Below are 109,502 nucleotides of genomic sequence, written 5' to 3' on the forward strand. Positions count from 1 at the left end.
CAGCTCGATCATGTAGGTGCGCCGGTCGGTGGTGATGACGAGATTGGTCGAGATTTCCGCGCGCGACGGTTTCACCAGCACATGCACGCGCCGCGTCTCGCCGGAGCCGCTCTCGGTGTCGCCGATGATCCAGCGTGCTGTGTCGCCGGCGGCGATCGGGCCTGCGCCGGTCAGGCTTTCACCCGGCTCAAGCGCGATGTTGGTGATCTGTCCGGGCGAGGCATAGATCTGATAGAGGGCGCCGTCGCTCCACGGATAGACCTGGATAGCGTTGTAATAGCCCTCGCGTCGCGGCTCGACGCGGGCGGCGAGATTGGCGTTCTCGACACGGGCGGTCGGCGTACTGGCTCCGCCGCCGCCCCGGCTCACCGTCCAGGCGGGCGGGATGTGGAGCGGCTTTGGCGTGGTGTCCGTCACAGCCGGTACGGCCGGCAGCGGCGGGACGTCGGAATCGTAGGTGATTGCAGGCGGCTTCTTCGCAGAAGCACATCCGCCGAGCACCGCAGTCGATACCAGCAAAGCCGTGATCACGGATTTACGGAAAGCCGGGTTTGCGGCATTGCGGAAGTGCGGCGTCATTGTCCCAACTCCCGCGACCAGTTGATTGCATTGACGTAGATGCCGAGCGGATTGGCCTTGAGCCGTTCGGCGTCGCGGGGCGGCTGGACGACGATGGTGAGAATTGCCGTCCATCGCTCGGTGGTCGAAAGCTGGCCGTTCTCATAGCGCCGCTCTATCCACGCGATCCGGAAGCTCTCCGGCGAGGCGCGGATGACCGAGGAAACCTCGACGGCAACCTGCTGCTTGCCGACCTTGGTGAAGGGGTCGTTGACGCGGGCATAGTCGTTGAGCGCGGCCGCGCCCCGGTCCGTCGTCCATTCATAGGCGCGCAGCCAGTTCTGCCGCACGATGATCGGATCGGCCGGGACGGAGCGGACCTGTTCGATGAAACGGGCGAGATGCCATGCGATCTGCGGATCGGTCGGACGGTAGTCGGCGGTTGCCGCGGCGACGGTCTGGGCCTGTCCCAGCTTGTCGACCTGAACGATCCAGGGAACGACGGTGCCCCGCGCCGACTGGACGACAAGAGCGGCGGCGAAGCCGGCCGACAGCGCCAGGCATCCGAAAGCCATAAAGCGCCAGTTGCGCGCCTGGACGCGGGCGGAGCCGATACGCTCGTCCCATATCTGGGCAGCCTTCTGATAGGGGGTCTCGGGTTGCGGCGTCTTGCCGTAGTGGGTGGCGGGTCGTCGGAAGAGGTTCATGAGCGGTCGCTTTCGGAGAGATTGACGGAAGAGCCGGAGCCGTGGCTGTCGCCGGAGCGGACCGCGTGGGCGGCCGCGGAAACGCCATGGCTCATTGCCTGGCCGCGCTTCATGCGCTGCGCCCAGGCCGGCGGGGTATTCACAGATCCGGCCGCGGCAGCGCCGGCGGAGGCGTCATTGGCGGCCTGCCCGCCACCTCCGACGGTTCCCATGGTCGAAGAGCCGCCCGTCGTTTCGAAAGCGCCCTTGACGCCGCCGGTGTGGCTCGACTTGAGGCTCTCAGCGGCGCGGGCGAGACCGCGACGCAGCGGCGAGGCAGCGCCCGAACCGGCGGCGCGCGCCACGCCGCCGAGACCGGAGGCGATGCCCGACATGCCGGACTGTCCCATCGAGCCGAGCGTATAGGCCGAGGAAGCCGCGCCGGCGGCGGCAGCGCCGCCACGCGCGGCGGCCGCACCTCCAGACAAAGCGAGCGCTCCGCCCTTGGCGGCCAGCACGGCTCCGCCGCCTGCGGCGAGCGCTGCGCCTCCGACCGCCAGCCCTGTGCCTACGGCGGCGCCCGCGCCGAGTTGAGGTCCGCCGGAGACGAGGCCGTTGGCGATGCCGGGGCCGAATATGCCGAGGCCGAGCAGGGAGAGCGCGGCGAGCACGATCGCCATGGCCTGGTCGATGGTCGGCGTCGCGCCGCCGAAGCCGGCGGTGAACTGCGAGAACAACGTCGAGCCGATGCCGATGATGACGGCGAGAACCAGGACCTTGATGCCGGAGGAGATCACGTTGCCGAGCACCCGCTCGGCCATGAACGCGGTCTTTCCGAACAGGCCGAAGGGGATCAGGACGAAGCCGGCCAGTGTCGACAGCTTGAACTCGATCAGCGTGACGAAGAGCTGGATCGCCAGGATGAAGAAGGCGAGGATGACCAGCACCCAGGCGAAGAACATGCAGGCGATCTGGATGAAATTCTCGAAGAAGGCGATCCAGCCCATGAGGTCGGAGATGGAATCGAGCAGCGGCCGTCCGGCGTCGAGTCCGGTTTGCGCCACCTTGCCGGGGCGCAGGAGATCGGCGGTGCTGAAGCTGGTTCCGGAGCCCTTCAGGCCGAGTCCGGCGAAGCTGTCGAAGACGATCTTCGCGAGGCTGTTCCAGTTGGAAATCAGGTAGGCAAAGACCCCGACGAAGAGCGTCTTTTTCACCAGCCGCGCCATGATGTCGTCGTCAGCGCCCCAGCTCCAGAACAGGGCCGCAAGCGTCACGTCGATCACGATGAGGGTTGAAGCTATGAAGGCGACCTCGCCGCCGAGCAGGCCAAAGCCGCTGTCGATGTAGGACGTGAAGACCGAGAGGAAATTGTCGATGACGCTGGTGCTGCCCATCTGCGCTCACCGTGCGTCATTCGCCGCGGGCGCGACCGGCTGCGGCGTGCGGCCGAGAAAGCGATCGCGGGTCTCGGCCCAGACGCGCAGGCATCCGGCATCCTTGCCGGCGGCCTCGCCAAGCTGCTGGCACCGTCGCTGTTCGACGCGAAGCGCATCGATCGAGCGCTCGACGGCCCGCGCCGGCTCCGGGACATTTACCTCGTCCTTGCGGGTCAGCTCGATGGCCGTCGCTGTGATCGCGACAGCCACGAAGACGACGGCGCCCAGCCGGGCCAGCATCTTGCCGTCCATGGTCGTCCCCCTTCCTGCGTCTCAGTTGCCGTTGAACATCTTGGCGTTTCCCGGCTGGTAGCCGGAGCCGGGCGTGAGGAAGCGGCGGCGCTGCTCGCGTCCCTGCTCGGCGGCCGCTGAACGCTCGGCGTCGGTGAGCGCCTGCGCCCGGCCGTTCGCGGCGATCACGGCGGTCAGGTCGGCGAGCTGCTGCGCCTGAAGGGCGAGGAGCTGGTTGCCGGCCTGGGTTGCCTGAAGTGCGCCGGTCGCGCCCTGGCTCTGCCCGACCAGCGCCGACATCTGGGTACGGTTGGTGTCGATGTTGCCGACAACGGTGGCCTGGACGCGCATGGCGTCCTGCAGACCGCCGACGGTGTTCTGCCAGCGGGTCTTCGCGTCCTCGATCAGCTTGGCGTCCGAGGCGGTCAGCGAGGCGTTGCCGTATTGCGTCTTGAACGCCTGATCGATCTGGCCGACGTCGAATGCGATGTTCTGCGCCTGGCTCAGGAGCTGCTGCGTGCGCTGCACGGACTGCTGGAGCTGCTGGAGCGAGGAGAACGGCAGGCTCGCCAGGTTCTTCGCCTGGTTGATGAGCATCTGCGCCTCGTTCTGGAGCGACGTGATCTGGTTGGTGATCTGCTCCAGCGCGCGGGCGGCCTGAAGGACGTTCTGGGCGTAATTGGTCGGATCGTAGACGATCTTCCAGGCGTGTGCCGGGGTGGTCAGGACCGGAGCGACGGCGAGCGGTACGGACAGCACGGTGGCGGCAAGCAGGGCGGCGGAGATGCGAGGCGAGGTGGGCGTCATGTTTCAGTTCTCCTGTTCGGGCTGGGGGTCGAAGTTGACGAGATCGGGGATGAGGTCCGCGGCCCATGCGACGTCGCGCGCCGCGAGCCACGCGGGCAGGAAGCCGTCGCGGCCGTGTTCGGCGACGATCTGGTCGATGAGGGTCTGGTCGGATTTCGAGGAGGCCGCGCAAAGCGCGAGCCCGACTTCCGACAGGCCCAGCTCGAACATCCGGTTGCCGCGCCGCGACTGGCAGTAGTAGTCGCGCTTCGGCGTGGCGCGGGCGATCAGCTCGATCTGGCGGTCGTTGAGGCCGAAGCGCCGATAGATCGCCGTGATCTGGGGCTCGACCGCGCGTTCATTCGGCAGGAGCAACCGGGTCAGGCAGCTTTCGATGATGGCGGGCGCAATGCTGCTGCCATCGATGTCGGACAGCGATTGCGTGGCGAAGATCACGCTGGCGTTCTTCTTGCGCAGCGTCTTCAGCCATTCGCGGAGCTGGCCGGAAAAGCCGTCGTCGTCGAGCGCCAGCCAGCCTTCGTCGATGATCAGGAGCGTCGGCCGGCCGTCGAGCCGGTCGCCGATGCGATGGAAGAGATAAGCCAGCACCGCCGCGGCGGAGCCGGTTCCGACTAGCCCCTCGATCTCGAACGCCTGTACGGACGCCGAGCCGAGATGCTCGCTCTCGGCGTCGAGCAGGCGGCCATATGGACCGCCGACGCAGTAGGGGCGCAGCGCCTGTTTCAGGTCGTTCGACTGGAGCAGCACGGCAAGGCCGGTGATGGTGCGCTCCCCGACCGGCGCGGAGGCGAGCGAGGTCAGCGCGGTCCAGAGGTGCTCCTTGACCTCCGGTGTGATCTGCACGCCCTCGCGCATCAGGATGGCGACGATCCAGTCGGCCGCCCAGGCGCGTTCCGGCACCTCATGGATGCGGGCGAGCGGCTGGAGGGAAACCGAGGTTTCCGAGCCATCGGTCAGGTCGCCGCCGAGATCGTGCCAGTCGCCGCCCATGGCGAGCGCCGAGGCGCGGATGCTGCCCCCGAAATCGAAGGCGAAGACCTGCGAGCGCTTGTAACGACGGAACTGCAAGGCCATGAGCGCGAGCAGCACGGACTTGCCTGCGCCGGTCGGGCCGACGACGAGCGTATGGCCGACATCGCCGACGTGAATTGAAAGCCGGAACGGGGTCGAGCCTTCGGTCCTGCCATACAGCAGCGGGGGCGCGCCGAGATGCTCGTCCCGTTCCGGCCCCGCCCACACGGCGCTGAGCGGCATCATGTGGGCAAGGTTGAGGGTGTTGACCGGCGGCTGCCGGACATTTCCGTAGACGTGGCCGGGCAGGCTGCCGAGCCAGGCATCCACGGCGTTGATGGTCTCGGGCATGCAGGTGAAATCGCGGCCCTGGATCACCTTCTCGACCAGCCGCAGCTTCTCGTCGGCCACGCGGGCGTCGCCGTCCCAGACGGTCACGGTGGCGGTGATGTATGCTTCTCCGGCGAAGTCCTGGCCGAGTTCCTGAAGCGCGAGATCCGCATCCTGCGCCTTGTTCGCGGCGTCGGTGTCGACGAGCACGGATTGCTCGTTGGTCATCACCTCCTTGAGGATCGCGGCGATCGATTTGCGCTTGGCGAACCACTGCCGCCTGATCTTGGTCAGGAGGCGGATGGCATCGGTCTTGTCGAGGAGGATCGCGCGCGTCGACCAGCGATATTCGAAGGCGAGCCGGTTCAGCTCGTCGAGAATGCCGGGCGTCGTCGCGGTCGGAAATCCGACAATGGTGAGGATGCGAAGATGTTGCTCGCCCAGGCGCGGCTCCAGCCCGCCGGTGAGCGGCTGGTCGGCGAGCAGCGCATCGAGGTACATCGGTGCCTCCGGCACGCGGACGCGGTGCCGGTTGGTCGAAATTGTCGAATGCAGGTAGGTGAGCGTCTCGCCGTCATCGAGCCATGCGCATTCCGGCATGAAGCCGTCGAGCAGTGCCAGGATGCGATCGGTGCGGTCGGTGAAGGCGCGCAGCGCCTCATGAGGATCGACGCCGGAGCGCTCCCGGCCTTCATAGAGCCACGCTTCCGTGCGGGCGGCTTCCTCGGCGGGCGGCAGGTAAAGCATGGTGAGGAAATAGCTGGACACGAAATGCGCGCCCTCTTCCTCGAAATCGGCCTTGCGCTCGGAATCGACCAACGATGAGGCGGGATCGGGAAAGCGGCTGTCGGGATAGGTCGCGGCCTCGGACCGCTGCGCCTCGACGAAGATCGCCCAGCCGGAGCCGAGGCGGCGGAAGGCGTTGTTGAGGCGGGCGGCGACGGCGACCAGTTCGGCCGCCACGGCGGAATCCAGATCCGGCCCGCGAAAGCGCGCCGTGCGCTGGAACGAGCCATCCTTGTTGAGGACGACGCCGGCGCCGACGAGCGCGGCCCAGGGCAGGTAATCAGCGAGGCGGGCGGAGGTGCGGCGGTATTCGGCAAGGTTCATCATGGCCGCGCCCTCACACCGACAGGTGGCCGGGGATGCGCAGATGTCGGCGCCCGACCTCCACGAAGAGCGGATCGCGCTTGGCCGCCCAGACGGCGGTGAGATGGCCGATCATCCAGATCGCGAGCCCGACCAGCCAGAGCCGCAGGCCAAGGCCGACGGCGCCGGCGAGCGTCCCGTTCATGATGGCGATCGAGCGCGGCGCGCCGCCGAGCAGGATGTGCTCGGTCAGCGCGCGATGGACGGGAACCGAGAACCCCGGCACGGCGTCGAGCTGTTCGAAGCCGGCCGCCATCAGATGAGCGCCCCGCCGCCGAACGAGAAGAAGGAGAGGAAGAAGGAACTGGCCGCGAACGCGATCGACAGGCCGAAGACGATCTGGATGAGACGGCGGAAGCCGCCGGCCGTATCGCCGAAGGCGAGCGTCAGACCCGTCACGATGATAATGATCACGGCCACGATTTTCGCGACCGGCCCTTCGACGGATTCGAGGATCTTCTGAAGCGGCGCTTCCCACGGCATCGAGGAGCCGGAGGCGTGGGCGGACGGCGCGGCCGACATCATCATGATGGTGACGAGCGCGGTCGAACTGGCGAGCCGGTCGTATGCTCCCCGCAGCACGGAGGACCTGGGCGGCTTGGCCGGAACCGGCGGAACGGTCGTGATCGGGGCGGAAGCGGGCGACTTCATCAAGGTTCTCCTGTGGGGGGCTGAGTTGCGGGAATGACGTGGTAGTCGCCGTCGGCGGTGAGCCCTTCGACGCGGGCGAGCTGGGCGAGACGGCGGCCGGAGCCTCGGCCGGCGAGCACGGCGACGAGATCGATGGTCTCGGCGATCAGGGCGCGCGGGACGGTGACGACGGCTTCCTGAATGAGCTGTTCGAGGCGGCGCAACGCGCCGATCGCCGTGCCGGCATGGATGGTGCCGATGCCGCCGGGATGTCCGGTGCCCCATGCCTTGAGAAGATCGAGGGCCTCGGCGCCGCGCACCTCGCCGATGGGAATGCGGTCAGGGCGCAGGCGCAGCGACGAGCGCACGAGATCGGAGAGGGTGACGACGCCCTCTTTGGTCCGCATGGCGACGAGGTTCGGCGCGGCGCATTGCAGCTCGCGGGTGTCTTCGATGATGACCACGCGATCCGCGCCCTTCGCCACTTCGGCCAGCAAGGCGTTGGTCAGCGTCGTCTTGCCGGTCGACGTGCCGCCGGCGACAAGGATGTTGGCGCGTGACTGGACCGCCATGCGTAGCGTCTGCGCCTGGTCGGCGGACATGATGCCGGAGGCGACGTAATCGGCGAGGGTGAATACCGCGACGGCCGGCTTTCTGATCGCGAAGGCGGGCGCGGAGACCACGGGAGGAAGAAGGCCCTCGAACCGCTCGCCGCTCTCGGGCAGCTCGGCCGAGACGCGCGGCGCTCCGGCATGGACCTCCGCGCCGACATGATGCGCGACGAGCCGCACGATGCGCTCGCCATCGGCCGCCGACAGCCGCTCCCCCGTATCGGCCAGCCCTTCGGAGAGCCGGTCGATCCAGAGCCGCCCATCGGGATTGAGCATTACCTCGACAACCGCGGGGTCCTCCAGAAACCCGGCGATTGCGGGTCCGAGCGCGGTACGGAGCATCCGCGCTCCCCGCGTCGTCGCCTCGGTCTGTTGGAAGGATCGCGCCACGTCGTCCCCGTCCGGTAGCGGGCACGCCCCATGCGCAGCCCTGGATCGGGGATGAGTAAAAGAGCCCGAAGTCGGGCCGATTCAACAAGTATCGGTCGTAGTAGTGCGGTGGCGTGCAAAGACAGGAAAACGGCGGAGTCCGCTCGTGACGGTGATCCCGGTGGGCGCGCGCGAAAACCGAATCAGTTGCTTGGACTTATCTGTTTTCGCGGCGCGGTGGTCAGATTGCGGACTGTATAATTCGCCTCGGCCTACGGCGTGCCGCCCTCGTCCTTGCCCGCCGCGTCCATGTCCTCCGAAACCTCCTGCCGGAGCTTCGGGCCTTTGACGAGCCGCTGGCCGAGGACGGCGACGAAGGCATCGTAGCGTTCGCCGGCCTTCGCCTTCGCGGCCTGCGCGGCAGGCTCGGGCAACGCGGGCGTCGTCGTGAGCCAGAAGCGGACGAAGACGGCCAGCGTCTCGACGGCGATGCCGAGATCGCGCTCCAGGCGCGTCATGCGGCGGTCGAGCTGATCGAGGCGCTTGGCGACGACCGCCTCCCGGCGCTCGGCATCGTCGGGTGACAGGAAGGACGCGATCGCGGCTTCGGCGATCAGCGAGCGCGACTGGTCGCGCCGGGCCGAATAGGCAACGAGCGCCTGCATGACATCGGGATCGAGATAGACGGACAGGCGCTGCTTTTTCGGTGTTCGGATCATCGCGGGCCTCACAGGTCGATGCCGTCATTGGGATCGAGCGAAGCCTGCCGCGCGACCTGCCGCATAAGCCGGTTCATCCGGCTGTTGCGAACGGTATCGTCCTCGCTGTCGTCGCCGGGATCGCCGCCGAACTCGTTGTCGATCGGCTCCTTTTTCTCGACGGTTTTGACGCGGCTGAGTTCAGGCTGGTGCCGCCGCTCGGATTCGGTCGGATCGTCGTCATCCTCGCCAACGCCGGAGACCGGGGTCAGATCGACCTCCGGCCGCTGCGGCAGGGGCAGGCTGCTCCAGTCGTCCGGCTCGACATTCTCGGAGACCAGCGCCGGGGGCGGCAGGACCCTTTCCTGAAAACGCGGGTCCTCGAAGTAGCGGGCCTTCTTCGCCCGGATCGGCGGCGTGCCCGCCACCATGACGATTTCGTCGGCGGGCGGAAGCTGCATGATCTCGCCGGGCGTGAGCAGCGGTCGCGCCGTCTCCGAGCGCGACACCATCAGGTGGCCGAGCCAAGGGCTCAACCTGTGCCCGGCATAATTCTTCATCGCCCGCATCTCGGTCGCCGTGCCGAGCGCGTCGGAGACACGCTTGGCCGTCCGCTCGTCATTCGTGGCGAAGGCGACGCGGACATGGCAGTTGTCGAGGATCGAATTGTTCGGCCCGTAGGCTTTCTCGATCTGGTTCAGCGACTGCGCGATCAGGAAGCTCTTCAGCCCGTATCCCGCCATGAAGGCTAACGCACTCTCAAAAAAATCCAGCCGGCCGAGTGCGGGAAACTCGTCGAGCATGAGGAGCAGACGATGGCGATCGCCCCTCGTCTCCAGCTCCTCGGTGAGCCGGCGGCCGATCTGGTTGAGGATCAACCGGATCAGCGGCTTGGTCCGGTTGATGTCGGAAGGCGGGACCACGAGATAGAGCGTCGTCGGGCGCGCAGCGCCGACGATATCGCCGATCCGCCAGTCGCAGCGGCGCGTCACCTCGGCCACGACCGGATCGCGGTAGAGGCCGAGGAACGACATCGCGGTGGAGAGCACACCCGAGCGTTCGTTATCGGATTTGTTGAGCAGCTCGCGCGCCGCGCTGGCGACGACAGGGTGCGGCCCGGCCTCGCCCAGATGCGCCGTTCGCATCATCGCGTCGAGCGTGGCTTCGATCGTCCGCTTCGGATCGGAGAGAAAGGCGGCGACACCGGCGAGCGTCTTGTCCTTCTCGGCATAGAGGACATGGAGGATCGCGCCGACCAGAAGCGCGTGGCTGGTCTTCTCCCAGTGGTTCCGCTTCTCCAGCGAGCCCTCCGGGTCGACGAGAATGTCGGCGATGTTCTGGACGTCGCGGACCTCCCACTGGCCCTTTCGCACCTCGAGCAGAGGATTGTAGGCCGAGGAGCGCGCATTGGTCGGATCGAACAGGAGGACGCGGCCGTGCCGCGAACGGAAGCCGGCGGTCAGGCTCCAGTTCTCGCCCTTGATGTCGTGGACGACGCAGCTTCCCGGCCAGGTCAGCAGGGTCGGCACGACGAGGCCGACGCCCTTGCCGGATCGGGTCGGGGCGAAACACATGACATGCTCCGGCCCGTCATGGCGCAGATAGGAGCGATCCATCCGGCCGAGCACCACGCCATCCGGGTCGAGAAGACGCGCGGCGGTGATCTCCTCCGGCCGCGCCCATCGCGCCGAGCCGAAGGTTTCGACCTCCTTGTTCTCGCGCGCCCGCCAGACCGACATGCCGATGGCAACGGCGATGGCGATGAAGCCGCCTGATGCCGCGACGAGGCCGCCTTCCATGAAAACGGACGGCGCATAAGCGTCGTAGAAGTACCACCACAGGAAGAAGGACGGCGGATAGTAGACCGGCCATCCGGCGAGTTCGAACCATGGGGTGCCGAGCTGCGCCTGAAACCCGAGCCGCCACGCGGTCCACTGCGTCGCCGTCCATGTCGTCGCGAGGACGATCAGGAAGACGGTGAGGATCTGGCCCCAGAGGATTTTCGTGGCGGACATTGCGGGGTCCTTTCTTGGAAGGGTGTGATGGTCAGAGGCCGAGCCCGCGCTTGCGGCCAAAACTCCAGTCGACGCCGCCGTCCCCGCGCGCGACGCCGGAGACGTGCCTGGCGAGCTGCTTTTCGAGCGAGGGCGACCAGGGCACGAGCTGGAAGCCGAGGCCGTCGTCGATCATGGCGAAGCGGCCAGAGGCGAGCGTGAAACGCTGGCGATAGGTCCCGGCGACGTATTCGCCGCCGGCGGAATGGTTGAACACGCGCCCCGTCTGCGCGGCGATCTGCTCGCCGAGCGCGTCGACCTCGCGCTGTCGCAGGGTACGCAGGAGGTTGCGGTTGAAGATCACGCTGCGGCCGTGCCGCTCGGCAAAGCCCTGCTCGATCAGGCGCTCGGCGCGGCGGTCGAGCGCGTCGCGCACCTCCGCGCCGAAGCCGCCCTCCGAGAGCGACGCCGGCTCGCGGGCAATGTTCTGCCGGTCGAGCCAGGTCGCGCCGGTCGCCGTGACCTGCCGGCCGATGTCGAGGTCGGAGCGGACGGCGAGAGCGACGCGGCGGCGCCCCTGCGCGTCGTCGAACTTGCGCAGCTCGACGATCGATCCCGGCGCGCTGTCGCCGGTCGAGTCGAGATCGGGGAACTTGATGTGATGGGTGCGGCCGTCGACGCCATCGACCACGGCATAGGCTGTGCCCTTCAGCTCGTCATCCAGGCCGCGCTCGACCAGCCGGCCGACGATCGGGTCGTCAAGGCTCTCGGCCGCGAGCACATAGCTCGCCGTGCCACGCTCGATGCCGCGTTCGGCGAGCGCACGGTGCATGCGCTTGATGATGTCGCCGCGCTCTCCGAGTTCGCGCAGCGTCGGCTCGGCCTTGTCCGAGATCGTCCACTGGCCGGGGCCGATCTCTTCGGCGAGGCCGAGGGATTCGAGCTTGCGCAGCCGGCCGACCTTGAGCGGGAGATATTCGTCGGGCTGGCGGTCGGGATGCGGCGCGACGTCGATGACGCCGGTGCGATAGCCGTCGCGCGCGAGCTGCCGGTCGAGATCGGTCCAGCGCTCGGCCTCGACCTGCCGCTCCAGATGGCCGCGGATTTCGAGATCGCTGCGCAGGCCGAGGTCCTGCGTCACGAGATCCTGCGCGCGTGCTCGCATCCCCTCCTTGATGTAGTCGCGGGCGATCACGAGGTCCTGCCCGTCGTCCGTGCGGCCGCGCAGGATGATGTGGACGTGCGGGTTGTCGGTGTTCCAGTGATCGACGCCGACCCAATCGAGCTTCGTGCCGAGGTCCTTTTCCATCTGGCTCATGAGATCGCGGGCGAAGTCCCTCAGATCGGTCATGCGCCCGGCGTCTTCGGGTGAGACGATGAAGCGGAAGTGGTGCCGGTCGTCCTCGCAGCGCTCGGCGAAGTCGCGGGCGTCCACCTCGTCCAGCTCGGCGCCGAACAGGCGGGCCTTCTCGCCGTCGCGGGTCACGCCGTCACGCTGGAGATATTTGAGATGGGCGGCGAGCGGAGCGGCGCGCGCCGAGTGCCGGACCACGCGGGTCTTGATCACCACGTTGCGCGAGCGGCGCGTGAGCACGCGGTTCGCCTGCACGCTGGCGCGCCGGCCGCGCCCGAACTGCGAGCGGTTGCCGGGCGTGATCCGGCCGGAGCGCGAGACGCGCCCGCCGGCCTTCTGCGCGGCAGCGAGCGCCTGAGCGATGAACGGTCTGGCGCGCTCCGCCTTCGAAGAGCGGATGCGGCCAGGGCGGATGCGGAAATCGTCCTCGGCGCTCATCACATGAGCCCCGCACATCGCGGCAAGTCATGGAAAAGACGGCGAAAGCCGGAAAATCGCGAGGTTCGCCAGAACCGCGCACATCGCGCAGACGGCGCGTAACTCCTTGAAAAACCACAACCGGAATCAGGCGCACCTCGCGCCTTTTTATCTCGCCATCGTCCGGTTGTGGTTCTGCGCCTCCCCGGCCACCCCGCCGATCCTCGCCGGTTGCACGCTACGCCGACCGAGACCGCGAACGCCGTCATCTCGGACCTCCAGCGCCCGAACGGGCGATGAAGAGGTCGCCGGACTGCGGCGCGACGGCAGGCTGACGGCGCGCCGGTAGGGAGGCGGCCGCATCGCCGGGCGCGCCGACGAAGAGCGGCGCATCCCGCCATCCGCGGCGCTTGCCGCGCAGCATGGCGGCGGCGCGGAGGTCGGCTTTCACGCCGATTGCCGGCAGGATCGCCGCGACATAGGCGCGGGTTTCGGCGGGCAGCGCACGGCCGGTCGCGAGATGCTGGTCGAGCCGCGCCGGCCCTGCATTGTAGGCCGCCAGCATCGCCGCGACATTGCCGTAGCGGTCGAGCATCTCGCGCAGATAGGCCGTGCCCGCGAGGATGTTGTCGCGCGGCGCGAACGGATCGCGGCCGAGGCCATAGCGACCGCGCAGCTCGGCCCAGGTCGCGGGCATGATCTGCATCAGGCCCATCGCACCGGCCGGGGACACGGCGCGCATGTCGCCGGCGCTTTCGGCGCGCTTTACCGCGACGATCCACGCCTGCGGAATGGCGAAGCGTCGCGACGCCTCGGCAACGTGGGCGGCATGCGGATCGGCGGCCGCGTTGCGCGCCGGCTGCACGGTCTGCGCGTAAGCCGGGAACGCCGAGGGCGCGGCGAAGATCAGGCCGGAAAGAAGAAGGAGGAGTGCTGGGCGTCGGGCGGCGGAAGGTGGTCCGACGCTGGCGGAAGGTTGGACCGGCACCATTCAGTCCTCCGCCCGCTTCTTCTTCGAGGGAGTGACGTGCAGGCCCCAGACCGTCTCGTCGTCGGGGTCGCGGAAGAGATTGGCGCGCAGAATGCCGCCAAAGAGCGGGCTGTAGAGGTCGACGGAGACGAACTCGCCAGCGCGTTCGCCGACATGCGACCAGCCCGCGCCAATGTCGAGACCGTCCTGATCGCCGAGCAGGATGCGGTATTGCGGCGCGTTCTCGGTCTCCAATGGTTCGGCTGGAACGAAAGTGAGCGGCTCGTCGATGCCGAGCGCGTGGAAGCGCCCTTCGAAGCCGGTTTCTGTGCGGGTGAAGTGGCCGAGATGCGCCATGGTTTTCGTCTCCTGTGCGTTGCGGTGAGGATGAAAGGAGCGCGTCGTCACCGCGTCGGCGCGCGCCAGACGAAGCGGCCATCGCCGTCGTCATCGGTGTAGAGAGGCATCGCGCGGCCGATGACCGCCGAGGCGGGAAGCGCGCCGAAGTAGCGGCCATCGAGGCTGTCGCGGACGTCGTTCATGAGGAAGAGTTCGCCGTCGCCGATCACCCGGCAGCCCTGCCAGGCGGGCAGGTCGCGGCCCATACGGTCGCGCTCCAGCGCCTCGCCCATCTCCACCGCGTCGACCGTGATGGTGCGCCCGGTGCGGCAGACCCTTTGCCCCGGCAGGCCGAGCACGCGCTTGAGGAGCGGCACGCCGCGACCGACATAGCCGCGCGCGACCATGAAGCTCGCGAGCGGCTCGGGCGGCAGCACGGCGACCAGATCCGGTACTTCCAGGGCAACGGCGGGCTCGACCGTGTAGAATCCGACTGGCGCGCTGGCGGTCGCGTTCCAGATCAGCCGTGTCGGCGCCGGGACGATCGCCGCCGCGACCGCGCCCGTGGCCGCGAGGCACGTCACGACGGCGTAGCCGAGGCGGGTCATGGCTCCGCCCTCCGGCGCAGGAGAAACGCCTTGTGCCGGGTGACGGTGTAGGCGCGCGGTTCGTGACCCGCGGCGAGCCGGTTGTGGACGTGCCGCCAGTGGTCGGGCGAAACCTCGGCGGGATCGATGCCCTGCGCCTCGATCGCGTCGACGATCTGGAGCACGCGCTCAACCTTCGGCCAGCCGTCGATCTTGAGCAGGATGTCGCCGCCGGGCCGCACGAATGGCAGCGTCTGGAACGGCTCGCCTCGGTCGACGGCGCGCACGATGTCGACGCGCGAGATGATCGTGCCGTGCTCGTTGGCGGCCCAGCGCACGAGGCAGAAGATCGTCTCGGGCGCGAAGCCGACGAGCCTGCGGCGGCGGTCGAGCTTCTGCTCGTAGCTCTCCTGGCCGAACCTGATCCAGCACTCGATCCGCTTCTCGATCCAGGTGAGTTCGACGAGCGTGGTGAAGGGCGCCGGTCCGTTCGGCAGCGGACGGCCGCGCAAGCGGTAGGCCGCATTGCCGGTCATGGCATGTCTCCTTGGCGGTCGGGAAATTCGCGTTCGAGCAGCTCGCGGAGCATGTCGGACGCCGTGACGCCGCGCCGGAAGGCGGCGATCTTGATGCGGCCGCGCAGCTCGGGCGTGATGTCGATGGTGAGGCGCGCGGTGAAGGCGGCGGCATCGCCACTGCGCGCGGGCGGCGTCTCGCCAGCCTTGATCCAGCCTTCGGCGTCGCCGGGCCGGGAGGCGAAGCCGCGCTTTTCCGTGCGGACCGTCATGGCGCGGCTCCCGCGTCGAATGGCAGCACGGAGGCGATGCGCGCGCGGGCACGCTCGGCCATGGCGGCGTCGATCTCGCAGCCGAGATAGCGGCGGCCGGAAAGCCGGCAGGCTTCGCCCGCCGCGCCCGAACCGGCGAACCAGTCGCCGACCAGGCCGCCAGGAGGGCAGCTCGTGCGGATCAGGATTTCGAGAAGCGCGGACGGCTTCTCGGTCGGATGGATGGCGCGGCCATGCGCGTTGCGCACGTAGATGACCGAGCGCATGAGGCGCGGCCCGCCGTCCTGGCTGACATAGTGGCCGGCGTCGATCTGGCCGGTAAGGGGCGGCCGCTTCTTTCGCCGCACCGTGCGCGCCAGCGCGTCCGGCGTCGTCTGGACATCGTTGTAGACGTCGCGCCAAGGCGTCTCGGCGGGATAGAATTGAACGGCCAGCTCATGCACCCGCTTGAAGCGGTCGGCATGGAAGCTGGAGCCGTTCTGCTTCTCCCAGACGATCTCCTGCGCGATGCGAAAGCCTGCATCCGCGAACCGGATCGCCGTGACCATGAAGCTGCGCAGCGAACCGAACACCCACAAAGAGCCGGTCTGCTTGAGGGCGGCCCGCGCGAGCGGAAGCCAGCCTTCGACGCGGCGGTCCCAGGAGAGCGAGGTGTCGCCGTAAGGCGGATCGGCGAGGATCATGTCGAACGGGCCGCGTTCCGGCATGAGGTCGCGGCAATCGCCGGCCAGGAGGGTTTCGGAAAGCACCGTCATGGCGCGGTCCTCCCGACGCCGAGCCGCGCGATCTCGGCCGCCAGCGCCGAGATCTCGCGCGCGGCCAGGCTGTCGGCGGCGATCTCGCAGGCAAGCCGTCCGGTCTGCGCGGCGTCGGCGAAGATGACGCGCTGGCCGATCGTCGTGGCGAGCACCGGCGGATCGTGCTCGGCCAGCGTCTCGGCCGTCTCGCGCGCGATCACCGTGCGGGCGGCGCAGCGGTTGAGGACGAAGCGGGCGACGAGCTGAGGCCGGTAGATGCGCGCCTCCGTCAGGAGCGCCAGCATCTCCGCCGAGGCCCAGCCGTCGAGCGGCGACGGTTGCACCGGCATCAGCACGAGGTCGGCGGCGAGCAGCGCGGAGCGCATGAGTCCGGCGACACGAGGCGGTCCGTCGATGACGATGTGGTCGGCGTCGCGGGCGAGTTCCGGGGCTTCGCGATGCAGCGTGTCGCGGGCGAGGCCGACGACGCCGAAGGCGCGTGGCAGGCCCTCCCGCCCGCGCTGCTGCGACCAGTCGAGCGCGGAGCCCTGCGGGTCGGCGTCGATCAGGGTGACGCGCTGGCCGCGCCGCGCCCATTCGCCGGCGAGATGGAGGGCGAGCGTCGTCTTGCCGACGCCGCCCTTCTGGTTGAGCACGGCGACGATCATGTGTGCCCTCCCGGCTTTCGGGATCGGGGCGGCGTCGGCGCGTTTGAAGTATCGTCGGCCGTAAGGGAGGATTTACGGAAAGACGTAACCGGACTAGCCTGCGGCCCATGTCCGTGTTTCGTCTTCGTGACGCCGGCATCGAGACTTCTGGCGGCGCTGCGGATGAGGTTTTCCACATCGCGCGCGCGCCCAACAATGTTAGATTCTCTATTAGACTCTAAGTTAAGGCCGGGAATCGTGGTTTCGGGCCAGAGACTTAACTGTGGTGCGTGCGTGCGAAGTCCCGATACCGCCTGCGTGCGAAATCCCGATAGTGCTGCGTGCGAAATCCCGATCGCGTCCACAGCCTTGTCCACAGGGGCCGCTGACGGGCTGACCGGTACGATCCTTAGCAGTTCGCGGCGGCCCTCCCGCTCGATGCGCAGGCGGTAGCCGGGCAGCGGCTGGCGCAGGGCGATGCGGCGGAGCTGGAGCGCGAAGTCGGAGACGCGCACCAGGCTGCCGGATTTCTCATGGAGGTGCGGAACGTCGAACAGCCAGCCGCCGGGCTGGCGTCCGGCGTGCTTGCGGGCGACGCGGTAGAGCCACCGCTCGATGCCGCCGCTCAATCGGAAGTAGGCCGGATCGATGGTGAGGACCAGCGAGCGGTCGACGACGCCCCGGTAGAACCAGTCGGGCAGGACGAACTCCATGCCCTCGACGCGGCCGTCGGCGCGGGAAAGTTCCTCCCACTCGTTGATCCACGAGAACTGGTGCCGCCGCCAGTTCTCGCCCTGGCGGATGTTGGTGCGGATGACCGTCGACTGGAGCCGCGAGAGTGCGCCCTTGAGGAGCTTGTAGTCGCGCGCGCCGGTCTCGCGGCCGATCGCGGTGAGAAGCTGATAAGGGGTGAAGCGCAGGAAGCGCGAGGTTCGAAGGCCGAGATTCTCGGCTTCGACGATCTGGCTCGCGGCCCAGATCAGGACGTCGGCGTCCCAGATGGTCGCCATGCCGTGCTCCTGCACGGCAAGGACCTCGACGCGCACGTCGCCGGCCTCGTAGAGGATCGGCACGACGCGCTTGGCCTTGGCCAGCGAGAAGAACGGCCGTTCCATGAGATCGCGCTGGTCGCGCGGCCGCGCATCGCCGGTCGCGACGACGAAAGGATCGAGCGTGTTGCGTTCGCTGGGCGTGATGAGGCGGCGGCGCTGCATGCCGGGTCCGCCTCAGCGATGCCGCCGCACGCCGTTGTAGGCGGGCGACACCAGGGAAGCGTGGCGCTTGGCGGGCAAGACCGAGCCGCGTGGATCGGCGGTCGAGGTGACAGCGCCCCGCTCGGCCCAGGCTTTGAGGTCGTCGATCGCGTAGACGACGCGGCCGCCGAGCTTGCGATAGGCCGGGCCGGTGCCGTAGGTGCGATGCTTTTCGAGGGTCCGGCCAGACAGGCCGAGGTATAGCGCGGCCTCGGGCGTGCGAAGATAGCGTGGCGGCAGGTCGGAAATGTCGGGCGTCATGATCGGGCCTCCGTGGGGTTCGCGAGGCCGCTGATGGTCAGCGGCGGTCGAAGGCCACGGTGGCGAAGAAGCAACGGCAGGGGGGAGTGCGAAGATGGCGATGCTAAAATCGCACCCCCTGGCCCGACGCCGGATTATTTGCGCCGGCGCCGGCGCAGGAGGCTGAGATAGCCGCCCTCGATCATGGAGAAGGCGTCCTTGACGAGATCCATGACGGCATCGCGCAGGGCCGACGTCTTCCAGGGCTCGTCGGCGATCCGGGCCTGTCCGTAGATGACGCCCGCGATCTCGCGGTAGGTAGCGCCGTTCATGCGGCCATCGACAGCCTGGAGCATGTGCCGCGCCCGCCGGCGTTGCTGGCGGGTCAGACGCCGGTCCTCCGGCACGCGCCGCCGCAACAGCCGGCTGAACAGGCGTTGGACGGCATCGGCGCGGTCGAGCCCGTCCGTATCGATCGGAATGACGATCGAGAGCGGTCCGCCGGCGTCAGCGCCGGAAAGGCGTACGAGATTGAGGTAGCGGCCGCCGCCGAGGTCGTACCGGAAATATTCGCCGTCGTCGCTCGCTCTGGCCTCGGCCGACCCGAGCGCGGCCGAGAGATCAAGTCCGCCGGAAAGGATTGGCGGCGTGGCGGCGAGGACGAGAGCGCCGGTGTCGTGGCCGGGCAGCCAGAATACCGGCGTTTCTACGGCCGAGAGGCCGGGCCGGACGGGGAAAGCAAAGCCCCCAGTTGTTGATCAGGTCTACGGTGGCAGGCGTATCGTCGACCGCCGCGTCCGCCACGGCCCGGTAGTCGCCCTGATATTTCGCATTGCGGCGAAGCCACTCCCAGGCGATGTCAGGGGAGTCGATATCGTCCAGGAAGTCGTAGGTGGAGGAAGATCGCCACTGCGATATGTCGGGTTTCATCGCCTCCTCCTCGCAGTCGTAGAATTAGGGCGTGCAGAGGAGTGATGATTACAATTGCCGCTTGCTCGCGGAAGCCCGATCGCTGGCAACGGATGTTGCCGCGCAGGCATCACGGTGATCGCTTATTTCCGGTATCCTTCGCGCACGAGATGGCGATAGCCCTGCTCGGTCAGCCAGCGCGCCCGCGCCAGGTGGGTGTCGTAGACGTGCCGCGCGCGTTCAGGCTCGCTGTCCGCGTCGAGGCCGAACAGGATCGAGACCGCCTCCCGCCAGCACGCGCCGTCCGCAGCCGAGTCGTGCAGGCGGAAGTAGCGCTTCATGTTCTTGCGGTCGTAGGGTGTCAGTTCCGGGCAATCCGGCGGTGCATCGAGAAAGGCGTTGTCGGTCACGGCAGGGTCCGATCATGGCTTGTCCCCTGGGATTGCGCTCCAGCGCGCCGCCAATGTGCCAGCCCGGCATGGCAGAATGACAAAGGAAGGTTTGCTTCAGAAGGAAATAGCGGCATCAGTATTCTTTGCGGTGCTGTTGTTTCGGCCGAACAAGCATCAAGCCCTCACCCTGATCGGTGCTCAGAAACATGATGCCGTTGTTTTCGAGAGCCCGGCGCACCTGATCCCGCGTGCTTTCGTAGACCTTGAGGCCGCTCTCGGACTCAAGGCGCTTCAGCGCGGTCAGGGAAACCTGGGCCTTGTCAGCGAGCGTCTCCTGCGTCCATCCAAGCAACGCGCGCGCGGCCCGCGACTGTCGGGCGGTGATCATGCATGATCACCTCCTACAGCCACGAATGCGCACGCCAGAACTACGACTAATTTAGTCGCTCTTGGCAAAAAGAGCCAGCGGTAATCGAGTGAAATTCACGGGTTCTCTATAGGTTAGGCCGAACTGATTCGGTCGCCGTGCGCCACGCTCGCCCGGTATGTGGTGCCTTCCCGTCGGCGAGCCGGAAAGAGGGCGAGCGCCCCCTGGCCGGATCAGGCGAACGGGTCGATCTCCCCGACGATCGCATCCTCGTCGCCGTCATATTCGGCGAAGGGCATCACGGCCATCGTGCCATCCCCGGCCCGGAAGATGACGATGGAGACCATCAGGGTAGAGGCGAGGCTGAAGGCGTAGGCGTTTGCATCTGGAAGGGACATTTCTCGGCTCCTGTGCGGGAGCGGGACCATCTCCGCTCGACAGGCTCCCGAAATGTTTCGGCATGGCCGCGATCACCTTGCAGGCTGCGCCGGCAAAGGCCGCACGCATTGCGTAGCGGACCCTTCACGGGTTGATCGTGGAAGGGCATGGCGAAACCAGAGTGGAGCATTCAAGAGCAGGGTGGCGTCCGACCGCGAGCCTCGAACGCCTTCCTGATGCCACCGCCAGGCCGAGCACGCGACGGGTGATCGGGCGCCTCACTCGGTCCGGCGTCGGCAACGAAGCTGCGCACCCGCCGTTCTGCCGGGCGGATTCGCGCCATCGCGGCGAATGATCAATGCCAGGGCTGCGTTCCCCTGCGCGGAGGTAGTCCGCTCAGGGCGCAGCGGAAAGCGGCTTCCGGGAGAGGGAAAGGGGTTTGGGGAAAGGGAGGAGGGAACCGTCCCCTTTCCCCATGGGAGGATGTTTGAAGGAGGGGCTTGCCCTTCCTTCATGGGGAGAGCGCGAGAGGGGGCAACGCCCTCTTTTCGCAAGCAAAGGCGGCCGGTCGAACCGGCGGCCTTGGCTCCCGGCTCAACGGAAAGGCGACAGGCGGCCGAAGCCGCCTGTCGCCTGATGACGTCATCCGTCCTGCTCTTCGTCCTCGAAGGCCGGATCGGTGGTGTAGGTATTGAACCGGATGCCGGTCTCGGCGGCGATCTGGCGCAGGATGGCGCAAAGGCCGTTCAGTCGGTCGTCACCGACTTCGACGCGCGGCGGAGGGAAGCCGTCGAGGAAGCGCCACGTCCCGGTGCGGCTGTCATAGTATTCCTTCGTGGCCCAATCAACGTGAACCTCGCAATGAAGAAGATCGATGCCGTCCGGTTCGCGCCAGTTGTAGGTGAGGTCCTGCCCGGCGCCCCAGATCTGCTCGCCGAGATCGTCTGCATCGGGGCCATCGGGGTTCAGCGCCAGCGCATGCTGAGCGGCGAGCGTCCCGCGCGCCAGGTCGATGAGCTGGTCGAGCTTGGCCACCAGCCTGTCGTGAGCGCCGCGGCTGAAATCGTCGTCGCAGGCAAGCCGGTTGGCAAGCACCATGATTCGGAAGCCTGCGAACTTCGCATAGAGTTCGACATAGTGGAAATCAGACATATCAAGTCTCCTTTCGTTTCTGACGAAAGGTGTCCACGCCTCAAGCACAGAGGGGTCAGGGACCGCGGAACGCGGCCGCCGTGCGGCAAGCGGAGGAACCGATTTTGTGGAGTCGGCCTCTGGCCGGCGGAGGAAAATTGGAGGGGCCGCGCAGTCCTTGACGCCGGATGGGCTGGCGTACAATGCGTAGTCAGAGAGAGATAGCCCGCGGCCCCGACAGGGGCCGCGTCCGTATGGGCCGGGGTGGTTTGGAGGGGGTGTTTCACCCCCTTCATGGGTGGGGGAGCTGGAGGGGGCGGGGCTCTGCCCTGCCCCTTCCGGGGTGAGTTTGAGAGGGGTGGCTTGCCCCCCTTTCATGAGCAAGGTCGAGCGGTCGATCCGCTCGGCTTTGCAGCCAGGACGTCGCAAAGGCGGCAGGCGGTTGCCGCCGCCCGCCGCCTCTCCGGCACTATCGGTATCTGTCGTTTCTGATCGGGGTCTCGTAGATCGCGGGTTCGATGCCCGCCGCCCCGTCCGGCCCGATGCAGTCGTAGTAGAGATAGGTGGTGAAGCGGATGCCGGTATCGGCCGCGATCCGCCGGATGATCCCGCCGAGGCCGCACAGGTGCTCGTCGCTGACCGTGAAGCTCTCCGGGATCGGACGAGGGCACCACATTTCCGCGACCGGATCTCTGTAGCCGCCCCAGTCTATCTCCGGATCGATGCAATCCAGGAGATGCCAGGGATAGAAGCCGCCGCCGCTGGTTTCGAGATCGCCGACGCAGAAGTCGATGGTCATTTCCAGGGCCTCGCGCGCGGCCGGATCGGTTTCGGTCCGAAGCAACGCTTCCGCCCGATGGCCTTCCCGGCAGAACCCGGCAAGCTGCTCGAGCGCATCGGCGAGCCGGTCATGGACGACCTCGGCAAAGCGCGTGTCGCACTCGGCGCGGTTCGCACGAACCTGATTTCCGAAGGCGATGAACTTCGCATGGAAGTCGAGGAAATCGAGCTTGGACATTCTAAGTCTCCTTTCGTTTCTGACGAAAGGTGTCCACGCCTCAGCACAGAGGGGTCAGGGAACGCGGAACGCGGCCGCCGTGCGGCAAGCGGAGGAACCGATTTTCTGATCCGGGCCTAGCAAGGAACGGAGTCGAAAATTGGAGGGGCCGCGCAGTCCTTGAGGCCGGATGGGCTGGCGTACAATGCGCAGTCAGAGAGAGATAGCCCGCGGCCCCGACAGGGGCCGCGTCCGTATGGGCCGGGGTGGTTTGGAGGGGGTGTCGCACCCCCTTCATGGGTGGGGGAGCTGGAGGGGGCGGGGCTTTGCCCTGACCCTTCGGGGTGAGTTTGAGAGGGGCGGCTCCGCCCCCCCTTTCATCAGGGGAGCATCGGGCCAAAAAGTGGATGCCGGTTTTTGGACCTGCCCGATGCCCCGGCGAAGACCTCGGACCGTCGCGCCGCAGCGCGGGGCGGTTCGGGCCGGTAAATCTTCCGGCGGCGCGATCGGTCGCGAACATGGAGAAACCCGGCGGCTTGCGCCGCCGGGCCTTGGGCCTCCCGCTCAAAACGGGATGTCGTCGTCGTAGTCGGTCTGTCCGCCCCGCTCATTTTCGGTCTGCTTTGCCCGGCTCAGGAAATCGACCGTCTCGGCGATGATCTCGCATCCGTAGCGGTCGTTGCCTTCCTGGTCCTTCCACTTCGTGTAGTGGATGCGGCCGCGAACCAGCACCTTCATACCGCTCTTGCAATAGTCCTGGACCGTCTTGCCGAGGCCGTTGAAGGCAGTGATCCGGTGCCATTCAGTGTCTTGAACCCGGTAGCCCTTCTCGTCCCGGACAACCTTGCCTTCAGAGTAGCGGGGGCGCGAGGTGGCCAACGTGAAGTGGGTGATCCGGGTGCCGCCCTGGGTGGTGCGGGTTTCGGGGTCCTGACCGATGTTACCGGCGAGAATGACGATGTTCTGCATTGTAAGTCTCCGTTGCTTCTCGGAGGGACCATCCCTCCGACGAGACCCGGCCAAGGCCGGCGGGAGACGCCTGCAACTGCACGCTCGCGGGCAGCTCGCCCATAAGGCCCGGAGTGGGGCGGGCAGCCGCGCTTGCGCGGCAACACGGTCCGGAGCCGCGTGGGTTGCGGCCGGAAACCGAACGGTCTTAGGGGATCAGTCAGTCGGAGGGATTGGTGCCTCTGAACGCACACGGGATCAGACGCACGGCAGACCATCGCCATTCTCGCCGGCAACAGCGAAACGTCAGGCCCGATGATTCCGCGCCGCCGGGACGACACCTCCATCATCCGCTTCCGGCCACCCGCGTCTCGCTGCTCGGAGGGCATGGGCCTCCGGGAAGGCAATGAAGAGGGCTGACGGGTGCTGAAGGCACGGAACGGCGCTGCGTCCCCCGGTTCGACGGCCGGCAGTGCGGTCCATTAGCATCGTGGCGAGGCGGAAATGAAGGTGGTCGCGGCCAGCCTTCACGACACGAGGGGAGTTGGCCAGCGGGCGAAAGACGCTCGCGGCCTGCGGGCTCATGCCGATGATCGGCCGCTCCTGACCGGGCGAAGCAGACCCGAAGCGGGCGCATGGGCCGACCGGCGCCGACGCTGCATCGCGTTCTGAGCGGGAGGCCGAAGGGCGGGCGGCGCAAGCCGCCTCAGTTTGTCCTGGGAGCGGCGGATCGCGATGCCGGATCAGCGCGAGAAGACCGAGACGCCGAGGGCATTGAGATTGACCATGGCGGCGATGCCGATGAACAGGCCGCCCGTGCCGCCGAGCAGATTGAGCACGATCGCAGAGTCGACCGCATTCTTCGTAACGCCGTGGACAAGGGCATAGCCGGCAATGGCGGCGGGAACTGCGAAGATCGCGAGTGCGATCAGGCGCAGGGCCGGGTTCTTCGCGAAGCCGAGAACGCCGATCACCAGCGCGATCGCCCCCAGGGCGGCGGCGATGGCGGCGAAGCCGGTCATGAACAGGCCCGCGCCGGCGGCCCAGGCATATTGTGCGGCCGTGAGGCCGACCATGAAGGGCAGTGCATAGATCGCGAGATTATAGGCGATGATGCAGAGCATGATGGTCAGGGAGATAGCGAGCAGGATCAGCGACATGGAAGCCTCCGCATGAACGGTTGAGGATCACGACAGGCTTCCGGTGAATACGCTCCGCCTGCGACTATGCTGCTGTGCCGGTTCTGCAAGGATGTTCAATCAAAGCCATCATCATCTCCCGTAGTCAAGTATTCGGCCGGTGAAGGGTTGCCGGAAGGCGGCGCTTTACGCGCCGCCCTCGAACTGCATGGTCGGGATGCCGAGCTTGCGGGCCTTGTCCGCGAGGTTTCCCTGAATGCCGCCGCCGCCGAAGACGAGGACGCCGACCGGCAGGACTTCCAGCATCGTGTCGTTACGCTTGTAGGGAGCCTGCTTTGCCGGATACTTCTGGAAGTCGGGCTCGAAGGCGATCTGCGGCACCTTGCGGCTGGCTGCCCAGCGGGCGGCGATGCGTTCCGCGCCCGTCTTCGCGCCGCCGTGGATGAGCACCATGTCGGCGTGCTTCGCACGAACCTGATCGAGTTTCGCCCAGATCAGGGTATGATCGTTGAAGTCGGTTCCGCCCGAGACGGCAACTTTCGGACCGGCGGGCAGCAGCACCTCCTTCTCAGCCCGGCGCTTCGCGGCAAGGTAGTCTCTGGAGTCGATCATCGCGGCGGTCAGATTGCGATGGCTGACCTTCGAGCCGGTGCGGGGCCTCCAGGCGCTGCCGGTGTGGTGCTCGAAGGCTTCGGCGGCGACATCGCGGAAGAGTTCCATGCTGTTGCGCCGTTCGATCATGGTCTGGCCCTCTGCCGTGAGGCGTTCGAGTTCGACCGACTTCACCTCGCTGCCGTCCTGTTCCGTCTGAAACCGGCGCTGCGCCCGCTCGTTGTCGTCCAGCTCGCGCTCCACCCGGCCGGTGGCGCGGTGGAAGAGATTGACGGCTCCCCAGAGCAGCTCTTCGAGATCGGGTTCGAGGCGGGTGTCGCCGAGGGTCGCGACGAGGGCATCGAAGATATCTGCGACGGCTGCGGCGACGGCATTGCCCTCCGGAAGCGGCCTCGGATCTGGTTCGTCCTGATATGGCCGCCAGCCGTAGAGCTGGAGTTCGTTGAGGACATGATCGGTGGGGGATGCGGTGTGGATCGGCTCGTAACCTGCGTTTTCGTCTTCGTTCGTCATCGTGAGCGTCCTTGTCTGGAGACCGCGCCCATCGCGGCCTTCGCAGGCGTCGACGCCCACAGGCGGACCGGACTGGCAGCCCTCGCCTCTCGCGAGGGCCTCGATGGCCAAGCCCGGCTATTTTGTTTCGCGCTGCAAAGGCGGGGCTCGCCCCGCCGGCGGAAAATAGCCGCGCGCCGCGCCATTGCCCGGCCGGGCCGTTTGTGGGCCGATCGCCCTCTCAGAAGGCCGTGGGCGTGGGCTCTCCGACAGCAAAGGTCGCTTGCGATGATGAAGGGAGACGGCAAGTGGAGACGCCTGATCCACACCGCATCCCCTGCCGATCGCCTCAGCCCTCCACGAAACGGCGGACGTCATCGGGATGAACCTGCTCCAACAGGGTCGCCCGGAGGGCGTCGACGCCGCGCCAGCGCAGATCATCGTTGAAGTCCTCAAGCTTCGGCGACAGGGAAATCGCCTCGATCCCGAGGCTCGTTGCTCTGGCGACCAGGCTGTCTCGCGCACCGTCCCCTGCCGGATCGCGATCCCGGAGGACATAGAGCCTGCGCAGGCTCAGTGGGAACAGGATGGCGGCGAGGTGTGCGGCCGAAAGCGCCGCCATCATTGGCATGTGGGGCAGGACCTGACGGGGCGATAGCACGGTCTCGATGCCTTCGCCGGCCGCCAGCACCTCACCGGCGGCGCCGAAGCGGACACCGTGCCCGAGAAGATCGCCCATCGCCCGCCGCGGTGAATCGACGGGCGCCTTGCCCGAACCGTCCGGTGAAAGCCAGGTGCGGTGCGCGCCGGTCTGCTTGCCGTCGAGGTCGGTGACGGACGCGACGATCGCCGGCCAGATCTCGGTGGGCGAATGCGCATCCGGTTTATAGTAGCACCGCCCATGGTAGCGCAGCGCGGCGACGCCGGAGAGGGACGTGATCGCCCGCCCGTTGAGGTAGATTTCCGCAAGCGTGCCGCCGATCGGCTGCGACATCGCGAAAAGCCGGCGCGAGGCTTCCGGCGACCCCGACGGCGCGGGGCTGGAGGTCCTGCCGGTCGGTGCCCCCGTCGTCGCAGGCTCGGGATGCGGGAGCGAGAGGAACCGGCGCGCTTCCTCGGCTACGTCCTTGAAGTCGACGAGGCCGAGCGCCTCGCGGATGACGTCGAGGAGATCGCCATGCTCCCCGGTCGATGCGTCGGTCCATTTGCCTGCCGCGCCCTTGCCGGTTTCCGGCCCGGTCAGGCGCACGAACATCGAGCGTCCGGGGCTGTTGCGCGCATCGCCGACCTGCCAGTACCGTCCGGCGCGCCGGCCGGACGACAGGTATTCGCGGCAAACCGCTTCGGCGTGATGGCCGAGGCGGATCGCCAGCTCGGAGGCGTCGGGACGGGGCATCACGCCGCCTCCCGCTCGCCGATGCGCTCGACCGGCCAGCGATCGAGCACCCTGGCAAGCACGTCCGGGCCGCTGGCGTCGCTCGGCACGAACATGCGCAGCTTCCACGAGATGATCTCGTGGAACAGCCCGTAAGCCGTCAGGCGCTCGCGCATCGTGTCGTCGAAGCCCGACAGTTCGATGCGGTTCGCGCCCATGACGCGCACCCGGCGAAGCTGAAGGCCCTCGGCGAGGTCGAGGATGGTGCGGCCGTCCATCAAGGCGGCGAAGGCGTCGTCGGGCGCGATCGACGCGGCGCCGGTCGTGGTCGCGGTTGCGGCCCAGGCCGGAGAGACCTGCCGGCCGATGATGCGCTCGCCATCGTCCGTCTGGAGCCGATAGACGCGCGTCGAGTCGTTGGGCAGGCGCTTCCAGATCGGCAACAGCAAGCCCGTAACCATGTGAAGCCTCGCATCGGTGAACTCCGGCACCTCGGCGATCTCGGCTTCCCAGGCCGATGCGAAGGCATCCCGGTCGGCTTCGGCCCAGTGCGTCCCGCCCATGAGGCGGATCGGGATGTTGTGCGCCTCGGTCGGGCGGATCAGGCGGACACGGCGGTCGATCTCGCCGTCGTCGAGCATGACGCTGCTCGCTGGTATCTGCACGGCGGCCCGGCCGGAGCGCTCGTTGACGAGCAGCTTCGCGCGCGGATCGGCAAGTTCGGCAAGAGCTGCGTCGAGCGTCACCGGCCGGTTGCGCCTGCGTTCGTTGATCGTGAGCAGGCTGGTTTCCGCGCCGGTGCGGGGGTGGGTGTAGATCGTCTGGCGATCGACGACGACGAAGCTTTCGGCGCGCAGGGTCTCCAGCCCGGCGTCATAGGTGCCGGACGCGATGGCACCTTCGATGCGGGCCGTCAGCAGCCCTTCAAAGGCGGTGAACAGCACGCCTTGAAGCTCGATCGTCAGCGCCAGCAGCCTGTTCAGGAAGGTCGTGATCGGCGGCAGCTCGTCCTTGAGGCCGTTCGAGTCCATCAGCTTCAGCCCGGTGGCCTGCTCGAAGCGGTCGAGCGAGCATCCCTCGACCTTGCCGCGCACCAGCAGGAAATAAAGCTGACGCAGCGCGTCGCGGGCGTAGGGGCTCTCCAGATTGTCCTCGGGCCGGAACAGGCCCTGGCCGCCGGTCTGGCGCTGGCCGCGCGTGATCGCGCCCAGCGTGTCGAGGCGGCGTGCGATCGTGCTCAGGAAGCGCTTCTCCGCCTTCACATTCGTCGAGATCGGCCGGAAGAGCGGCGGTTGTGCCTGATTGGTGCGGTGCGTCCGGCCGAGGCCCTGAATGGCGGTGTCCGCCTTCCAGCCCGCCTCGAGCAGATAGTGGACGCGCAGCCGCGTGTTCTTCGCCGACTTCTCCGCATGGTAGCTGCGGCCGGTGCCGCCGGCGTCGGAGAAGACGAGCACGCGCTTCTGATCGTCCATGAACGCCTGTGTCTCGGCGAGATTGGCGGCGCCTGCGCGCGTCTCGACGACGAGACGGTCGACGGTGACGCTGCCGCCGGGCTTGCGCACGATGCGCCGCGAGCGGCCCGTCACCTCGGCAACCATGTCCGTCCCGAAATGCTGGACGAGCTGGTCGAGCGCGCCGGGAACCGGCGGCAGGCTGGCGAGCTTGGCGATCAGCGCGTCGCGTCGGGCGACGGCCTCGCGGCTTTCGACCGGCAGGCCGTCGCGATAGACCGGGCGCGACGACAGATTGCCCTCCGAGTCCGTGAACGGCTCGTAGAGCTGGACCGGGAAGGAATGGGCGAGATAGTCGAGGACGTATTCGCGCGGCGTGATGTCGACGCGGACGTCGTTCCACTCCTCGGTCGGCAGCTCCGCCAGCCGCCGTTCCATCAGCGCCTCGCCGGTCGAGACGATCTGGATGACGGCCGAATGGCCCGCCTCCAGATCGGCGGCGATCGAGCGCAGCAGGGTCGGCGCTTTCATGCTGCATAACAAATGGCCAAAGAAGCGCTGCTTGGCGCTTTCGAAGGCCGAGCGGGCGGCGGATTTCGCCTGCCTGTTCAGCGTGCCGGAGCCGCCTTCGCCGCCGCCGGTGATGTTGGCGGCCTGCATCGCCGCATCCAGATTGTTATGGATGATGGCGAAGGCGGCGGCATAGGCGTCGTAGATGCGGACCTGCTGGGGCGTCAGCTCATGCTCGACCAGCTCGTATTCGACGCCGGCGAAGGAGAGCGAGCGGGCGGTGTAGAGGCCGAGGGCGCGCAGGTCGCGGGCAAGCACCTCCATCGCCGCCACGCCGCCGGCCTCGATCGCCTCGACGAACTCCGCGCGCGTGGCGAAGGGGAAATCCTCGCCGCCCCACAGGCCGAGCCGCTGCGCATAGGCGAGATTGTGGACGGTGGTCGCGCCGGTGGCGGAGACATAGACGATGCGCGCGTTCGGCAGCGCATGCTGGAGGCGCAGCCCGGCGCGACCCTGCTGCGAGGCGGCAACGTCACCGCGTTCTCCCTTGCCGCCAGCGGCGTTCTGCATCTGGTGCGCCTCGTCGAAAATGATCACTCCATCGGCGTCGGAGCCAAACCATTCGACGATTTGCCGGACGCGCGAAACCCTCTCTCCGCGGTCGTCGGAGCGCAGCGTGGCATAGGTTAGAAATAGGATGCCCTCGTTCAGCGTGATCGGCTTGCCCTGCGGGAACCGCGACAGCGGCGTGACCAGCAGGCGCTCCATGCCGAGCGCGCCCCAATCGCGCTGCGCGTCCTCGATCAGCTTGTCGGACTTCGATATCCAGACCGCCTTGCGCCTTCCTTGCAGCCAGTTGTCGAGGATGATCGCGGCCGACTCGCGTCCCTTGCCGACGCCGGTGCCGTCGCCGATCATGAAGCCCTGGCGGAGGCGGACGGCGCCGCTGGCGTCCTCGGCCGCGGCGCTCAGCTTGTCGAAGGTGTCGTCGACCGTCCATGCGCCGGCGAGGAAGTCGGAATGCGCCTCGCCGGCATAGATCACCGTTTCGAGCTGCGCGTCCGACAGCAGGCCGAGCACGTCCGCCGGCAGCATCGGGCGATAGCTCGGCTTCGGCGGGGCGACGCTCGCCATCGACGTCGACTGGACGAGCTGGGTGGGATGCGCGCAAGCCCCGGAAATCCGGATGGTCTGGAGACCGTATTCCTCATAGATCGCATCCGACAGGCGACCGGCCTGGGCAGGCTTCCAGTCGACCGTCTCATAGGCGAGCGGAACGCCCTCCGGCTCGCGATGCGCCACAGCCGGCGCGGCCTTCGCCGCCCGGTTGATATAGGCGCGCACGGTCCGGGGCGCGGCGGTCGCGGCCATGGGCACGGCGATGGAAGGGTCGACCGGCGGGCGGGCCGGGAGATGCTCGGCCAGCCATCCGAGAAGCGTGGCGACGTCCGGCGCGACGCCGGGCGCGGTCGGGAACGCGGTCGGATCGTCCGCCGGCAGCTTGTCGATGACGGTGAGCCGCGTCGGGATGGTCGTGCCGTGCTTGGCATAGACCGACCCGTCGATCGCGGCGGAGAAGACGACGCGGCCGCGTTCCTGCAGACGGGCATAGGCCGAGGACCAGGCCGGTGCGTCCGGCGCGAAATTCGCCCCGGTGATCGCCACCAGCCGGCCGCCGGGCGCAAGGCGCGCCAGCGCCGAGGCGACATGGCGGAAGGCGGCGTCGGCCATGCGGCCCTCGACATTCGCCATCACCGAAAAAGGCGGGTTCATGAGAACGACGGTCGGAAGGAGAGCCCGGTCGAGGTGATCGTCGATCTGGGCCGCGTCGAAGCGCGTGACGGCAAGGGCCGGAAAGAGGTGGGAGAGAAGATCGGCGCGGGTGTCGGCCAGCTCGTTGAGCAGGAGCGAGCCGCCGGCGATCTCGGCCAGGATGGCGAGAAGCCCGGTTCCGGCCGAGGGCTCCAGCACGCGGTCGGCCGGCGTGATGGCTGCGGCGAACGAGGCTGCCAGGCCGAGCGGGATCGGGGTGGAGAACTGCTGGAAGGTCTGCGCCTCCTCGGAGCGGCGCGTATGCGTCGGCATCAGGCCGGCGATCTTGGAAAGCTGCGGCAGGACCGCGGCGGCGGAGCCGGCCTTGCGGAAAAGCGGCTTTCCGTATTTGCGCAGCATGAGGACGGTCGCGACCTCGCAGGCTTCGTAGGCGGTCTTCCAGTCCCAGGCGCCGGCAGTGTCGGAGCCGCCGAAGGCGGTTTCCATCGCGCCGCGCAGCATGGTGGCGTCGACGCGCTGGCCGCGTTCGAGGTCAGAAAGGAGGATCTGCGCGGCAACGACGATCGCCGAGGGCGTGGCGGACGCAGCGACGGGCGGAAGCGATGCGGCGACCTCGGCGGCCGCGGTTGCGGATATCATGTTCATGATGGGGAACCTCGGGAGAGTGGACGGAAACGAGCCGCGCAGCGCTCTCTCTCGACCGCACCGGCTCAAATCCGTCCCGGCCCCTCTCTTCCTCTCACAGCTTCCGCGAAATCGCCGAGAGCAGCCGTTCGCCGCCGGAGGTTTCCGGCCGTCACCTCGTTGAGACGACGGCTTTGATCTACAATTGAGCGGGCTGGATTTTGCGCCGGTTTGCTTGCGCAAATCCCGAAACAACCGCGATATTGGAAGGATTAAGCTCGTGAGGACATGGCTGCTTCCGCGTGCGCCGAGATTCTACTGGCTCATCATCCTGGCGTTCGCGGCATCGACGATCACGTCCGATTTGCCGGATTTCGGAGAGGGGCATTGGTCGACCTCGACCGCCTTCCGTGCCTGCATCATCGCGATCGCGCTTCTCCTCGCCGCCCTGTCGGAGTTCTGGGACATCGCGCCCGCGATCATCGTCAGCGCGGAGGCCCGCTACCAGAACCGGCAGGCGCAGGCGGTCTACACGATCCCCGTCGTTTTCGACACCGCACCGACCGTCGTGCCGAGGATGTCGCGACTGCGCGTGACGCGGACGGATGACCATCGGCCCGTCAGGCCGTGGACCTTGCGCTTCGACTATGCCGCCGAAGGACAGAAGGGCGAATGGTAGGACGGCCGCCCCCGCCGCGCCGAACGGGCCATCGCGAACACGACGAGAGCGCCCCGCCGTGAGGCGAGGCGCCCGGTCAAGTCAGTCGATCGCCGCGAAGATAGCCGAAGCTTCGGCATGTCCCTTCGAATAGGCTGCGAGGCGATGGTAGGCTTCCGCCAGATGGTCGGAATCGTGGCGCAGCGCGAGGTTCGAGAGGACGAAGAGGGTCGCGATGATGCCGGCGGCCTCGGCCGACACCTCGCCGCGAAACTCGGTGAGCCCGCTTTCGATCCGCATGGGCGATCGCGACGCGGGGGCGAGGAACAGCGGGCGGCCCCCATACTCGTAGAAATTCCAGAAGCCCCCGCGATAGTCATAGGGGCTGAGCCGCTCCATCACATGATAGACGGTGTTTTCCGCGATGATGAGGAGCCGCAGGCCGAACAGGGTCGGCAGGAAGGTTTCGCGGCAATCGTCCGCTACGATCGTTGCGGTCTGGCGGGCAGTGGCTTGAAGGGTCATGGCCTGGTTCTCCGGAGAGAGGAAGGAGACAGGTCCGGGCGGCGCTCTCTCTTCAACCGCCCCGAACCGTCCAGGCCCCGTCCCTTCTCTCCCTCGCTCACAGGCGCCAGAGGCCGCCGGCGATCTCCCGCACCAGCATGTCGCGCGCCTTCGCCATCACCTCGCGGCCGCAGGTCTCGGGGTGATCGAAGAAGCGCGCGGCCGGGCCGTTCTCGGTCCAGTCGGCGTAGTAGCAATAGGACCGATCCTGAAGCCGGAAGGCCGTCATGTCGGCGGCCCAATGCGGCTTCGGCTCGACGACGACGGTGACGCCATCGCGCGTTTCGGGCCAGGGCAGCGAGCGCTGCGAGGGCGGGCAACGAAGGTCCGCCGCCAGTATCTCGTCGACGGTGATCATGACGCGGCTCCCTCGCCCGACCTGGCGATGAAGCCGTCCGGATCGTCGGGATCGGGCGGCAGGTAGGCGTCGTAGGGATTGCCATCGGCCAGATGGCCGAAGGGCGTCATGACGAAATCGCCGTCCTCCGCGCGGCCGACGGCGCAAAGGACGTAACGGCGCTCGCCGGTGACGGCATCCAGGCACTCCATGAGTGCGAGATTGCCGTCGCCGGCGGCGCGGAGAAGCGTGTTGAAGTTGGTGCGGGCGTGATCGGGAATGGCCATGTCAGGCTCCTGAAACGAGAACGCCCGGCGCGATGGCCGGGCGATGGATGGGGATTGCGATCGGGGAGACGCAGGCGTCAGAGGCGGAAGCGCGCGACGAGGCGTTGCGCCTCGGCGTGGTGGCGCAGCATCTTGCGATAGAAGCGCTTGCGCGCGTCCCGCCTGTCGGGATCGCGCAGGGCGGAGCGGGACAGCTTGCGCCGCGCCGCCCCGACGACCGTGCGGCCGCGTTCCCACACGGGAACAGCGAGACGGAGATAGGTGGCGTACATCGCGGCCACCTACACGTTGATGCGCTCGCACAGCGCGTCGATCTCGGGGAGATCGAGCCCGGCGTGCGCGCCGTCGTTGTTGTAGATGTCCAGGAACACCGGATCGAGCGGCCCGTTGACAAGGGCGAGCTGAAGGGTGCGAAGACCGGCGAGCACCGCATCGCGCTCGTGGGCGGTCATGGCGACGATCAGGAACGCCTCGACCGTCTCACCCTTTTCGAGAAGACGGACGCCGGTGGATTCGTCGATTTCATAATCGTCGAACTCCTGCACCTCGCCGGTGGCGATCCATTCGCCATCGTAGCGGACGCTTTCGGCGACGCTTCGCGCCTCTGCGGGCGTGCCGGCCTCGACGACGGTTTCGTAATAGACAAAGGCATCGTGGCCCTTGCGGACAACAAATCTGGGCATGGGAAGCTCCATAGGGAAAGCACCGGGCGCGACGGCCGGTCTGGTTGACGGGATGGTGGGAAGGCTCAGTGCCAGGTCTGCCACGCGCCGCTTTGGGCCGCGGCGTGGCAGCGCAGCATCTCGCGGTAGAACTTGCGGCGCAGAAGGCGTTTGCAGCGGTCCCGGCGGACCCAGGCGGGAAGCATTCGCGCCGCCGCCCGCAGGACCGCCCGGTCGGTGTCGATCACCGTGATGCCGAGATCGGCATAGATCGAGTGCATCATGGCCGGCCTCCCTTGGTGTTGCGCCACAATGCCGGTCCGAGGGCGGTGAGCACCGCGCGGATCTCGGCCGTGCCGGTCCGGTCGTCGGGAGCGGTCGATCTGACGACAGCCAGGCATGCCGAGCTGATCTCGCAGTCGGTCACGGCGTCGGGCGACAGGCCGCCGAAGTCCGGATCGGTTGCGAGGATCGTCGCGATGCGATCGCGAACTCGATCTTCCTCAAGCCATGCCAGGACATGGCGACGTCCGGGAAGATCGGCGGCAGGGTCGGGATCGCGCGCGCCGGCGATGATCGCCTCGCCGCGTGCGACCTCCCAGGAGGCGCGCGAGATCCAGTCCCTCTCCGTGGCGGTATTCGCGCAAACGTCTGCGACCAGCATCTTCAGCAGGCCGAGAACGATCTCGAACTGCGCGATCTTCCGGGCGTCCGTCTCCGCGAACTGCGAGGGAACGGCAATGGATGACCGTGCGAGGGGCGCATCCGGTCCGGGCCAGATGCCGGTGACGTAGGTCTCGCCGGCCGACTCGTAGGCGATCGCATCGCCATCCCGATCGTCGTCCTCGATGGCGAGCCGGCAAGCCAGCTCGGGCGTGTCGGCCTCGTATGTCCGCGTCCGGTAGGCCGGGAGCCGGTAAGCGGTCTCGATGGTGAACATCGGCATGATGTGCTCCTGAAACGAAAACGGCCCGGCGAGCGCCGGGCCTGGAGGTGGAAGGGGGAAGATGCGGGGCGACCGCGGCCGCCCCGCGGATGTGGGACTATTCGGCGGCGACGAGCACCGCCGGATCTTCGCCGGTGCCGGCTTCGGGGGCCTCGTCGTCGCCGGCGAGGAAGTCGGGAAGCGCCACGTCGGGCTCGTCCTCTTCGGCTGCACCCTCGATCGCGGGCTCTTCGCTGGCGAGACGCAGCGGTTCCGGGAGCCAGCCGGTATTCGCCAGCCGCTCCTCCGCCTCGGACGCCATCCACATCTTGTCCTTCTTCTGGTTGTCGAGGAGATTGGCGGTGCTCTCGCCGACGGCCTCGGCGATGGCTTCGAGGATGCGCTGCTTGGTCACGCGACCGAAGTAGTTCGCGACGGTCGGCCGGAATCCGGCCTCCGCCATGTCGAGGCCGGTCACGCGGGCCAGGCGGTCGGCTTCCGCCATGCGCGCCTGGAGCTGCCTTTCGGAGATGCCGGTGGCGCTCATGGGATTGGGCCGCTCGTAGAGCGCGTTGATCCCGAGAGACATGCAATGCGCCAGCAGCGCCATGCGGTTCTCGTCGTCGAGCGCAACGAGCCAGTCCCAGAGCGCATCGTCGTCGGTCGGCACCTTGGCCTTCCATGCGGCGTGGCGCTTGTCCACGGCCTTCGCATAGGGCGTGGTCTTCAGGTCGGTTCCCTGATTGCCGCAAAAGACCTCGTGAACCGAGACCTGGACGGTCGCGCCATGGGTGGATCGCCTGAAGGCGTCGCGGGCGAGCTTGTGCAGCAGCGCCGTCATGGCGACATGGGGATTGCTGCCGACCGCGTTGCGCAGCGCGATGGTACGATGCGCCGACAGCTCGATCACCAGCTTTTCGGGGAGCGGCCGGATGACGTCCACGTCCTCCTCTGGCTCGACCGGCCGGCCGTTGACGGCGATGACGGTGCGCGGTCCCTCGGGCGAGAGATCGTCATCGTCCTCGCCGTCGATACCGGCATCCGGCTCGACGCCTTCGGTGTCGACGGTCTCGACCGGCTCGTCCTCGGGGCGCACCCAGCCGCGATTGACGACAAGCTCGCCGTCCTCGTCGACGGTGACGAAAGCGCCGGCGATGGCGATCTCGACCGGATCATAGACGGTCGGGCGGCGCTCGAAGGCTTCGAGCTGCCTTTCGATCTCGCCTAGGCGCCGGTCGATGTCCTCGGGCAGCTCCTGATCGGCCGGGTACTTGGCCTCAAGCCGCTCCTGCTGGCTGCGCAGCTTCTCGCGTTCGCGCCGCTCCTTCTTGGACAGTTCCGCCGGCGTGCCGACGACGCCGCGCAGGCCGTGGTCATAGCCGTAGGGAAGTTCGAGGTCTGCTTCGACCCACTTCCAGCCTTCGGCGGCCACAGCATCCGCGGCCGCCTTCAGCTTCTCCCCGACCAGCCGGTCGAGAAGCGGCACGTCTTCCAGCCATCCCTCCTCGTCATCGTCGAAGAGATAGCGCGGCAGGAGAGACCCGCTCGCCGCCAGATAGGCGTCGAGGCCGACGAAGCGCGCACGCTTGTCGGATGCGGGAACCTCGGTCTCGGTGAGCATTTCCCGGATCTGCCAGGGCTCCTTGTTGTGGGACTGCCGGACGGCATCCCAAACCTGCTCCTGGCGTTCGTGATCGGGATGGGCGGTGAACGCCTCCAGCGTCCGGAGCGTCATGCCGTTCGCGGCATAGACCTCGTGCAGCTTGGGCGAGACCTTGGCGAGCACCAGGCGCTGCTCGACATAGCGCGTCGTCGTGAAGTAGGCGCTGGCGACCTCCTCGTGGGTCATGCCGCCATCCACCATCCGCTTGAAGGCGCGGAACTGGTCGAGCGGATGCAGCCCGACGCGGAAGGTGTTCTCGGCCAGCGAGTCGTCGACGGCCGAGGTCTTGGCATTGGCCTTCTTGACGAGGCAGGGGACCAGGCCGTCCTCGGGGAAGCGACCCTTTGCCACCAGGCGGGCGATGACGCGGTAGCGGCGACCGCCGGCCGGGGTCTCGAAATCGCCGGTCTCGTTGCCGTCGGCGTCGAGAACGGCGCGGACATTGATGCCGAGGATCAGGTCCTCGCGGCGCTCGACATCGAACTCAAGCTCATCGAGGCCCGCATCGGCGTCGACTTCGCGAACATTGTCGTTCGACAGATGGATGCGGTTGAAGGGAATGTCGCGCGACCGCGAGAACTCGATCATCGCGAGGGCGGGCTTCTTCTTGGCAGCTCGGGCCATGGTGGGGTACTCCGTGACGGGCGCCGAGAGCCTCTCTCTCCGCTATCAACCCGTCACGAAATCCCCATCCCCTCTCTCACTCTCTGGAACGCCGATGCGGGCGCCTGCCTCACCGGGCGGGGAGCGACGGCCGCGGCGCGTCCACCCCGTATTTCCGCCGCAGCGTGTCGATCGCCGCCTCCTGCCGGACGATCCTGCGACGAAGCCGGTCGAGATCGGGACCGGACGCCTTGAGCAGATCGTCGAGGATGCGGCGGTATTCCGCCTCGTCCGCGCCGGTCCAGCGGCTCATCGCACGATGGTAGTGCCGCGCTTTCGGCCGCCGGCGGATCGCCTCGGCTTCGGCCCGGCGGCATACCGCGCGCTCGGCCAGCGCGAGATTGTCCCGGCTTCGGGCGAGGCCGGCTTCCATGCGCACGAGAGCGGCGTGAAGTCGCGCGCGGTCAATCACGCCGCCCGCCTGTCAGGCTCGGCCTCCACCGGGCGCAGCCCGTCATCGGGGGCGAAGGACAATATCCAGTCGGCCGCCTTGCTGGCCTGGCTGGCGGCGCGGACCACGGCGCGGGAATCCTCGCGCAGCACGTCGAGCCAGGAGCCGATATAGTCGGCATGGCGCACGGTCGGGACGATGCCGAGCGACGCGCAGCAGAATGCGGCGCTCATCTCGGCGATCAGTTCCTCGAAGGCATATTTCTTCGTGCCGAAGGAGGAGGAGAAATCGCGGTTCAGCCGGCTGCGATGGCCGCTGGCGTGACCCAGCTCGTGCAGGGCCGTCCGGTGCCAGTTGATCGGCTCGAAATAGGCTTGCGGCGGCGGCACGACCACATAGTCGTCGGCCGGTACATAGAATGCCCTGTCGCCGCCGATGCGGAAGTCGACGCCCGTCGCCCTGATCAGCGCCTCGACCCTCGGCTCGATCAGGCCGGGGGGCGGCGGCGGAACCGCGACGGTGATGTCGTCGGGCAGCCGTTCGCATTGCGCTGCATTGAAGACGGTGAAGCGCTTGAGGAAGGGGATGGCCTGGGCTTCCTCGCCGGTCTCGCGCGCCCGGCGCTTCTCGTCCTCTGGGACGAAGCGGTCGGCATAGACGACGGTGGTGCCCTGCTCGCCCTTGCGGACATTGCCGCCGAGCGCGGCGGCCTGCCTGTAGGTGAGCCAGCCCTGACCGGGAAAACCGTGCTGCACGACGGCGCCCCAGAGGATCAGGATGTTGATGCCGCTGTAGCTGCGGCCGGTGGCGGCGTTCCTCGGCAGGCCGAGCGGCGCTTTCGCCGACGCCGTGCCCCAGGGCTGGACCCAGGGGAAGCGGCCGACCTCGAGCTCGGCGATGATCTTGCCGGTGATCTCGTCATAGAGGTTCGTCCGGTCCGAGCCGGCGCGAGGGGTGCGGTCACGTCTGGACATCGCGGTTCTCCGCGACGGGCGCCGGGAGCCTCTCTCCCAGCCCTCAACCCGTCACGGCAAACCCCGTCCGCACTCTCACTCTCGGGGGGCGTTGCGGGGTCTCCCCGCAGAAGGGGGTGTGTCGGCAACGAAGTGCCGACCAGGGGGAAGGCTTTCCCCCGCAAGACCGTAAAACCGTGGAAGCGTATAAATGCAAAAGCATAGATACGGACCGCCGGAAATCGCGAAGGACCGCCAGCCTCGAAATCGCTCCGGTCCCGCCCTATCTTGCCATCCATGTGCAACGCCTATGAACAGCATGTGAAATGGGTCGAGTATTGCAGGATGATGCAGGCGCTGGAGCTTGGGATTCCGACGCAACAAAGCGACCTTGACCTTCCCGAACATGACGACATCCGCATCAACCAGATGGGTCCGGTGATGCGGGCGACGGCGAACGACCGCGAGGTCGAGCTGGAGCGGATGAATTTCGGATTGCCGTCGAACCGGCCCGAGGGCGGCCCGGTGTTCAACTTCCGCTCGGAAGGGCGCGATTTCTCCAACACCCATCGCTGCCTCGTCCCGGCCTCGGCCTTCTTCGAGTTCACCGGCACGAAATATCCGAAGACCAAGCACCGCTTTACGCTGAACGGAGCGCCCTTCCTTGCCGTCGCCGGCATCTGGCGCGAGGCGCAGGGCAATCACCCGGCCTCCTTCGCCATGCTGACGACCGATCCCGGTCCCGACGTGAAGCCGATCCACGACCGGCAGATCGTGGTGCTGCGGCCGGAAGATTGGGCGGCCTGGCTATGGCTGACGAAACCGGAGGCCGAGTTATTACGGCCGCTGGAGCAAGTCTCCCTCTCGGTCGAGACGGTGCGGAAGGGTGCCGACTAGCCCCATCGCCGCTTCCATCCGCCACTATGACAGCGGCATCCGACGACGAAAGCGGCCGTCAGCTTCTCCAACATGCGATAGTGCGCTCGACCGCTTCCCGGCCGAGGTGACGCCTTTCCTTGAAGAGTCTAGGGTAGATTTGTGGAAGTTTCGGAGCTGTTGGCGGGGGCATGGCGGATATATTTGAGAATGCGGTAACTTCGATTGTGCTCGGTATCGAAGATTTCCGAGAGGGTTCCGACGCGCGCATGTTGAGTGCGGCGCGCAACTACTATGCGGGCGTGCTGTTACTGGGCAAGGAATGCCTCGTCCGTGCCGCCCCTGACGCCGATCCGATGGAGATCATCGGCGCGAAATTCGAACCCGTCCCCGATGGTGACGGCGGCGTTGACCATGAGGTTGTCGGCTATGCGACGGTAGATCTCGCCCAGCTCAAGAGCCGATTCAAGAAATTCGGCTTGTCCTGGCCTGACGTGAACATCGAAAAGCTGCAACGATTCCGAAACAATCTTGAGCATTATCACCTGGCCGAACCCGTTGGAGCGCTGAAGGAGGCGATCGCCGCCTCATTTCCGATGGTTATCGACTTCCTGGAGACGCTGAAAGAAGATCCGCAAGACGTCTTGGCGGACGTCTGGGATACAATCCTTGAAGAGACGAATGCCTTCAATAAGGTCCAGAAGAGCTGCATGGACAGCCTTCTGCGCCTGAATTGGCCCGGTGAGATCGGGCAACTGGATCGTATGTCTTGCACCAATTGTGGCTCGTCTCTTATCGGTCAGACCGACCGCGACAATATCGAGAGCGAAGCGGCCGATGCCAAATGCTTCCAGTGTGGCCATGAGTACGATCAGCGGCAGCTTGCTGAGATGGTCGTGTCGGCGAGCTACGAGATCGACGCCTATTATGCCGCCAAGAACGGTGACTCGTCACCGATCGCGACATGCCCCGAATGCAGCGCCGACGCCTATGTCGAGAATGGAGAAATGAGCATTTGCTTTGCATGTAAGGAAACGATCGGTGGCGAGTGCAGTCGATGCAGTGCCGACATCACGGTCCATGAGTACAATCCAGACTATCCCGGTTTGTGCAGCTACTGCGCTCACACCTGGGAAAAGGTTATGCGAGAGTGACGAAGGATATTGTCATCCGCACCGCCGTCGAGACGGATAATTTGATGGAGATGGTGCGAGCCTCTGCCGCACGGGCTCAACAATGGATGGCGTCGCAATCGGGGGACCCGCTGGACCTGTTGCGCCGGATGAAGTTCGATCCAATTGGCTTCCATCCCCTCGAGGATCGGCCGTTAAATCTGATCGAGCAAATCAATCAGACTTGGACCTTCGCCGTCGCCATCGCGGCTGCCCGCCAATTGTTGAACCTACATCCAGACGTGAGCGGGTTTCGGCTCGCCCCTGGCGCGCACGCATCGCTTGAACTCGACATCATGAGTGAGGAAGCCGGCTATGTCGGCGCCGAGACCTTTGCGGCTGTCAATCCACGCAACAACGGCAAGCTGGCAGCCGATCTTGTTAAGCTCGCATCTCGCATGGAGCGATATAAGTACGTATTCTTCATGTCACCCTTGTTCCCCGGCAACGAACGCCGACCGCAGTTCGAACGCAATGGGATAGAGGTCTGGTCTGTCGATTTCTGACCAGGACGAAAGGGTTGTCCGACAGGGTGGTCGTCGGTGGTTGCAGCAGACTGAGAGAGGCGATGAACCCAAACTTCTTGGGTCACGCACGCGGTGATGCGACTACTGTCCCTTTCTCTCCTGGTCGTCCGTCCACCATGTAGATCTGCCAGCCGAGCATCTCGACGTCGCTGGGTAGTTCCCAAGATGTCAAGACAGTTTGGTATAGGCACTCGGGACTGCCGAAGAAGTCCAAATAGGGCTGGATAGCACCCCAATCCATTCCAAGCGACTTAAGCTCGACCAATAGCAGCGTCGGCCCGAATTGGGTTCCTTCACGGGCTAGCGCCATCGCGAGTTCAAGTAGAACGCGCCCCCTTTCGCCACCCGATAATTGCTCGAACCTCATCACTCGACCATTGGTCAGATGACTTTCCAACACGTAGACAGGTGCGTCAAGATCATCTCTCTGAAGCTCGTCCTCGTCGTCTTCCTGCTGCGTCCGCTGGACAAATTCCACTTTCTTTACGAAATCACCGGATACGCGAGTGCCCAAGCTGCGCAACGCGAACTCATCAATCTGGAGCAAGTCCATGATTCGACGAAGATCGCACACAATGCGGTTGTCACCGCGTCCGCTTAGATAAACCGCGCTTGATCGGGCGTGGTTTCGGCTAACCGTTTTTCCATCAAGGTCTAGAGTGAGGATGCCTTCTGTTTGAACGGAGAGCCGATGTTCGGCGGGGGCGTCGAATATGATATCGTAGTGGACGTTGTTGTTTGCGAGCCAACGCCGGATATTGTCACTCGCCTCAAGTATGCTCACCCACTCGCAAATAGCGGATTTGCCACTGCCATTAGGCCCGATTAGAAATGTGGTCTTGGCGAAATCGATCTGCGTGCCGGGCGTGAAGAGCGGTGAACGCTCAAGCCTTAGAGTTCGCACGAATCCGAAAGCTGCCTGATTTCCGCTATGTTCAAACGATGTGCGGTATTCGTGGAGCGCTTTCCAGCTCTGCAACACATTGACGGGAAAGCGCACGCCGCTTTTCTTGTCGATCAGGTTCTCGTGCGCTCCGCACATCCAAATACCATTGGATGCGTGTTTTAGTTGCGCAGGCTTTAGCCCGCCCTGCCCACGGGGGCCACGAAGAGAGGCGGCGTGAATATGGCTGGCGAAGCCGGTGTCCTCGTACTGGTCAGGTGCGACCGCTGGCCCGAGGGTCAACTTCTGGCAGCCCGGATAGGAACAACGATAGCCTGCCCTGGAAGCGATGACATGGCGCGTCGTTGATGTAAAACCGTGCCGCGTCACGTAGATCGTACTCCGATTTGCGAGGCCCTAAGATACACAACTGAATAGACCAAATTACCTTCATTCACTTAAAATCGCGCGTTTTCACGCGAATTTCTCCGATATGCCCATATCCGTCCGTGAGCGTGCGCCCCCGGAATGGGCGCGGTGGCAACCGAAGCGTTCCGAAAATGAAGAGCCAGACCCGACCATGTGCGCCCCCCAATCAGTACCGGAATCCGAGCAGACTACCGCTCGCGTCGGTATCCGTCAGACGCAGCCGAACGAGCGCTTCATAGTCGAAGCCCGGCGAAAAGTCGCTGACCGGGACCATGTCGGTGTTGAGGGTGCAGATATATTGAAAGTCGTATTTTGCGGCCATCGCTGCCGCTAGTTCGAGCGCGTGGGCTCGCTGACGGGGATCAACGCCGTCGAAGATCGTGCTGTCGTGAATCAGGAAGTCGATCCCGAGACCGCGCTGCCGCGCGAATGAGATCAGCATGAGATCGTAGCAGAAGATTTTCATCTTGCTGATACCCTCGCTCGGGCTACCGGCAATCTCTACGTCGAACTTGTAGCCCGTATCATCGATGTCGATGACTAGGCGACCGGGCGATTTGTAGAGACTCTCGGAGAATTCAGAGAACAGGCTGAGCGCCTGTGACCAGAGTGCGCGCCGTTCTTCATAATCGAGTGCTGTCGCTCGCTTCAACTCCACGGTCTCGACCTTGATCGTGTCCGCCTTCGTGGTCATCTGGCGAAGCTGTGTGATCCTGTTGGTCAGTTCATCGACCTTCAGCCGGGTGGCGGCATGCAGCTCCTGTAGCTGCGTCAGTTCCTCCAGCGCGCCCTGTCCGGCAAGCGCGCTAAGGTAGCCGGCACGGCGATCCGTGAGAGTCGCTATGTTCGTCTCGCGCTCGCTGACAGCAGCCTCAAGCGCGGCAATCTCGCTGGCGATGAACTCGCGGCGGTTGGCGATAATCTGCGCATTGAAAGCCCGCGCATCCTCCAGCGTCTTCTTGACGGCGCCAGGCAGGGCGATGCCCGCCTCACCGTAGAGAGCTTCCAGCCGGTCTTCGGTCGGGACATCTTCGCTGACCAGCGAGTCGCGGTAGCGATCGAGCCGGCGCTTATCCACGATATTGGCGTTGACCAAGCCGTGGATTTCGCCGGTCAGGACGTTCGCCTGGCCCTCGATCTCACGGTACTGGGGAAGCACGCGGAAGCTTGAGAGAGCATCGCGCTCGCGTTCGAGCTGTGTCGACAGGCGAAGGCGTTCGGCTTCGAGTTCACCGAGGGACGCCAGTTCGCCGTCGACCGCTCCGGTCTTGATCGCCTGTTTGAGCGCATCGAGTGCGTTCTTTTGATCCTTGAGCTGCTGCCAGGTCGCAGCTTTCTCCCAGTTCAATCCGAGAAGGAATGCGTTGTGGACCTGGATATCCCAGGTCTTCTGATTATCGAAATACTTGAAGGGGATGTTGTACGCGGCTGTCTGGTTACGCACGAAATAGGAAAGCAGCGACCGCGCCGAGGGCTTGTAGCCCGACTCGGCAGACAACTCGCTGATGCCGAACAGCGCCCAGGCGAGGACCGCTCGCCATTTCTTCGCGTCGAGACCGGGCACGCCTTCCTTGTTAGGGGTCGGGCGGACAGGCCAGTCGTCGGTCGCGCCTTCGATCGCGAAGAAACCGGGCGTGTCGGTGGCTCGCGTTACCGCGACGTCGCGGCCGGACAGGGAAAGCTCCAGCGTGAATGCCCAACCCTGCAAAGCCTCGATGCGAAGTCCCTTTCCGGGTGAGGTATTGCTTGCGAGACAGAAGTCGATGATCTCGATGAGCGTCGATTTGCCAAGTGCGTTCGTCGTGTCCTTGTCGCCGGCCGAGGTGGATCGGTCGGCCAGTATGAGATTGACTCCTGGCTGAAGCAGAGCGGCGTGGAAGCCTTTGTGATTGGCGCGAACAGCTCGGATCATGAGGCGGTCCTGACGATGAGGCCGTCTCGAATGTCGATGGCGCCGATGAGATAGAGGAGATTCGAGGCCAGCACGAACCGCTCGAAAGTTCCGACGTTCGGCTCCGTGCGCAGACGCTCCCAAAGGCCCGAGACGGTCATGGGCATGCTGAGGTGGGCAAGCAGCGTCGCGCCGACACCGATCAGCGCCTCGTTCTGCGGGATATGTTTGGTCGGAAGAATCATTTCTCAAACACGTCGCAGATTTCGAAAAGATAGATCAGCACCGCGATACCAGCAGTCTTGTCCGCCTGCCGACGCAACCCGCGTTGGGCAAAGGCGCACATCAGCTCGAACAGCTCGTCGCCCTTATGGCCCTCCTTCCGACGCGCGTAATATTCCTCAAGGAAGCCGGCTTTCAGGCGTTCGGGAAAGTCCGGATCGAGCTGCGCTTCGGCCTCGACATAGTCGCCAACGGTAGCTCGCGAGGTCAGACCGGCAGCAATGATATGCCGAGATCCGTTCGATAGAGCGTTCTTCTTGATCTTCTCGTCGGGCGCGGTGAGATCGAACGATCCATTGCCTACAGGAGCTTGGCTGGCGACCCACGACACAGCGTTCTGCAATTCGGGAAAGGCAACGTCCGCAAAAGCCGCCTCCATCGCCTGGCGAACCTGCTCTTCGTGGCTTTCCTTCAGTTGCTGCAACGTCGCGGTGGGCCAATCAGCCTCGACCTTGTCGATGATCGTATGGTGGTCGGTGCAGAGATAGATAAGGTTGCGGACGTTATCGCGCTCCGCATCGGTCATGGAGGCGTCGTAGCGCGCGGCGGTCGGCTTTTCACCCCGAATATGTGCCGCCTCGCCGACATAGGTGTCGTCTCCCACCTGGGCGTCGTAGGTGAGATGCTTGCCGCATTTCGGAAAGGCGCAGACGCCGCCGCTTCGAAACGCCAGGATGATTCTCGTCGGATAACTAGCGCCCACGCCGACCGCCCATCTGCGCGCGCGTGCCAGGACGGCGGGTCGTTATCTGTGGAGGAGCGCTGGCATCGCCGAGCTGGTGAATCCGCAATGCGGGCCGCTGCGGCAGCTTGACCGTCAATTCGAGCTCTCCCCCCACAGCTTCCACATAGCTGCGGAGAGTGGAGAGATACATATCGGTCTGTCGCTCGATCTGAGAAACCGAGGGCTGCTTGATGTTGAGCGCGGATGCGATCTCAGCCTGGGCCTTACCCGCAATCTGCCGCAACTCGCGAAGGCCCTCGACTTCCTGCTTCAAATCCTGATAGCGGGCGTCGATCGCTGCCTGCTCTTCGGCAGGGAGCGCGGCAATGATGTCATTCAGGCTCCGACCCATCTCATTTGCCCTTCTTTGCGGATTTCAGGCTTTCCAGATGCTCGGAAAACCGTAGATCCGCCTTTGCGATCAGCGTTTTGTAGAAGCGCTTCTGACTGACGCCCGATTTGTCACCCGCTACAAGAACGATGGCTTTGCGCTCGGGATCGAAAGCGAAGGCCGCACGCCATTCGCCATCGCTGCCTTCGAAGCGCAGCTCCTTCATATTGGCGTGTTTCGATCCTTTGAGCGTGTCGGCGTGAGGCCGGCTAAGCTGCGGTCCGTAATCGGACAGCAGCTTGGTGGCGGCGATCAACGCGACCCGGACATCACGCTCAAAAGTCAGAACCTCAGCCTCGAAGGCGGAGTGGAATTCGACCTCCCATTCCATATAGGTTAGAACCTATATCCGGTCAATGGGAAGGATGCGGGGCGGTTCTGGCGATACCGTCGTGGTGCGACGGCAGCTCTTAGCCCAAGCGTCCAGATCATCGACTGCATAGCGGACCCATTTGCCGAACTTATGATAGGCGGGGCCTCCTCCTCGCGAGCGGTAGCACTCCAACGTATGTGCTTCGAGGGCGAGGTAGCGCGCCGCCGCCTCAGTGTCGACGAAACGAACTGGTCCCGCCTCGTCGACGAACCTGGCGCGCTTGAGGATGTCCGGCGTTGGCCAGCGGCGATCCGGCTTTGCTCTATCGGACATGACCGGCCTCCATCGCTTCGGTGCGCTTCGAGCCAGGCGGAACCGAGCGGTTTTCGCCGCTGCGGTGACGATAGGGTCTGTAATTGCCGAGACGGGTGGGGGACTAGCGCCCCGACCGCAGATAATTCGAACATCCCTGACTCCGCGCGACAGTCCGGGGAGCGGGCGTAAACATGAGTCATGGCGTTCCCACATAGATTGAAAACTGTCAGAAAACTGCGTATATTTCTGACAGGAGATTTATCATGCAGCGACTGACCGAACAGATTCTGGCGCATACCGAGGGTTTGCCCGAGGGCGCTCCGATCGCCGCGAAAAGCCTGCTCCATCTCGGCAACCGCCCCGCATTGGACCAGGCATTGTCGCGACTGGCAGAACGTGGCCGGCTGATACGGGCCGGGCGCGGCGTTTACCTACGTCCGGTTTCGAGCCGGTTCGGCGTTCGCGCGCCCTCCGTCGATAAAGCCGTTGAAGCCCTTGCGACGCAGCGTGGTGAAATCATCGTGTCGAACGGAGCGGCGGCTGCCAATGCGCTCGGGCTCACGACCCAAGTACCGGTCCGGTCGGTCTATCTGACCTCGGGCCGAAGCCGGACCATGACTCTGGGCCAGCAGACTATTGAGCTGCGCCATGCGCCACGCTGGCAGTTGGCGTTGGCCGATCGCCCTGCCGGGCAGGCCGTGCGCGCACTCGCCTGGCTGGGACCGGAGAAGGCGGAAGCGGCCTTGAAGACGCTGAAACACAAGCTGCCGTCTTCTACGTTCGGCGAGCTTGTCGCGGCCGCGCCGCAACTACCGAGCTGGCTCGCCAGATCGGTCGGCAAGGTCGCTCATGGCTGAAGCCTTCGTCACATTGTCAGCGAACGATCGGCGCGAGGCTCTTGCCGTTGCCGCCGATCGATCCGGCCGCCCGGCCCATCTGCTTGAAAAGGACGTGTGGGTCGTCTGGACTCTCGCAACGCTGTTCGGGTCAAATTTCGGCGAACATCTCGTGTTCAAGGGCGGCACATCACTGTCAAAGGCTTATCACGTCATCCGGCGTTTTTCCGAGGACGTGGATCTCACCTACGACATCCGCGCCATCGCCCCCGACCTGGTGGGCGAAAACGGCGAGGGCCTGCCGAAAAACCGGAGTGAGGAGAAGCGATGGTCGAAGGCAGTCCGCCACCGGCTGCCAGAATGGGTCGACGGAACAGTCCGACCTCTCCTTGCCCGCGCGATCGACGCGCAGTCGTTGCCTGCAACGTTCAGGGCCGAAGGCGACAAGCTGTTCATCGACTATGAGGCGACCTCTTCGGGATCGGGCTATGTGGCTCCGAGCGTGATGCTGGAATTCGGCGCCCGCTCGACCGGGGAGCCGGCCAGCCCGCGCGATGTTGTATGCGACGCGGCCGGATTGGTCGACGGCGTCGAATTCCCAACGGCTCGTCCCCGGGTCATGCATGCCGAGCGAACCTTCTGGGAGAAAGCGACGGCAATGCATGTTTATTGCCTCGAGGGCCGGTTGCGGGGCGATCGGTTCGCCCGTCATTGGCACGATGTCGTCCGACTGGATGATGCGGGGGTCGCCAACGCCGCAATATCGGATCGTGAGCTCGCCGACGCGGTTGCCCGCCACAAAACCATGTTCTTCGGGGCGAAGACGGTTGATGGCGAGGTTATCGACTACGAAGCCGCCGTCGGTGGAAAGCTGCAACTCGTGCCGGACGGAGATGCGCGCGCTGCGCTGGCAACGGACTATGCGCACATGGTCGAGGATGGGTTGCTGCTTGACGACGCGGAACCCTTCGAGGCGCTGATCATGCGATGTGCGGACATCGCCGGGCGAGCCAACCGTGCTGCGAAGTGATGATGGGAGATAGGGTGTCGAGCTATTTTACGGATCGTGAATATGGGGCACGCCCTGCAACAATCGATGTCATTGGTGACCGTCTGTGGGCGGGTCTTTTCACCTTGATCGAGACGAGGATTGGCGATGGCTCGTTTGGCTTTCGCTTTCCGGAACAGTGCCCCGACGGGAATGGTCCGTGCGGATGTGACGTCCAAGCCTTCAGCCGGGTGCTGGGCGCCGAGGTGCCGTGGATCGAATGGCCGTTCTCTGTGAACGAAGTGCCCGATACGCCGGTGATCCTCGATCTGCTCGAGTTTTGCGCCAGCGCCGTCGGCGAGCCGATTCAAGGCAGTTATCATTCCTACTTCGGTCACCATCACTTGAGCTGGAACCGGGACGGCGGCCTTGCTCGGTTCGTAGCCGACGTAAACCTCCTGTTTCGCCGGAACGCGATTGCGTATGAACTCACATCGAGCGGACAGGCCCGCCGGCTTCTCCCACAGCCGGTCGCCGATGTTCTCGGTTGGGCGATGTTTCATACCGGTGATGCGGAGACGGACCGCCTGCTCGAAGCCGCTCGCCAACGGTTTCTATCGCCCAAACCTGAAGACAGGCAGGACGCGCTGGAGAAACTGTGGGATGCCTTTGAACGGCTGAAGACACTGGAACCCGGCGCCAACAAGCGCGCTCAGGCCGAAGCGATGCTGGACCGTGTCGCCACGCCGGACTCTGGATTCCGGGAAGCCCTTGGGCGGGAGGCCGCTGAGCTGACCTCCATAGGGAACAGCTTTCGCATTCGTCATTCCGAGACGACCCAAGAAACCCTGACCTCTCTGGATCAGGTGGATTATCTGTTTACGCGGATGTTTGCATTTGTGCGTGTGATCCTGAGAGGGACCGGGCGTGGCGGATGATCTTTATCGGCTTATCTTCGGAATTCTGCACGGGATGAGCCACGCCCAAATGAGTCAGGAGCCGGGGCTGGTCGCTGGGCTGGTCGTGCCGGCACCAGAGGGCTTCTCAAAACGGCAGCGTATCGAACTTGCGCTCGAAAACCTCACGCAGGCGGACTTGGCTCGACTGGCGCTCAAATTCGCTGCTGCTCGCAGCGACATCCCGCTTGATGAGGCGGGCCGCAAGGTGCTTGAGGCTGATGATCCACCGCTGACGCAGATCACACGACGAGACGTCGCGCGGATTCTCGGCAACGACCTCGCCGGCGAGCGTAGCACCGTGGAGGTCGTCGAGAGCTACTTCCCGCTTTCCTCACCATTCGAAGCCCTTTTTGGCAGCAAAGGCCAGAGCCTGCGCGACCGCATCGCCCGGCACATGGATCACAATCCCGGCGATTGGTCGGTCGAACAACTGTTTGGAGAAATCGGGGCCTTCGATTGTTCCAGGGCCAGGTTCGGCGCCTTGCTCGAACAAGCTGTTCACCCCCTTTCCCGATCAGGTGATGAGCAGACGAAGACAGTCGAAGCGTTGAACAGGGTGCTCGCGCGGGATGGATATGAGCTTGCGCAGGATGGCGAGGTATCCGGCCATCCGCTTTTCAGTTTCCGCTCTCTGGTGCGGGGGGTTGGCGGCCGGCCGAAAAACCTGATCTTTGCGTCACGAGGACCGAAGCCGGAAATCGGCTTCGCCGATGCGATCAACAACGACATCGTCATTCTGTCCGGCGAAGAGAGCTGCCTGATCTACGACCGGCCGATCAGCGCGAGCGGCCTTCTGTGGTCGGAACTCGTTTCCTGGTGGGGCGACGTTACGCCCGGTGCTGATGCCGCAAGACTCGGAGCGCGTCTCCAGGAATCCCTGGCCTCGGATGCGGAACGCAAGCTTTTCGCGGCCTACTTCAAGGCTTATCGGTCTACCCTCGGCGAGGCGCTGCCCGCGCTGCTGCCGCAGGTCTACCTTCACTATGATCCTGCCGTCGTAAAAACCCTGCGTCACCGGCTTCCATTGCCGCGTCAACGCATGGACTTCCTGCTTCTGTTACCCAGCCGTCAGCGCGTCGTGATTGAGGTCGACGGTAAGCACCATTTCTCGGAAAACGACCTTCCTTCATTGAAGGTCTATGCCGATATGGTGTCGGCCGACCGCGAGCTGCGCCTTGCGGGATATGAGGTCTATCGGTTCGGTGCAAATGAACTGGTCGGTGACGGCGCCGAAGCGAAGATCAAGGATTTCTTCGACAAACTTTTTCGCCTGCATCGCATTCGCCAATGAACTCACTCGCTGATCGGTTGGCGTATGATCAAATCAGGGCGCATTCTCGATCTGGCGGGCAACCCATTGGGTATGTTCACGAGAGAACGCTCGCTCGGCTTCATTTACGAAGGCAGAAAACTTCTCTTCGCTGTCAATCGTGCCAAGCCGCGTCTGCAAGATGCCGATCTCGTGGGCGGTGAGGCTGTAGGCAGAAGCGAGTTCGTTGAATTTCTTCAGTTGGATCCAACCTATGGCGGAAGACGCTATCACCAGCAAAGGTTCGGTTGGCCAAATCATCCATGGTGGATCATGGCGGATTCGGAGGAGAGCTAAAGCGATTGCGGCACCTTGAACGAGGACGCATATCAATATCCATAGGCGAAAACGCTGCCTATTCCAGGTAACCTTTGCTACATACCATTCGCGTTGGTCCGTAATCCGGTCAGTATTATATCGTTGAACACGCTCTGCGAGAGGCAGAGCACGAACCGCATTCATTTCGTTGGTGATCTGATCGCCGGTTACCGGCCGACGGCTTATCGAGTCGCGGACGTGGCTGTTGGCATCCAGAATCGCCCTCAGAAACTCCGAGAATTTCTCTGCTACTGTTGAGAGTTTCGGGGCATCTTCGAATGGCTCAGCTCGCATCATGTAACGCCAGGTTGATGTCTTGATCGACTCCGCCAGCGCTCGGCACCCGTACCACTCTTTCTCAGGTTTTTGGACTGCCATATATAGTAGGAGACCCGTAGAGGCGGCCAGAACTAACGCATAAGCGATGTATAGATCAGGAGACGCTCCAAACCAAATAGAGATCGTCGCTGCGACAGTGAGCAGAAGGTACTGCAGCCGAATAAGCCTTAGATAGGTGGACTGGGCATCGGCGGCGGAGCCGTCTGCCGAGCGGTACAGGGCGGGAAAACTATCAGGCGTCATATCGACGGATCTCCGGGCTATTTCAGTTCAGCGGCCAATTGATTCCACTGGACGACTTTCACGCCGTGCTTCGCCACCCAAGGCGGATTTTGCCGTGGGGCGCCCCCCTTGGGGTGAACCGCCACCACCTTTTTCCCAAGAGCGAGGCTGGTCTCCACTTCCCAAGTCACCCAACGGCTTTGCGCAGTATTGTCGGAGATGTAGACGACACAAACAGATGAGCGCTCTATCCGCTCGCTGATCTTTTGTTTGATATATTCTGCGCGTTCGCTGTCGTAGGGCTCGCGAACAGAATGATCGTTGAACTCGATATCACTGTTCTCGTTCTTCGCATGCGCGCGCAGAAGATTGACCTCGTCCATATCTTCGGTTGCAAAACTGATAAAGACATTTCGTTTGCCGCCCTGAAGCGCCGCCTTGGCTTTCTCCTCCAGGGACCGAATGTCGCCTAACCTGCTCCAGCTCCCGCTACTCCCGCCGCCCATATCAGACCCCCTCAGCCTTGAATTCATTACATGCTATGCACGCTCCACAAGGTGTTTCACCCCCGAGATGACAGGAATAAGTGCCCTCGATGCCTTTAAGCGTCGCGAGTTCGATGACTTCCTGCTTGTGGAACGACGAGAGCGGTGCAAGGACCTTTATTTCACGCCCCATGCTCCTTGCGATCATTGCCTCCGCCTCCTGCAAGAACGCCGATGTCTGGTCAGGAAACAGGCTGGTTTCCTCATGGAGGAGTCCAATCGATATCGCATCGGCGTCGCGCTGAAATGCGTAGGCTGCTGCTACAAGCAGAAAGAGGAGATTTCGACCAGGAGTAAACGCATCCTCCAGCACTCGCTGGTTCGGGTCCGTCAACCCGGACTTAATGAGGCGGCCATAGCCCGACAGGTCGGCCACCTCCAAATCTGGTAGCTGCAACTTGGCCATCGCTGACCGGCAAGCCGCGTGCTCTCGATCGCGGGATCGCTGCCCATAGTCGATGAAAATCGGATATTGCTGAATCCCTTCCTCTTTTGCGAGGTAGGCGACCAGCGTGGAATCAAGCCCACCGGAAACGAGAGTGACAATGCTCATGCTAACGCGCGCTCCGTATCTTGAGAACCCGCAACCCGCATCACTATCCAGATCGCCCAATCCATAAGGCCGACTGCAAATCCGAGCCTATTTGCATGTGAAATCAGTTTATCTTCTTGCATGTGATAGTGTGAAAGCTTCGAGATGGCTCGGCCGGCCCCTGTGTAGAGTCCAATAATCGTCATGTAGTTCAATACGTGGCGATCCAGGACTGCGAGATCGTAGCTGATACCTGCGTTACGCAGGAACATACTCGCCTGCTTTGGCCCGATTCCAGCTACGTTCGACACAAGCCACGAGCGAGCGGTTGCCGCATCTCCGAAGGCATGCACGAGTGAGCACAGGTCCCCGCTTTCCTGCGAGACCGATTCGCGCGCAGAGGCCAATTGCATCGACTTTGATCGAGGAAAGCGATAATTTCGAAGGCTGCCGTTCACCAGTACAGGTTGACGGAGAACCCCGAGGATTTCATCGGCGAGTTCGGCCCGGGGTGCCGATGTGTTGAGGAGAAGCTGCCGTTTATCCAAAGCATCGGCGGTGGCTACGGCAAGCCCATACGGTACTTGACTGCTGAGCAGGCAGCATGAGAGTTCCCACCAGAGATTTCGCTCGTCAAGCGCACTCTGAGAGCGCTTAGCCCGCTCTTCAATCTCCGGGCATATTGCGGCAACGGCGTGCTCCAGCCTGGCAGCATCGTTTCTCATCTGAACAAATCCGGCATTTGATCCCTAAGTTGTTTTGAATTGGATTGGCCCAACAGGCCGACGGCAAATGCTTCTAAGCGATTTGTTGAAGCGGCAGCCTGCAAGTCGTGGGTTAGCTCCCGATAGTAGTCCAAATTATGGAAGGCAACTTTACCTGCGTAGTCTATATTATCGTCGGAGAGCGCAGAAACAGTGATGGCCGAAGCCGCCATCTGCGCCTGGTATGCGAAAAAATCGAAATGTTGGTAGTGATTTAATCTGTGCTGCTGTCGGTCAACGGCAACCCGGCACCACTCTAACCCATCGAAGCTGTCTGCTCCAGCTGCCGTTAGGATCGCTATACTCCATGGATTTCCCGTACCCAAGAGATGGATCGGCTGATAAAAGGATAAGCGATCAAGCTCGTTCCGGACGCGCCTCATGGTCTGTGCGCGCTGGATCAGCCCTCGGCCCAACTCGCGCTCCGCCAGCGCGATCATCGGTGGCTGGAGCTGGTCGGCGACATCCCGCACGACCTCGGGGAGAATAGTAAGATCGTACCCTTTCGACCTAGTGGCGGGAGCATGAATGATTGGAAGGACGGGGGCTTTGGTGAACTTCCTGTCTCGTTCGACCGCTGCAATGACTTGCCCAACCGCACGCTTTCTGTCCCTCGACGGATCCATCTCGTCGAAGCAATACACCCAATCGTGTGAAATCCCTTCCAGCGCCAATTCGAAATCTTGGGGCTTCCAGCTGTCGTCGTCGCGTCGCGTCGCTTCATAATTGCCTGAATCGACGAGGACAAATCCGCCTTGCGCGCGGATACGCTTCAGCTCCTGCTGGATACCTCGAGGGCGGCGGGGTGGAAACAGGTCGTAGGCGGAGACAAGGACCGTCGATGTACCGAAGAGACGAAGAGCCTTAAGAGCTTCGAGAGGAACGAGTTGTGTCTCGTGTGATGACACGGAGAGGAACAAGCTCGGAAGGGGGACTCTACCCGCAGCGATGGCTGATGGGCGGGTTGGCGCCATCCTCGGCGGGACGACAGTCGAAATCTTGCGCATCAGGTGCTGGATACCAGGATGATCGTCTTCTCCGGTCCAGCCCAGAAGATCAACCGCACTATAGCCGTTAAAGCCGTACGGCGCATTTGTCGGAATGATCTTAGCGGGAATAATCGGAATATTATATTGCTCAGCTAAGCGGAGTTCGTCCTTTACATTACTCTTGTCCTTAGCTGTCGGCGACCAGAGCGGAACGACGCATTTTGTATTCTGGATTTCACGTTCGATCACGGTCGAGAAGTCGCCGACGATTTTATCGTCCCACCAAACATCCCATCGGGTTGAAAGTGTTTTTACTAATCTCTCCGCCTGTCCGACATCTTCTCGTGAATAGACTATGTAGACGTCTGACATACGTAATTACTCCCCCCAGAGTAGTGAATCAGAAGTCTCACAAATTATGCGTCGCCGCAACTGTCTAGGCTACGGCAAGATGCACGAGGCCAGGCAGCTCGGTACAAAGACGAGGCGAAGTCGGGAACAATCGTAACGCCGAGATCGGAGAGTGCAGCGATATCGGACCGCTGCTCCTCGTCCAGTATTACAATATTTTGGTGAGATCGCGTTGCGCAGAGTCGTCGAATTTCCGTTGTGCTCAATCCGTCCGCCACTAGAAGTGAAGGTGCATTTTCGAGGAATGAATCTGGGACCTCATCGAGTTGAGGTGAGAGCACTTCAACACCAAGCTCTTTCAGGCGGAAGCGCGCCTCCTCAAGCGTATACCGCCTTCCGATTGTAGATGTTGAGCCATGCAGAACAATCCGGTTTGGTGCCTGCCCTGTTATGGGCTCGCGGCTACTGAGCAAGTCGGTTTGCACCGGAAGGGTCATTGTCTCACAGTAGGCGGACACCGATCGGGAGGCGAGGTCCGCGGCTTCGGCCGCGGAAGTTCCGGCTTCGCCCCAATGATATGCAAACACGGCACTGAAGACATCCCCTGTTCCGATCTTGAAGACCCGAGATGAATAATATGCGGGAATGGTATTAGGTTCGGCATGACGCTCAAAGACGGTGACCCCCCGCACCCCTCTTTTTACGACTATCACAGTCACCCGATCGCCATGCGACATGGCTTTCGCGGCGGCAGTCGCCAAGTCGGTGCAACCCGCATAGCGGCAGAGCTCTAGCTCATTCATAACCAAAGCAAGCCGTTTCGCTGTCGAGCCATTGGCTCCAAATGGCTCAGGACGGACAGCTGTCTGAGGATCGTAAATCGCGCGGACAGCGTGCACGATGGCAGATCCTTCCAGGAACCCGAATCTCAGGACCACATCTCCCGAAACATGTATCGGAGGCTGCTGAGGAAATGACCCAGGTCGCGGCTCGATGTGTGGTTGAGACAGTGGGTGGAAGTACGCAAATGCGATCGCAATATCGGAATGGGTGCGGGATAGCCGCACACCGAGGTCCGACAGTTCGTCCGCTCCCGGGCTGCTCTCGTCCCGTGCATAGGTGTGAAGAGTGCTCCCTGGCGAAAGAGCACTGACGGCTGCCGCCGCGCGCCCGCCCGAGCCAAACTGTGCGTTCCACTTCGGCGTTTCGCACAATTCGCGATATAGTCCACCTGCGATTTGCATGATGCATACGTCCAGCTAATGGCCGATGATTGTCTGCATGCGGGCTAGTAGCGTCGCGGACAACTCGGCCCGACCTTGGTCGTTGTTGAGGTAGCGCACATATCGGAGATGGCGCAGGTCGAACGGGATATCGTGATCGCTTTGTGCAATGAGGATGACCTCTCGACCTAAGGTGTGTGCAATCCCGGCTTCGTAAAATACATTCGGATTTCGACCTGAGCAGTCACAGATCACGATGCGCGAACGATCAATCAGGGAAACGACATCCTGAATAATTGACGCATTCTCCCAGATGTCGTCCGCCCGTCGGCAACGAAGTCCGACACCTTGAGCAGCGTTTCGGATAGCATCAAAAACAGGATTAAACGCCGCATCGAAGGGCATCATGGCGGATGCAAGATGGGGGTCTAAATTCTCATGCTCGGCCAATGGGAAGACCGTTGGCCGCTGTCGCCGGGGGCGTACCTGGCGAAGTAAAAAGCGGTACAAGTCGACCTCTTTCACGGCCCAATGGTTGCGAGAGAATTCGAAATCTCGGGGCATGTCCAGTTCAGCCCGGCTATCATAAAGCAGCGAGTTTGTTAGGGGAGGAACGTCGGGGTCAAAGCTTACCTCGAGTGAGACTTCGCCCCCTACGATGCGCGCCCGGTTTATCTGCCCGACATACGCGGACTCATCGCCGGTCCCCTCTTCGCAGAAGAGACAAGGCAGAGCCGTAAGTTTGTCCAGAAGTGGCGTATTGTTCAATCTGAATAGTTCGGCGATATGCGCTTCCGTATATTCGAACATCCGGCCGATCGGCACAGTGACTCTTCCCGATGGCCAATCAGCATTAAACATCAAAAGATTGAAAATCGACGTCCCCTCCGCGTTAAATTACAGGCCCCAGCTACGATACTGATCCGTGCCGTAGTGCCGTGCTCCCCCGGCCCTTTCGGTGCGGCTCAAATGTTGGAATTCAGTTGGCCAATGTCTTATAGCATGTTCTATGGCCTTCAGTTTGAATGGTACGTGTACAACACAATGATCCCTAATGATCGGCGGGCACAAACTGTCCTGTACGCGGCTTTCATTGAGGTTGACGGCAATAATCGGCAGATCCAAGCTCAACGCGAGTTCTAGCTCCCACCTTACAAAGCGGAAAAGATTCTTGGTCGAGTTTCCAATCAACACCATAACTGCTGTCGATTGTCGCATTCGCTCCCGCAATTTCGATTTTACGTAATCCTCATTCTGAGCACGCGACGTCATGTTGTCGAGATCATGAGAGTCCACGAACTGGAACGGTATTCTGGGGTTGGCATGCCACCCCCGGACATACCGGTAAGCCCATTGGTCGTTATCGCCATCGAAAACGACGTAAGTCGACATTTTCCGTTCCCCCCAAGACTACTTAACGCTGAACCCGATCTACAAAACTCAGAAGCTTCCTTCGCCGCGTGCGAACCCCAACGCGATTCAGAACTCTCGGTCAAAGGCTCGAATCTCATCCTCGAAGGAAGAGTGAGCGTGCCCCTCCAAGAGACATAGCCTCAAACCTATGTTCGATTAAGAGGGAGAATGCGCGGTGCTTCCGGAGAAGCGGTCGTCGAACGTCGGCAGCTTTCCGCCCAGGCATCAAGGTCGCCGACCGCGTACCGGACGTAGCGTCCGAACTTGTAGAATGCCGGCCCCGTATCGAGAGATCGGTAGCATTCGAGCGTATGGGCATCGAGCGCCAGATATCTTGCCGCTGCGTCTGTATCGACAAAGCGGACGGGGCCAGCATCTTCCACGTAGACCGCGCGCGCGAGGAGGTCTGCGGACGGCCATTTTGCTCGGTTGTTAGGTCGCGACATGACGCACCTCCGTTCGTGCTTCGGCAGGGATCGATGTGAAACGGGGCGCGCTCATCGCGTTGCCTCCCTGTTTTCATCATGTCGGGCGCCGGGCGGGGTGGCGCGATTGGCCCCGTTGCGATGGCGGAATGGCCGATAGTTTCCGACCTTGGTGCGCGACGAATACTTGCCGTCTTCCAGGCCGGGAGGCGGCGACGCGGGCTCGGCAACGTCCGCTGTTTCCAGCGCGGCGCCGACCTCGATCTCGACCTCTGTCGACGGTTCCTCAGCGACCGGGGCTTCGGCGCCGACGACGATGCGCCTGCGCGCGGCGACCGCATCCGCAGCCATGCGCACCGGGTCTTCCTCGTTGTGAACGTAGCGCATGAACATGGTGACGGTCTTATGCGCCGTGAGCGCCATACCGACCTTCAATGGCACGCCCGAGTTCGCGATATCGGTTGCGGCGCGATGGCGGATGCCGTGCGTACCGACATGGGGGACGCCCGCTCGGGCAAGGATGCGCCGCCATCCGTGTTGATAGGTATTGTCCGTCATCGGCTTCGAGGGATCGAAGATCGACGGGCACACATAGGGCGACGTCTCGAAGCGCGGAGCCTTGCTGAGCAGCCGGTGAGCCTCGTCGCTGAGAGGCTTCGTCATTCCTCCCGTCTTGCTGTCAGGCCAGGTCACGCGCCGGCGTTCGAGGTCGATCCAGGCCCATTCGAGCGTAAGCACCTCGGACTTGCGCGCCGCCAGCTCGAACTGGAGCCGGATGGCGAGGGTGATGAAGGGATGCTCCAGGCCCTCCCGGTCCGAGCGGTCGAGATAGGCGAAGAGCTTGCGCATCTCCTCGTCGGTGATGAACCGGGTCGATCCGTTCTCCGCGAATTTCTGGACGTGCCTGCACGGATTGGAGCCGTCTGGCCGATATCCCCACAGTTCGGCGAGGTTGAACATCTTCCGAAGGGCAGCGAGCGTTCGATTGGCGTTCACCGGCCGGTCGGCCATGCCGGTCATCAATTCCGAGATGTGGGCGCGGGTGACTTCATGAGCCTTGTAGCGGCCCAGGCGCGGAAGGATGTGGTTCTTGATGTTCAGTTCGTTCGTCGCGACGGTGGAGGGCTTGTTGTGAAGCTTCGAGTGCTCCTCGATGAACTTGGTGCACAGCTCCTTCATGGTCGGTGCTGCGCGCGCGGCTGTCTTCTCCGCGCACGGGTCGCGTCCATAACGAACCTCCGCGAGCCAGTCCTGTGCCAGGTTGCGGGCCTGATCGACGGTGAGTTCTCCGAATCGACCTAGCGCGGGCTTCCGGCGGACGCCGGAATTGGTCACGTAGGCGAGCATGAAGATCTTGCCGCCGAACGGTGTGACTTTCAGCATGAAGCCCGGTACGATCGTATCGCGGAGTTCGTATTCGCGCTCCTTCGGGCGCGCGGCGTCCACAGCCGTCTTGGTGAGTTTGATTTTGGCCATCAGAGGTCTCCAAACACGTTAGTCGTAGGAGTCGCGCGAGGGTGTCTAGGAGCACGATTCCCGGCTATTGCCGGCAAGTATGGAGAAGTTTGAAGCCTACGATGGTCAAGCTAAATCATTGATCGTAGTAGGTTTTCGCGCTTTTACTTGCAATCGGCGGTGTTTAGAATATCGTCCTTTGGGCCGCTCAAAATCGACCACCGAAAGGTATGGGGGTTCGAGTCCCCCCTCTCGCACCATGTCCGGCTTCGCCATCAGCGCCCGGCGCCCGCTCCGAACCTCTCCCGATACGCCGCCGGCGTCAGCCCGGTGATCCGCTGGAACAGCTTGCGGAAAGATGCCGGATCTTCGTAACCGGCTTCCCAGGCGATCCGGTCGACGGTCTCTGCGCTCCGTTCCAGCCGCTCGCGGGCGCGGGCGATACGCAGATGCTGGCAGTATTCCACCGGCCGCAGGCCCGTGGCCTTGCGGAAGCGGCGCAGGAAGGTGCGTTCCTCCAGCCCCGCCCGCGCCGCCAGATCGGGCAGCCGCACCTCGCGTGCCCCCGTTGCCTGCAGCCAGTGCTGGACCTTCAGGATCGCCGCATCGCCATGGTCGAGCCGCGGCACGAACAGGCTGTAGGCGCGCTGTTCGCGGCCGGGCGGGTCGATCAGCAGGAAGCGGGCGGTGCGCACCATCAATGCCGGCCCCAGCAGGCGGGCGATCAGGGCTAGGCCCAGATCGGTCCACGACATCACCCCGCCCGCGGTCATCAGGTCGCCGTCGTCGATCAGCAGCCGGGCGGTATCGACCCGGATGGCGGGGAAGCGGCTGGCGAAGCGGTCGTGATAATTCCAGTGGGTGGTGGCCGGGCGGCCGTCGAGCAGCCCGGTTTCGGCCAGCAGGAAGGCGCCGGCACAGACCGAGCACAGCACGGCGCCGTCACCATGACGGGCGGTCAGCCAGCGGGCCAGCGGTGCGGCGGCTTCGGGCGAGATCGGCGGCGCCAGGCTGGGCGGCAGGATCAGGGCCGCCGGCCGGCCGGGCCGGCCCGGATGGCTGTCGAACAGCCGCCGCACCTCTCCCGTCTCGTCCGCCCGCCAATGGCTGAGGCGGAGCGCCGGACCCGTGGCCTCGTCTTCGGCCCGCAGCCGGTCGGCGATCAGGATCAGGTCGCTCAGGCCGTGGATCGCGGCCTCCTGGACGTCCGGGTAGAGCAGCAGGCCGATTTCGACCGGCTCCGGCAGCGTGTCGGTCATTTGTCGGTTTCGCCCCTCTGAATGTCGGTTCCGCCGATCCCAAGCCTGCCCGCCTGCGGCTAGCCTGTCCATCACCGCCCGGATGTCCCGAAGCGGAAGCAAGGCCAGGAGGCAGCCGTCATGGGCAAGCGCGCCCTCGTCGTAATCGACGTCCAGAACGACTATTTCCCCGGTGGCCGCTGGCCGCTGGTCGGCATTGAGGCTGCAGCGGCCAATGTCGCCCGGCTGATCGCCGCCTTCCGCGCGGCGGGGGAGCCGGTGGTGCATGTCCGCCACGAATTCACCCGCGAGGGCGCGCCCTTCTTCGTCGCCGGATCCGATGGCGCCCGCATCCACGAGAGCGTCACTCCGGCGGAGGGTGAGCCGGTGGTGCTGAAGCACTTTCCCAACGCCTTCCGCGAGACCGGGCTGGACGCGCTGCTGCACGAGATGGCCGTGGACCACGTGGTGATCGCCGGCGCCATGAGCCATATGTGCATCGATGCCGGTGCCCGCGCCGCCCGCGATCTGGGCTTCGAGGTCACCGTCGCCCATGACGCCTGCGCCACCCGCGACCAGGAGTTCGGCGGCGTGATCGTCCCGGCCGCCCAGGTCCATGCGGCCTTCATGGCGGCGCTGGGCTTTGCCTATGCCAATGTCGTGGCGACCGGCGAGCTGGCAGGCTGACCCCCCCCGGCCTCACCCCCTGACCGCCACCACCATCGATCCCACCAGCAGCACCGCCAGCACCACATTGACCGTCCGCGACACACGCGGCCGGCGGAGCAGGCGGGCGAAGCCGGCGCCGAGCAGCAGCCAGACGACATGGCTGGCGATGATCGAGCCTGCCAGGATCAGAATCCGCGGCCCGATTTCGCCGGGCGTGGTACCGGTGCCGGCGAACAGGGCGGCGAAGGCGAGCCAGGCTTTGGGGTTGGTGATGGCCAGCACCACCCCGCCGGCCGGTCCCGGCGGGCGGCTGCCGGCCTGGGGCAGGCCCGGCGGCGGGGCGGTGGCGATGCGCAGGGCCAGGTACAGGATGTAGCCGGCCGATATGATCAGCAGGATGGTCGCCACTGCCGGCTCCGCCAGCAGCAGCGAGGCGAGGCCGGCGGCGACTGCCGCCATGACCGAGATCGTCCCGAGCGCACTGCCCAGGGCGTAGGGCAGGGCGCGGGCCAGGCCGAAGGCACTGCCGGTTGCCGTCATGGCGATGGTGCTGGGGCCCGGGCTGAAGGTGATCGCGAGGCTTGCGGCGGCGAAACCTGCAAGCTCGGGCAGGGCGGCAGGCCCGGGCAGGGTGATGCTGGAGAGATCGGCCATCGCGCCGGCTCCTGTACGCTGAGCGAAGACGGGGGTAGTATGGCAGTATGACTGACCTATCTGCCAGCCCGACTGCCCCGCTGCCGGGGCTTGAAACGGCCCCCGCCGCCGAGGGCGGGATCCGGCTGCGCCTGGGTGCGGGCGCGCCTGGCCTGGAGCGTCTGGCCGCGGCCTTCGACGGTCGGGCTTTCGCGCCCCATCGCCACGACACTTATGCGATCGGCATCACCACTCATGGCGTGCAGAGCTTCCGCTATCGTGGTACCCGCCGGGCCTGCCTGGCCGGGCAGATGCATGTGCTTCACCCCGACGAGATTCACGACGGCGCCGCTGGCACGCCCGAGGGCTTCGGCTATCGGATCGTCTATGTCGATCCGGCGCTGATCCTGGCGGCCCTGGACGGCCGGCCGCTGCCTTTCGTCGCCGACCCGGTGGTCACGGCGGCGGCGATCGATCCGGTGCTGCGGCAGGGGCTGGTCGATCTGGATGTGCCGCTGGGCGATCTGGAGAGCGTCGAACTCGTCACCGGGCTGGCGGACATGCTGGGCCGGCTGGATCGGTCGGCATCGCCGAGGGGCACAGGCGGCCGGCTGCCGGTCGAAGCGCTGGAGCAGGTGCGCCGGCTGATCGCCGACGACCCGGCAACCCGCCATGCCGCCGCCGCTCTGGAAGCCGTTTCGGGCCTGGATCGCTGGACGCTGGCCCGCCAGTTCCGGCGCGCCTTCGGCACCAGCCCCAGCCGTTATCGCACCATGCGCCAGCTGGACCTTGCACGGGCGGCGATGCAGCGGGGCCTTGCCCTGTCGGAAGCGGCGCTGGACGCGGGCTTCGCCGATCAGAGCCATATGAGCCGCGCCTTCAAGCGCGGCTACGGCCTCACCCCGGCCCGCTGGGCGGGGGCGGTTACGGCGCGTTGAGCCGCTGTCCGGGCCTGGATCGCCTTCACCACCGCCGCCATGTCGAGGCTGTCATGGCCGGCGGCGAGCGTCTCGCCGAACAGGCCGTGACAGACATCAAGGAGGGGCGAGGCGATCTCTGCCGCCCGCGCCGCTTCCGCCACCAGCCGGGCATTCTTGAACACGTCCGGGATCGAGGCCTGGACGCTGTAATCGCCGGCCCGCAGTTTGGCGAGCTTCATCCGCGACACCGCACTCGCCATCGGGCCTGCATCCAGCACCTCGACGAAGCGGTCGAGATCGAGCCCATGGCCCTCGGCGAAATGGAAGGCTTCGGTCAGCCCGGTGACCATGGTGATCAGGAACAGGTTGACCGCCAGCTTCATCTGCAGCGCCTGGGGCACGGCGCCGCAGGCCACGGTCTGGCGGCACATCGGTGCCAGCAGCGGTTCGACCCGGGCGACGTCTTCAGGGGCACCGGCCAGCATGGCGACCAGCTGCCCCGCCTCGGCCGGCGCGCGGGAGCCGGAGACCGGCGCTTCGACATAGCGCCCGCCGGCGGTACGGATTTCAGCCGCGAGCGCGCAGGAATATCCGGCGGGCAGCGTGCCCATGTTGACGATCAGATGGCCTGCGACATTGGCCCGGAAACGCGCGACGCTGCGGCCCAGCACCAGATCGGTCGAGGCCTCGTCGATCATCATCAGGATGACGACCTCGGCGCGGCGGAAGACCTCGTCCGGGCTTGCCGCGACTTCGGCGCCGGCGGCGGCCAGGGCGTCGCATTTCTCCCGCGTGCGGTTCCATACCACCAGTGGTGTGCCGGCACGTGCCAGGTTGAGCGCCATGGGCTGGCCCATCACGCCGAGCCCGATAAATCCGACGGTTTCGGTCATGTCGTCCTCCCGATCCGGGGGCGGCCATCATGCCCGGCCGCCAGTCGCCACGAGGCTAGGGGAGGTATGAACCGACGTCTTGAATGGTTGTGACATCACCTGTCCGGGGCGGCCGTCTGCAGATCTTCGACTTTCACGACGACATCCATGACCGGCCGGTCGACATCCGCGCCGACGAAGCTTCCGGCGATCGGCAGGATCTGCTGGATGTTGCGCGCCACCGCAACCGGGATCAGATTGGCCGAGCCCACCGCCCGGTTGGTCGGGTCGAACGGGATCCAGCCGGCGCCGGGCACAAAGACTTCGGCCCATGCATGTGTCGATCCCGCCGCCGTCGATCCCAGCTGGTCGCCGGCCGGGTTGTAGAGATAGCCCGAGACGAGCCGCGCCCCAAAGCCGAGCGTTCTGGCCGCCTCGGTGAACAGCACGGCAAAGTCGCGGCAGGATCCCCACCTCCTGTCGAGGGTTTCGAGCGGCCCCTGTGTCCCTTCGGTTTCGCGACTCTCATAGGCAATCTGCGCCGCAACGCCGTTGCTGAGGTCCTTCAGCAACGAGAGGGTGTCGGTCGGCCTGCTCATCACGAAGCCTTCGACCCAATCGGACAGCCGCCCCGTTGCGTCGGCATATTGGGGCAGGGCGAGTGCGCCGAGATCGGTCCAGTCATCCGCAGAATAGAAGAACGGATAGCGGATCGCCGAGGCTGCGATCGGGAAGACGGGCCAGGCCGGCGCGCTGAGCCCGACGACGGCCTGGGCATGGATCGTCAGCGTGTCGGACGGGCTTTCGAACAGGGCGGATGCGATGGCGTTGCCCGCCACATCATGTGACCAGTCGACCCGGGCCGCCGGTGAGATGTCGAGATCGAAGGCAAGCAGCCTGTGCTCCCGGCTTTCCCGTGGTCGCAGCATCAGCCTGTGGGGGCCCAGTATGACGGCGCGATCGTAACGATACGACGTGATGTGGGTGATCCTGACCTTTTGGTCGGCGCCCTCTCGACGGTCGGTTCCCTCTGCCATGAATTCTGCTCCTCGCGTCTTCAGGCGGGTCGATGTCTCGCAAGCACCTTACCGCAGGGATCCGGCCCGGATAGCCGGCATCTTGGCCGAAGGCCGGCGTCACCCCGGATCGGGCCAGGCGCCGGCATCCTTGACCGAGCTGTAGACGAAGATCGATTCGATCGACGTTATGCCCTCGATATCGTGCAGGCGATTGCGGACGAAATCCTCATAAGCCGCGAGGTCGGCCACCATCACCCGCAGCAGATAGTCGGATTTGCCGGTGACCAGATGGCATTCCACCACCTCGTCGATCACGCCGATCCGGCGTTCGAAACCGTCCACCACGGCTCGGTTGTGCCGGTCCAGGCGGATATGGACGAAGGCGGTGAGGCCCAGTCCGAAGGCCTTGGCATCGACCCGGGCGCCATAGCCCCGGATGACACCCGCCTCTTCCAGCGCCCGTACCCGGCGCAGGCAGGGTGAGGGTGAAAGCGCCACACGGTCCGCCAGTTCCAGATTGGTGATCCGACCCTCGGTCTGGAGGATGCGGACGATCTGGCGGTCCTTGTCGTCCATGGCCATTCCTTTCCTGGCATATCTGACCTGAAGACTGCCGATTCGGGGTGAAAATGGCAATCAAACGCCAGGCGAGGCGGCGCATCATGCCCCGAGATACAGAGGGAGACGCCCCCATGACCACATCGCGCAGTTTTTCGACCCGCGCCATCCATTCAGGCTACGATCCGGCTGCCAATGACGGTGCGCTGACCCCGCCGCTTCATCTTACCTCAACCTTCGTGTTCGAGACCGCCGAGGCGGGTGGCGAGATGTTTGCCGGCACCCGCCCCGGCCATGTCTATTCCCGCATCTCCAACCCCACCCTCGACCTGCTGGAGCGCCGGATGGCCGATCTGGAAGGGGCGGAGGCGGGGCTGGCACTGGCGTCGGGTATGGGGGCGATCTCCGCCACGCTCTGGACCCTGGTTTCGCCGGGGGACGAGGTGATCGTCGACCGCACGCTTTATGGCTGTACCTTCGCCTTTATGCGCCATGGTCTGGCGCGCTTCGGGGTCACCATCACCCATGTCGATCTGACCGACCCCGAAAACCTTGCCGCCGCCATCGGCTCACGCACCCGGGTGGTGTATTTCGAAACCCCGGCCAATCCGAACATGCGGCTGGTCGACATCGGTCGGGTGTCGGAGATCGCCCGTGCCGCGGGCGCCGTGACCGTGGTCGACAACACCTATGCCACGCCCCGTCTCACCCGGCCGATCGAGCTCGGTGCCGATCTGGTGGTGCATTCGGCGACCAAATATCTGGGGGGACATGGTGATCTGGTGGCAGGGCTGGTGGTCGGTGATGCCGAAACCGTCGGCCGGATCCGGCTGGAAGGGCTGAAGGACATGACCGGCGCGGTGATGGCGCCGTTCAACGCCATGCTGATCCTGCGCGGGCTCAAGACCCTGGCGCTGCGCATGGAGCGCCATTCGGCGAGTGCGCTTGCGGTGGCGCGGATGCTGAACGCCCATCCGGCCGTGGCGTCGGTCTGGTATCCGGGACTGGAAGATTTCCCGCAGCATGATCTGGCCCGGCGCCAGATGGCGCTGCCGGGCGGCATGATCGCCTTCGAGCTGACCGGCGGTCTCGCGGCCGGCCGCGAGACCATGAACCGGCTGGGGCTGATCGGCCGGGCGGTGTCGCTGGGCGATGCCGAAAGCCTGATCCAGCACCCCGCCTCAATGACCCACTCGACCTATACGCCCGAGGAGCGGGCCGCCTATGGCATTTCCGACGGGCTGATCCGGCTGTCGGTCGGGTTGGAGGATCCGGCGGATCTGCTGGAGGATCTTGAGCAGGCCCTGCCGCGGCCGGTTCTGCACCGGCGCAGTGCCTGAACATCTCGTCAAAAGTTGTATAGGCAAGTGGGCGATTCCGACGGGATCGCCCGTCGCGCTGTCAGTAGCTGCTCTCCAGCCGGTAGCGTGTGCCGGGGTAGAGCAGGCGCACCGCCGTCACCACCCGCGGCCCCGACCAGGTCCGGCGGCGGACCATCAGGCAGGGCTCGGCGCGGGCAATCGCGAGCAGCCGGCATTCCCAGGCCTTGGGCAGGATCGCTTCAACCGACTGTTCGGTGCGGGTGATGGGGGCGAGTGCCGTAAGGTAGGCGTTGGGCGTGATACTGCTGAAATCCTGGGCCAGATAGTCGGGCGCCACCGCCGGGTTGACGAACCGGTCCTCGATCTGGATCGGCACCTCGTCCTCGCGATGGACGATGACGGTGTGGAAGACTTCCGATCCCATCGCGACCTCCAGCGCGTCGGCAAGCTCCGGCCCGCAATTTTCTTTCTGGCTCAGGGTGATGGAAACCGTATGGGCGGCGCCGCGTTCGGCGATCTCGTCGGCGATGTTGCGCACGCCCAGGAAGGGGGCGCTGCGCTTGGCGGGGGCGACGAAGGATCCCTTGCCCTGAACGCGCAGGATCACGCCTTCGGCCGCCAGCTCTCTCAGGGCGCGATGCGCGGTCATGCGGCTCACCCCCATCTCCTCGACCAGCTCGTTCTCCGACGGTACCCGGTGATTGGCCGGCCAGTCGCCGCTGGCGATGCGTGACTTGATACGGGCCTTCAGCTGCTCGTAAAGCGGCAAGTCGCGCAGCCCGTCTTCGCCGGCCGGCGCCGGCCGGGTCGCCTCGATCTGGATGCCGATCTGGGTCATGGGGGCTGCCTGTATGGTGTGCATGCGGCAAGTTGCATGTTTTTCGACCATACAGGATTGCGTCCCTTCGGGAAATGGGTCATCTTGCATATACAACTTGCCTGTGGCGCCCCGGGGAACTGAGGGGGGCTCAGGCCAAAGCGCACCCCCGGCCCGGCGGCCCCTGCCCGTGCGGTCCGGTGAGGAGGCGACGACCGAAGATCCTGACCGGGTACGCCAAGCGATAAAAAAGGGAACGCACGGTGTCGAATTTCACCTTCACCACGCTCAAGCTCGCGCTCGCCACCACGGCCGCCGTGTTCGCGGTCTCCACCGGCAGCGCCCAGGCCTCGTATTGCGGGGACGGCAAGACCGTCACCTTTGCCGGCATCGACTGGGAAAGCGGCGCCTTCATCACCGAGGTGATGAAGACCATCCTGTCCGAAGGCTATGACTGCGCGGTCGACGCGATCCCCGGCAACTCTGTGACGCTGGAGCAGGCGACCGCCAATAACGACGTCCAGATCTTCGCCGAGGAATGGATCGGCCGCAGCGACGTCTGGAACAATGCCGCCGCCGCCGGCCAGGTGGTCTCGGTCGGCAAGACCTTCGTCGGCGCCAGCGAGGGCTGGTTTGTCCCGGCCTATATGATCAAGGGCGACACCACCCGCGGCATCGCCCCTGCCGCGCCCAAGCTGGAGACGGTGGAGCAGCTCAAGGATCCGGCGATCGTGAAGCTGTTCACCGACCCGGAGGAGCCGTCGAAGGGCCGTTTCCTGAACTGCCCCTCGGGCTGGACCTGCGAGGGTGTCAACACGGCCAAGCTCGAAGCCTACAAGCTTACCGACGATTATGTGAACTTCCGCCCGGGCACCGGCACCGCGCTGGATGCGGCGATCTCGGCCGCCTATCTGCGCGGCGAGCCGATCCTGTTCTACTACTGGACGCCGACCGCGATCATGGGCAAGTACGATCTGGTCCAGCTGAAGGAACCGGCCTATGACGAGGCCTGCTGGACGGAGCTGACCAGCGCCACCGGCAAGCGTGACCGCGGCTGTGCCTTCCCGGCGGTCGAGGTTGCCTATGGCCTGAACGCCGATTTCGCCAAGGCGGCGCCCGAGATCGTCGAGATGCTGGAGAAGGCGACCTTCCCGCTGGCCGAGGTGAATGCCAGCCTGGCCTATATGGTCGACGAAAAGGCCGATGCCCAGGCTGCCGCGAAACGCTTCCTGGCGACCAAGGGCGATGTCTGGGGCGGCTGGGTTCCGGCCGAGGTCCGGGCGAAGATCGAGGCGGCGGTGAAGTGACGGGCTGAGCCCCGTCCCGACCTCCCGCCCCGGTCTCCATCCCTGCCTCCCGCACGGTCCACCGCCGGCCCCCGCCCGGTGGTGGACCGTGCCATCCTCCGCTTCACCCGCGGCAAGGAAGCCAGCCCATGTTCCCCGAGTCCCTCCACATTTCCATTCGCGGGCCGATCAACGACTTCGTCCGCATGCTGGTGGTCGATTACGGCTTCGTGTTCAAGGCCGTGTCGAATGTCATCCTCCAGGGCATCCTGGTCATCGAGCAGATCCTGCGCGGCCTGCCCTGGTGGGTGGTGTTTCTGGTGTTCACGGGGCTTGCCTGGCAGGCGACCCGCCGGATTGCGCCGACGGTGATGATCGCCGTGATGCTGCTGGTCGTGGGCGTGCTCGGGCTCTGGGACCTGACCATGCAGACGCTCGCCCTGATGCTGATGGCGACACTCGTCTCGGTGGTCATCGGCATCCCCGTCGGGATCTGGGTCGCCAAAAGCCGGATCATGCGCGGCATCACCCTGCCGGTGCTCGACGTGATGCAGACCATGCCGAGCTTCGTCTATCTGATCCCGGCGATCATGCTCTTCGGCCTGGGCAAGGTGCCGGCGGTGCTGGCGACCATCATCTACGCCGTGCCGCCGCTGATCCGGCTCACCGATCTCGGCATCCGTCAGGTCGACCGCGAGGTGATCGAGGCCGCCCAGGCCTTCGGCGGCAGTCCGCGCCAGATCCTGTTCGGGGTGGAACTGCCGCTCGCAACCCCGACCATTATGGCCGGTCTCAACCAGACGATCATGATGGCCCTGTCGATGGTGGTGGTCGCCTCCATGATCGGCGCCCGCGGCCTTGGCGAGCAGGTGCTGAACGGCATCCAGACGCTCGATGTCGGCAAGGGGCTGGAAGCAGGGCTCGGCATCGTCATCCTGGCCATCGTGCTCGACCGCATCACCCAGGGCTTCGGCCGGCCGCGCAACGAGGATGCCCGTCATGGCTGAGATCGAGATCCGCAATGTCTACAAGATCTTCGGCCGCGACACCGGAACCGCGCTCCGGCTTGCGAAGGAGGGTCTCGACAAGGCCGAGGTGCTGGCCCGCACCGGCTGCAGCGTCGGCCTGGACGATGTCAGCCTGACCATCGGCGCCGGCCGGATCTTCGTGATCATGGGGCTGTCGGGTTCGGGCAAGTCGACGCTGGTCCGGCACATCAACCGGCTGATCGAGCCCACCGCCGGCGAGGTTCGTTTCGACGGCCGCAACATCCTGGATCTGGGAGCGAAGGCGCTCAGGGATTTCCGCACCCATCGGGTCAGCATGGTGTTCCAGAGCTTCGGGCTGATGCCGCATCGCACCGTGCTGCAGAACGTCGTCTACGGCCAGCGGGTGCGCGGCCTGTCGCGCGCCGAGGCCCGGCCGATCGGCATGCAGTGGATCGAGGCGGTCGGCCTGTCCGGCTATGAAGACAAGTATCCTCACCAGCTGTCGGGCGGCATGAAGCAGCGCGTCGGCCTTGCCCGGGCCCTGGCCGCCGATACCGACGTGATCCTGATGGACGAGGCCTTCTCGGCGCTTGATCCGCTGATCCGCACCGACATGCAGGACCAGCTGCTTCAGCTGCAGCAGAACCTCGCCAAGACCATCGTCTTCATCACCCACGATCTGGACGAGGCGCTGCGCATCGGCTCGGAGATCGCGATCCTGAAGGATGGCCGCCTGGTCCAGGTCGGCAGCCCCGACGAGATCCTGACCAACCCCGCCAACGACTATGTCGCCCGTTTCGTCCAGCGTCGGACCGGAGGTGGCCATGACTGATCCCATGCAGGATCCGGCGGCGCCGGACGGCTTTCTTTCGGGGGACGTGACCGCGGAGGCGCTCGTGCAGGCGAACCGCATCATCCTCGACCGCGTCCTCGGCTGGCGCGACCTCGCCTCCATTGCCGAAGGGGCCGGGCTGGAGCTGTCGCCTGCCGCCTGGGCACGGATCGAGGCGGCGCGCCGGGTGGTCGATGCCCTGGTCGACCGCGGCATCCGCGGCTATGGCATCAATACCGGCGTCGGTGCGCTCTGCGACGTGATCATCGACCGCTCCGCCCAGCAGAGCCTGTCGCGCAACATCCTGTTCAGCCATGCCTGCGGCGTGGGGGAGCCGCTGCCCGAGGCGGAGACCCGTGCGATCATGGCTGCCCAGATCGCCAATTTTGCCCATGGCTATTCGGGCGTGCGGCCGCAGACGGTCGCGGCACTGCTGGCGCTGCTGAATGCCAATATCCTGCCGGTGATCCCCGCGCGCGGCTCGGTCGGCTATCTCACCCATGCGGCCCAGATCGGTCTGGTGCTGATCGGCCACGGCACGGCCCGCAAGGGGGTGGAACTGCTGACCGGACGCGAGGCCCTGGCCGCTGTCGGGCTGGAACCGCTGGTGCTGGAAGCCAAGGAAGGCCTGAGCCTGGTCAACGGCACGCCCTGTGCCACCGGCCTCGCCTGTCTGGCGCTGGCCCGTATGGACCGGGCGATGGACTGGGCGGATGCGGCGGCGACGCTCGCTTACGAGAACCTCGGCGCCCAGGCGGGGGCCTTTGCGCCGGCGCCGCTGGCCTTGCGCACCTCTCCCGGTCTGCAGACCGTCGGTGCCAGGCTCGATGCCTGGCTTGCCGGCAGCGAATTGCTGGCCGCTGCCGCAGGCAGTCGCACCCAGGATCCGCTGAGCCTGCGCGCCGTGCCCCAGGTCCATGGCGCGGTACGCGACCAGATCGAGCAACTGGCAGTGGTGGTCGATCGGGAGCTGGCCAGCGTCACCGACAATCCGGCGGTGTCGGGCACGCCCGAGGTGCCCGAGGTGCATTCCCAGGCCCATGCGGTCGGGGCGGCGCTCGGTCTTGCCATGGATGCGCTGGCGGTGGCGGCGGCAGAGCTTGCCGCGATCTCGGAACGCCGGGTCGACCGGCTGGTCAATCCGCTGGTCAGCCGGCTGCCGGCTTTCCTGGCCGGTGACAGCGGGGTGTGTTCCGGCTTCATGATCGCCCAGTACACCGCAGCGGCGCTGGCAGCGGAATGCCGGCGGCTTGCCGCCCCGGCCAGCCTGGATGGCGGCATCACCTCGGCCCTTCAGGAAGACATCCTGACCCACGCCACCCCGGCGGCGGGCAAGGCACTGGCGGTGCTCGACAATCTGGAGCGCATCCTCGCGATCGAACTGCTCGCCGCCGCCCAGGCCTATGACCTTCAGCCCCCGGCCCTCGCCCGGGCACCCCGCACCGATGCGCTCTATCGCCGCATCCGGGCCCGTGTGGCGCCCTATGCCGACGACCGGCCGCTCAACGGCGACTTCGCCGCCCTGCACACCATCCTCAGGACCACCCGTCCCTGACGGTGACGTCCGCCTTTCAGCCTCAGCCGCCCCAAGACCGACCCGGCCCGAGCCGGCCGATTTTTCGCCCGAGGAGCAGATCCGATGAGCAATCCGCGTCACAACATCCGCGAGATCAGGGCGCCGCGCGGACCCGAGATCAGCGCCCGGAGCTGGCTGACCGAAGCCCCGCTCCGCATGCTGATGAACAACCTCGATCCGGACGTCGCCGAGAACCCCAACGAGCTGGTGGTCTATGGCGGCATCGGCCGTGCCGCCCGCACCTGGGAGGATTTCGACCGGATCGCGGCGACGCTTCGCACGCTTTCGGATGACGAAACCCTGCTCGTCCAGTCGGGCAAACCGGTCGGCGTGTTCCGCACCCACAAGGACGCGCCCCGGGTGCTGATCGCCAATTCCAACCTGGTGCCGCATTGGGCGACCTGGGACCATTTCAACGAGCTGGACCGCAAGGGCCTGGCCATGTACGGCCAGATGACCGCGGGATCCTGGATCTATATCGGCACCCAGGGCATCGTTCAGGGCACCTACGAGACCTTTGTCGAGGCCGGCCGCCAGCATTATGACGGCAATCTGAAGGGCCGCTGGATCCTGACCGGCGGGCTCGGCGGCATGGGCGGCGCCCAGCCGCTGGCGGCGGTGATGGCCGGTGCCTGCTGCCTGGCGGTGGAGTGCAACCCGGACTCGATCGATTTCCGCCTCCGCACCCGCTATCTGGATGCAAAGACGGAATCGCTGGACGAGGCGCTGGAGATGATCCGGGTCTGGACCGAGGCTGGTGAGGCGAAGTCGGTCGGCCTGCTCGGCAATGCGGCCGAGGTGCTGCCCGAACTGGTCCGCCGCGGCGTGCGTCCCGACATCGTCACCGATCAGACCTCGGCCCATGATCCGATCAACGGCTATCTGCCGATCGGCTGGAACATCGCCGAATGGCGGGCGAAGCGCGAGAGCGATCCGAAGGCGGTGGAAGCGGCGGCGCGGGCCTCGATGAAGGTCCATGTCCAGGCGATGCTCGACTTCTGGAACCAGGGCGTGCCGACCCTCGATTACGGCAACAACATCCGTCAGGTTGCGAAGGATGAGGGGCTGGAGAACGCCTTCGCCTTCCCGGGCTTCGTGCCGGCCTATATCCGGCCGCTGTTCTGCCGCGGCGTCGGTCCGTTCCGCTGGGCCGCTCTTTCCGGTGATCCGGAAGACATCTACAAGACCGACGCGAAGGTGAAGGAGCTGCTGCCCGACAATGCCCATCTCCACCGCTGGCTCGACATGGCGCGGGAGCGGATCTCCTTCCAGGGGCTGCCGGCGCGGATCTGCTGGGTCGGCCTGGGCGATCGTCACCGCCTGGGTCTCGCCTTCAACGAAATGGTTGCGAAGGGCGAGCTGAAGGCGCCGGTGGTGATCGGCCGTGATCATCTGGATTCGGGCTCGGTCGCCAGCCCCAACCGCGAGACCGAGGCGATGAAGGACGGGTCCGATGCCGTGTCGGACTGGCCGCTGCTCAACGCCCTGCTCAACTGCGCGAGCGGCGCCACCTGGGTCAGCCTGCATCACGGCGGTGGCGTGGGTATGGGCTTTTCGCAGCATTCGGGTATGGTCGTGGTCTGTGACGGTACCGAAGATGCCGCGCGCCGGGTGGAGCGGGTGCTCTGGAACGATCCTGCGACCGGTGTGATGCGTCATGCCGATGCCGGCTATGACATCGCGCTCGATTGCGCCCGCGAGCAGGGGCTGCGCCTGCCTGCGATCCTGGGGAACTGAGACCGGCCGCCACCGGTCGGGGAAGATGGAGGACACGGTCATGGCCCCGATGCGTCTGCTGCCCGCGGCCGGACATCGGCGCATGCCCTGGAAGAATGGCGGCGGCGAGACCGTGGAAATCGCGATCTCGCCCGCCGGTGCCGGGCTTGACGGTTTCGACTGGCGATTGAGCATGGCGATGGTTGCCACTGACGGTCCGTTCTCGATCTTTCCCGGCATCGACCGGTCGCTCGCGGTGCTCCAGGGGGCGGGGATGGAGCTGTCGGTTGCAGGTGTGGGCCATTGCCGCCTCGATCCCGCAGCCGAACCCTTCGCCTTCCCCGCCGACCGACCCACCACCGCCCGGCTGATCGACGGGCCGATCACGGACCTCAACCTGATGACCCGGCGGGCGGGTTTCGCCCACGAGATGGAGCGGATGCGGGTGGCCGGCCCGGCAGATCTGGCGGTGGTGTCCGAAATCGTGCTGCTGCTCTGTATGGAGGGTCAGGTGGGCGTGCAGATCCGGGGCGAGACGGTCGATCTTGCGCCGCTCGATGCCCTGCTGATCGACCGCCGCGGTCTGGCCGAGGCCGGAGGCGTCGATGGTGACGGCCTGCTGATGGTCTGCCGGATCTGCGAACGCACATCGGCCTGAGGCATGGGTGCGTCTCGGGGGGGCGAACCTCCTGACAGGTTTCTGTCACGCCCCGTGGCAGAATGCCGGTTCCAGCACCACCGAACCGCGCCCGGATGCCATGACCGATACCGCCCAGCCTGCACTCAAAGACATCTTCGACCGTGCCCGGATCGAAGCGATCGCCGGTCATCTGGCCGATCTTTCGCTGGCCTTCGATCGCGCGCGCTTTCTGGAAGCGGCCCTCCGCGACCTCGACGGTCTGGCCCTCATGGCCCGGCTCGGTCAGGTCAGCGAGGCGATCCACCTGGCCCTCGATCTGCCGGTGGACCGGGCACTGGATGTGCTGCGCGGGCTGGCACCGCGGATGGGATCGGGCTTCGCCACTCTGATCCTGCCCGATTGGGTGGCGCGGTTTGCCGCCGACGACACGGATCGGGCGCTGGATGCGCTTGCTTTCTTCACCCGGTTCGGTTCGTCGGAATTCGGCATTCGCCCCTTCATCCGCCGGGAGCCCGCCCATGTGCTGGCGGTGATGACCGGCTGGACCGCGGATGCGTCCGACCATGTCCGCCGCCTGGCGAGCGAGGGCGCGCGGCCCCGCCTGCCCTGGTCTTTCCGGCTGGAGGCGGTGATGGCCGATCCGGCCCTGACCTGGCCGATCCTCGACCGGCTGAAGACCGACCCTGCGATCTATGTCCGCCGCTCGGTCGCCAACCACCTGAACGACATCTCGAAGGATCATCCCGACTGGCTGCTGGATCGGCTTGCCGGCTGGGATCGCGATCATCCGCATATCGCCTGGATCATCCGCCACGGCCTGCGCAGCCGGATCAAGGCCGGTGATCCGCGGGCGCTGACGCTCGTGGGCGCCGACCGGCCCGCGGACGTGCGGATCGCGGCGGCGGCGGTCACGCCGGCACGGATCCGCCCGGGTGATCGCATCACCCTGGCCGTGGATCTGGTCTCGACCGCGCTGACCTCGCAGCGGCTGGTGATCGACTATGCCATCGGCTATGTCCGTCCGACCGGTATTTCGCGCAAGGTCTTCAAGCTCCGCACGGTGGATCTCGCCCCCGGCGAACGGCTTCAGTTCTCCCGCTCCCAGGTGATCCGCGACTTCTCCACCCGCCGCCATCATCCCGGCCATCATGCGGTGGAGCTGCTGGTCAATGGTGCGGTGCTGGCCACCACCGGCTTCGATCTCGTGGGCTAGCGGCTCAGCCGCTCCATCAGCGCCATGGCGGCCGCCGGATTGGCGGGTTTGAAGCCCGAAATCACATAGAGAAAGACATCGCGTGGTGTCGGTTTGGCTGGCGGTCGCTCCACCATCGAACCCGTCGGGGTAGACGCGGCCGCGCCAGGGCTCGAAGGTCCAGCCGCGGCCCTCATCATCACCCGCACTCATGCTCAAGGCGATGGTGCAGGTGGCGGCCAGGTTCCGGGATGCGGCGCCGGGTCGCAGGCCTGCCTTGTAGGTTTTCCAGTCGGGCGGCGTGAAAAAGAGCGATGACGTCACCTGAGGGAGCGCCTTCCATGTCCGCGCCGAAACGGTTGCTGATCGCCTTTCTTGTCGTTCTGCCCGGCCTCTGGCTCGCCACCGGGCAGATCTTTCAGGTACCCGCGGAGATTTTCGCCATCCGCCCGGCGATAATGCAAGGCACCGGCATCCTGGCGATCGGTGCGATGAGTCTGGCTCTGGTGCTGGCGATGCGGCCGGTGCGCCTTGAAGGCCTGCTCGGCGGGCTCGACAAGGGCTACCGGCTGCACAAATGGCTGGGCATCACGGCGCTGATCTCGGCCGTCATCCATTGGCTGTGGGCCCAGGCGCCGAAATGGGCGGTGGGCTGGGGGCTGCTCGACCGGCCGGCGCGCAACCGGATACCGGTCGAGCCGGGGACGTTGGAGGCAACCCTGCGCAGCTGGCGTGGCTTTGCGGAAAGCGTCGGCGAATGGGCGTTCTATGCGGCGGCGGCCTTGATCCTGCTGGCACTGATCCGGCGCTTCCCTTATTGCCGGGTCTTTCAGGTCCACCGCCTGCTGGCCCTGGCTTATCTGGTGCTGGTCTTCCACGCCGCGGTGCTGTTCACCTTCGATCAATGGACCCAGCCGGTCGGCATCGTGGTGGCGGTGCTGCTGGCGGCCGGCACGGTCTCGGCGGTGCTGGCCCTGTTCGGCCGGATCGGGCTCAGCCGGCGCGTCGCGGGCCGCGTCTCCCGCCTGGTGCATGATCCGGCCGCCCGGGTGCTGGAGGTCGATCTGGCACTTTCGGGCAACTGGCCGGGGCATCGGGCGGGGCAGTTCGCCTTCGTCACTTTCGATGCCGCCGAAGGGCCGCACCCTTTCACCATCTCTTCTGCCTGGCGCGGTGATGGCCGGCTCCGTTTTCACGTCAAGGCGCTGGGGGATCATACCCGGACCCTGCCTGGCCGGTTGAAGCAGGGCGATGAAGTGACTGTCGAAGGGCCATATGGCCGCTTCGATTTCGTCGACCGTCATCCGGCCCAGCTGTGGGTCGCCGGCGGCATCGGCATCACCCCCTTCCTCGCCCGGCTGGAGGCATTGGCAGCGGCACCAGAGCCGCGGCCGGTCGATCTGATCTATTGCGCGGCGGTGCCGGCACCGGATTTCGTCGCCCGGCTCCAGGCGCTGGCGATGGCGGCCGGGGTGCGGCTGCATGTACTGGCGAGCGGCCGCGACGGCCGGCTGGATGCTACCCGCCTGGCGCGGCTGGTGCCGGACTGGCGCGAGGCTTCGATCTGGTTCTGCGGCCCGGCCGGATTTGGTCGCAGCCTGCGCCGCGGGCTCGAACGGCTTGGCCTTGCCCGTGGCCGCTTCCATCAGGAAGCCTTCGAGATGCGCTGATCCGGTTTGGGCATATCCGGTGCCAGATGCCGGGTGAGCATGGCCACCAGTTCGTCGTGCAGAGCCGCGGGCAGGTGGTCGTGCCCGTCGGCAAGGGCACCGTGGATCACGGCCTCGATGCTTCGTTCCACCAGTACCGCGAGCACGGCGGGATCACGGCCGTGGGCAAGGGGCAGGGTGGCGATCCAGGTGGCAATGTGGGTGGTGATCGCGGCTGAGACATCCCTGATCCGGGCCAGGTCGCCGATCCGTGGGACCTGCTCGTTCAGCACCCGGTGCAGCGTCGGGTGCAGGCGATGGGCATCGGTTGCGGCCTCGACGATCATCGCCACCCCTTCGGCCGGCAGTGTGCCGGCCAGCCGCGGTGCCAGCTCGTCGAACACCGCCTGCAGGGCCGTGGCGTGGCGGTCGATCAGCGCCGCGATCACGGCCTCCTTCGACGGGAAGTACTGGTAAAGCGAGCCGACGCCCACGCCCGCTGCCTCGGCGATCCGGGTGGTGGTGGCGCGGTCGAAGCCGTCGCGCACCAGAATGTGAGCGGCGCCGTCCAGGATCGCCTCGACCGTGGCGCGCGATCGGGCCTGAACCGGCCGTTTCCGCGGGCTGGTAGCGGGGGGCGCAGGCGGCATCGGCGGGGCTCCGGATGCGAATTCAGAAAGCGAAGGAATCTTCGTATTCTGAAGGCGACCGATCAAGCCCCGATGAGAGAGGTGCCCTGATGAAGCCGGCCGTGTTCTCGATCGCCCAGGAACTCGCGACACTGGTGCCGGGCGGCGATTTCCGCCTGCTCGACCACCATCTGGCCGACGGGCCGGTGATGGCGGGGGTGATCCGCATCGACGCCGACAGTGTGAAAGGCTTCTGGGAGCGCCATGACGGCGGTGACGAAATCCTGGTGATCCTGGCCGGTCGCGCCACCTTCACCATCCGCTCGGCCGATGGTGACATGCGGCTGGAGGTCGGGCCGGGCGATGCCCTCTGTGTGCCAAGGAGCATGGCGCACAATGCGGTGCTGCACACGCCTGCCCTCGACATCCTGTTCTTCACGCCCCGGGACGGCAGCGCCGCCTGGACCGACGATCCGTCGATCACGCCCCGTCATTGAGGCCGGCGGCTGCGGCCGCGAGCCAGGCGCGCACGGCCGGATCCTCGGCAAGACCGATGGCGCGGGCATAGGCGGCGCGGGCGGATGCCATATCGCCCGTTGCCGCCAGCAGATGGGCCCGAAGCGCCCAGGCCGGCTGATACTCCTCAAGTCCTGCGACGGCATCGAGGGCATGGAGGCCGCGGACCGGGCCGGCCGTTCCGGCAAGCGCCGCGGCGTGGCCCACGGCGGCGCCGGCGGACGGGGCGATTGCCATCAGGGCCTTATAGAGGGCCAGGCGGATGTCGGGGCCGGGTTGCGGCCGGCCGGCGGGGTCGGCGCGTGCGTTATGGGCGGACTGGATCGCCGCCTCCAGCTGATAGCGGCCGGGGCGCCCCAGGGCTGCGGCTGCGGCCAGCTGGGCTTCGGCCTCGGCGATCAGATCCGCCCGCCAGAGCGTGGTGTCCTGAAGATCGATCGGGACATAACGGCCGGCGTCGTCGCGCCTTGCCGGGCGGCGTGCCTCGCAATGGGCCATCAGGGCCAGAAGACCGCGCGCCTCGGCCGCGGACGGCATCAGCTCCACCAGCAGCCGGCCCAGCCACAGGGCCTCGCCGGTCAGGTCGGCCCCGCGGGTATCGCCGCCGGCCACCATCTCCCAGCCGGTACCGAAGGCGGCGTAGACGGCATCCAGCACATGGCTCAGCCGTTCCGGCAGATCCTGCGGCTCGGGCAGCTCAAAGCCGATGCCGGCGCTCCGGATCCGCGCCTTGGCCCTGACCAGCCGCTGCCCCATGGTGGCCGGTGCCACCAGAAAGGCCGATCCGATCCGGGCGGCATCCAGCCCCAGCACCGCCTGCAGCATCAACGGCGCGCGCATCTCGGAGGCGATCGCGGGATGGGCGCAGACGAACAGCAGGGCCAGGCGGTCGTCGGGCAGGGGGCGCGCCGCCATCGCCGCCTCCTCCGCCTCCCCCGCCAGCAGGGTCAGGGCCGGTTCGGCCGCCCGGCGCACGGCCCCGTGGCGCAGGGCATGGGTGATCCGGCGGCGGGCGACCGTGGCGAGCCAGGCCTCCGGCTCCCGCGGCACACCCTGCCGGGGCCAGAGGTCCAGCGCGATCCGGAAAGCATCGGCCACGGCATCCTCTGCCGCGGCGAGGTCGCGGAACCGCGCGGCCAGGAAGGCGACGAGGCGGGCACGGGACTGCCGTGCCGCCGCCTCGACCGCCCTGTGTGCCACGTCGGGGCCGGTCACGCCCCGCCTCCGGGTTCCTGCATCGGCGGCATCACCGGCCGCAGCTCTACGGCCCCCTGTGCGGCCGCCGGGCAACGCGCCGCCCAGTCGAGTGCCGTGTCCAGATCCGGCACGTCGATCACGAAATAGCCGGCGAGCTTTTCCTTGGTGTCGGCGAAGGGGCCATCCTGAACCTGGCGGCGCCCGTCCGTGATCCGCACCGTGGTCGCCGTTTCGGGCGGCAGCAATCCGTGGCCGTCCTGGACGATGCCGGCAGCCTGGATCGCCTGGACATAGGCACCCCAGCCCCCCCAATAGGCGTCGGCCTCGGCCGGATCCTGCTGCTTCGCCAGGGCCTCCGCGGTCTCGTAGATCACCATCATATACTGCATTGGTCGCATCCCTCATCTGTGGACGGCGCGCCCTGCCCGCACCCCGCGGGCTGCTCTCCCCCGTCCGGAATGATGAGCCCCGGGCAACGACGATTTCGACAGCGCCGTTGCGCTGCCCGACAAAAATTTCCGGAGAGAATATCCGGCGCCGATCCCGTCTTCCGGCCGGCGACTTGACACCCGATGCAACCAGGGATCAGAATCACACCCCATGAAGGTCCGCCTTTCGCTCCGGATGGGGGAGGGCGGTGTAAAAGGGAACATGGGTACGGGTGCAATGCGCCCGGGAGCCATGGCTGCCCCCGCAACTGTAGGCGGAGAGTTTGTCGCCCGCCCGGGACTTATGGTTTCGGGCTCTCAGGCCACTGGGCAACCGGGAAGGCCGGCGACGGATGGTGACCCGCAAGCCAGGAAACCTGCCTTCACATCTGACAGGGCCACTCTCCGAACGGGGTGTTCGGATGGGGGCGGGGTCCCCGGAACCTGCCGGGATTTCTCCGAAGGCCTTGCCGCACGTGGCCAACGCCTTCGGAGGATCGGCCCTTGCATATTATGGAAGGCTATCTGCCGGCGACCCATGCCGCCCTCTGGGCGGCGGTCTCGGCACCCTTCGTCATTCACGGAGCCCGCCGGATCACCCGGCTGGTCCGCGAAACACCGGAAGTGAAGCTTCTGCTGGCGGCATCCGGTGCCTATGTTTTCGTGCTCTCGGCGCTGAAACTGCCATCCGTCACCGGCAGCTGTTCACATCCGACCGGGACAGGGCTGGCCGCAACCCTGTTCGGCCCCACGGTCACCGCCGTGCTCGGCACCATCGTGCTGCTGTTCCAGGCTTTGCTGCTTGCCCATGGCGGGCTCACCACCCTTGGCGCCAACGTCTTTTCCATGGCGATCGCAGGACCTTTCGTTGCCTGGGGGCTGTTCCACGGCCTCACCCGCATGGGGGCCGGGGCGGCGCTCGCGATCTTCGTGGCGGCGACACTGGGTGATCTTGCGACCTATGTGGTGACCTCGCTGCAGCTGGCGCTCGCCTTCCCCGATCCGGCCGGCGGCATCGCCGGGGCGGCATCGAAGTTCCTGGGTATTTTCGCCCTCACCCAGGTGCCGCTCGCGATCAGCGAGGGGCTGCTGACCGTGGTGGTGTTCAACATGCTCGGCCGCTACAGCCGCTCGGAACTGAAGGCGCTGGATCTGTTCCGCGGGCGGGTGGCGTCATGATGAAGCGCAATCTGATCCTGCTTGCCCTGGTCGTGATGCTGGCCATCGCACCGCTGCTGATCCACCCGCCCGGCACCGTGGAGTTCGCCGGAGCGGACGGTCAGGCCGAGCTGGTGATCGGCGAGATCGCACCCGACTACGAACCCTGGTTCCAGCCGCTTTGGGAACCGCCGAGCGGTGAGATCGAAAGCCTGCTCTTCGCCCTTCAGGCGGCGATCGGCGCCGGGCTGCTCGGCTATTATTTCGGCCTGCGCCGCGGCCGCCGCGATGCGGACCCGGCCGCGGACGATACTGCCGCGGCGCGCGCCGACAGGCCCCGCGCCTGATGCGGGCCATCGATCGTGCCGCGCAGACCAATCGCTGGCGCAGACGACCGGCTGCCGAAAAGGCCCTGATCTTCATCGGGCTGATGCTGGTCTCGCTGGTCGTGGCCGGCTGGATCGGCCAGATCGTGATCCTGCTGCTGGTCCTCTGCCTGGTGCTGGGGGCAGCACGGGTGGGGCTGCGGGATGTGCGTGCTGCGGCCGTGATGCCGGCCGGCTTCATCCTGGCCGGCACCGCCGTACAGATGATCACGCTTCACTGGGCAGGCGGGCCCGTGGTCGGCATCGCCGATCCCGACATGCTGTCCGCTGCCGCCTTCACCGGGCTGAGGAGCGTCACCTGTGTCGCCTGCCTGATCGGGCTTGCGCTCACCACGCCGCTCACCTCGCTGCTCCAGATGATTCAGCGTCGCGGACTCGCCCCCGACATCTCGGATCTGGCGATGATGATGTTCCGCATCGTGTGGCTGGTGCTGGACTGTCTGGAGACGGGGCAGCGTGCCCAGGCGGCCCGGCTGGGGCATGCCGGCTGGGGCCGGCAGATCCGATCGGGGGGCCGGCTGCTCGCCGGGCTTCTGCCGCGGGTGCTGGATCGGGCGCAGCGGATGAATGCCGGGCTTGCCGTGCGGGGCTATGACGGCCGGCTGCGCTTTGCCGGTGCCGAGGCGGTTGCCGCCCCGGCCCGGCTTGCCCTGCTCGCGGGCGGCCTTGTCTTTGCCGCAGCCGGCGCGGCCTGGATCGGCTGATGCTCGAAGCTCGGGATCTGGTTCATCACTATCCGGGCGGCGTCACGGCGCTCGATCATGTCGATCTGGTGATTCCGGCCGGCGGACGCCTGGCTATCCTGGGCGCCAATGGTGCCGGCAAGTCGACCCTGCTGCTGGCGCTGGCGGGCGCGATCCGCACCGATCGGGGGCAGGTGATCCTCGACGGCAGCCCGGTCACTCATGACCGCAAGGGATTGACCCGGCTCCGGCATCGGGTCGGTCTGGTGTTCCAGGATCCCGACGACCAGCTCTTTGCCGCAACCGTCGCCGAGGATGTAAGCTTCGGTCCGCTCAATCTTGGCCTGACCATGGCCGAGGCCCGGGGCCGTACGGCAGAGGCGCTGGATATGATGGGCGTTGCCCATCTCGCCGATCGTGCCACTCATATGCTGAGCTTCGGCCAACGCAAGCGGGTCGCCATCGCCGGGCTGCTGGCCATGCGGCCCGGTATCCTGCTGCTCGACGAGCCGACGGCGGGGCTCGATCCGGCCGGCGTCGATGAACTGATGCAGCGGCTGGATGCGGTGGCCGGCACCGGCACGGCCGTGGTCATCGCCACCCACGACATGGACCTGGCCAATGGCTGGGCCGATCGTATTGCCGTGTTCGGCCGCGGGCAGATCGTCCTCGACGGGCCGCCCGAGGCGGTTTTTGAGGATGAGGCGCTGCTGGCGGCGCTGGGGCTGCGCCTGCCGATGCTCCGCCGCCTGGCCGGCGAACTGGCAGCCCGCGGGCTGCTGAAGGCCGGCCCCCTGCCGCGGCGGCTGGAGGATCTGGTGGCCGCCTTGCCGGGGCACCGGTAAAGCGGCCCTAATGGCCGCCTGCGGCCTTCAACCGGCGGTGAAGCGTGGCGCGATGGATGCCGAGCAGACGTGCGGCGGCGCTGATATTGCCGCCGGTCCCGGCCAGGGCGCGGAAGACCGCGTCATCGGTGAGGGCACGCAGTGAGGCGGGGGCGGCCGGCGCAGCTGCCGGAGCGGCCGGAGAGGATGGTGCGGGCGAGGGTGGGGCGGCCTCGGCTGCTGCTTCGGCCTCTCCCAGGATTTCCTGCGGCAGGTCGGTCGCCTCGATGACCGCCCCGTCATCCGCCAGGGCGACCAGCGTGCGCAACAGGTTGGCGAGTTCCCTCAGATTGCCGGGCCAGCGGTGGCCGATCAGCCTTTGGCGCGCCTCGTCCGACAGCCGGATGGCCCGTGCGGCGGCGCCGGTGGCGGCGAAGACGGCATCCACGATCCCATCCAGCGGCTGACGGTCGCGCAGCGGCGTCAGGGTCACCGACAGGTGATTCAGCCGGTAATAGAGGTCGCTGCGGAAGCGCCCTTCGGCCACGGCTGTCTTCAGGTCCTGATGGGTGGCGGCGACCAGTCGGAAATCGACCTTGACCGGCTTGCCGGCGCCGAGCGGCAGGACCTCGCCATCCTGAAGCACCCTGAGCAGCCGCGCTTGCAGGCCGAGCGGCATGTCGCCGATCTCGTCCAGGAACAGGATCCCCCCTTCGGCCTGGCGGATGCGGCCGGTAGAGCCACGCTTTCGGGCCCCGGTGAAGGCGCCGTCCTCGTAGCCGAAAAGTTCGCTTTCAAGCAGGCCTTCCGGGATGGCGGCGCAGTTGACGGCGACCAGCGGCCGGCCGGCGAGGCTGGAGCGGCTGTGCAGCGCCCGCACGAACACCTCTTTGCCGGTGCCCGTTTCCCCCTGCAACAGCACCGGAATATCGGCATCGGTGGCGCGCACCGCGCGGGCGAGCAGGGCATCGGTGGCCAGGTCCCAGACCATGCCGCCGCGGATGGTCACCGCCTGCGCTTCGGCGACGGGGGCCGGGGCCGGGCGGCGGCGGGGCACCGCCGGGGCGGGGCGCGAGACGCGCAGATGCATCGGCACACCACCGGCACGGGTGTGCAGAAGCCGGGCTTCGCCGGTCATCGTTCCGTCGAACAGGGCTTCCCAGTCGGTTTCGCCGATCGTGGAGGCATCGACGCCGAGCAGGCCGAGGGCGATGCGGTTGGCCGCGGTCAGCCGCCCGTCGCGAAAGGCCAGCAGCCCCTCATGCGGGGTGCCGAGCCACGAGGGATGGGAGTGCAGCCGCACCAGCAGATCGGCGCCGTCGCTCTCGGCGGCCTGCATCGCCCAGCGATGCTCCAGATTGGCGACCGCCAGCCGGATCAGGGTCCGGGCATGGGTCTGCGGCCGGCGGGCATCGGCCGACAGGTCGAACAGCCCGGCGATCCGCCCGGACGGATCGAAGACCGGCATGGCCGTGCAGACCAGAAAACGGTTTTCGTCCAGGTAATGCTCTGCCCCGTCGACCTCGACCAGGCCGCCTTCGGCCAGCGCCGTGCCGACCGCATTGGTGCCTTCATGTTCTTCCGACCAGCAGGCGCCCGGCTGCAGGAACACCCGGCGGGCCCGGCCGGCAAAACCGTCATCACCCCGGGCATCCAGGATCAGGCCGCGGGAATCGGTCAGGATCGCCACGCCACGCGCATCTGCCATGGCATGGGCCAGCAGATCGAGTTCCGGCGTCGCGAGCCGCAGCAGATCGTGATTGCGCTCGCGCTGGCGGCGGAGGGCTGCCAGGCCGAGCGGATCCTGCCGCGCCGGCCGGTTCATCGCCAGCCCGCGTGAGGCACAACGTTGCCAGGACCGGCCGATCACCTCGGGCACGGATCCGTCAGGCAGGTGGCCGGCATCGCGGAACTGACCGCGGACGCCGGTAAGCGTCTGCATCTGCAGCCCGGACTGCTGGGACATCCGGTCGTTCTCCCCGCGGCGCCCCTTGATGTTCATCGACCGTTGGTTATGACGGTGGCCGTCATCACCCCGGTCCCGGTTGCGGCGGCGGGCGCCTGCCTTGCTGCAACACTATTCTTTCAGAATGCCCCGGTGGCGGCAGTTGTGCAAGGGATGCAAGGGTTTGCGCATCAGCCCGGCCGGGCGGTGGCGAAGACGTGCTGCGGCCTTTTGCGACAGCTGTCGCGCAACTGTCGCGTCCTGCGACAGGTTGATGGTGACAGCCCGGTGCGCCACAGCCGGCCGGTGCGCCGATCTCGGCGCGTTTCGGTGCGACGCCTCGTCTGGCACGGTGTTTGCTGCTTGGTCTTCCGGAATGGTGTCGGGCGTCCCTACCCGCCATTTCCCCCACCGCGTCAGCATATCCCTCGCGGATGCGGTGCTTAACTTGCGGGGGCGGTGTTCCCGTGCGCCGCCCCCGTCATCGTCTCCGGGAAACCGGATCCGGACACGCCCCGGGGCAGCGGGCGTGCGGTTCCGCCCGGAAGGCGTTATGCTGATCGTGTTACGCCACCTGCGCGATCATCTCTCCTTCCAGACCATCCAGAACGAGACCCCCCGACGGCATCATCCGCGCAAGGGGGGCGGACAAACCGTCCGGACGTCTCACCGATGGAGGAAACGCGAAGATGTCTCTGCCAAACACGATGAAGGCGGCCGTGGTGCGCGCTTTCGGACAGCCGCTGGTCATCGAGGAAGTCCCCGTGCCGCGCCCCGATCCCGGGCAGGTCCTGATCAGGGTCGTCGCTTCGGGCGTCTGCCACACCGATCTGCATGCCGCCGAGGGCGACTGGCCGGTGAAGCCCGAGCCTCCGTTCATTCCAGGCCATGAAGGCGTCGGCTATGTCGCGGCGGTGGGTGCCGGCGTGCGGTCGGTGAAGGAAGGCGATCGGGTCGGCGTGCCCTGGCTGCACACCGCCTGCGGCCATTGCGAGCACTGCATCACCGGCTGGGAAACGCTCTGCGGCGATCAGAAGAACACCGGCTATTCGGTCGATGGCGGTTTTGCGGATTATGTGATCGCCGATCCGGCCTATGTCGGCCATCTGCCCGAGGCGCTGGGCTTCGAGGCGGCAGCCCCGATCCTCTGTGCCGGCGTGACGGTCTATAAGGGCATCAAGGAAACCGAGGCCCGACCCGGCCAGTGGCTGGTGGTTTCCGGGGTTGGCGGCCTTGGTCATCTGGCCGTGCAATACGGCAAGGCGATGGGGCTGCATGTGGCCGCCGTCGACATCGGTGACGAGAAACTGGCTCTGGCCCGCCGGCTGGGTGCCGATGTGGCGCTGGATGCCCGCGACCCCGAGGTCGTGCAGAAGATGATCACCGAGACGGAGGGCGGCGCCCATGGCGTGCTGGTCACCGCGGTTTCCGAGAAGGCCTTCGCCCAGGCAGCCGACATGCTCCGCCGCCGCGGCATCATGGCGCTCTGCGGCCTGCCGCCGGGCACCTTCCCGATCTCGATCTTCAACATGGTGCTGAACCGCCGCACCATCCGCGGTTCGATCGTCGGCACCCGGGCCGATCTCGCCGAATGCCTCACCTTTGCCGGTGAAGGCAAGGTGGCGGCGACCTATTCGACGGCACGGCTGGAAGACGTCAACGACGTGTTCGACCGCATGCGGGCCGGCAAAATCGAAGGCCGGGTCGTGCTGAAGATCTGACAGGCCGTCAGCCCTCAAGACCGGTGCCCCGCAAGGGTGCCGGTCTTCACGATTGTGGCCTTCCGCACCCGGGTCCGCGCGAAAGCGTCGCGGGGCATGGTTGCAGGCTTGCGCTTGAGGTGCACTTGCGACTTATTTGCGGCCTGGAGCGCCGGCTGGCCGGCCGGCGCCGTCCTTCGCCGCGAGACCCATGTCCGACGACGACCTGACCCGGATCGACCTCAACCTTCTGGTCGTGTTCTCGGCGCTGATCGAGACCGGCAGCGTGACACGTGCCGCCGAGCGTTTGCGATCCAGCCAGCCTGCTGTCAGCCGCTCGCTGGCGCGGCTGCGGGAGCTGTTCGATGATCCGCTGCTGATCAAATCCGGCAAGGAGATGGTGCCCACGCCCCGGGCGCTGGCGCTGAAGGGGCCGGTCGCGGCGGCGCTGGGCGACATCCGGCGGCTGTTCAAGCCGGCCGGCTTCGACCCCGTGACCGATCGCCGGCGCTTCCGGGTATCGTCGACCGATTACGGCGTGCTGTCGGTGCTGGCGCCGGTGATGGGCGAGCTTGCCGCCACCCCCAATATCGAGATCGCCGTCGACCCTTTGACCGACGACGATCATCAAAAACTGGCGTCGGGCGCGCTCGACATGGTGATCATCGGCCGCACGCCGGAGCGGCCGGAGCTGTACCGGCGCCGGCTGTTCACCGAGCGCCGTGCCTGTCTGGTGCGCCAGGGCCATCCGATCACCAGCGATCCCGATGTCATGGCCGGCCGGCCGCCCACCATCGATGCCTGCCTTGCCTGGCCGCATGTGGTGATCACGGTGCTGGGCGATCTGACCGGCAGCCATGTGGCGCGTCAGCTGCGCCGTCTGGACAAGCGGCGGCAGGTGGCGGTGCAGATGCCGTATTTCTCGGTGGCGCCGCTTCTGATCGAGCAGTCGGATGCGCTGCTGATCCTGCCGGAACGTGCGGCGAAACGCTTCGCCGAGGCTCGCGGTCTGGTCATGTTCGAGGCGCCGGAGGTGTTCGGCACCTTCGACTACTGGCTGGTCTGGCATGAACGCGCCCGCCGGGACCCGGCGCTCCATTGGCTCATTGAGCGCATAACCGCCACCGTTGGTGATCCGCCATGCGGATAACCGATATCCGATCCGCGTATTTCCCTTTGTGTTATGCAAGTGCGAATTACTCGCAAAGTTTGAGTAAACCCTTGCACGGGAGTGGGATGATGACGGATCGCCGCGGACGGCGCGCGCGCTGGCGCGCCACCACCACGACGGCCGGTATGGCTATGGCGGGCATGATGGTGTCGATGGCCGCCGAAGCGCAGGAGCGGATGGCGGTGGAGCTGGACCAGATGGTGGTTTCCGCCACCCGCACCGAGGAAGAGGCGCGTACTGCGCCGGCCTCGGTGACCGTGGTCGACGGCGAGGATCTGAAGGCCTATCCGGTCTCGGACCTGACCGAGGCGATCCGCGACATTCCGGGCATCAGCCTGACCGCCGGCAGCCAGGGCCGCCGGCAGATCAGTATTCGCGGCATGGATCCCTCTTTCACCCTGATCCTGGTCGACGGCAAGCGGGTCAACTCGACCGAATCCGTCTTCCGCCACAATGACTTCGACATCGGTGCCATCCCGGTTGCCGCCATCGACCGGATCGAGGTGGTGCGCGGCGGCATGTCGGCGCTCTACGGCTCGGAAGCGATGGGCGGCGTGGTGAACATCATCACCAGGCCGGCCGCACGGCACTGGACCGGCAGCGTCGATCTGGGTGTCGACATGCCGACGGAGGGCGACCGCGGCACCGAGGCCCGGACCAGCTTCTTCCTGTCGGGGCCGCTGGTCGAAGAAAAGCTCGCCGTCACCGTGACCGGCACCGTCGACCGCCGTGAGATCTGGAACGGGCTGGATGGCGGTGCGGTGACCGACGGCAACGGCAACCCGGTCACCCGCCCGAATGGCACGGTCGTGAACCGGTCCGATCTCGCCACGCTCGAAGGCCGCGAGGACTATCAGGGTCGGGTGAAGTTCACCCTCACGCCCGATGACGATCAGAAGATCGAGGCCGAATACGGCCAGTCGCGCCAGACCCGCTTCGGCGAGTACTACATCAGCGGTTGGGGCGACGCCGACGCGGTGGTGAAGCGCCGCGATATGGGGGTGTCGCATGAGGGCGACTGGGATTGGGGGACCACCTTCGTCCGCGCCTATTCCGAGACATCAGAGACCGCGGAAGACAGCATCCGCCAGGAGAACCGGGTGATTGAGGGCAATGTCTCGCTGCCCTTCGACCGCCACACCCTGGTGACGGGTGCCGAGGCGCGGTGGATCGAGCTCAAATCGCCGGACGAGTTCGACAGCGGCCGGGCCGAAACCGATGCCCAGGCGTTTTATCTTCAGGACGAGTTTCGTCTGACCGACGAGATCAAGCTGCTCGCGGGCGGGCGCCTGGACGAGGACAAGTATTTCGGCACCCATTTCACGCCCCGCGGCTATGCCGTCTGGACCCCGACGCGCGAGATCACCGTCAAGGGTGGCGTCTCCACGGGTTTCAAGGCGCCGACCCTGCGTCAGCTGACCGAGGATTCGCGCACCTCGTCCTGCCGGGGCAGCTGCTACATCAAGGGCAATCCGGATCTGAAGCCCGAAGAGAGCGTGAACTATGAACTCTCTGCCGGCTATGACACCGGCACCTGGGGTGCGACCGTCACCGTGTTCCAGAACGATATCGAGAATCTGATCGAGACTCCACGCGGCAACGGCGTGACCCCGGTCGGCCAGGAGAACGGCCGCAATGTCTTCGTTCCCGTGAATATCAGTGAAGCGCGCATCCGGGGCATCGAAGCCGACGCCTACACAATGCTCTGGGATTTCGGCCGGCTGTCGGCGAACTGGACCTGGCTCGATCCGCGCAACGAGATGACCGGTGCCGTGCTCGACAACCGGCCCAAGCACACGATCAACGGCAAGCTCGACTGGTTCGTGTCTGACGAGGTGACCGCCTATACCCGTGCCACCTATACCGGCCGCCAGCGGTCGGGAACCCTGACCCTCGACCCCTATACCGTCGTCGACCTCGGCGCCGACTGGATGATCAACGAGACCTTCTCGGTGCGCGGCGGCGTGCTGAACCTGGCCGACAGCCGCACCGACGACCCGGACGATGCCTATGCCTTCGTCGAACGCGGCCGGACCGTGTTCGTCGGCGCCTCGGCGCGCTTCTGATCACCCCTCATCCACGGCTCCGGCCCCCGGACGCGGGGGCCGGAGCTGCGGCAAGGAGCAAAGCCCATGACCACGATCTTCGAAGCCTCGGTCACGACGCCGCTGGCGCGGCGTTACATGACCCAGCTCGCCAGACACTGGAGCCACCGCTTCGCCGTCGAATCTGATGCCGTGTCGGCCCGGATCCCGTTCTCGGGGACCAGCTGCTGCGTGATGCAGGCGTCGGAAGACCGGCTCGGGATCGTGGTCGAGGCAGAGGATGCCGAGACGTCTGAGCAGTTGACCGGTGTGGTGGCCGATCATCTGAACCGTTTCGCCTTCAAGGACCCGCTCACCATCACCTGGAGCCGCCGGGCATGACCATTCTGCGCCATCTGAAGGCCGCGGCCGCCGCGGTCGCCTTTGTCTTCGCAACCGCCGGGATGGCGGTGGCGGATCCGATCACCGTCACCGACGTCGCCGGCCGCGAGGTCACGATCCCGGCGCCCGCGAAGCGGTTGCTGCTGGGTGAGGGGCGCGATCTGGTGACCCTGTCGGTGGTGCACCCCGATCCGGTGTCGGTCCTGGCCGGCTGGCTGGGTGATCTGCGTCTCCTCGACACCGACACCTACGAGAAGTTCAGGACGGCCTATCCGGCGATCGAGCGGGTGCCGCTGGTCGGCAGCACCAATGAGGAAAGCTTCTCGATCGAAAAGGCACTGTCGGTGGCACCCGATCTGGCGGTGCTGGGTTTCGCCGGCCACGGACCCTCACCGCGGTCCAAGGAGGTCATCGACCGGCTGACCGAGGCGGGCATCCCGATCGTGTTCATCGACTTCCGCGGCAAGCCGCTGGAGAACACCATCCCGAGCCTGGAGATCCTGGGCAAGGTGCTGGGCCAGGAAGAGCGGGTCGCACGCTATGTCGATTACTACCGCGAGCGGCTGGAGCTGGTGAAGAGCCGGGTCGCCGCATCGACCGCTCCCCGGCCGAAGGTGCTGGTGGACATGCGCCCGACCATGGATGGCGGCTGCTGCGGTTCTCCGGGCAAGGGCAATCTGGGTGAGTTCGTGGACCTCGCCGGCGGCCATAACATCGGTGCGGATGTGCTGCCGGCACCTCTGGGCCCCCTCGACCCCGAATATGTCCTGACGCAGGATCCGTCGGTCTATATTGCCACCGGCACGGCCGGCGGCGCCGAAACCGGCGGCATCCAGATGGGGGCGGGCATCGACCCGGCGGCCACCCGCGAGAGCCTCGGCCGCCTGGCCAACCGCCCGGTGGTGGGGGAACTTTCCGCGGTCCGGGACGGGCGGGTGTACGCGCTCTGGCACAGCTTCTACAATTCACCGCTCAACATCGTGGCGGTCGAGGCCATCGCGAAATGGGTCCGCCCCGACCTCTTCGCCGATCTCGATCCCGATGCGGTGCTGGCAGACATCAACGGCAAGTTCCTGCCGGTCTCCCTCGATGGTTCCTATGCGGTGGCCCTGAAGCCCGAATGACCACAACGCCTCTTGATGCTCTCGCCGGCCATCGCCGGCAGATGGCGCGCCGGGTGTCGACCGTGTCGGCACTCGGCTTTCTGCTGTTTCTGGCCGTGATCGCCGACATCGCGACCGGCGCCTCCGGCATGGGGCCGGACACCGTGATCCGCGGGCTGATCGACCCCGAGACGCTGACCCGGGTCCAGTCTGTGATCCTGTTCCAGGTCCGGCTGCCCCAGGCGCTGATGGCGGTGCTGGTCGGCGCCGCGCTTGCGCTCGCCGGCGCCGAGATGCAGACCATCCTCTCCAACCCGCTGGCGAGCCCGTTCACGCTCGGGGTCTCCTCGGCTGCGGCTTTCGGCGCCTCGATCGCGATCGTGCTCGGCATCAGCCTGCCGGGCATCCCGGCCAACTGGATCATCTCGGCCAATGCCTTCATCTTCGCCTTCCTGTCGGTGCTGACGCTTCAGGCGCTGGCCCGGCTGCGCGGGGCGGGGATCGAAACCCTGGTATTGTTCGGCATCGCGCTGGTTTTCGCCTTCAACGCGCTGACCGCGATGATCCAGTTCGTCGCCACCCAGGAAGCCCTGCAGCAGCTGGTGTTCTGGAGCATGGGCTCGCTGTCGCGCGCCGACTGGAACAAGGTCGGCATCCTGGCTCTGGTGGTGGCGGTGGTCTTCCCCTGGGCGCTTGCCCAAGCACCTGCCTTGACCGCACTTCGCCTTGGCGAGGAGCGGGCGCTGAGCTTCGGGCTCAACGTGGCGCGGTTGCGTTTCGTGGCCTTGCTCCGGGTCAGCCTGCTGGCTGCCACCGCCGTCGCCTTCGTCGGCACGATCGGTTTCGTGGGGCTGGTCGGTCCCCATCTTGCCCGTCTGCTGCTGGGAGAGGATCACCGCTTCCTGCTGCCGGCCAGCGCCTTTGCCGGCGCGCTGGTGATGTCGCTGGCCAGTCTGGCGGGCAAGCTGCTGATGCCGGGGGTAACGATCCCGGTCGGCATCGTGACGGCGCTGATCGGCGTGCCGGCCTTTCTGGCGCTGATCATCGGACGCAAGGAGCGGAGCTGATGCGCGATACCGGCTTCCCCGAGGGCGTGGGCGACCCCCTGGCGCTCGACGGCATCTCCGCCGGCTATCGCCGCAGGCCGGTGGTGCATGATGTCCGGCTGGGCCCCCTGCCGCCTGCCAGCATCACGGCCCTGGTGGGGCCCAACGGCGCCGGCAAGTCCACCCTGCTCAAGGGGCTGGCAGGCGCAATGGCGGTCCGTGGCCGGGCGATGCTCGGCAACCGCGATCTGATCGCGATGGCCCCGCGGGACCGCGCGCGACTGGTCGCCCATATGCCCCAGGCCCTGCCGGACCGGGTGGCCTTGACGGTTCTGGATGCGGTGATCGGTGCCCTGCGTGCCGGCCCTGCCGGTGATCCGCCACCGGGTGCACCAAAGGGCGATGCCGAGCGTGCCGTGGCCGTGCTGGACCGGCTGGGCATCACCGCCCTGGCGCTGCAGCCGCTCGACACGCTTTCCGGCGGGCAGCGGCAGATGGCGGCGCTTGCCCAGGCGCTGGTGCGCGATCCGCGGGTGCTGCTGCTGGACGAGCCGACCAGCGCGCTCGATCTGCGCCACCAGTACCGGGTGATGGCCACCGTCAGAGACCTGGCGCGCGAGCGGGCCTTGCAGGTGATCGTCGTCCTGCACGACCTGGATCTCGCCTGCCGCTGGGCCCATCGCATCGCGGTGCTCGGCCAGGGCCGCCTTCATGCCTTCGGCACCCCCGCCGAGGCCGTCACCCCCCGCATCCTGCACGAGGTCTGGGGCGTCGCCGCCAGGGTCGATGCCCGGGGTGACGGCCGGGTGAGGGTGGAGGTAGAGGGGTTGGCGTGACCGGTACCGACGCGGTTCCGGCCGTTATCTGAGGTTCAACAGGAACTGCCTGACCTCCACCTCCCGTCCCCGTGCCGGAAAGTCTGCCCGGGCCCGGCCGGTTTCGGTGAAGCCGAGGCGGGTGAGGACGGCGGCAGAGCGGGTGTTGGGCACCATCACATCTGCCTCGATCCGCGCGATCTCCGGATGGTCGCGGGCGAGGACCAGAACCCGGCGGACGGCTTCGCTCATCACGCCGCGCCCCCACCAGGCCCGCCCCAGCACATAGCCGAGGGCGGCTGCGCCCTTGCCATCGAGACGCAGCGTGACCATGCCGATGAGGCTGCCCGTCTCGGGATCGGGACCATCGATGATGGCGAAGGCGATCTCCTGGCCGGTCGCGCCGCGACGGGCGAGATCGGCCAGATGTGCCGCCGCACCGTTCGGCGGATAGGGATGCGGGATGGCGGCGGTCGGCAGCGCCACCTCCGGATCCGAGACCAGGGCCTGGAGCGCTGCGGCGTCGCGCGGGCGCGGCGGGCGGAGGGAGAGAGGGGGTGGCGTCATGATCAGGGCTCCGATCCTCGGGGCCTCATCATCCCGCCGGCCGGCCCGCGCGTGAAACGAGCAATGCTCACCCACCATCCCCCCAATCCGATTTCGCGTCAGCGGTGGGAGAAATCCACCGGTGCCGCCGCCAGGGCCTTGCAGTGGAAGATCGTCGACCCCTCACCCGCCGTCCAGTCATTGGTCAGGATGTACATGTCGTTGGTGCCGGGCCGTATCACCATGCTGGTTGAACGAAGATTGTGGGCGGTTTCTCGGCCGGGCAGAAGGATCTGGGCGATCGGCATGCCGTTCGGGTTGAACACCAGCACCCGCCCCTGGCCATACATGGCGACATAGACATTGCCGTCGGCATCGGTGCGCAGCGAATCCGGCGCCGGGCCGGTGAAGTGATAGGGCACCGTGGTGCCGAAGGGCGCGATGGTGGTGGCATCGCTGAGCGACACCCGATGCAGCACTCCCTTGCTGAACTCCGTCACCCACAGCGTCTTGCCGTCGGGCGAGAGGCCGATGCCGTTGGCGACCGAAAGATTCGGCAGCACGGCCACCGGTTCGCCGCCCTCGGGGCCCACGTAGTAGACCCCGCCGGTGGGGTCGGTCGATGTGCCCTTGAAGTCGGTGAAATAGAAGCCGCCCCTGTCGTCGAAGACCAGATCGTCGGGCAGGAAACCCGCCGTGTCGGGCACGACGGCGGTCAGCCCCGACCCGTCGGGGGACATCGCCACCACCGAGCCCGCATCCTTGAAGTCGCCGAGCCCGGCGATGAAGATCCGCCCGTCCTTGTGAATGGCCAGTCCTGCCGGTGCCAGCGTGTTCTCACCCAGGATCGTTTCAAGGGTCTTCCCGGGCGTCAGGCGGAAGACCCTGCCGCCGAAGACCTCGGTGAAGATCAGGTTGCCGGCACGGTCGAAGACGGGCCCTTCCAGCTGCAGTCCCTCGTCCGACACCTTGAACCAGGGCGTGGCGGTGATGGTCTGCAACCCCTGTTCCGCGGGCGGAATCGGGGCCGGGCCACGCATCTCTGGCGTGTATTCAAGAGCCGGTGCCGCGGCCGCATGAAGCGCGGCCGGTACGGCAGCCCAGGCGCAGACGGCAAGTGTCAGCGCGATCAATCGTCTCTTCATGATTTCCTCCCAGATATTTTTTGGCCGTGGCGTGCCCGTCAATCCTTTTCATGGATAGCGGAACACCGGCATTTTGGGATTGTCCATCAGATGGTGGATTGATGAAGGGACGATTTGCGTAAATCTCACGGTGACTGTGCCAGCTGGCGCAATGGGACAATCATGAGCATGCGTCAGGAGGATGGCAGGACGGCGCATCCCCGCCCGGCCCGTCTGCTCGCCTTCCGGATTGGCCAAGCGCTATGATCGATGGCGATCACGTGGCGACGTTCAGGAGACAGAGTTTTGCGCGATGGCAGCATGACGACGCACGCGACGCTCAGCCTGGCCGACGCCCGGCGGATCGCGATCGCAGCCCAGGGACTGGGCGGTGGGCGGCCGTCCGGCGGCATCGGCATCCGCCGTCTGGCGGCACAGGTCGAACGGCTGGGGCTGGTGCAGATCGACAGCGTCAACGTGCTGGCGCGGGCGCATTACCTGCCGCTCCATGCCCGGCTGGGTACCTATGATCCGGGGCTGCTGGATGCGGCGGCGACCGATGCCCGGCATCTGTTCGAGTATTGGGGGCACGAGGCCTCGCTCATCCCCGTGGCAATGCAGCCACTGTTCCGCTGGCGTATGGCCCGGGCTGCCCGGGGCATCGGCATCTGGCGCGGCGTCGCGATATTCGGTCGCGAGCGTCGGGATTTCATCCGTGCTGTGCATGACCGCATCGCAGCCGAGGGGCCGATGACCGCAGGCGCTTTCGACCAGGGCCGCCGTGGTGCCGGTGGCTGGTGGGGCTGGGGAGACGCCAAACAGGCTTTGGAGTGGCTGTTCTGGGCGGGGGAAATCACCACCCGCCGTCGGCAGGGGGGCTTCGAACGGCTCTATGATCTGACGGAGCGTGTGCTGCCGCCCGACGTGATGGCGGCGCCGACTCCGGAGGCGGCCGATGCCCATCGCGCACTCGCCGACATCGCCGCCCGGGCGTTGGGCATCGCGACCGTCTCGGATATCGCCGACTATTTTCGCCTGGCCGTCGCCGAAACCCGGCCGGCGATCGCCGATCTGGTCGAGGCCGGCCGGCTGTTGCCGGTCGAGGTGGAAGGCTGGCGCCAGCCCGCTTTCCTGCATGCCGAGGCGCCGGCGCCCAAAGGCTGCCGCAGCGATGCGCTGCTCGCCCCCTTCGACCCGCTGGTCTGGGAGCGCGACCGGGCGGAGCGGCTGTTCGGCTTTCGCTATCGGATCGAGATCTATGTGCCCGCCGACAAGCGTGTTCACGGCTATTACGTGCTGCCCTTTCTGATGGGCGAGCATCTGGCCGCCCGCGTCGACCTCAAGGCCGATCGCAAGACCAGGACGCTGCTGGTCAGGGCCGCGCATGAAGAGCCGGGCCACCCGTCCGGCAAGGTCGCGGCCCGGCTGGCGCCCCGGCTTCAGGTCATGGCCGGGTGGCTGGGGCTCGACCGGATCGAGGTCGAGCCCCGCGGCGATCTGGCTCCGGCGCTTTCCAGGGCGCTCTTGGCCCCGGCCGATGATCAGGCCTATTCCGCCGTCAGCACGCGCGGCTGACCGGCGGCCGGCACCGCGACGCCCGATGCCTCCTTCAGCCCGACGCCGGTCAGCTGGCGGCGAAGGGCTTCCGCCGCCAGCCAGGCGATCTTGGCGGCGGCGGTCGCCGGGTCGAGCCCGCCCGGACGAATGTTGGAGATGCAGTTGCGGGCGCTGTCGAGCGTGCCCGGCCTGGGATCGAAGGTGAGGTAGCAGCCCAGACCATCGGCTGCGCTGAGGCCCGGCCGTTCGCCGATCAGCACGATCGCCAGCCGGGCGCCGAGGATGGCCCCGACCGGGTCGCCCAGGGCAACCCGCGCCTGGGTCGCCACCACACCGGCCATCACCCCGATCCGGGCGGCGGCCAGCCTGGGCAGAAGGGCATCGATCAGATCCAGGCCGTTCAGCATCACGGCGGCGGCGGACAGGCCGTCGCCCAGCATCAGCACCACTTCGGCCCCCGGCGCCGGCGGTGGCAGCGCCCCCAGGGCGGCCGCCCCCTCGGCGGACAGGCGCCGGCCCAGATCCGGGCGTCTCAGATACTCCATGCGGTCACGTGCCATACTGGAAACGTGACATGAATTCATGCCTCGCCCGTGAAGCGCGTCGACCAGCGCTCCGGCATCGATGCCCGACCAGACGGCATCACGCGCACGGGCATGATCCAGGCCGAAACGCAAATGGGCGGCGGTGGGCAGCCCGGATCCGGCGCGACCGAGGCCGATCCGCGCTTCGGTGAATCGGCGCAGGCGCGTGATCTCGTCGGGGGCCGGCAGGACGATTTCGTCCGCACGGACGACGGCGGGCAGTTTCACGTCTCCGCTCATGCCGCCCCCCGGATCAGGCCGAGGGCCGGGCGCAGAGCTGCGGCGGCACCGTTGGCGGCCAGCCTGCCGGCTTCGTCGATCAGCCCGACTTTGACGAGCCAAGCCTCGAATTCCGGCGCGTGGCGCCGACCGGTCAGCTCACGGATGTAGAGCGCGTCGTGATAAGACAGGCTCTGATAATTCAGCATCACGTCGTCGGCCCCCGGCACCGTGATCACGAAGGTGACGCCCGCCTGCACCAGCAATGTGAGCAGGGCATCCATATCGTCCTGGTCGGCATCGGCGTGGTTGGTGTAGCAGACATCCACCCCCATCGGCAGGCCGAGCAGCTTGCCGCAGAAATGGTCTTCCAGCCCGGCCCGGGTGATCTGCTTGCCGTCATAGAGATATTCGGGGCCGATGAAACCCACGACCGTGTTGACCAGCAGTGGCCTGAAGCGGCGGGCAACCGCATAGGCGCGGGCTTCCATGGTCTGCTGGTCGACACCATGATGGGCATCGGCAGAGAGTGCCGAGCCCTGCCCGGTTTCGAAATACATCACGTCATTGCCGACGGTGCCGCGTCCCAGCGCAAGCGCCGCCTCCTGCGCCTCGGCAAGGATGGCGAGGTCGACGCCGAAGCCGCGATTGGCGGCTTCGGATCCGGCGATCGACTGAAAAACCAGATCGACCGGCGCGCCGCGGTTGATTGCCTCGATCGCGGTGGTGACATGGCCCAGGCAGCAATGCTGCATCGGCACGTCGAGTTTCAGGCGGACCTCCTCCATCAGGCTGCAGATCCGGATGTAGTCGTCGACGCCGTCGGTTGCGGGGTTGACGCCGACCACGGCGTCGCCGGCACCGGTGATCAGGCCGTCGAACAGCGAGGCGGCGATGCCGCGGTCGTCATCGGTGGGATGGTTTGGTTGCAGGCGGGTCGAAAGCCGGCCGGGCAGGCCGAGCGTGGTGCGGAAGGCGGTGGTGACCCGCGCTTTGGCCGCGACCGCGATCAGATCCTGCAACCGCATGATCTTGGAGACCGCCGCAACCATTTCAGGGGTCAGCCCGGGCCGAAGTGCGGCCAGCGCTTCGGATGTTGCTGCCGGGCCCAGCAGCCATTCGCGGAAGGCGCCGACGGTCAACGAGCGGATCGGCATAAAGGCCGCCGGGTCGTGATCGTCGATGATTGCCCGTGTAACCTCGCAGCTTTCGTAAGGAACGACAGCCTCGTCCAGGAAGGTCGACAGCGGCAGGTCGGCCAGCACCATCTGTGCGGCCATGCGCTCGACCGCGGTTCCGGCGGCAATGCCGGCCAGCTGGTCGCCGGAGCGTAGCGGAGTGGCCCGGGCGAGAACGGTTCTGAGGTCGTCGAAGGCCCAGCGGGTTCCGCCGAGATCGATCGTATAGCGTGCGCGCGGTGAGGTGGCGGACATGGGCGTTCGGCATCCCTCCTGAGCGGGCGCGGGGGCAGCCCAGTCTGCGATAATCCTGCCTCCGGCGCCAGCGTTCCGCTGAATGTGACCAGGGCTATCGCATTTGCCCGATGACGGATCGGGCGAATGCGTCGGACCATCCGGATCGCTTTCGCTTGCGACGGATGGAGATGGTTGGCCTGGCAGTTTTGAGGACGTTGAGGGCGAGTTTTCGGATGATGGCGAGGTTTTCCGGGCCGTGGTCCTTGCGAGCGCGGGCCTCGTCCTCGCGGAAGGTGGTGTCGAGAACCCAGTGCAGGCCGTTCTCGATGGCCCAGTGGCCGCGGACGGCCTTGGCGAAGGCGGCGGCGGACAAGCGGGCGGAGGAGAGGTAATAGCGGGTAGATGTGCTTGTCTTTCCGTCCCGCTCGACGGTGGCGACGACCCGGGCGATGGTGGCGAGCGCCGGCATGGCAGGCCGGTCGGGGTCCCGCTTTTCCGGGAACAGCCAGTCGACGTCATGAACCACCTCGTGCCGACGGATCTCCAGACGGCCGTGGTCTGCGTCGGTGGTTTGCAGCGTCTCGGCCGGCGCCGTCGCCGGATCGGCGAACCAGGTCTCGACGTCGGCAAGGGTGGCGGGGCGGTTTTTCTTCAGCGCGAAGAGGTAGTCGCCGCCGCGCTCCAGCACGAGGCGCGCCGTCTCGCCCTGGCAGTGGATCGCGTCAGCGGTGACGAGCATGCCCTTCAGATCGATGATGGCGAGGAGGGCGCGGGCGGCGGTGATCTCGTTGCCGCCCTCTGGAACCGCCGCCTGGCCGAGCACCAGCCCGGCCTCGCCGGCAAAGGCGCTCACCACGTGCAGCGCGCTCTTACCCGCAGCCCGGTCAAACGAACGCCGGAGCGTTTTGCCATCAATGGCGATTACGCCGGGACCATCGGCTCCGAGATCGTCGAGGAACTGTGAGAAGCACGCCGACAACGCTGCGGGATCGATCAGGCGGAACAGCCGCGAGAACGTGTCATGGCTTGGCAAGCCGTTGGGAAGGCTGAGAAACTCCCGGAAGAGCTCCTCGCGGTCCTCTGCGAAGTCGGCAAAATCGACGCAGCTCTCGCAGCCGCAGATCGAAGCCGTCAGCGCGATCACCAGGAGGTCCAGAAGCTCATGGCGTCTCGCGTTACCCGTGCGCGGGTCGGGCACCTGGCGCAGGATGGTGATCAGAGATGGCATCGGTTCCTCCTTGGAACCGAATAAAGAATCCATCTCTGACCATTCCGCTACCCGGGATTTTCAAATGCGATTCCCCTGTGAATGTGACAGGCCCGTCCCTCAGAGACGGGCCTGTATCGCCGATGGCCGGGTGCCGGTAGATTCTGGCGAGTGGTGGCGCGCTTGCCGGCTGGCTGCACCGCGATCCCTGCCGGCAATGATGTCTCAGAAGTCCACGCAAGCCCGCGAGGTGGCAAGGCCGACCGCCTGCTGGTCGAAGGCCCGGATATAGGCTGCCCGGATCCGGTCGAGCCGGTCGCGCAGCGCCCCTGCCGCCGCCGCATCGGCTGCCGGTGCCAGGATCAGGATGGTCCGCGAAGGTTCGCGGATCGTGGTGCCGGTCTGCGTGTCCCGCCAGCCGCCTTCGGCCTGCTGAATGGTGAAGCCGTCGGGGAAGGTCGGGCTCACCACCTCGTCCACGAAGCGGTCGAATTCGGCAGGGGTGATCTGCGGTGCCCCGCCGGGCCGGTCAAGGCCGAAGAACAGGGTGGCCTGGACCATCGCCGCATCACCGCCCGTGCAGGCAGGATTGCCCTGGGGCAGACCATGAGGATGACCGGCGCAGGCAGCCGTGAGCAGCAGCAGGGCTGCGACGGCCGGCAGCCGGGCGAGGAACGCGACATCTGCCATAAGCGAAGACCTTCCGGAGATGCGGGTGTCAGGCTGCCTTGATCTCGGCGACATAGCCCTCGACCAGGTCGCGCAGCCGCTGCGCCTGGTTGGACAGGGATCCGGCGGCGTTGCGGACATCGCTGGCGGCGTGGCCGGTCTCGACTGCGCGTTCGGCGACACCATGAATGGTGCGCAGTACCTCGCCCGTCCCCGACGAGGCCTGCTGCGTGTTGCGGGCGATTTCAGAGGTGGCGGCGACCTGCTGCTCCACTGCGGCCGCCACGGCCGAGGTCTGCTCCCCCACATCGCCGATGGTGGTGGAGATGGAGCGGATCGCCTCCACCGCCCGGTCGGTGGCCTTGACGATGGCGTCGATCTGGGCCTGGATTTCCTGGGTCGCATTGCCGGTCTGGCCGGCGAGATTCTTCACTTCCGCCGCCACCACGGCGAAGCCCTTGCCGGCTTCGCCCGCGCGTGCCGCCTCGATCGTGGCATTGAGCGCCAGCAGGTTGGTCTGTTCGGCCACCTGCTGGATCAACAGCACCACGTCGCCGATCTTCTGGGCGGAACTCGCCAGATCCTGGACCACGGCATTGGTGGTCTCGGCCTGATCGACCGCCCGGCGGGTGACATCGGCGGTGGCGGCGATGCGGCTGCCCACCTCGCGGATCGAGGCGGCGAGTTCCTCGGCGGCGGTGGCGACCGTCTGGACATTGACCGTCGCCTGCTCGGCCGCGGCTGCGACCGTGGTGGTGCGGCTCTGGCTGTCGTCGGCGGTGCGGCTCAGCCTTTCGGCATTACCGTGCATCTGGCTGGCGGCGGAGCCCAGATGGGTGACGATGCTGGCGATTTCGTCCAGGAAGCGGGTGGTCGAGGCATCGCGTTTGGCCCGCTCCGACTCTCGTGCCGCGCGGGCCTGTTCCTGTTCGGCGGTCAGGCGGTCGGCGCGGATCATGCCGTCACGGAAATAGGCCACGGCCCCGGCCATTTCGCCGATTTCGTCGCCGCGCCCGGCGCCGGGTATCTCCACCGAGGTATCCTTGTCTGCCAGTCGCCGCATGGCGGCGGTCATCGACGAAACCGGGCGTGACACCGACAGGATCAGAAGATAGACAATGCCGGCCGAGATCAGCGGGCCGATGGCCGTCACGATGACCAGCAATGTCCGCGTGAGTTCGTAATCCGACCGGGCGGCCTGACCTTCCCGGCGGATCCCCTCGACGGTGGTCCGCGTCATGTCCGCCAGAGTGGTCGCGACGTTCTGGCGCAGGCGGCGGGCGTCACCTTCATAGATCGCCCGGGCTTCTGCCGTCTTGCCGGCACGCGACAGCGCGAGAAGCCGATCGCTGGCGCGCCGGTAATCCGTCCAGCCTGCGGCCAGCCGTTCCAGTTGCGCACGTTCACCCGCATCCGACACCAGTTGCCGGAAGGCGGCGAGCGCCCGATCCACGCGTGCGGCGTCCTCCGCGGCCGCAGCTTCCAGCGCCGCCTTGGCCTGGGGCGTGTCGGCAAGCAGATGCCCGGCCACCGAAACCCGGTGTTCCAGCGCTGCCACATCAAGCTCTGCGATCGTCACCATGCCTGGCGTCCGGTTGTCGCGCATGTCCGCCGAGGCGGCTTCGAGCTGGTCCAGCCGATCGATCGTAAAGATCGCCACGACCATGCTCGACCCGATCAGCAGGACGAAGGCGAGGATCAGCTTGGTGCCGATCCTGAGGGAGTTGAGTGATCGCATGCAGCTTCTCCGTTGGGCGTTCGTGACCGGCGTCCGGGGACGGGGTGCTGGAGATGTCTTATCCTGGAATGATTACACCCCGCGCCTCAATGGCGAATTGATCTGGCGCAATCCGGGACGGAAAAGCCACATCAGATTGTACGATCCGGCAGGTGTTTACAGAAAAAGCCTCCCGCCCCGAAAAGGGGCGGGAGGCCTGGACGCCAGCCGGAGACGGGGGGGTCAGGCGGCCTTGATCTCTGAGACGTAGCCCTCGACGAGGTCGCGCAGGCGCGTGGCTTCGCCCGAGAGCGAGCCGGCGGCGCTGCGGACGTCTCCGGCGGCCCGGCCGGTCTCGATCGCGCGTTCGGCAACGCCGTGAATGGTGCGCATCACTTCGTCGGTGCCGCTGGATGCCTGCTGGGTGTTGCGGGCGATCTCGGCGGTGGCGGCGACCTGTTCCTCGACTGCGGCCGCGACGGCCGAGGTCAGCTCACCCACCTCGCCGATGGTGGTCGAGATGGAGCGGATGGCACCGGCCGTGCGGTCGGTGGCCGTGACGATGGCGTCGATCTGGCTCTGGATCTCCTCGGTGGCCTTACCGGTCTGGCTGGCCAGGCTCTTTACCTCGGACGCGACGACCGCGAAGCCCTTGCCGGCCTCGCCGGCGCGCGCGGCCTCGATGGTGGCGTTGAGTGCCAGCAGATTGGTCTGCGCGGCGATCTGCTGGATCAGCAGCACCACGTCGCCGATCTTCTGTGCGGTGCGGGTCAGATCCTGAACCACCGCATTGGTGGTCTCGGCCTGGTCGACGGCGCGGCGGGTAACGTCGGCGGTGGTGGTGATGCGGCTGCCGACTTCGCGGATGGAAGCGGCCAGTTCTTCGGCGGCGGTCGCGACGGTCTGGACGTTGACGGTGGCCTGCTCGGCGGCGGCGGCGACGGTGGTGGTGCGGCTCTGGCTTTCATCCGCCGCATGGCTCAGCGTTTCGGCATTGCCGTTCATCTGGGTCGCGGCCGAGCTCAGATTGCTGACCACACGCCCGATCTGGTCGAGGAAGCGGCTGGTGGCCGCATCCCGGCGGGTGCGCTCCGCCTCGCGGGCGGCCCGGCCGGCTTCCTGCTCGGCAGCGAGCTGGTCGGCGCGGATCATGTTGTCGCGGAAATGCGCGACCGCATTGGCCATGTCGCCGATCTCGTCGCCGCGCCCGGCGCCCGGAATCTGAACCGAGGTATCCTTTTCGGCCAGCCGGCGCATGGCGGCCGTCATGGCGCTGATCGGGCGGGCGACCGAGCGGACCAGCAGGATCACCGCCGCCACACCGATTGCGAGCCCGACGGCGAGTGCGGTCAGCAGCCCGAAACGTGCCCCTTCATAGACTTCGACGGCGTGGTTACCGGCGATGGTCACGGCATCGATATTCATCTGGCTGATCTCTTCCAGCGCCTTGCCGACGATCTGACGGTTCTCCCGCGCCGCACCTTCATAGAGCGCCATCGCGTCCGCCGTACGGTTCTCGCGCGAGATGGTGATCAGTTCTGCACTGACCTGCAGATAGGCATCCCAGGCCGCGACCAGCTGCTCGAACACGGCCCGCTCGGCATCGTCCGAGATCAGCGGGCGATAGTCGCGCAGCGCCTCTGCCATCGCTGCGGCCTGCTTGTCGATATCCCGTTCGATGCGCGCCATCGATGCGGCATCCTGGGAAATGATGTGCCCGGCGACAGAGATGCGATGCTCCAGGGCTGCGACATCCATCTTCGTGATCGTGGTCAGGCTGGGCACCCGGTTGTCGCGCATCTCGGCGGCCGTGTCCTCGACCCGGCCGAGGCTGTCGATGGCGAAGATGGAAATGGTGAGGATGACCAGGATCAGGGCGGCGAAGGCGACAATGAGCTTGCCGCCGATTTTGAGGGAACGGATGGACGACATGGTGACGGGTGCTCCGACATGGCTGCGAGGCGGTGCCGTTTATGGGCTTGACGCACTCGCAGCCTACGCCGGGGTATTTAAGAAAATACTTATAATGATCAGGGAATTCCCAGAATGAAAACTCACATCAACTTAATTGAATGATCCGTTTACGTTTTTTTAAAAGTTAAACGATACAGAAATGGCGCCGAATTCATCATGCTGATCCTGGCCGTCGAACTCCTTCGACCGGATCACATGGGTGTAGGCGATGCGGGCGCCGTTGATGGTGATGGCGAGACCGGCCTGCAGATCGCCGACCAGTGGCTTCTTGTCGACGCTGCGGCTTTCCTTCCAGGTATTGCCGTCCAGGAAGATGTTGCGGGCGACCGCCCGTCCGTCGACGCCGGCAAACAGGTACCAGCCCCAGCTGTCCGTCGGGCGGAAATAGGTCGAGCCGGGCAGGCTGGGGCTGATCCGCGGCGGGCCGTAATCGCGCGGCAGATCCTGGCCCAGGCGGAAGGTCACGCCGGTATTGGCATAGGTGAAGGCATTGCCGAGGGCAAAGCCCGCATGGGGCGTGATGTCGGCGGCAAATCCCCAGGCCGACCCGGCAGCCAGAGCCCGCCAGCTCTTCTGATAGGTCAGCTGGACGATCGGTTCGTCCTTGAGCTGGGTGTCCCAGCCCTGGGGATCGTCACTCGAAATCAGCTCGTGAACGCCCTTCTGGGTCTGTTTGGCAAGGGAGGAGGGGCCGACGATCCCCAGCGACAATTCGATCTGATCGAGCACGCCGCCGGTCTCCGCGATCACGCCGACCGAGCCGTAGAGCCAGCCGGCATAGGGGCGGTCATCGGGATCGGGATTGCGGAGCGAGGTGTCGCGCGGCGTGTACATGCTCTGGCCCAGCGACCAGACCACCCGGATGTCGCCGCCAAATCCGGTGAAAGGGATGATGCCCACCGCATCGCGCAGCCATTGCGGGTCGTCGCCCGGCGGGGTCATGTATGAAAAGCGGAAACCGTTGGTGTAGTGGCGGTCGGTGTCGGCGAAATAGTCGTTCTCGAACACCAGCGCGAAGGTGCCGTTCTCGGCATCATGCTCCACCGCCACCGGCTGGTCCGAGGTGCCTTCGGCCGTACCGACCACCTCCGTCACCGAACCGGTGACGGCGCTGCCATTGCCGGCCTGGGCGGCCGCGGGATCAGGAATCAAGGCAAGCCCAAGCCCCGCGGCCAGCGTACCACCGAATGCGGAACCGGTCCGTCTGGTCCCGGTCCGTTTGATCATCTTCATTCTTGTCGCCCCGATGGAATTTACGTTAACGGCAGTGTTTCCCGCAGGTGACACGCGCGTCCAGCGACAAGAATGGGATCAAAAGCGTCCGGTTCCCTGCTTTCCGTCAAAATCCCAAGATCTGGGGGACGGATCATCGGGAGAGAGTGTCAGCACCTCCACCCCTGTATCGGTCACGGTCACGGTATGCTCGAACTGTGCCGTGGGTGCCCGGTCCGCGGTCACTGCCGTCCAGCCGTCGGGCAGGATGGCGGTGCGGTCGCGGCCGGTCGTCAGCATCGGCTCGATGGTGAAGACCATGCCCGGCTCCAGCAGCATGCCCTCGCCGGCCCGCCCCACATGCAGCACCTGGGGAGCGTCATGGAAGATACGGCCGGTGCCATGGCCGCAGAAGCTGGTCAGCACCGTCAGCCGGTCGGCGGCGGCCCGGGCCTGGATCGCGGCACCGACGTCACCCAGACGCGCGCCCGGCCGGACGGCATCGATCCCCGCCCACATCGCTTCGAAGGTCGCGAGCACCAGGCGCTTCAGTTTCAGCGGCAATGGCCCCACGCCGAAGGTACGGCTGGTATCGCCGTGCCAGCCGTCGACCAGGGGGGTCACGTCGACATTGACGATGTCGCCGGCCTTCAGCCGTTTTGTCTCCGACGGAATGCCATGGGCTGCGACGTGATTGATCGAGATGCAGCTGGCATGGGCATAGCCCTTGTAGCCGATGGTGGCGGCCACCGCGCCCCGGGCCCGCATGAAGGCATCGGCCGCGTGATCGATCTCGGCCGTGGAGATACCGGGACGGATCAGCGGTGCAATATGATCCAGGGTGAGGGCTGCGATCCGGCCGGCTTCGCGGAGGGCTGCAATCGCGTCAGGGCCATGGATCGGCGTGTGACGGCCGGTGTCGTCGGCCTCGATCGACAGACGGGTCATGCGGCATCCTCTTCATCAAGGCCGGGCGCGATCGGCAGCAGGGTGACCAGCTCTTCGATCAGGCGCCGTTCGCTCGGGCCCGGTATCCGGCCCGCCTTGAGTGCCGGGCGCAGCGCGGCCACCGGAGCGTCGATCACCAGGAAGCGCAGCCGCCCGCGCCCGGCCGCATCACCGGTCGCGAGGCCGATCCGGGTGGCGCAGGCATCGAAGGCGGCCTCGATCCGTGCCTCGGCGGCGTCGATCGCTGCGGCCGTGTCGCCTTCCGGTGGCGCATCGAGAACGGTGTCGAGATCGGCGAGCAGCAGGGCCCGGGCGGGACGCGGCCGCGCCGCCGCCCAGTCGACGAGGGCGAGGGCCGCCGCGGCCGGCCGGCCTGCGGCAAGTGGCGGGGTGAGATTGTCGGCAAATTCATCGATCAGCGCCGCCCACATCGCGCCCATCACTGCGGCCCGGCTGTCGAAGCGATGATAGAGCGAGCCCGTCGGCGCACCCACGGCGCGCGCGATCGAGGCCATGGTTGCGGCCGAGGGGCCGCCGTCGGCAACCAGGCCGATTGCGGCCTCCACAAAGTCTTCGGCCGAGAAGCGCGGTGTGCGGACCATCGGGCCTCCGCAAATTAAATGATACATTCTAATTGATGGGTTCTAATTGTGGCGGACGCCTGCGTCAAGTGCCGTCGCTGGCGCCGCTCCGCGTGCCGGTTTAACGTGGAGCGCGCAGCCGGCCGGCCGGCCGGGTCGGCCGTCGGCCACGAAGGAGGAGTGCGCAGGGATGTCGTCCGCGGAGACGTTCGACGTCGTGATCATCGGCGGCGGGGCCATGGGCTCGGCGGTTGCCTGTTTTCTGGGGCTCGATCCGGCCTTCGACGGCCGGGTGGCGGTGGTCGAGCGCGATCCCGGCTATGCCCGCGCGTCCTCGGCGCTGTCCGCCGGGTCGATCCGCCAGCAATTCTCCACCCCGGCCAATATCCACATGTCCCGCTTCGGCTACGAGCTGTTGCGTGATCCCGCCCTGCTCGCCGTCGACGGTGCCGCACCCGATCTGGGGCTGGTGCCCAGGGCCTATCTGCTGCTGGCTGGTCCCGCCGGCGGGGCTCATCTGCCGGCGGTCCACGCCGCCCAGGCAGAGGCGGGCGCCCGGTCGGCGCTGCTCGATCCCGCCGCACTCGCAGCCCGTTTCCCCTGGCTCGCGACCGAAGGGCTGTCGGGTGGTACGCTCGGCCTTGAAGGCGAGGGCTGGTTCGACGGCTGGGCGCTGCTTCAGGCCTTCAAGCGCAAGGCCCGGGCAACCGGGGCGGTCTATCTCGACGACGAGGTGGTGGGGCTGGACCGGGACGGCGACCGGATCATCGGGGTCCGCCTTGCCTCGGGTCGCCGGCTCGGGGCCGCCCAGGTGGTGGATGCCGCAGGTCCCCATGCCGCGACCGTGGCGGCGATGGCCGGGCTCGATCTGCCGGTGCGGCCGCGCTGCCGGTCGGTCTTCGTGTTCGATTGCGAGCACGGCCCCCATGACGCCCCGCTGACCGTCGACCCGGCCGGGGTCTATTTCCGGCCGGAAGGCAACCGCTTCATCTGCGGCTGGTCGCCGGGAGAGGGCGATGCCGACCCGGATCAGCCCGAGCTGATCGTGGACCATGCCCAGTTCGAGGAGCGGATCTGGCCGGTTCTGGCGGCGCGCGTGCCGGCCTTCGAAAGGCTGCGGCCGGGCGCCTCCTGGGCGGGGCATTACGAGATGAACATCTTCGACGCCAATGCCCTGATCGGGCCGATGCCCGACCTCGCCAATTTCCAGGTCATCGCGGGGTTCAGCGGCCATGGGCTGCAACAGGCTGCCGCTGCCGGCCGGGGACTGGCCGAGCTGATCGTCCATGGCCGCTTCATCACGCTCGATCTCGGTCAGTTCAGCCCGGCGCGGGTTGCCGAGGGGCGGCCGCTGGTGGAACTGGCGGTCATCTAGCTGCGGGCCGGCAGGACCCAGCCGTCACGCACCACCACCCCCAGCACGTCACCCGGGCGTGGCGCCTCGCGCCCGGTGCGGAGCGGTACCGGCTCGGAAGACCAGGGAGCGGACAGCCAGAGCAGGCGGCCCGCTCCTTCGAACACCCGCCGGTCGACGATTGCGGGCAGGCTGCCGGTGGTGCCGCGCGGCACCGGCACCAGATGCTCCGGCCGGAACACCGCCAGGGCCGGGCCGGTGCCGGTGCCGGGCGGCACCCGAAGGACCGCTTCGACCAGATCGGACCCGGTACCGATGCGGACGCGGGCGCGGCCCTCTGCCCCGACCCGCAGGATCGTGACCGGCAGCACGGCGCCCTGGCCGACGAAACCCGCCGTCCAGGCATCGGCCGGCCGGTCATAGACGGCTTCCGGCGTATCGATCTGAGTGATGCGGCCGTGCTTCAGCACGGCGATCCGGTCGGCCATCGCCATCGCCTCGGCCTGGTCATGGGTGACGTAGAGCGTGGCGGCACCGGTGGCGTCGTGCAGCCTGCGGATCTCTTCACCGATGCCGCGGCGCAGATGCGGGTCCAGATTGGCCAGCGGCTCGTCCATCAGGACGACGGCGGGGCGTGCCGCAAGGACCCGCGCCAGGGCCACGCGCTGGCGCTGTCCGCCGGAAAGCGCATCGGGCAAGGCGCCGGCGCGGTCTGCCAGGCCTACCGCCGCAAGTGCCTCGGCCACCAGGGCGGCGGTTTCGGCCGGGGCCCGGCGGGCGCGTTCCAGCGCATAGGCGACGTTGCGCGCGACCGTCATCTGTGGCCAGAGGGCATAACTCTGGAAAACCATGCCGACACCGCGCGCTTCGGCCGGCACCAGCACCCGGCCGTCACGATCAACCGGCCGGCCGGCCAGGCTGATCCGGCCCTCGTCGGCCCCGTCGAGGCCGGCAACCAGGCGCAGCAGCGTGGTCTTGCCGCAGCCGGACGGGCCGAGCAGGGCGACGAATTCGCCCGGCATCACCTGAAGGTCGACCCGGTCGAGGGCAGGCTTGCGACCATGGCGGCGGGTCACCGCTTCCAGCCGGACGGCGTCTGCCGCCGGTGACGCCGTGTCGGGGGATGGGGTCATGGCCGGTCTCCGAAAGCGCTCTCAAGCCCCGGCAGGCGGGCGATCATCCGGAAGGCGAGGCCGGCAAGCCCGAGTGCTGCGGCAAGGGCGATCACGGACAGGGCCGCAGCGCCCGCGCTGTCGCCTTCGGCCTGGCGGGCATAGATCGCGACGCCCACCGTCTCTGCCCCCCGCGACCAGAGCAGGGCCGAGAGGGTCAGCTCGTTGAAGGCCGTGAGCAGCACCAGCAGCCCGCCACCGGCCGCAGGGCCGGCCAGGGCCGGCCAGGCACCGACGCGGATCCGGGCCAGGAAACCGGCGCCGGCCAGGCGGGCTGCCTGTTCCGGCGCCGGATCAAGCCGTTCCGCGGCGGCCCGCACGGGGGCCAGCACCAGCCCCGGGAAGCGGCCGAGATAGGCCGCAAGCAGGATGGCGGGCGTGCCGTAGAGGGTAAGCCCGATGCCCGGCAGCGGCGGCAGGAAGGCCAGGATCACGCCGATCGCGAACACCGTGCCCGGCAGGGCGAGGGCCAGATCGAAGCCGCCGGCTGCCAGCCGGGCGCCGGGTGCGCCGCGCGCGGCAAGCAGCCCCAGCGGCAGCGCCACCGCCATTGCGATCAGCGCCGTGACCAGGGCGAGCCAGGCAGAGGTGAGCAAGGCACCCCCGGCGCCGTGCCGGAGGTCCAGCGCTGCGCGATAGCCGTCGAGGCTGGCGGTGGCGGGGGTCAGCGGCACGCCGGGCGCGGGTACCAGCGAGGCTGCGATCAGGGCCGTCAGCGGCAGCAGCGACAGAGCGATCATCAGCATCCAGGCCGG

At 66.2% G+C, this 109,502-nt stretch carries 115 protein-coding genes, 1 pseudogene and 1 riboswitch (2 of these 117 only partly in view); of the genes and pseudogenes, 33 read left to right on the plus strand and 83 right to left on the minus strand.

Annotation, left to right across the window (positions count from 1 at the left end; all coding sequences use genetic code 11):
- From trbG to P7L68_RS06905, 33 genes are all read right to left on the minus strand, one after another.
- Nucleotides 1–579, minus strand: partial view of a P-type conjugative transfer protein TrbG gene (trbG, locus tag P7L68_RS06745; protein ID WP_003500131.1) — the 5' portion only. 441 nt of this gene lie to the left of the window's left edge; only the first 579 of its 1,020 coding nucleotides appear in the window; it begins with the start codon at nucleotides 577–579; its stop codon lies off the left edge, out of view.
- On the minus strand, nucleotides 576–1,265 hold the full coding sequence (gene trbF, locus P7L68_RS06750) for a conjugal transfer protein TrbF (RefSeq protein WP_003500130.1): 690 nt from the start codon (nucleotides 1,263–1,265) through the stop codon (nucleotides 576–578). The genes trbG and trbF overlap by 4 nt, the downstream gene beginning before the upstream one ends.
- Nucleotides 1,262–2,638, minus strand: coding sequence for a P-type conjugative transfer protein TrbL (trbL, locus tag P7L68_RS06755; protein WP_003500129.1), 1,377 nt, complete (start codon nucleotides 2,636–2,638; stop codon nucleotides 1,262–1,264). Before trbL ends, trbF begins: the two co-directional genes overlap by 4 nt.
- 6 nt (nucleotides 2,639–2,644) lie before the next feature.
- A complete protein-coding gene (gene trbK-alt / locus P7L68_RS06760; protein WP_003500127.1) occupies nucleotides 2,645–2,932 on the minus strand; it encodes a putative entry exclusion protein TrbK-alt in 288 nt (95 codons plus the stop codon).
- 21 nt (nucleotides 2,933–2,953) lie between these two features.
- Nucleotides 2,954–3,718 (minus strand): P-type conjugative transfer protein TrbJ, encoded by a 765-nt coding sequence (gene trbJ / locus P7L68_RS06765; protein WP_003500125.1) that lies wholly within the window; start codon nucleotides 3,716–3,718, stop codon nucleotides 2,954–2,956.
- A gap of 3 nt (nucleotides 3,719–3,721) precedes the next feature.
- On the minus strand, nucleotides 3,722–6,172 hold the full coding sequence (trbE, locus tag P7L68_RS06770; protein WP_003500123.1) for a conjugal transfer protein TrbE: 2,451 nt from the start codon (nucleotides 6,170–6,172) through the stop codon (nucleotides 3,722–3,724).
- Between the two features lie 10 nt (nucleotides 6,173–6,182).
- Complete coding sequence (locus P7L68_RS06775; RefSeq protein ID WP_003500121.1) at nucleotides 6,183–6,464, minus strand: VirB3 family type IV secretion system protein; 282 nt, start codon at nucleotides 6,462–6,464, stop codon at nucleotides 6,183–6,185.
- Nucleotides 6,464–6,736 carry a TrbC/VirB2 family protein gene (locus tag P7L68_RS06780; protein ID WP_234825348.1) on the minus strand — a complete coding sequence of 91 codons (273 nt, stop codon included), beginning with the start codon at nucleotides 6,734–6,736 and terminating at the stop codon, nucleotides 6,464–6,466. The genes P7L68_RS06775 and P7L68_RS06780 overlap by 1 nt, the downstream gene beginning before the upstream one ends.
- Before the next feature lie 122 nt (nucleotides 6,737–6,858).
- A complete protein-coding gene (gene trbB, locus P7L68_RS06785) occupies nucleotides 6,859–7,791 on the minus strand; it encodes a P-type conjugative transfer ATPase TrbB (RefSeq protein WP_003500105.1) in 933 nt (310 codons plus the stop codon).
- Nucleotides 7,792–8,090: 299 nt separating this feature from the next.
- Nucleotides 8,091–8,537: a hypothetical protein gene (locus tag P7L68_RS06790; protein WP_003500104.1), complete on the minus strand. Its 447-nt coding sequence runs from the start codon at nucleotides 8,535–8,537 to the stop codon at nucleotides 8,091–8,093.
- Between the two features lie 8 nt (nucleotides 8,538–8,545).
- Entirely contained in the window at nucleotides 8,546–10,531 is a 1,986-nt protein-coding gene (locus P7L68_RS06795) for a conjugal transfer protein TraG (RefSeq protein ID WP_003500103.1), read from the minus strand.
- Between the two features lie 31 nt (nucleotides 10,532–10,562).
- Complete coding sequence (locus P7L68_RS06800) at nucleotides 10,563–12,302, minus strand: VirD2 family relaxase/mobilization nuclease (RefSeq protein WP_024899641.1); 1,740 nt, start codon at nucleotides 12,300–12,302, stop codon at nucleotides 10,563–10,565.
- Between the two features lie 244 nt (nucleotides 12,303–12,546).
- Complete coding sequence (locus P7L68_RS06805; RefSeq protein ID WP_003500099.1) at nucleotides 12,547–13,272, minus strand: lytic transglycosylase domain-containing protein; 726 nt, start codon at nucleotides 13,270–13,272, stop codon at nucleotides 12,547–12,549.
- A complete protein-coding gene (locus P7L68_RS06810) occupies nucleotides 13,273–13,608 on the minus strand; it encodes a DUF736 domain-containing protein (protein WP_024899640.1) in 336 nt (111 codons plus the stop codon).
- A gap of 47 nt (nucleotides 13,609–13,655) precedes the next feature.
- Nucleotides 13,656–14,198: a S26 family signal peptidase gene (locus P7L68_RS06815; RefSeq protein WP_003500095.1), complete on the minus strand. Its 543-nt coding sequence runs from the start codon at nucleotides 14,196–14,198 to the stop codon at nucleotides 13,656–13,658.
- Nucleotides 14,195–14,713 (minus strand): DUF2840 domain-containing protein, encoded by a 519-nt coding sequence (locus P7L68_RS06820; RefSeq protein ID WP_003500094.1) that lies wholly within the window; start codon nucleotides 14,711–14,713, stop codon nucleotides 14,195–14,197. Before P7L68_RS06820 ends, P7L68_RS06815 begins: the two co-directional genes overlap by 4 nt.
- A complete protein-coding gene (locus P7L68_RS06825; RefSeq protein ID WP_003500093.1) occupies nucleotides 14,710–14,964 on the minus strand; it encodes a hypothetical protein in 255 nt (84 codons plus the stop codon). Before P7L68_RS06825 ends, P7L68_RS06820 begins: the two co-directional genes overlap by 4 nt.
- On the minus strand, nucleotides 14,961–15,719 hold the full coding sequence (locus P7L68_RS06830; RefSeq protein WP_003500092.1) for a site-specific DNA-methyltransferase: 759 nt from the start codon (nucleotides 15,717–15,719) through the stop codon (nucleotides 14,961–14,963). The genes P7L68_RS06825 and P7L68_RS06830 overlap by 4 nt, the downstream gene beginning before the upstream one ends.
- Nucleotides 15,716–16,369 (minus strand): ParA family partition ATPase, encoded by a 654-nt coding sequence (gene parA / locus P7L68_RS06835; RefSeq protein ID WP_003500091.1) that lies wholly within the window; start codon nucleotides 16,367–16,369, stop codon nucleotides 15,716–15,718. Before parA ends, P7L68_RS06830 begins: the two co-directional genes overlap by 4 nt.
- Entirely contained in the window at nucleotides 16,366–17,562 is a 1,197-nt protein-coding gene (locus tag P7L68_RS06840) for a replication initiator protein A (RefSeq protein WP_003500090.1), read from the minus strand. Before P7L68_RS06840 ends, parA begins: the two co-directional genes overlap by 4 nt.
- A 12-nt stretch (nucleotides 17,563–17,574) precedes the next feature.
- Nucleotides 17,575–17,862 (minus strand): AlpA family transcriptional regulator, encoded by a 288-nt coding sequence (locus P7L68_RS06845; protein ID WP_003500089.1) that lies wholly within the window; start codon nucleotides 17,860–17,862, stop codon nucleotides 17,575–17,577.
- 134 nt (nucleotides 17,863–17,996) lie between these two features.
- On the minus strand, nucleotides 17,997–18,530 hold the full coding sequence (locus P7L68_RS06850; protein ID WP_107327474.1) for a DUF2285 domain-containing protein: 534 nt from the start codon (nucleotides 18,528–18,530) through the stop codon (nucleotides 17,997–17,999).
- Nucleotides 18,463–18,771 (minus strand): transcriptional regulator domain-containing protein, encoded by a 309-nt coding sequence (locus P7L68_RS06855; protein ID WP_174005926.1) that lies wholly within the window; start codon nucleotides 18,769–18,771, stop codon nucleotides 18,463–18,465. Before P7L68_RS06855 ends, P7L68_RS06850 begins: the two co-directional genes overlap by 68 nt.
- A 122-nt stretch (nucleotides 18,772–18,893) precedes the next feature.
- Nucleotides 18,894–19,160: a DNA -binding domain-containing protein gene (locus P7L68_RS06860; protein ID WP_003500087.1), complete on the minus strand. Its 267-nt coding sequence runs from the start codon at nucleotides 19,158–19,160 to the stop codon at nucleotides 18,894–18,896.
- A 115-nt stretch (nucleotides 19,161–19,275) separates the two neighbouring features.
- The gene (locus P7L68_RS06865) at nucleotides 19,276–19,530 is read right to left on the minus strand and encodes a helix-turn-helix domain-containing protein (protein WP_003500086.1); all 255 of its coding nucleotides are present in this window, start codon (nucleotides 19,528–19,530) and stop codon (nucleotides 19,276–19,278) included.
- A 212-nt stretch (nucleotides 19,531–19,742) separates the two neighbouring features.
- Entirely contained in the window at nucleotides 19,743–19,907 is a 165-nt protein-coding gene (locus P7L68_RS06870) for a hypothetical protein (protein WP_167666299.1), read from the minus strand.
- A 622-nt stretch (nucleotides 19,908–20,529) separates the two neighbouring features.
- Nucleotides 20,530–21,039, minus strand: coding sequence for a hypothetical protein (locus P7L68_RS06875; RefSeq protein ID WP_003500079.1), 510 nt, complete (start codon nucleotides 21,037–21,039; stop codon nucleotides 20,530–20,532).
- 448 nt (nucleotides 21,040–21,487) lie between these two features.
- Nucleotides 21,488–22,036 (minus strand): hypothetical protein, encoded by a 549-nt coding sequence (locus P7L68_RS06880; RefSeq protein WP_035242850.1) that lies wholly within the window; start codon nucleotides 22,034–22,036, stop codon nucleotides 21,488–21,490.
- Nucleotides 22,037–22,579: 543 nt separating this feature from the next.
- Nucleotides 22,580–22,984 carry a single-stranded DNA-binding protein gene (locus P7L68_RS06885; protein WP_003497247.1) on the minus strand — a complete coding sequence of 135 codons (405 nt, stop codon included), beginning with the start codon at nucleotides 22,982–22,984 and terminating at the stop codon, nucleotides 22,580–22,582.
- Between the two features lie 722 nt (nucleotides 22,985–23,706).
- Entirely contained in the window at nucleotides 23,707–24,123 is a 417-nt protein-coding gene (locus tag P7L68_RS06890; protein WP_003497248.1) for a hypothetical protein, read from the minus strand.
- Between the two features lie 165 nt (nucleotides 24,124–24,288).
- A complete protein-coding gene (locus P7L68_RS06895) occupies nucleotides 24,289–25,227 on the minus strand; it encodes a DUF2493 domain-containing protein (RefSeq protein WP_024897978.1) in 939 nt (312 codons plus the stop codon).
- Nucleotides 25,228–25,555: 328 nt separating this feature from the next.
- Complete coding sequence (locus P7L68_RS06900) at nucleotides 25,556–26,602, minus strand: toprim domain-containing protein (protein ID WP_003497251.1); 1,047 nt, start codon at nucleotides 26,600–26,602, stop codon at nucleotides 25,556–25,558.
- Entirely contained in the window at nucleotides 26,602–30,960 is a 4,359-nt protein-coding gene (locus tag P7L68_RS06905) for a strawberry notch family protein (protein ID WP_003497253.1), read from the minus strand. The genes P7L68_RS06900 and P7L68_RS06905 overlap by 1 nt, the downstream gene beginning before the upstream one ends.
- A 259-nt stretch (nucleotides 30,961–31,219) precedes the next feature.
- Here P7L68_RS06905 and P7L68_RS06910 point away from each other — a divergent pair, with 259 nt between their 5' ends.
- The gene (locus P7L68_RS06910) at nucleotides 31,220–31,618 is read left to right on the plus strand and encodes a hypothetical protein (RefSeq protein ID WP_003497254.1); all 399 of its coding nucleotides are present in this window, start codon (nucleotides 31,220–31,222) and stop codon (nucleotides 31,616–31,618) included.
- A gap of 81 nt (nucleotides 31,619–31,699) precedes the next feature.
- Here the strand turns inward: P7L68_RS06910 and P7L68_RS06915 are convergent, their stop codons facing one another.
- From P7L68_RS06915 to P7L68_RS06960, 10 genes are all read right to left on the minus strand, one after another.
- Nucleotides 31,700–32,122 carry an antirestriction protein gene (locus tag P7L68_RS06915; RefSeq protein WP_003497256.1) on the minus strand — a complete coding sequence of 141 codons (423 nt, stop codon included), beginning with the start codon at nucleotides 32,120–32,122 and terminating at the stop codon, nucleotides 31,700–31,702.
- A gap of 97 nt (nucleotides 32,123–32,219) precedes the next feature.
- Nucleotides 32,220–32,519, minus strand: coding sequence for a hypothetical protein (locus P7L68_RS06920; RefSeq protein WP_003497258.1), 300 nt, complete (start codon nucleotides 32,517–32,519; stop codon nucleotides 32,220–32,222).
- Nucleotides 32,516–32,785, minus strand: coding sequence for a DUF6117 family protein (locus P7L68_RS06925; protein WP_003497260.1), 270 nt, complete (start codon nucleotides 32,783–32,785; stop codon nucleotides 32,516–32,518). Before P7L68_RS06925 ends, P7L68_RS06920 begins: the two co-directional genes overlap by 4 nt.
- Before the next feature lie 77 nt (nucleotides 32,786–32,862).
- Complete coding sequence (locus P7L68_RS06930; RefSeq protein WP_024897976.1) at nucleotides 32,863–33,057, minus strand: hypothetical protein; 195 nt, start codon at nucleotides 33,055–33,057, stop codon at nucleotides 32,863–32,865.
- Between the two features lie 9 nt (nucleotides 33,058–33,066).
- Complete coding sequence (locus P7L68_RS06935) at nucleotides 33,067–33,468, minus strand: hypothetical protein (protein WP_024897975.1); 402 nt, start codon at nucleotides 33,466–33,468, stop codon at nucleotides 33,067–33,069.
- A 65-nt stretch (nucleotides 33,469–33,533) separates the two neighbouring features.
- On the minus strand, nucleotides 33,534–33,731 hold the full coding sequence (locus P7L68_RS06940; protein ID WP_003497264.1) for a hypothetical protein: 198 nt from the start codon (nucleotides 33,729–33,731) through the stop codon (nucleotides 33,534–33,536).
- Nucleotides 33,728–34,393 (minus strand): hypothetical protein, encoded by a 666-nt coding sequence (locus P7L68_RS06945; protein WP_024897973.1) that lies wholly within the window; start codon nucleotides 34,391–34,393, stop codon nucleotides 33,728–33,730. The genes P7L68_RS06940 and P7L68_RS06945 overlap by 4 nt, the downstream gene beginning before the upstream one ends.
- Before the next feature lie 97 nt (nucleotides 34,394–34,490).
- A complete protein-coding gene (locus P7L68_RS06950) occupies nucleotides 34,491–36,659 on the minus strand; it encodes a chromosome partitioning protein ParB (RefSeq protein WP_024897972.1) in 2,169 nt (722 codons plus the stop codon).
- A gap of 109 nt (nucleotides 36,660–36,768) precedes the next feature.
- On the minus strand, nucleotides 36,769–37,110 hold the full coding sequence (locus P7L68_RS06955) for a hypothetical protein (protein ID WP_003497267.1): 342 nt from the start codon (nucleotides 37,108–37,110) through the stop codon (nucleotides 36,769–36,771).
- Complete coding sequence (locus tag P7L68_RS06960; RefSeq protein ID WP_003497268.1) at nucleotides 37,107–38,063, minus strand: ArdC family protein; 957 nt, start codon at nucleotides 38,061–38,063, stop codon at nucleotides 37,107–37,109. The genes P7L68_RS06955 and P7L68_RS06960 overlap by 4 nt, the downstream gene beginning before the upstream one ends.
- Before the next feature lie 276 nt (nucleotides 38,064–38,339).
- Between P7L68_RS06960 and P7L68_RS06965 the strand changes: the two genes are divergently transcribed.
- The 3 genes from P7L68_RS06965 (at nucleotide 38,340) to P7L68_RS06975 (ending at nucleotide 40,596) form a co-directional block, all read left to right on the plus strand.
- Nucleotides 38,340–38,939 carry an SOS response-associated peptidase gene (locus P7L68_RS06965; RefSeq protein ID WP_003497270.1) on the plus strand — a complete coding sequence of 200 codons (600 nt, stop codon included), beginning with the start codon at nucleotides 38,340–38,342 and terminating at the stop codon, nucleotides 38,937–38,939.
- A gap of 170 nt (nucleotides 38,940–39,109) precedes the next feature.
- A complete protein-coding gene (locus tag P7L68_RS06970; protein ID WP_003497272.1) occupies nucleotides 39,110–40,072 on the plus strand; it encodes a hypothetical protein in 963 nt (320 codons plus the stop codon).
- Nucleotides 40,069–40,596, plus strand: a complete 528-nt coding sequence (locus P7L68_RS06975) for a hypothetical protein (protein ID WP_003497274.1) — start codon at nucleotides 40,069–40,071, stop codon at nucleotides 40,594–40,596. The genes P7L68_RS06970 and P7L68_RS06975 overlap by 4 nt, the downstream gene beginning before the upstream one ends.
- An 82-nt stretch (nucleotides 40,597–40,678) precedes the next feature.
- Here P7L68_RS06975 and P7L68_RS06980 read toward each other — a convergent pair whose 3' ends face one another.
- The 7 genes from P7L68_RS06980 to P7L68_RS07010 form a co-directional block, all read right to left on the minus strand.
- The gene (locus tag P7L68_RS06980; protein ID WP_003497275.1) at nucleotides 40,679–41,890 is read right to left on the minus strand and encodes an ATP-binding cassette domain-containing protein; all 1,212 of its coding nucleotides are present in this window, start codon (nucleotides 41,888–41,890) and stop codon (nucleotides 40,679–40,681) included.
- Nucleotides 41,891–42,095: 205 nt separating this feature from the next.
- Nucleotides 42,096–43,841: a DUF2326 domain-containing protein gene (locus tag P7L68_RS06985; RefSeq protein WP_003497277.1), complete on the minus strand. Its 1,746-nt coding sequence runs from the start codon at nucleotides 43,839–43,841 to the stop codon at nucleotides 42,096–42,098.
- Nucleotides 43,838–44,065 (minus strand): ABC-three component system middle component 6, encoded by a 228-nt coding sequence (locus P7L68_RS06990; protein ID WP_003497278.1) that lies wholly within the window; start codon nucleotides 44,063–44,065, stop codon nucleotides 43,838–43,840. Before P7L68_RS06990 ends, P7L68_RS06985 begins: the two co-directional genes overlap by 4 nt.
- Nucleotides 44,062–44,805 carry an HNH endonuclease gene (locus P7L68_RS06995; protein WP_003497280.1) on the minus strand — a complete coding sequence of 248 codons (744 nt, stop codon included), beginning with the start codon at nucleotides 44,803–44,805 and terminating at the stop codon, nucleotides 44,062–44,064. Before P7L68_RS06995 ends, P7L68_RS06990 begins: the two co-directional genes overlap by 4 nt.
- Nucleotides 44,795–45,178 (minus strand): XRE family transcriptional regulator, encoded by a 384-nt coding sequence (locus P7L68_RS07000; RefSeq protein ID WP_003497282.1) that lies wholly within the window; start codon nucleotides 45,176–45,178, stop codon nucleotides 44,795–44,797. Before P7L68_RS07000 ends, P7L68_RS06995 begins: the two co-directional genes overlap by 11 nt.
- Nucleotide 45,179: 1 nt before the next feature.
- The gene (locus tag P7L68_RS07005; RefSeq protein ID WP_003497284.1) at nucleotides 45,180–45,548 is read right to left on the minus strand and encodes a type II toxin-antitoxin system RelE/ParE family toxin; all 369 of its coding nucleotides are present in this window, start codon (nucleotides 45,546–45,548) and stop codon (nucleotides 45,180–45,182) included.
- Between the two features lie 12 nt (nucleotides 45,549–45,560).
- Nucleotides 45,561–46,058 (minus strand): helix-turn-helix domain-containing protein, encoded by a 498-nt coding sequence (locus P7L68_RS07010; protein ID WP_318255152.1) that lies wholly within the window; start codon nucleotides 46,056–46,058, stop codon nucleotides 45,561–45,563.
- A gap of 50 nt (nucleotides 46,059–46,108) precedes the next feature.
- On the opposite strand from P7L68_RS07010, the gene P7L68_RS07015 reads away from it, so the two are divergent.
- From P7L68_RS07015 to P7L68_RS07030, 4 genes are read left to right on the plus strand one after another with little or no spacing between them, the layout of a single operon-like run.
- Entirely contained in the window at nucleotides 46,109–46,702 is a 594-nt protein-coding gene (locus P7L68_RS07015) for a DUF6088 family protein (protein WP_003497286.1), read from the plus strand.
- On the plus strand, nucleotides 46,695–47,711 hold the full coding sequence (locus P7L68_RS07020; RefSeq protein WP_003497288.1) for a nucleotidyl transferase AbiEii/AbiGii toxin family protein: 1,017 nt from the start codon (nucleotides 46,695–46,697) through the stop codon (nucleotides 47,709–47,711). The genes P7L68_RS07015 and P7L68_RS07020 overlap by 8 nt, the downstream gene beginning before the upstream one ends.
- Before the next feature lie 14 nt (nucleotides 47,712–47,725).
- Nucleotides 47,726–48,607 (plus strand): hypothetical protein, encoded by an 882-nt coding sequence (locus tag P7L68_RS07025; protein ID WP_024896898.1) that lies wholly within the window; start codon nucleotides 47,726–47,728, stop codon nucleotides 48,605–48,607.
- A complete protein-coding gene (locus P7L68_RS07030; RefSeq protein WP_003497293.1) occupies nucleotides 48,597–49,919 on the plus strand; it encodes a hypothetical protein in 1,323 nt (440 codons plus the stop codon). The genes P7L68_RS07025 and P7L68_RS07030 overlap by 11 nt, the downstream gene beginning before the upstream one ends.
- Before the next feature lie 33 nt (nucleotides 49,920–49,952).
- Here P7L68_RS07030 and P7L68_RS07035 read toward each other — a convergent pair whose 3' ends face one another.
- The 10 genes from P7L68_RS07035 to P7L68_RS07080 all read right to left on the minus strand — a co-directional run bounded on the left by P7L68_RS07035 (nucleotide 49,953) and on the right by P7L68_RS07080 (nucleotide 59,772).
- Nucleotides 49,953–50,837 (minus strand): DUF4231 domain-containing protein, encoded by an 885-nt coding sequence (locus P7L68_RS07035; protein ID WP_024896897.1) that lies wholly within the window; start codon nucleotides 50,835–50,837, stop codon nucleotides 49,953–49,955.
- A gap of 17 nt (nucleotides 50,838–50,854) precedes the next feature.
- Nucleotides 50,855–51,322, minus strand: coding sequence for a TIR domain-containing protein (locus P7L68_RS07040; RefSeq protein ID WP_024896896.1), 468 nt, complete (start codon nucleotides 51,320–51,322; stop codon nucleotides 50,855–50,857).
- A gap of 1 nt (nucleotide 51,323) precedes the next feature.
- The gene (locus P7L68_RS07045) at nucleotides 51,324–51,914 is read right to left on the minus strand and encodes a 7-cyano-7-deazaguanine synthase (RefSeq protein WP_024896895.1); all 591 of its coding nucleotides are present in this window, start codon (nucleotides 51,912–51,914) and stop codon (nucleotides 51,324–51,326) included.
- Nucleotides 51,911–52,618: a hypothetical protein gene (locus P7L68_RS07050; protein WP_024896894.1), complete on the minus strand. Its 708-nt coding sequence runs from the start codon at nucleotides 52,616–52,618 to the stop codon at nucleotides 51,911–51,913. The genes P7L68_RS07045 and P7L68_RS07050 overlap by 4 nt, the downstream gene beginning before the upstream one ends.
- The gene (locus P7L68_RS07055; RefSeq protein WP_003497299.1) at nucleotides 52,615–54,018 is read right to left on the minus strand and encodes a toll/interleukin-1 receptor domain-containing protein; all 1,404 of its coding nucleotides are present in this window, start codon (nucleotides 54,016–54,018) and stop codon (nucleotides 52,615–52,617) included. Before P7L68_RS07055 ends, P7L68_RS07050 begins: the two co-directional genes overlap by 4 nt.
- 44 nt (nucleotides 54,019–54,062) lie before the next feature.
- Nucleotides 54,063–55,241: a carbohydrate kinase family protein gene (locus tag P7L68_RS07060; RefSeq protein ID WP_003497300.1), complete on the minus strand. Its 1,179-nt coding sequence runs from the start codon at nucleotides 55,239–55,241 to the stop codon at nucleotides 54,063–54,065.
- Between the two features lie 15 nt (nucleotides 55,242–55,256).
- Nucleotides 55,257–56,030, minus strand: coding sequence for a hypothetical protein (locus P7L68_RS07065; protein WP_199777866.1), 774 nt, complete (start codon nucleotides 56,028–56,030; stop codon nucleotides 55,257–55,259).
- 87 nt (nucleotides 56,031–56,117) lie between these two features.
- The gene (locus P7L68_RS07070) at nucleotides 56,118–56,612 is read right to left on the minus strand and encodes a TIR domain-containing protein (protein WP_024896892.1); all 495 of its coding nucleotides are present in this window, start codon (nucleotides 56,610–56,612) and stop codon (nucleotides 56,118–56,120) included.
- Nucleotides 56,613–57,130: 518 nt separating this feature from the next.
- The gene (locus P7L68_RS07075; protein ID WP_003497302.1) at nucleotides 57,131–58,534 is read right to left on the minus strand and encodes a site-specific integrase; all 1,404 of its coding nucleotides are present in this window, start codon (nucleotides 58,532–58,534) and stop codon (nucleotides 57,131–57,133) included.
- A gap of 254 nt (nucleotides 58,535–58,788) precedes the next feature.
- A complete protein-coding gene (locus P7L68_RS07080) occupies nucleotides 58,789–59,772 on the minus strand; it encodes a GlxA family transcriptional regulator (RefSeq protein ID WP_372003673.1) in 984 nt (327 codons plus the stop codon).
- A gap of 120 nt (nucleotides 59,773–59,892) precedes the next feature.
- Here P7L68_RS07080 and P7L68_RS07085 point away from each other — a divergent pair, with 120 nt between their 5' ends.
- Nucleotides 59,893–60,438 (plus strand): cysteine hydrolase family protein, encoded by a 546-nt coding sequence (locus tag P7L68_RS07085; RefSeq protein WP_372003675.1) that lies wholly within the window; start codon nucleotides 59,893–59,895, stop codon nucleotides 60,436–60,438.
- Nucleotides 60,439–60,450: 12 nt separating this feature from the next.
- Here the strand turns inward: P7L68_RS07085 and P7L68_RS07090 are convergent, their stop codons facing one another.
- The gene (locus P7L68_RS07090; RefSeq protein WP_372003677.1) at nucleotides 60,451–61,074 is read right to left on the minus strand and encodes a LysE family translocator; all 624 of its coding nucleotides are present in this window, start codon (nucleotides 61,072–61,074) and stop codon (nucleotides 60,451–60,453) included.
- Between the two features lie 119 nt (nucleotides 61,075–61,193).
- Here P7L68_RS07090 and P7L68_RS07095 point away from each other — a divergent pair, with 119 nt between their 5' ends.
- Complete coding sequence (locus tag P7L68_RS07095; protein ID WP_372006993.1) at nucleotides 61,194–61,991, plus strand: AraC family transcriptional regulator; 798 nt, start codon at nucleotides 61,194–61,196, stop codon at nucleotides 61,989–61,991.
- Here the strand turns inward: P7L68_RS07095 and P7L68_RS07100 are convergent.
- The 3 genes from P7L68_RS07100 to P7L68_RS07110 form a co-directional block, all read right to left on the minus strand.
- Nucleotides 61,943–62,866, minus strand: coding sequence for an NAD(P)-dependent oxidoreductase (locus tag P7L68_RS07100; RefSeq protein WP_372003679.1), 924 nt, complete (start codon nucleotides 62,864–62,866; stop codon nucleotides 61,943–61,945). The two genes, P7L68_RS07095 and P7L68_RS07100, sit on opposite strands and share 49 nt — an antisense overlap.
- 95 nt (nucleotides 62,867–62,961) lie before the next feature.
- Nucleotides 62,962–63,882, minus strand: coding sequence for a transglutaminase N-terminal domain-containing protein (locus P7L68_RS07105; RefSeq protein ID WP_372003680.1), 921 nt, complete (start codon nucleotides 63,880–63,882; stop codon nucleotides 62,962–62,964).
- A 99-nt stretch (nucleotides 63,883–63,981) separates the two neighbouring features.
- Nucleotides 63,982–64,440 (minus strand): Lrp/AsnC family transcriptional regulator, encoded by a 459-nt coding sequence (locus P7L68_RS07110; protein WP_345958840.1) that lies wholly within the window; start codon nucleotides 64,438–64,440, stop codon nucleotides 63,982–63,984.
- 116 nt (nucleotides 64,441–64,556) lie between these two features.
- On the opposite strand from P7L68_RS07110, the gene P7L68_RS07115 reads away from it, so the two are divergent.
- On the plus strand, nucleotides 64,557–65,762 hold the full coding sequence (locus P7L68_RS07115; protein ID WP_372003682.1) for a methionine gamma-lyase: 1,206 nt from the start codon (nucleotides 64,557–64,559) through the stop codon (nucleotides 65,760–65,762).
- Nucleotides 65,763–65,823: 61 nt separating this feature from the next.
- On the opposite strand, the gene hutC is transcribed toward P7L68_RS07115, so the two are convergent.
- Nucleotides 65,824–66,582, minus strand: a complete 759-nt coding sequence (gene hutC, locus P7L68_RS07120; protein WP_345958842.1) for a histidine utilization repressor — start codon at nucleotides 66,580–66,582, stop codon at nucleotides 65,824–65,826.
- A gap of 296 nt (nucleotides 66,583–66,878) precedes the next feature.
- Here hutC and P7L68_RS07125 point away from each other — a divergent pair, with 296 nt between their 5' ends.
- The 7 genes from P7L68_RS07125 (at nucleotide 66,879) to P7L68_RS07155 (ending at nucleotide 74,813) form a co-directional block, all read left to right on the plus strand.
- On the plus strand, nucleotides 66,879–67,868 hold the full coding sequence (locus P7L68_RS07125; RefSeq protein ID WP_345958942.1) for an ABC transporter substrate-binding protein: 990 nt from the start codon (nucleotides 66,879–66,881) through the stop codon (nucleotides 67,866–67,868).
- Between the two features lie 128 nt (nucleotides 67,869–67,996).
- The gene (locus P7L68_RS07130) at nucleotides 67,997–68,854 is read left to right on the plus strand and encodes a proline/glycine betaine ABC transporter permease (protein ID WP_345958843.1); all 858 of its coding nucleotides are present in this window, start codon (nucleotides 67,997–67,999) and stop codon (nucleotides 68,852–68,854) included.
- On the plus strand, nucleotides 68,847–69,668 hold the full coding sequence (locus P7L68_RS07135) for a betaine/proline/choline family ABC transporter ATP-binding protein (protein WP_345958844.1): 822 nt from the start codon (nucleotides 68,847–68,849) through the stop codon (nucleotides 69,666–69,668). The genes P7L68_RS07130 and P7L68_RS07135 overlap by 8 nt, the downstream gene beginning before the upstream one ends.
- Nucleotides 69,661–71,223 carry a histidine ammonia-lyase gene (gene hutH, locus P7L68_RS07140; RefSeq protein WP_372003685.1) on the plus strand — a complete coding sequence of 521 codons (1,563 nt, stop codon included), beginning with the start codon at nucleotides 69,661–69,663 and terminating at the stop codon, nucleotides 71,221–71,223. Before P7L68_RS07135 ends, hutH begins: the two co-directional genes overlap by 8 nt.
- 84 nt (nucleotides 71,224–71,307) lie before the next feature.
- The gene (gene hutU, locus P7L68_RS07145) at nucleotides 71,308–72,981 is read left to right on the plus strand and encodes a urocanate hydratase (RefSeq protein WP_372003686.1); all 1,674 of its coding nucleotides are present in this window, start codon (nucleotides 71,308–71,310) and stop codon (nucleotides 72,979–72,981) included.
- Nucleotides 72,982–73,021: 40 nt separating this feature from the next.
- The gene (locus tag P7L68_RS07150; protein ID WP_372003688.1) at nucleotides 73,022–73,618 is read left to right on the plus strand and encodes a HutD family protein; all 597 of its coding nucleotides are present in this window, start codon (nucleotides 73,022–73,024) and stop codon (nucleotides 73,616–73,618) included.
- 100 nt (nucleotides 73,619–73,718) lie between these two features.
- The gene (locus P7L68_RS07155; RefSeq protein WP_372003690.1) at nucleotides 73,719–74,813 is read left to right on the plus strand and encodes a DNA alkylation repair protein; all 1,095 of its coding nucleotides are present in this window, start codon (nucleotides 73,719–73,721) and stop codon (nucleotides 74,811–74,813) included.
- Here the strand turns inward: P7L68_RS07155 and P7L68_RS07160 are convergent.
- A pseudogene (locus tag P7L68_RS07160) lies at nucleotides 74,810–74,956 on the minus strand (DUF72 domain-containing protein); the annotation flags it as partial. The gene P7L68_RS07155 and the pseudogene P7L68_RS07160 overlap by 4 nt on opposite strands.
- Nucleotides 74,957–75,133: 177 nt before the next feature.
- Here P7L68_RS07160 and P7L68_RS07165 point away from each other — a divergent pair.
- The gene (locus tag P7L68_RS07165; protein ID WP_372003692.1) at nucleotides 75,134–76,462 is read left to right on the plus strand and encodes a ferric reductase-like transmembrane domain-containing protein; all 1,329 of its coding nucleotides are present in this window, start codon (nucleotides 75,134–75,136) and stop codon (nucleotides 76,460–76,462) included.
- On the opposite strand, the gene P7L68_RS07170 is transcribed toward P7L68_RS07165, so the two are convergent.
- The gene (locus tag P7L68_RS07170; protein WP_372003693.1) at nucleotides 76,438–77,091 is read right to left on the minus strand and encodes a TetR/AcrR family transcriptional regulator; all 654 of its coding nucleotides are present in this window, start codon (nucleotides 77,089–77,091) and stop codon (nucleotides 76,438–76,440) included. The genes P7L68_RS07165 and P7L68_RS07170 overlap by 25 nt on opposite strands.
- An 89-nt stretch (nucleotides 77,092–77,180) precedes the next feature.
- Here P7L68_RS07170 and P7L68_RS07175 point away from each other — a divergent pair, with 89 nt between their 5' ends.
- Nucleotides 77,181–77,567 (plus strand): cupin domain-containing protein, encoded by a 387-nt coding sequence (locus P7L68_RS07175; RefSeq protein ID WP_372003695.1) that lies wholly within the window; start codon nucleotides 77,181–77,183, stop codon nucleotides 77,565–77,567.
- On the opposite strand, the gene P7L68_RS07180 is transcribed toward P7L68_RS07175, so the two are convergent.
- Nucleotides 77,551–78,801 carry an RNA polymerase sigma factor gene (locus tag P7L68_RS07180; protein WP_372003697.1) on the minus strand — a complete coding sequence of 417 codons (1,251 nt, stop codon included), beginning with the start codon at nucleotides 78,799–78,801 and terminating at the stop codon, nucleotides 77,551–77,553. The two genes, P7L68_RS07175 and P7L68_RS07180, sit on opposite strands and share 17 nt — an antisense overlap.
- Nucleotides 78,798–79,172: a YciI family protein gene (locus P7L68_RS07185; RefSeq protein WP_372003699.1), complete on the minus strand. Its 375-nt coding sequence runs from the start codon at nucleotides 79,170–79,172 to the stop codon at nucleotides 78,798–78,800. Before P7L68_RS07185 ends, P7L68_RS07180 begins: the two co-directional genes overlap by 4 nt.
- A 198-nt stretch (nucleotides 79,173–79,370) precedes the next feature.
- Nucleotides 79,371–79,611, plus strand: a riboswitch (cobalamin riboswitch).
- A gap of 104 nt (nucleotides 79,612–79,715) precedes the next feature.
- On the opposite strand from P7L68_RS07185, the gene P7L68_RS07190 reads away from it, so the two are divergent.
- From P7L68_RS07190 to P7L68_RS07205, 4 genes are read left to right on the plus strand one after another with little or no spacing between them, the layout of a single operon-like run.
- Entirely contained in the window at nucleotides 79,716–80,390 is a 675-nt protein-coding gene (locus P7L68_RS07190; RefSeq protein WP_372003701.1) for an energy-coupling factor ABC transporter permease, read from the plus strand.
- Nucleotides 80,387–80,716 (plus strand): energy-coupling factor ABC transporter substrate-binding protein, encoded by a 330-nt coding sequence (locus tag P7L68_RS07195; RefSeq protein ID WP_372003703.1) that lies wholly within the window; start codon nucleotides 80,387–80,389, stop codon nucleotides 80,714–80,716. Before P7L68_RS07190 ends, P7L68_RS07195 begins: the two co-directional genes overlap by 4 nt.
- Nucleotides 80,716–81,459 carry a CbiQ family ECF transporter T component gene (locus P7L68_RS07200; RefSeq protein ID WP_372003705.1) on the plus strand — a complete coding sequence of 248 codons (744 nt, stop codon included), beginning with the start codon at nucleotides 80,716–80,718 and terminating at the stop codon, nucleotides 81,457–81,459. The genes P7L68_RS07195 and P7L68_RS07200 overlap by 1 nt, the downstream gene beginning before the upstream one ends.
- Nucleotides 81,459–82,283: an energy-coupling factor ABC transporter ATP-binding protein gene (locus P7L68_RS07205; protein WP_372003707.1), complete on the plus strand. Its 825-nt coding sequence runs from the start codon at nucleotides 81,459–81,461 to the stop codon at nucleotides 82,281–82,283. Before P7L68_RS07200 ends, P7L68_RS07205 begins: the two co-directional genes overlap by 1 nt.
- Before the next feature lie 7 nt (nucleotides 82,284–82,290).
- On the opposite strand, the gene P7L68_RS07210 is transcribed toward P7L68_RS07205, so the two are convergent.
- Nucleotides 82,291–84,228, minus strand: coding sequence for a sigma-54-dependent Fis family transcriptional regulator (locus P7L68_RS07210; protein WP_372003709.1), 1,938 nt, complete (start codon nucleotides 84,226–84,228; stop codon nucleotides 82,291–82,293).
- A 674-nt stretch (nucleotides 84,229–84,902) separates the two neighbouring features.
- Between P7L68_RS07210 and adhP the strand changes: the two genes are divergently transcribed.
- The 7 genes from adhP (at nucleotide 84,903) to P7L68_RS07245 (ending at nucleotide 92,489) form a co-directional block, all read left to right on the plus strand.
- Nucleotides 84,903–85,928, plus strand: a complete 1,026-nt coding sequence (gene adhP, locus P7L68_RS07215; RefSeq protein WP_372006791.1) for an alcohol dehydrogenase AdhP — start codon at nucleotides 84,903–84,905, stop codon at nucleotides 85,926–85,928.
- Nucleotides 85,929–86,118: 190 nt separating this feature from the next.
- Nucleotides 86,119–87,057, plus strand: coding sequence for a LysR family transcriptional regulator (locus P7L68_RS07220; protein WP_372003711.1), 939 nt, complete (start codon nucleotides 86,119–86,121; stop codon nucleotides 87,055–87,057).
- 89 nt (nucleotides 87,058–87,146) lie between these two features.
- Nucleotides 87,147–89,144 (plus strand): TonB-dependent receptor domain-containing protein, encoded by a 1,998-nt coding sequence (locus tag P7L68_RS07225; RefSeq protein ID WP_372003713.1) that lies wholly within the window; start codon nucleotides 87,147–87,149, stop codon nucleotides 89,142–89,144.
- Nucleotides 89,145–89,210: 66 nt separating this feature from the next.
- Nucleotides 89,211–89,504 (plus strand): DUF2218 domain-containing protein, encoded by a 294-nt coding sequence (locus tag P7L68_RS07230; protein ID WP_372003715.1) that lies wholly within the window; start codon nucleotides 89,211–89,213, stop codon nucleotides 89,502–89,504.
- Nucleotides 89,501–90,628 carry an ABC transporter substrate-binding protein gene (locus P7L68_RS07235; protein WP_372003717.1) on the plus strand — a complete coding sequence of 376 codons (1,128 nt, stop codon included), beginning with the start codon at nucleotides 89,501–89,503 and terminating at the stop codon, nucleotides 90,626–90,628. The genes P7L68_RS07230 and P7L68_RS07235 overlap by 4 nt, the downstream gene beginning before the upstream one ends.
- Complete coding sequence (locus tag P7L68_RS07240) at nucleotides 90,625–91,674, plus strand: FecCD family ABC transporter permease (protein WP_372003719.1); 1,050 nt, start codon at nucleotides 90,625–90,627, stop codon at nucleotides 91,672–91,674. Before P7L68_RS07235 ends, P7L68_RS07240 begins: the two co-directional genes overlap by 4 nt.
- Nucleotides 91,674–92,489 (plus strand): ABC transporter ATP-binding protein, encoded by an 816-nt coding sequence (locus tag P7L68_RS07245; RefSeq protein WP_372003721.1) that lies wholly within the window; start codon nucleotides 91,674–91,676, stop codon nucleotides 92,487–92,489. Before P7L68_RS07240 ends, P7L68_RS07245 begins: the two co-directional genes overlap by 1 nt.
- Nucleotides 92,490–92,513: 24 nt before the next feature.
- Here P7L68_RS07245 and P7L68_RS07250 read toward each other — a convergent pair whose 3' ends face one another.
- Nucleotides 92,514–93,035 carry a GNAT family N-acetyltransferase gene (locus tag P7L68_RS07250; protein WP_372003723.1) on the minus strand — a complete coding sequence of 174 codons (522 nt, stop codon included), beginning with the start codon at nucleotides 93,033–93,035 and terminating at the stop codon, nucleotides 92,514–92,516.
- A 98-nt stretch (nucleotides 93,036–93,133) separates the two neighbouring features.
- On the minus strand, nucleotides 93,134–94,159 hold the full coding sequence (locus P7L68_RS07255) for an SMP-30/gluconolactonase/LRE family protein (protein ID WP_372003725.1): 1,026 nt from the start codon (nucleotides 94,157–94,159) through the stop codon (nucleotides 93,134–93,136).
- A 300-nt stretch (nucleotides 94,160–94,459) separates the two neighbouring features.
- Between P7L68_RS07255 and P7L68_RS07260 the strand changes: the two genes are divergently transcribed.
- Entirely contained in the window at nucleotides 94,460–95,713 is a 1,254-nt protein-coding gene (locus P7L68_RS07260) for a winged helix-turn-helix domain-containing protein (RefSeq protein ID WP_372003727.1), read from the plus strand.
- On the opposite strand, the gene eutC is transcribed toward P7L68_RS07260, so the two are convergent.
- From eutC to P7L68_RS07305, 9 genes are all read right to left on the minus strand, one after another.
- Complete coding sequence (eutC, locus tag P7L68_RS07265) at nucleotides 95,686–96,519, minus strand: ethanolamine ammonia-lyase subunit EutC (RefSeq protein WP_372003729.1); 834 nt, start codon at nucleotides 96,517–96,519, stop codon at nucleotides 95,686–95,688. The genes P7L68_RS07260 and eutC overlap by 28 nt on opposite strands.
- Nucleotides 96,516–97,931 carry an ethanolamine ammonia-lyase subunit EutB gene (locus tag P7L68_RS07270; protein ID WP_372003731.1) on the minus strand — a complete coding sequence of 472 codons (1,416 nt, stop codon included), beginning with the start codon at nucleotides 97,929–97,931 and terminating at the stop codon, nucleotides 96,516–96,518. The genes eutC and P7L68_RS07270 overlap by 4 nt, the downstream gene beginning before the upstream one ends.
- 94 nt (nucleotides 97,932–98,025) lie before the next feature.
- Nucleotides 98,026–99,141 carry an ISAs1 family transposase gene (locus P7L68_RS07275; protein WP_372006792.1) on the minus strand — a complete coding sequence of 372 codons (1,116 nt, stop codon included), beginning with the start codon at nucleotides 99,139–99,141 and terminating at the stop codon, nucleotides 98,026–98,028.
- Nucleotides 99,142–99,345: 204 nt separating this feature from the next.
- The gene (locus P7L68_RS07280; protein ID WP_372003733.1) at nucleotides 99,346–99,810 is read right to left on the minus strand and encodes a DUF3574 domain-containing protein; all 465 of its coding nucleotides are present in this window, start codon (nucleotides 99,808–99,810) and stop codon (nucleotides 99,346–99,348) included.
- Between the two features lie 28 nt (nucleotides 99,811–99,838).
- Nucleotides 99,839–101,527, minus strand: a complete 1,689-nt coding sequence (locus tag P7L68_RS07285; RefSeq protein ID WP_372003735.1) for a methyl-accepting chemotaxis protein — start codon at nucleotides 101,525–101,527, stop codon at nucleotides 99,839–99,841.
- 222 nt (nucleotides 101,528–101,749) lie between these two features.
- Nucleotides 101,750–103,438: a methyl-accepting chemotaxis protein gene (locus P7L68_RS07290; protein WP_372003737.1), complete on the minus strand. Its 1,689-nt coding sequence runs from the start codon at nucleotides 103,436–103,438 to the stop codon at nucleotides 101,750–101,752.
- A 159-nt stretch (nucleotides 103,439–103,597) separates the two neighbouring features.
- Entirely contained in the window at nucleotides 103,598–104,632 is a 1,035-nt protein-coding gene (locus tag P7L68_RS07295; protein ID WP_372003739.1) for a lipid A deacylase LpxR family protein, read from the minus strand.
- Nucleotides 104,633–104,791: 159 nt separating this feature from the next.
- Complete coding sequence (gene map, locus P7L68_RS07300) at nucleotides 104,792–105,640, minus strand: type I methionyl aminopeptidase (protein WP_372003741.1); 849 nt, start codon at nucleotides 105,638–105,640, stop codon at nucleotides 104,792–104,794.
- Nucleotides 105,637–106,242 (minus strand): TetR/AcrR family transcriptional regulator, encoded by a 606-nt coding sequence (locus P7L68_RS07305; RefSeq protein ID WP_372003743.1) that lies wholly within the window; start codon nucleotides 106,240–106,242, stop codon nucleotides 105,637–105,639. Before P7L68_RS07305 ends, map begins: the two co-directional genes overlap by 4 nt.
- 169 nt (nucleotides 106,243–106,411) lie before the next feature.
- Here P7L68_RS07305 and P7L68_RS07310 point away from each other — a divergent pair, with 169 nt between their 5' ends.
- A complete protein-coding gene (locus tag P7L68_RS07310; RefSeq protein ID WP_372003745.1) occupies nucleotides 106,412–107,596 on the plus strand; it encodes an NAD(P)/FAD-dependent oxidoreductase in 1,185 nt (394 codons plus the stop codon).
- Here the strand turns inward: P7L68_RS07310 and P7L68_RS07315 are convergent.
- Nucleotides 107,593–108,708 carry an ABC transporter ATP-binding protein gene (locus tag P7L68_RS07315; RefSeq protein WP_372003747.1) on the minus strand — a complete coding sequence of 372 codons (1,116 nt, stop codon included), beginning with the start codon at nucleotides 108,706–108,708 and terminating at the stop codon, nucleotides 107,593–107,595. The genes P7L68_RS07310 and P7L68_RS07315 overlap by 4 nt on opposite strands.
- Nucleotides 108,705–109,502 carry the end of an ABC transporter permease gene (locus P7L68_RS07320; RefSeq protein ID WP_372003748.1) on the minus strand. Its footprint extends 891 nt past the window's final position, so only the last 798 of its 1,689 coding nucleotides appear in the window; its start codon lies beyond the right edge, outside the window; its stop codon occupies nucleotides 108,705–108,707. Before P7L68_RS07320 ends, P7L68_RS07315 begins: the two co-directional genes overlap by 4 nt.

It is taken from the genome of Tistrella mobilis (genome assembly GCF_041468085.1).
Classification (GTDB): domain Bacteria; phylum Pseudomonadota; class Alphaproteobacteria; order Tistrellales; family Tistrellaceae; genus Tistrella; species Tistrella mobilis_A.

Excerpts from the sequence above, each read along its gene's own strand:
- P7L68_RS06800 (WP_024899641.1), bottom strand. The coding sequence starts at position 12,302 with ATGAGCGCCGAGGACGATTTCCGCATCCGCCCTGGCCGCATCCGCTCT.
- P7L68_RS07115 (WP_372003682.1), top strand. The coding sequence starts at position 64,557 with ATGACCACATCGCGCAGTTTTTCGACCCGCGCCATCCATTCAGGCTAC.
- P7L68_RS07245 (WP_372003721.1), top strand. The coding sequence starts at position 91,674 with ATGCGCGATACCGGCTTCCCCGAGGGCGTGGGCGACCCCCTGGCGCTC.
- P7L68_RS07310 (WP_372003745.1), top strand. The coding sequence starts at position 106,412 with ATGTCGTCCGCGGAGACGTTCGACGTCGTGATCATCGGCGGCGGGGCC.
- P7L68_RS06865 (WP_003500086.1), bottom strand. The coding sequence starts at position 19,530 with ATGATCACCGCCCGACAGTCGCGGGCCGCGCGCGCGTTGCTTGGATGG.
- P7L68_RS07195 (WP_372003703.1), top strand. The coding sequence starts at position 80,387 with ATGATGAAGCGCAATCTGATCCTGCTTGCCCTGGTCGTGATGCTGGCC.
- P7L68_RS06845 (WP_003500089.1), bottom strand. The coding sequence starts at position 17,862 with ATGACGCCCGACATTTCCGACCTGCCGCCACGCTATCTTCGCACGCCC.
- P7L68_RS06870 (WP_167666299.1), bottom strand. The coding sequence starts at position 19,907 with ATGTCCCTTCCAGATGCAAACGCCTACGCCTTCAGCCTCGCCTCTACC.
- P7L68_RS07170 (WP_372003693.1), bottom strand. The coding sequence starts at position 77,091 with ATGCCGCCTGCGCCCCCCGCTACCAGCCCGCGGAAACGGCCGGTTCAG.
- P7L68_RS07230 (WP_372003715.1), top strand. The coding sequence starts at position 89,211 with ATGACCACGATCTTCGAAGCCTCGGTCACGACGCCGCTGGCGCGGCGT.
- P7L68_RS06825 (WP_003500093.1), bottom strand. The coding sequence starts at position 14,964 with ATGACGGTCCGCACGGAAAAGCGCGGCTTCGCCTCCCGGCCCGGCGAC.
- P7L68_RS07250 (WP_372003723.1), bottom strand. The coding sequence starts at position 93,035 with ATGACGCCACCCCCTCTCTCCCTCCGCCCGCCGCGCCCGCGCGACGCC.
- P7L68_RS06885 (WP_003497247.1), bottom strand. The coding sequence starts at position 22,984 with ATGCAGAACATCGTCATTCTCGCCGGTAACATCGGTCAGGACCCCGAA.
- P7L68_RS07200 (WP_372003705.1), top strand. The coding sequence starts at position 80,716 with ATGCGGGCCATCGATCGTGCCGCGCAGACCAATCGCTGGCGCAGACGA.
- P7L68_RS07045 (WP_024896895.1), bottom strand. The coding sequence starts at position 51,914 with ATGAGCATTGTCACTCTCGTTTCCGGTGGGCTTGATTCCACGCTGGTC.
- P7L68_RS06920 (WP_003497258.1), bottom strand. The coding sequence starts at position 32,519 with ATGATCACCGTCGACGAGATACTGGCGGCGGACCTTCGTTGCCCGCCC.
- parA (WP_003500091.1), bottom strand. The coding sequence starts at position 16,369 with ATGATCGTCGCCGTGCTCAACCAGAAGGGCGGCGTCGGCAAGACGACG.
- eutC (WP_372003729.1), bottom strand. The coding sequence starts at position 96,519 with ATGAGCGGAGACGTGAAACTGCCCGCCGTCGTCCGTGCGGACGAAATC.
- P7L68_RS06915 (WP_003497256.1), bottom strand. The coding sequence starts at position 32,122 with ATGACCCTTCAAGCCACTGCCCGCCAGACCGCAACGATCGTAGCGGAC.
- P7L68_RS06895 (WP_024897978.1), bottom strand. The coding sequence starts at position 25,227 with ATGACGAACGAAGACGAAAACGCAGGTTACGAGCCGATCCACACCGCA.
- P7L68_RS07235 (WP_372003717.1), top strand. The coding sequence starts at position 89,501 with ATGACCATTCTGCGCCATCTGAAGGCCGCGGCCGCCGCGGTCGCCTTT.
- P7L68_RS06985 (WP_003497277.1), bottom strand. The coding sequence starts at position 43,841 with ATGATCCGAGCTGTTCGCGCCAATCACAAAGGCTTCCACGCCGCTCTG.
- hutU (WP_372003686.1), top strand. The coding sequence starts at position 71,308 with ATGAGCAATCCGCGTCACAACATCCGCGAGATCAGGGCGCCGCGCGGA.
- P7L68_RS06945 (WP_024897973.1), bottom strand. The coding sequence starts at position 34,393 with ATGCCGATGTTCACCATCGAGACCGCTTACCGGCTCCCGGCCTACCGG.
- P7L68_RS06970 (WP_003497272.1), top strand. The coding sequence starts at position 39,110 with ATGGCGGATATATTTGAGAATGCGGTAACTTCGATTGTGCTCGGTATC.
- P7L68_RS06815 (WP_003500095.1), bottom strand. The coding sequence starts at position 14,198 with ATGACCCGCCTCGGCTACGCCGTCGTGACGTGCCTCGCGGCCACGGGC.
- P7L68_RS07225 (WP_372003713.1), top strand. The coding sequence starts at position 87,147 with ATGACGGATCGCCGCGGACGGCGCGCGCGCTGGCGCGCCACCACCACG.
- P7L68_RS07275 (WP_372006792.1), bottom strand. The coding sequence starts at position 99,141 with ATGCCATCTCTGATCACCATCCTGCGCCAGGTGCCCGACCCGCGCACG.
- P7L68_RS06930 (WP_024897976.1), bottom strand. The coding sequence starts at position 33,057 with ATGTACGCCACCTATCTCCGTCTCGCTGTTCCCGTGTGGGAACGCGGC.
- P7L68_RS07290 (WP_372003737.1), bottom strand. The coding sequence starts at position 103,438 with ATGTCGTCCATCCGTTCCCTCAAAATCGGCGGCAAGCTCATTGTCGCC.
- P7L68_RS07285 (WP_372003735.1), bottom strand. The coding sequence starts at position 101,527 with ATGCGATCACTCAACTCCCTCAGGATCGGCACCAAGCTGATCCTCGCC.
- P7L68_RS07165 (WP_372003692.1), top strand. The coding sequence starts at position 75,134 with ATGTCCGCGCCGAAACGGTTGCTGATCGCCTTTCTTGTCGTTCTGCCC.
- trbE (WP_003500123.1), bottom strand. The coding sequence starts at position 6,172 with ATGATGAACCTTGCCGAATACCGCCGCACCTCCGCCCGCCTCGCTGAT.
- P7L68_RS07050 (WP_024896894.1), bottom strand. The coding sequence starts at position 52,618 with ATGAGAAACGATGCTGCCAGGCTGGAGCACGCCGTTGCCGCAATATGC.
- P7L68_RS07040 (WP_024896896.1), bottom strand. The coding sequence starts at position 51,322 with ATGGGCGGCGGGAGTAGCGGGAGCTGGAGCAGGTTAGGCGACATTCGG.
- P7L68_RS07185 (WP_372003699.1), bottom strand. The coding sequence starts at position 79,172 with ATGCAGTATATGATGGTGATCTACGAGACCGCGGAGGCCCTGGCGAAG.
- P7L68_RS07150 (WP_372003688.1), top strand. The coding sequence starts at position 73,022 with ATGGCCCCGATGCGTCTGCTGCCCGCGGCCGGACATCGGCGCATGCCC.
- P7L68_RS07100 (WP_372003679.1), bottom strand. The coding sequence starts at position 62,866 with ATGACCGAAACCGTCGGATTTATCGGGCTCGGCGTGATGGGCCAGCCC.
- P7L68_RS06905 (WP_003497253.1), bottom strand. The coding sequence starts at position 30,960 with ATGAACATGATATCCGCAACCGCGGCCGCCGAGGTCGCCGCATCGCTT.
- P7L68_RS06990 (WP_003497278.1), bottom strand. The coding sequence starts at position 44,065 with ATGATTCTTCCGACCAAACATATCCCGCAGAACGAGGCGCTGATCGGT.
- P7L68_RS07155 (WP_372003690.1), top strand. The coding sequence starts at position 73,719 with ATGACCGATACCGCCCAGCCTGCACTCAAAGACATCTTCGACCGTGCC.
- P7L68_RS07130 (WP_345958843.1), top strand. The coding sequence starts at position 67,997 with ATGTTCCCCGAGTCCCTCCACATTTCCATTCGCGGGCCGATCAACGAC.
- P7L68_RS07055 (WP_003497299.1), bottom strand. The coding sequence starts at position 54,018 with ATGTCAGACGTCTACATAGTCTATTCACGAGAAGATGTCGGACAGGCG.
- P7L68_RS07305 (WP_372003743.1), bottom strand. The coding sequence starts at position 106,242 with ATGGTCCGCACACCGCGCTTCTCGGCCGAAGACTTTGTGGAGGCCGCA.
- P7L68_RS07175 (WP_372003695.1), top strand. The coding sequence starts at position 77,181 with ATGAAGCCGGCCGTGTTCTCGATCGCCCAGGAACTCGCGACACTGGTG.
- trbB (WP_003500105.1), bottom strand. The coding sequence starts at position 7,791 with ATGCTCCGTACCGCGCTCGGACCCGCAATCGCCGGGTTTCTGGAGGAC.
- P7L68_RS06780 (WP_234825348.1), bottom strand. The coding sequence starts at position 6,736 with ATGATGATGTCGGCCGCGCCGTCCGCCCACGCCTCCGGCTCCTCGATG.
- P7L68_RS07270 (WP_372003731.1), bottom strand. The coding sequence starts at position 97,931 with ATGTCCGCCACCTCACCGCGCGCACGCTATACGATCGATCTCGGCGGA.
- P7L68_RS07240 (WP_372003719.1), top strand. The coding sequence starts at position 90,625 with ATGACCACAACGCCTCTTGATGCTCTCGCCGGCCATCGCCGGCAGATG.
- P7L68_RS06965 (WP_003497270.1), top strand. The coding sequence starts at position 38,340 with ATGTGCAACGCCTATGAACAGCATGTGAAATGGGTCGAGTATTGCAGG.
- P7L68_RS06830 (WP_003500092.1), bottom strand. The coding sequence starts at position 15,719 with ATGACGGTGCTTTCCGAAACCCTCCTGGCCGGCGATTGCCGCGACCTC.
- P7L68_RS07105 (WP_372003680.1), bottom strand. The coding sequence starts at position 63,882 with ATGGCAGAGGGAACCGACCGTCGAGAGGGCGCCGACCAAAAGGTCAGG.
- P7L68_RS07000 (WP_003497282.1), bottom strand. The coding sequence starts at position 45,178 with ATGGGTCGGAGCCTGAATGACATCATTGCCGCGCTCCCTGCCGAAGAG.
- P7L68_RS07020 (WP_003497288.1), top strand. The coding sequence starts at position 46,695 with ATGGCTGAAGCCTTCGTCACATTGTCAGCGAACGATCGGCGCGAGGCT.
- P7L68_RS06960 (WP_003497268.1), bottom strand. The coding sequence starts at position 38,063 with ATGTCCAGACGTGACCGCACCCCTCGCGCCGGCTCGGACCGGACGAAC.
- P7L68_RS06950 (WP_024897972.1), bottom strand. The coding sequence starts at position 36,659 with ATGGCCCGAGCTGCCAAGAAGAAGCCCGCCCTCGCGATGATCGAGTTC.
- P7L68_RS06935 (WP_024897975.1), bottom strand. The coding sequence starts at position 33,468 with ATGCCCAGATTTGTTGTCCGCAAGGGCCACGATGCCTTTGTCTATTAC.
- P7L68_RS07060 (WP_003497300.1), bottom strand. The coding sequence starts at position 55,241 with ATGCAAATCGCAGGTGGACTATATCGCGAATTGTGCGAAACGCCGAAG.
- trbJ (WP_003500125.1), bottom strand. The coding sequence starts at position 3,718 with ATGACGCCCACCTCGCCTCGCATCTCCGCCGCCCTGCTTGCCGCCACC.
- P7L68_RS07110 (WP_345958840.1), bottom strand. The coding sequence starts at position 64,440 with ATGGACGACAAGGACCGCCAGATCGTCCGCATCCTCCAGACCGAGGGT.
- P7L68_RS06820 (WP_003500094.1), bottom strand. The coding sequence starts at position 14,713 with ATGACCGGCAATGCGGCCTACCGCTTGCGCGGCCGTCCGCTGCCGAAC.
- hutH (WP_372003685.1), top strand. The coding sequence starts at position 69,661 with ATGACTGATCCCATGCAGGATCCGGCGGCGCCGGACGGCTTTCTTTCG.
- trbF (WP_003500130.1), bottom strand. The coding sequence starts at position 1,265 with ATGAACCTCTTCCGACGACCCGCCACCCACTACGGCAAGACGCCGCAA.
- P7L68_RS06795 (WP_003500103.1), bottom strand. The coding sequence starts at position 10,531 with ATGTCCGCCACGAAAATCCTCTGGGGCCAGATCCTCACCGTCTTCCTG.
- P7L68_RS07010 (WP_318255152.1), bottom strand. The coding sequence starts at position 46,058 with ATGTGGGAACGCCATGACTCATGTTTACGCCCGCTCCCCGGACTGTCG.
- P7L68_RS07280 (WP_372003733.1), bottom strand. The coding sequence starts at position 99,810 with ATGGCAGATGTCGCGTTCCTCGCCCGGCTGCCGGCCGTCGCAGCCCTG.
- P7L68_RS07080 (WP_372003673.1), bottom strand. The coding sequence starts at position 59,772 with ATGACCGACACGCTGCCGGAGCCGGTCGAAATCGGCCTGCTGCTCTAC.
- P7L68_RS07315 (WP_372003747.1), bottom strand. The coding sequence starts at position 108,708 with ATGACCCCATCCCCCGACACGGCGTCACCGGCGGCAGACGCCGTCCGG.
- P7L68_RS07255 (WP_372003725.1), bottom strand. The coding sequence starts at position 94,159 with ATGAAGAGACGATTGATCGCGCTGACACTTGCCGTCTGCGCCTGGGCT.
- P7L68_RS06925 (WP_003497260.1), bottom strand. The coding sequence starts at position 32,785 with ATGGCCATTCCCGATCACGCCCGCACCAACTTCAACACGCTTCTCCGC.
- P7L68_RS06875 (WP_003500079.1), bottom strand. The coding sequence starts at position 21,039 with ATGTCTGATTTCCACTATGTCGAACTCTATGCGAAGTTCGCAGGCTTC.
- hutC (WP_345958842.1), bottom strand. The coding sequence starts at position 66,582 with ATGACCCAGATCGGCATCCAGATCGAGGCGACCCGGCCGGCGCCGGCC.
- P7L68_RS07260 (WP_372003727.1), top strand. The coding sequence starts at position 94,460 with ATGACGACGCACGCGACGCTCAGCCTGGCCGACGCCCGGCGGATCGCG.
- P7L68_RS07135 (WP_345958844.1), top strand. The coding sequence starts at position 68,847 with ATGGCTGAGATCGAGATCCGCAATGTCTACAAGATCTTCGGCCGCGAC.
- P7L68_RS06805 (WP_003500099.1), bottom strand. The coding sequence starts at position 13,272 with ATGGTGCCGGTCCAACCTTCCGCCAGCGTCGGACCACCTTCCGCCGCC.
- P7L68_RS07210 (WP_372003709.1), bottom strand. The coding sequence starts at position 84,228 with ATGTCCCAGCAGTCCGGGCTGCAGATGCAGACGCTTACCGGCGTCCGC.
- P7L68_RS06775 (WP_003500121.1), bottom strand. The coding sequence starts at position 6,464 with ATGGCGGCCGGCTTCGAACAGCTCGACGCCGTGCCGGGGTTCTCGGTT.
- trbK-alt (WP_003500127.1), bottom strand. The coding sequence starts at position 2,932 with ATGGACGGCAAGATGCTGGCCCGGCTGGGCGCCGTCGTCTTCGTGGCT.
- P7L68_RS06790 (WP_003500104.1), bottom strand. The coding sequence starts at position 8,537 with ATGATCCGAACACCGAAAAAGCAGCGCCTGTCCGTCTATCTCGATCCC.
- P7L68_RS06890 (WP_003497248.1), bottom strand. The coding sequence starts at position 24,123 with ATGTCGCTGATCCTGCTCGCTATCTCCCTGACCATCATGCTCTGCATC.
- P7L68_RS06855 (WP_174005926.1), bottom strand. The coding sequence starts at position 18,771 with ATGAAACCCGACATATCGCAGTGGCGATCTTCCTCCACCTACGACTTC.
- map (WP_372003741.1), bottom strand. The coding sequence starts at position 105,640 with ATGACCCGTCTGTCGATCGAGGCCGACGACACCGGCCGTCACACGCCG.
- P7L68_RS07005 (WP_003497284.1), bottom strand. The coding sequence starts at position 45,548 with ATGGAATGGGAGGTCGAATTCCACTCCGCCTTCGAGGCTGAGGTTCTG.
- P7L68_RS07205 (WP_372003707.1), top strand. The coding sequence starts at position 81,459 with ATGCTCGAAGCTCGGGATCTGGTTCATCACTATCCGGGCGGCGTCACG.
- P7L68_RS07035 (WP_024896897.1), bottom strand. The coding sequence starts at position 50,837 with ATGACGCCTGATAGTTTTCCCGCCCTGTACCGCTCGGCAGACGGCTCC.
- P7L68_RS07070 (WP_024896892.1), bottom strand. The coding sequence starts at position 56,612 with ATGTCGACTTACGTCGTTTTCGATGGCGATAACGACCAATGGGCTTAC.
- P7L68_RS07085 (WP_372003675.1), top strand. The coding sequence starts at position 59,893 with ATGGGCAAGCGCGCCCTCGTCGTAATCGACGTCCAGAACGACTATTTC.
- P7L68_RS07075 (WP_003497302.1), bottom strand. The coding sequence starts at position 58,534 with ATGGCCAAAATCAAACTCACCAAGACGGCTGTGGACGCCGCGCGCCCG.
- P7L68_RS06840 (WP_003500090.1), bottom strand. The coding sequence starts at position 17,562 with ATGCAGCGCCGCCGCCTCATCACGCCCAGCGAACGCAACACGCTCGAT.
- P7L68_RS06900 (WP_003497251.1), bottom strand. The coding sequence starts at position 26,602 with ATGCCCCGTCCCGACGCCTCCGAGCTGGCGATCCGCCTCGGCCATCAC.
- P7L68_RS07090 (WP_372003677.1), bottom strand. The coding sequence starts at position 61,074 with ATGGCCGATCTCTCCAGCATCACCCTGCCCGGGCCTGCCGCCCTGCCC.
- P7L68_RS06810 (WP_024899640.1), bottom strand. The coding sequence starts at position 13,608 with ATGGCGCATCTCGGCCACTTCACCCGCACAGAAACCGGCTTCGAAGGG.
- P7L68_RS07220 (WP_372003711.1), top strand. The coding sequence starts at position 86,119 with ATGTCCGACGACGACCTGACCCGGATCGACCTCAACCTTCTGGTCGTG.
- trbL (WP_003500129.1), bottom strand. The coding sequence starts at position 2,638 with ATGGGCAGCACCAGCGTCATCGACAATTTCCTCTCGGTCTTCACGTCC.
- P7L68_RS07015 (WP_003497286.1), top strand. The coding sequence starts at position 46,109 with ATGCAGCGACTGACCGAACAGATTCTGGCGCATACCGAGGGTTTGCCC.
- P7L68_RS06880 (WP_035242850.1), bottom strand. The coding sequence starts at position 22,036 with ATGTCCAAGCTCGATTTCCTCGACTTCCATGCGAAGTTCATCGCCTTC.
- P7L68_RS06940 (WP_003497264.1), bottom strand. The coding sequence starts at position 33,731 with ATGATGCACTCGATCTATGCCGATCTCGGCATCACGGTGATCGACACC.
- P7L68_RS07065 (WP_199777866.1), bottom strand. The coding sequence starts at position 56,030 with ATGTTCGAATATACGGAAGCGCATATCGCCGAACTATTCAGATTGAAC.